Origin of the sequence: Rhizobium anhuiense (genome assembly GCF_003985145.1) — a bacterium.
GTDB lineage: Bacteria > Pseudomonadota > Alphaproteobacteria > Rhizobiales > Rhizobiaceae > Rhizobium > Rhizobium anhuiense.
Map to the genome: position 1 here is coordinate 1 of NZ_ML133528.1, position 114,351 is coordinate 114,351.

Sequence of the window (114,351 nt, forward strand, 5' to 3'; positions counted from 1 at the left end):
TCCCCTCGCTGGCGTTCTCGGTGACGCTGTCGCTGGCATTGTCGACGATGTAGGTGTCGTCCCCCGCACCGCCGAGCAGCGTGTCAGCACCGGCGCCACCGTCCAGCGTATCGTTGCCGGCGCCGCCTAAGAGCGTATCGGTGGAGGCGCCCCCCGTGATCGTGTTGGCGAGCCCGTTTCCGATACCGCTGAAGGCCCCGGTGCCGATAAAGGTTAGGTTTTCGACATTGGCGCCAAGCGTGTAGCTTGCCGTGGCGCGAACCGTGTCGGTCCCCTCACTGGCGTTTTCGGTGACGACGTCGGCGGCATTGTCGACGAAATAGGTGTCGTTGCCAGTGCCGCCGATCAATGTGTCGACGCCAGTACCACCGGACAGCGAATCATTTCCGGCATTTCCCCAAAGCGTATTGTTCGCTTCGTTACCGACAATCGTATCGTCGCCGGAGCCGGCCTGAACATTCTCGATCAAGGAGGCAACGTTGTTGTGATAAAGAAGCGCGTTGAAAATGTTGCCGCGGGCGTAACCATTGTTCGGACCACCCCCCAGATCGGCCAACTGGCCCTGGGAAAAGACCGAGTACCCCCCTGCTCGCAAATCGATCGTGAGGTTGGTAGTATAAGCGCTCAAATCATAGGTATCGATTCCGCCGCCGTCCCAGATTGTCGCGAAGATGCGGTTGGCATCGGGCGTGATGGCCGCGACGCCGTTGACATAGGTGATGCCTTGGTTCGGATTCCACTTGTAAACGGTATTGCCACTGTTGGTCGTGTAGTCCGCACCATACATTTCCTGCAGGGCGGCGATGTCGAGCATCATGAAGCTTTGAGGCGCGCCGTCATGCTCGTATTTGTAGCCGCTTGTTGTATCGTCTCCAACAAACGTGCGGTAAGTCATGACCGTGTATTCGAGCGAATCGTAGGCACTCGGAACGACCGTTGAATTGTCGAAGTATATGGGCTCATGAGCATGTTTCAATCCCAGCGCGTGACCCAGTTCATGCACCAAGGTATGCCCTGCATAGTTGCCGAACTCCGGAAAGCGAAGATCTACCTCAGTGCCGGCATATGACGTTCCGAACCAGACGTCGCCGCCTGCCTCCGGAGTGTCTGGATAATAGGCCCATGCCGTCGGGGGCATCCATGACTGAGCGAACCGCACCGATGCGGTCTCCGCACTACCGGCCTGAAAGTTGGCGTTCGTAAATCCCTCAACGGAGAAACCGTCATTTGCAGTATTTCCGTAGGATTGCTCCATGAAGAACAAGGCAAAAGACTGCTGCTGAGAGGAAATCGCAGAGAAACCCCAATCTTTCTCGCCAGCATAGGAATACGATGTCGAGAAGGTGGGAAACGCATAGGTTATCGTTCCGTCCCAGGCTGTGCCGCTGAACAGCCCGTCAACTTTCTGATCCCCAGTCAAGCTGACGTTCTTCGTCGAAGTAATAAGGTTCGTCATAAAATCCCCGTTTGCCTAATCCACTCTGCCGTGCCAAATGCCGGTTCCCTCTGCTCCGCATGAGGGTGAAACTTCAACTACAAGTCTTATCTCGCTTCAGTAAGGTTTTGACCTAAGTAACTAACGCTCATGAAGGGCTTCCTCCGCGACCTCGATCAAAGGCGAGAAGACATATTCCAGGATCCTGCGCTCGCCTGTTCGAACCTCCGCAACTGCTGCCATGCCCGCGCTTAACTGGACGTTACTGCCATCTGCTAGAATTTGATCGGCCTCCAAACTCAATGTCACCGGAAAAACCAGGTTCTGCATCCTTTCGGCGCCGCCGAACGTTGTCTCCGACTGTCGTGCCGCAGGGTCGCCTTCACGACGCGCGGCATCGGGTTCCGGAATCGCATCGGCCGCAATCTTGATGACGCGGGCCGGGATCGTTCCGTAGCGTGTAAAGGGAAAGGCTTCGAGCTTGACGACAGCATCCTGGCCGACCTTGATGAAGCCGATGTCCTTGTTCAAAGCGTAAGCTTCGAGTTCCAGTGTGCTTCCCTCAGGCACGACACGCATCACGTCCTCGCCGACGGTCACCACTTGGCCCACACTGGTAATCGAGGATGCTTGCACCGTGCCGTCTATTGGACTGCGCAAAGTCATCTGCTCGCGAACATTTATGGCTTTCGCCAGTCGCTGCTCCAGCTCTTCGACCCGACGTTCCGCATTACCCAGCCGCTCGAGCTGATCGCCTAGGAATGCTCGTTTTAGCTTGTCCTTTTCCCGCGCAAGGACCTCGATACCAGCGGCGGCATCAGCGAGCTGACCTTCCTGCATAGCCAGTTGCGTCGCCTGCTCCTTCAATGTTTGCGTCGCATCGATCACGCTTGCCATGGTGCCGGCTTCCTTCGAAGCCAGCATATTGCGCATCGCCACACGCTCTTTCAGCGTTTCAACCAGCGAGTTCTGAGCCGCAACCGTCACCGTCAGACGATCGCGCTCCACTTCCTTCTGGTGCTTCTGAGCATCAAGCGACGCAACTGCGGCCTGGTATTGTTCGAGGTCGCCCCGCAGGATGCCTTCTTCACGACGACGCAATTCATCGGACGCGTCCGCATCCCATGAGATCGTTGGCGGCAGCCTGCCGCTCTCCTGAGAACGAACATAGTTTACCGCAGCTGTTCGGCGCCGGACCTCGGCGTTCACAGACGCCAGGCCTTTTGCCGCATCCGTCTCATCGGCAATAGCATCCGTCGGATCAAGCTCGAGGAGGATATCACCGGTCTTGACCTGTGTGCCATTTGATGGCGGAAGCGCCTTCACCTTACCCGTCAACAGCGGCTGAACAACCTTGACGCGGCCGGCCGGCTGAATCTTGCCCTGTGCGGCTGCGATGATGTCGATGTGGCCGATATAGGACCAGATCAATGCCGTTGTGACAAAGGCGCAAATGATCAAGATCAGCGCCAGGCGCACCGGCGAGGGTGGGGTCTCGAGGATTTCGATCGCCGGTGCCAGAAACTCATGATCGGATCGCTTGGCCGGGCGCGGCGCAGGACCGGCATATCGAACAGCTTGGACAGGTCCACTTTTCATGCGGCGCCTCTGTCATTCTGCAAGGCCCAAAGCCGCGCATAGAGCCCGTCCGGGCGCTTAAGCAGCTCGTCATGGCTGCCAATTTCCGCTATGCGCCCGTCTGCCATACCGATGATCCGATTGCAGGGCCGCACAGCTGCGAGCCGGTGCGCGATGATGATAACCGTTCGGCCGGCGGCGATCTGGCGCATATTGGTCTGTACGACCCGTTCGCTTTCATAGTCGAGGGCGCTGGTCGCCTCATCGAAAATCAAGATCGGCGGGGCTGTGGCAAGCGCACGGGCAATGGCGATCCTCTGACGCTGGCCGCCGGACAGGTTCGCGCCACGTTCTTCGATCATCGTGTCGTAGCCTTGCGGCAACCGCAAAATGAATTCATCCGCCCCGGCGAGCTTGGCAACCGCAATAACCTGAGCGCGGTGCATCGCCGGGTTTGAGAAAGCGATATTGTCGTGGATCGTGCGGTTGAACAGCAGATTCTCTTGGAGAACGACTCCTATGTGGCTTCGAAGCCAAGCGGGGTCGAGTTGTGATAGATCCATGCCATCCAGCAGGACCTGACCCTCTTCGGGGACGTAGAGACGCTGCACCAGTTTGGCAAGCGTGGACTTTCCGGAACCCGATGCGCCGACGATACCGATGATTTCTCCGGGTTTGATGTCCAGCGATACGTTTTTCAAGACTTCCGGAGAGCCGGGCCGATAACGGAAGGTGACATTTCGAAGTTCAATGTTCCCCCGTGGGGCAGGCAACGACAAACGGGAGCTTGGCTGACGCTCCATCGGCGTGTTCAGAATGTCGCCGAGCCGATCGACCGAGATCTGCACCTGCTGGAAATCTTGCCAGAGTTGGGACAACCTCAAAACCGGCTGGGTGACCTGCCCTGCGATCATGTTGAAGGCAACAAGCGAACCAACGGAAAGCTCCCCGTTCATCACGGCCCTCGCACCGAAAAGAAGAAGGACCGCCGTCGAAAGCTTGCTCACATATTGAATGGCATTTTGTCCGCCAGCGCTCAGCAGTGTCGTATCGAAGGCTGTTCGCACGTAAGCTGCGAGCTTTTCCTCCCACTGCGCCTGCATCACCGGCTCCACCGCGGCGGATTTAACCGTGTGGACACCGACGATCGCTTCGACCAGGAACTGCTGGCTTGCCGCTCCCCGATTGAACTTCTCTTTGACGAATTCGCGCAGCGGCGGTCGAACCACGATTCCGATCAGGAGGTAGATCGGGATCGCCGCAACGACAACCAGGGTCAAGCTCCAGGAATAGGCGAAAAGAACCGCGATGAAGACAAAAGTGAAAATGACGTCGAGCGCCGAAAACAACCCCTGCCCGGTCAGAAATGCGCGGATCGTTTCAAGTTCTCGAACGCGGGCGACGGTCTGGCCGGCTGATCGCGTCTCGAAGTACTCCAGCGGTAGCCGCAGGAGATGATGGAACAATCGTTGGCCGAGCTCGACATCGATCCGGTTCGTCGTGTGAGCCAGCGCATAGGCCCTCAGATATTGAAGCATGACATCGAAGAGACCAATGATCGCGATGCCTGCAACAAGCACGAACAACGTCGAATAGGCTTTGTGCGTCAGGACCTTGTCGACCACGACCTGGAAGAACAAAGGTGTGATGAGCGCGAAGATCTGCACAAACAGCGAGGCAAGCAATACATGGGCAAGCGGCTTTCGATAACGCCAGATCGATGGCAGAAACCACTTGAAGCCGAATTCTCGCGGGTCGGACCCTTCGCCTCTTATGCGCCGCCCCACAAGAATAACGCGCGCGTCGATTTCGGCTAGTATATCCGCAGAAGCGATTTCACGATCGACGCGTGTTATCGGATCGACGAGTCTGTACTTTCCCGATGGGTTCAAGCCGCCGAGCACCTGAAAGGAGCCGCTGCGCACCTGGACAATGGCGGGGACAGGCATGGCTCGAAGACGTTGCTCCGTGACCTTCTCCACGACACGCGCCTTAAGCCCGATGATCTTGGCTGCTCGCTGAATGTCGATGGCCTGGGACGTGCGCCCCTTCAACGCCAGATCGTGCTGCAGCTGAACCGGGTCGGCAGCAATGCGATAGAATGCAGCGATGCCGCAGAGCGCACGAAGACCGGAGTCCAGATGCTGCGAAAGGCTGCCATCCATGCGCGGAACTATTCCCCTGAAGCTACAGATTACCGCGCTCCACCGGCCCAACCGCCTGCTGCGGCTGCTTGCTGATGATGTAACTCACTCGGAAATACTGCGCCACGGGGGGATATTGGAGCTCGCCTGATTTCGAGCCGGTTGTGGCGAAGAAGCAACAACGCACCGACGGTAGCACAGTCTAGCTTCGCCGGGGGTGGCAACGGCTCGAGTCAGGGAGCAATCTTCGGCGCCTATGATGGGATCAAACCGCGCTCCGACACCCACTCAAACGTTGAGACAGCGCCCCGGTACTGGCCGACACCGCCTAACTCGGCGAGGCGTCAGGCCCACCGGCGGCTCTTTGAATTAAGCGGGCAACCACTTCAGTGCGGTTCTGCGCCTGCAACTTGCGCATAATGTGTTGCAAATGCATCTTGACCGTATGCCCCGACAAATTGAGTTTTCCTGCAATTACCTTATTTGAACAGCCGGATTGCAGCTCTGCGAGGACATCCGCTTCCCGGGGAGTGAAATCAGCAATCGCCAAGTACTGCGTCCTATCATCCAAGCATTTTTCGGCCTCATTTCTGGCCGGGCTATGCTCGCTCGAGCCGTTTGCAACAGCTCCCAATAGCTGCGGGAAAAATGTTCCTCCTGCCAGAACAAGGCGAAGACCGGCAAGGGCAATATCAACGGGAAGTGACGTCGAGAAAAAGCCGCGGATGCCTATCTCAAGCGCCTGACGGACTATGATGACGTCATCCGTACTTGAGAGCAACGTGATAGGAGCCTCAGGAAAACGTGCAGCAATTGCCGCGAGATCTTCCCGCAGGCTGGCGCTCTCGACATCTCTGCCAGCCAGATCCAATGCAATCAAACGCACCTCGGCTCCAAGAGCCCGATCGAGACTCTCGGTCGAGATCAAATCTATAAAGTTCCACCCGGCGAGTTCACGCTCAAGAAGCTTCACCACGGTGGTGCGCGCCAAAGTAGAATGCTCAATGATGATCACAGTTGGTGCATTGCGCCCCATACGGCGCTTGGTATTAGCAATGTCGGACACTTGCGCGCTCCCCAGATATTTGCAACGCAACAGCTGTTCATATTATTCCTGTTCTCATTACATGTCATGATAAAAAGTGAGTGTATTTCAGATATCAATAGTCTGATCTCTCACGATAATTCTTATAGTCTATAAGATTTGAGTGAGAGATGACTAGGCCTGCAGGGCGTATTTAAGAGATTGTTCATGAGGGTCTGCTGGTTCGACTTGTCGCTACAGACTTTCCATCCCTTCGCCGAATTCACGTACGGCAAGCGGGTCAACAAAGCTTTCAAAGGCACTGAAAAAGCAACCGATCTGCTACAGACCCATTTTGGAAGGAACCAGTGGAGATAACCAGCTGCCGATCGGCTCGGCTTTGTTTCCATATGTCAGTTCAAAACAGCCGCAGACCCAGACAGCAAAACGACAACCGAAAAAAGCGACAAAACCACAAGATCGCTGATTACCCATTATGATTAGTGAAACTACACCCTGATGAGGCATGAATACCCGTTGTTTCACGCAGGCAGCACTGCGCCGACGCTCCCAGATGCCGGGCGGCGGTCACGGCCTCTGGCGGCCGAAATCGGCGACAATACGGATGAGGTCGTGGAGAAATGTTCGGCATTGCGCGAGCCCGTCGGCACGAAAGCGGTTTCGTGCAGTCGAGCCTCCGCAATGCAAGCGCGGAGTCTATCCGCTAGCTATGCATGAAGCTCAGAATGTCGTCGACGAGAGCCGAATGGGCGTCCGTGAGATTACCCTCTCCGCCGTGGCCCGCGATGCCCGCCAACTGAAGCGCTTGCTGATCATAGAGAATATGATCGATCTGTTGGGCGTCCGCCGTCCCGCCGGCGGGAACGGCAATGTTGATGGGATGGAAATAGGCGAAATTGACGTCTACCATGCTGCCGGTTGACGATCCGGTCCCGCCACCGCCCCCCGCATGGTTGCCGGTGAAAATCGTATCCGACGACATGTTGAAGCCACCGCCATTGCCGCCGATGCCGGCGATCTGCACAGTGCCCTGATCGAAAATTGCATTGTTTGTCTGATGAGCGACCGCCGAGCCGCCCGCGGCGCCGACGGCGATGTTGATCGGTGAGAATATGGCCACGCTTACGTCGACCATGCTGCCGATAAAATATCCATCGCCGCCGTGGCCCGCATAATTGTCGCCGGTCAATGTGAGCGACGTTCCCGGGCTCAGCGACGCACCGTGGCCCGCGGCGTTGTGGTCTCCGCCCGAGCCGCCGATGCCGCCCATCTGGGTTGCGCCCTGCAGAAACAATGCATTGTTCGATTGCTCAGCGTGAGCCTCCGCGCCGGGGCCAGCAGCCACGGCCGTATTCACCGGCGCAAACACCGCGACTTCGGTGCTGACCAGTCCACCGTAGAAGAGGCCATTGCCGCCGGTGCCGGCATGATTGCCGCCGTCGCCGCTGCCGATGGCAACATTGCCGCTTCCGCCATTCCCGCCGATCCCGGCCATTTCGGTAGGATGCTGATTGATAAGCGCATCATTGCCCTGGAAAGCGTCGGCGCCCGAATGAGGCCCGGCCATCGCGGCATTCGACGGCATGAAGACGGCCAAGGCGTTGCTGCTGATCACGCCTTCGCTTATCCCGTCACCACCGCTGCCGGCAGAATTATAGCTCGGATTGGAAGCGACCTCCAATGGAAGCCAGGTCGGCACCAGTGCCAGATGCCCCGCGGCCGCATTAGGGGCGAGGTTTTGATCGGTGCCCGCCTTGGGCAAGTCTTCCGATAAGGAACGAGTTTCCGCCATTACCGTCTCCATTTCCGGTCAACCGCACGGCCACCGAGCGTGCGACGCTATGCAGCCTGAATTGTTCAGGCATTGTGCATCTGAACGCAACAAAAGCAGAGCCTGCAATTCGTCTACATCCCGTCGGCTAGTTCTATAGCCATTTGGCTGTCAGGGCCGCAGTGCTCCTTGTGCGAGTCTGCGAGCACTCAACGCCCGTTTGGGTTAGAGGCCCCCATCTTGCGCCCCCGTTCTCGCGGCGGGTCATGACAGTTTTTCAGCTCCAAGCGGGGCCTCCGCCAGGCGCGGCCTGATCAGCCCCGGGGATGCAGCCGGTTCGCTTGGACGGCCGTTGCTTCGAAAAACGGCATCGCTTCGACGAGGCCGCAGAAATGATCCTGCCCATACCAGCCGGGGTCAAATCACTCAGTACTAATCCAAATAACTCTCCATCACCTTCAAGTATACATCCGAAGGAATGCCGCCGAATATCTGGGTAGTTCGTAGATTAAATCGCAGGCAATATTCGTCCGCGGTTGTATTGGCTAGCGGTGACATGCTGGATACCCACGCCGTAAAAGTAACATGGACGAAACGAAGTAGAAGGAGTGACATCAATGCCTATTCCACAAATATCCGACACGATTCAACTCAATAACCCGGATGCTGGTGACGCGAAAGCCGGCAACGGCGGTGATGGCCACAACGATGGGAACATCAACTACAACCCAGTTGCATATGTAGACCCCGTGCAAAAGGTCTACGGGGCAACGACCGATCTGCACAACGGCGATCACGTTTGGCAGAAGGCAAGTTGGGACGCCGGCCATGGCGGAGACGGTGGCTTTGCTCAGGCCAAGAACGGCTTCCTGGCGGCGGTCACGAACAGCGGCGACGGCGGCGCGGGGGGAGATTCCAACTCCAACGGCAGCCAAGGAAACTCGAGCGGCGGCGACACGGCTGCGGTGGCTGCAGCTACGACCGCGACACAATATACGCAGCTTGTGGCCGATCAGCATGCCACCATCCTCGCAGGCGTCGGCGGCAACGGCGGCAACGGAAACAACGCTCTGGGCGGCGATATCTCGTCAGCTCTGGTGCACACGGATCCCGAAACGACGACGGTGAACAATTCTCTCGATCACTTCATAAACGCCTTCGGCCATATCGACGTCGACCATCTCGGCTCATGAATTCAGACTCTGAGGGTCGCCGGTTTCGGCTGGCGACCCTCCTGAATTGCTGAACCAGCACGCAGTCTTTTCTCGTCAGTATCAAATGCAGCGAGATCTGGTAATGACAACGATTTCCATCAAGCCACCGCGCCCGCCGACACAGCTTGTTGTCGCGCTCAGGGCCTGTGCCGGAGCCTTCGGGTTGGTCTTCCTCTATAGCTGCGGCTACAATCTCTTTCTTCTGGCGCCGTCCATCTATCTCCTGCAGATCTATGACAGGGTCCTGTCGAGCCGAAGCGCTGACACGCTCCTGATGCTGACGATGATCATCGCCGTCGCTGTGCTGGTCGGGTCGACGCTCGATATCGTGCGCAGGGCTGCGCTTTCGCGCCTCGGCAGCTGGCTGGATCACAGGCTACGGCCCATGGTGTTGACCGCATCGTTCGAATATGCCGCTCGCGCCGATACGGGAGCTGCTACGGAATGCTACAGGGACCTGGCCGCCCTACGCCAGTTCCTCGATTCACCGGCCAGCTCGCTGCTTTTTGACGTTCCCTGGGCGCCGTTATTCCTGCTCCTGCTCTTTCTTGTTCATCCGCTGCTTGGGACCATCGGTCTTCTGAGCGCAGTTGCACTTCTGCTGTTTGCGTTCATGACGGAACTGGCAACGCGGGAGCCGCTTGCCCACGCCAATCTTGCCCTTTCGAGGAGTTATCTGCGATTTGCGACCGCCCTCAAAAACATCGAGGTGATCCGGGCAATGGGCATGCAGGATGGCGCGGCGCTGATCGTCTATCGCGATGCAGAAATGGCGAGACGGGCGCAGGACATCGCGATGCATCGCACCGAGATCATTCTTGGTTTCTCCAAATCGATCCGCACACTCGCGCAGATCCTGATGATGGGATCCGCGACATGGCTGGTGCTCGCAAACGACGGCAGTCCCGGGATCATCTTCGTTGCGAGCCTGCTGCTCGGGCGCGGGCTCGCACCAATCGAGGGCGCAATAGGTGCTTGGCGCTCCTTTACGTTTGCGCGCAATGCCTTCAATCGCTTGAACAGAATGCTGATAGCAGTTGCATCGGACCGCGATGCTCGAATGGTGCCGCGACCGGAACCCAATGGCCTCGTTCTCGATAATGTCAGCTATTTCAAGCCATTCGCCAATCGGCCGATACTGACGGATATCACATTGCGGCTGGCGCCAGGCGATTGCATAGCGCTCATCGGTCCGTCGGGATCGGGAAAATCGACACTTGGCCGCATCATGGCAGGCGTTGTGCAAGCAACGAGCGGATGTGCCCTTCTCGGCGGGGTCGATATCTCGGCTCTGCGCCTTTGCGGCGGGACCTGCCATGTTGGATACCTGCCGCAGGACATCGAACTCTTCGGCGGAGCAATCAAGGATGTGATCGGCCGGCTGGACGGAGGAGACCCCGGCAAAGCGATCGACGCCGCAAAGCTCGTTGGGTTGCACGAAGCGATCATGCGGCTGCCGCAGGGCTACGAGACCGATATCGGTGAAGGTGGAAACCTGCTCCTTCGGGCTCAGCGCCAACAGCTGGGACTGGCACGGGCTGCCTATGGAAATCCGTCTCTTATCGTTCTCGACGATCCGAATTCGAGCCTGGATTATGACGGCGAACGCATGCTCTTTGCGGCAATCGAGCGCATGAGATCCAGGGGGATGATCGTCGTTATCATAACGCACCGGATGGGGATCCTGCCGATCACCAACAAGATTGCCATCATGCGCAACGGGACGGTGGCTGCCTTCGGCGACAGTGAGCGGATTTACGAAACCTATCTTCAACCACCGTCTCGAACAGGAACATAGGGGAACGCTGCCATGGCCCTTGTTCAACTGGAGACAACGCCGGCGAGATTTTCAAATTCGTCGAGGACGGGTCGGGAGCTGGTCGAACGACCGACAGCGACAGCCAAGCAACAGTCGGCCTATTGGCCGGTGATCGAGTCGAAACAGCGCGGACCCGCCGCCCCTTCTCCCATGCCGCGGCTCAGAAGTGTTGTCTGGACGGGGAACCTGTTGATCCTGACCTTCATCGTCGGATTGGGAATCTGGTCGGTTCTGGCGCCGCTGAAAAGCGCTGCAATTGCTTCGGGCGTTGTCGAGCCGGAATCCAGCCGCAAGACCATTCAGCATCTGGAAGGTGGAATTGTCCGACGGATCCTCGTTAAAAACGGCGATGCGGTCACGGCCGGGCAGATCGTCATAGAACTCGACGATACGAAGTCTCGCTCGGAGCGCGACAGCGTTCAAGGGCAACTTTGGGACGCCGAAGGAAGCCGTGCCCGCCTGCTTGCGGAGCAGACAGGCGGCGACCATGTCGCCTATCCTGAGGATCTCAGGGCAGCAATGGACAAATATCCTTCGGTCAGCGCCATTCTGATCGGGCAACAGAAAATCTTCGACGCCCGTCGCCGGGTCATGCAGGCGGAAATTCAGATCACCAATGAAAAAATCGCGCAGGTGCGGCAGGAAATCGTCGGGCTTGGCGCGCAGAAGGCAGCACTGGCCGACAGAGCCGCAATCTCGAGCCAAGAACTGGATCAGGTTACGGTCCTCACCGCCAAAGGACTGGAAAGACGGAGCAGGCTTCTCAACCTCCAGCGGGAAAAAGCAGACCTTGATGGCCAGCACGGTGCAGTAGAGGCACAGATCTCTCGCGCCTATCAGGTGATCAGCGGCTCACAGGCCGATCTCGCAAAGCTTGAGAGCGACCGGCTGAACGAAGTCGCCCAGGGCATGCGCAATACGGAAAGCCAGATCATGCAGTTGCGCGAACGCTTGCGGGCGATCGACGACCAACTGTCGAGGACCGATATCCGTGCTCCCGAAGATGGAACAATCATGAACCTGCGCATCCACACATCAGGTGGCGTGATCGGCGCGGGTGAACCACTCGTTGATCTTCTGCCACGCACCGATCGTCTTGTCGTGTCTGCCCACGTCAGACCGGAAGACATCAATCTCGTCCATCCGGGGCTCGAGGCACAGGTCCACCTCCTTCCCTACAATCAGCGGCGTGTTCCACTCCTGAAAGGTCGGGTCGAATATGTATCAGCGGACCGTCTCACCGATCCGCAGAGTGGCCAGCCCTATTTTGCCGCGACAATCCGTGTAACGGACGAGCGGTTGGCAAAAATGAGTGATGTCGAACTGGTCGCGGGCATGCCCGCACAGACACTGATCGAAACGGGCGAAAGCAGCGTGGCGCTCTATGCCGTCAGACCACTCCTCGACAGTTTCAACAGAGCATTTCGCGAGGACTGAGACCGTGATGGGCAAGAGAAAATTCGACGACGACCAGATTACGGGTATCCTGAAGGAGCACCAAGCCGGGGTGACGGTGGCGGATGTTTGCCACAAGCACGGGATCAGCGAGCCGACCTTCTATCGGTGGCAATCCTTGCAGTACGGAAATGTCGGTCTCTATGCCAAAAGGCTGAGAGCACTGGAGGAGGAAAACCAGAAGCTCAAGAAGCTTTTGGCCGAATCCATGCTCTCGGCGGCAACGCTGAGCGAGATGCTGGCGAAGACCTCGAAGGGGCGAAACTAAGGTCACGATGGACTTATGGATGTTCAGCCACAGTTCCAGATTGATCTTGAATTGTGGCCGCTACTCACTCCGTCATCGAGCGCAAGTGGCGGCTGTGGATGTGACGATGCCGTCGATGAGGATGAAGTTTGCGGAATGCGGAGTTTTGTCGTGGCCAGCCAGCTGTCTGCCGAAAAATACGCCTTGGTCCTTACCTGCGAACTTGACGTCGCCTTAAGGCCAAGAATGAAATTGAAGCTATTTTCGCTGCCGGCTTCGCGCGTAAAGCTGAGATAGGCGCCGAATTGTTCGTATTCGACATTGCGAAGGCTTTGGATCGACGCAAGCGCATCTTCGAAATCACGCCAGCAGGCCTGCTTCACAATGATCTCGAAAATGCGCAGGACAGCCGGAGCGAGACGCCCCTGGGCATCTGTCTGCGGCCCGACGATCTTGGCGCGGATCTCAACAATATCGCCCCTTTCATTTCCCCGAACCCTAACGAAGGTCGAACTGAGCGGTCGCACCTCGTCCCGTTCGTGGATGCGCTGAAAATAACATTCATAGCTGCGATTGCGCATCGATGCGGCTTTCCATTCGCTCATTTCGATGCCGGCCTCTCGAAGAGCGCCGCAGATATTTGGCCCCGCGAAGCGCCACGTCCGCAGAAACTGACTTGCCAGCTCCGGTTTCGGAACCTCGATCAGCTTCAGCGATATAGACGTCGGCGGAAGAGGAGAAGGAGCCGCCGTATCAGGGCGGACTGATATGCGTGATGATCGGGCGGCCTTATCGAGCGCTTGATACTCAAAGCGACCAGCCGGATCTTCGACGTGACGGATTTCATGGTAAAAAACAGCGATGCCGACAAGAAACAAAACGGGCATCAAAAGCGCCGACCAAAGCAGCCAGCGGCGGTTGCTCCGTAAGAGGAACCTCCAGTGCCGCGGCTGGCTGTCGCGAGGAGGACCAACTGCCGACGACACTTTATCCACGGCGATCCCCCGCAAGCTTACGACCAGCGGCGTCGGTCGGCGCGTGGCCAAACGGCCGCTGCGGCTAGTCTCTTCCGAGGCGAGCAACGATGTGAAAGCGGGCACGGTCGACTCACCTTCGACGCTGCGATTCTGATGCCGACTGTATAAATCGTCAAGCAGGAACCTCGGGGCCGCGATTTTCGGGGCGATGCGCTAGTAACGCGCGGACCCACATATGTCGAAAACAAGGTTCCGTCGAGCAACCTAGCTTAGCTATATTTGCCGACAATGGTGGCCTCTGTCGCGGCGCGCAAAGCGTCTTCGACAAAGGTTCACTCCTTGACGTTTCGCCCCTGCCTCTTCTTTACGGGCACGAGGTCGGGATGCCGGCCAGTCTCATCCTCAATCAGCCACGGGACTTTGCGCACTCAAAAAAAAAGATGCGGGCAAGGCCCGCATCCTGCTTGGCATTCGCCTCAGTTCTTGGTGACGAAGTCCTTGACGTTCTCAGGCGTGACGAGCTGGAAGGGAATATAGACCTTCTTGTCGACTTTTTCGCCCTTGGCAAGCTTCAGCGCCGCGTCGAGCGAGCCCTTGCCCTGGCCGGCGGCATCCTGGAACACGGTGACGTCAAGATCACCCGCCTGCATGGCGGCAAGCGCGTCCTGGGTGGCGTCGACGCCGCCGACGACGACCTTGGTCATATCCTTGCCGGCTGCCTTCAGCGCCTGGATGGCGCCGATCGCCATTTCGTCATTGTTGGAGATGACGGCGTCGAATTCGATGCCGCTGGAGAGCCAGTTGGTCATCAGGTCGGCGCCCTGGGTGCGGTCCCAGTTGGCCGTCTGCTCTTCGACGATCTCCAGCCCCTTGCATTCATCCGTCTTGATGACGTCATGAATGTCCTGGGTGCGCATGCGCGCAGCCTGGTTGGAGAGCTCGCCCATGATCACCACGGCCTTGCCCTTGCCGCCGAGAATGCGGCAGATTTCCTTGGTTTCCAGCGTGCCGGATTCCTGCTCGTTGGAGGCGACGAAGGCCTGCTTTTCCGGCAGCGTGTCGACATTGACCGGCTGACGGTTGACGTAAACCAGCGGAATGCCGGCATCGGCCGCAAGCTTCGACATTGCCGTCGTCGCATCGGTATCGACAGGGTTGACGATGATCGCATCGACCTTGGAGGCGATGAAATTCTGGATCTGGCTCTGCTGCTTGGACACGTCGTTCTGTGCGTCTTCGACCTGCAGCGTCACACCGCTGAGTGTCTTTGCATAATCGGTCATGCCGTTGCGCAGAACGGTCAGGAAATTATCGTCGAACTTCGCCATCGAGACGCCGACGGTTTCTGCGTGAGCCGCCGTCGACATGACGAGCGCCATCGCAGTGCCCAGGATAAACTTTTTCATTTCACTTCCTCCACAAAGCGGTGCCCGGCTGCACCCTCCTCACGCCGGAGCTCCAGCGCCCTGGCCAAAAAGAGGCGTCAGGGTGCCAGCAAAAAAGGTCGAAAATCATCGTAAAGCTGTCGCGGCGATCTCGACGCTGGCAATTTGCCTGTCGTTCCCCGCTGCACTGCCTCGCACGAAATGCATGCTTTTTCAGTGCCTTATTTGATGACTTAAGTCCGCGAACTTCATAGACGGCGTCAATGCCGAGCGACTTTCACCTGATCTCCTCCCAGTTTTCGCGCGATCACGAGGCGACGTCACGAAGTTCGGCAAGCTTCTATTGATTTCGTTTTGCGGTCCATTCATCGTTGCTTGCAAACCCTCTCATTCCTGAAAGAATCGCCGCGGCGATGAGAGAACTCCATCACCGGCGCAACAGCGGACGCGCTACGTTGCGAAATCGGGTGGCGCCGGTGGCGTTCAACCGCGCCGTGCTGGCTGATCGAGGAGGGCATCACGGCAGACGCCCTTTTGCGCTCTCCGCAGGTGCAGCAGAGTCGATCGAGACAGGCGAACCTGTCTCAAGAAAGCGCAAGTCAACTGATGCGAGCTATTGGCTACTGGCGACAGCCACCTGAGACGGGCCGGCAAAAGGTGGAGAATGACATGCAGAAGGCTGAGAAAGGTGGAAAAGACGGACGCACATATGGGCTAAGCCATTAAAATCTTGCCGCTATTCCGAGACCAAACATATGAGACTGGCTTTAAGAGACTGAATGGTGCCCAGGACCGGAATCGAACCAGTGACACGCGGATTTTCAATCCGCTGCTCTACCAACTGAGCTACCTGGGCTAACCTGCTTCCGATGGCCCCTTTCAGGAAAAGAACCGCGGGGCCTTGGTTCGCCCCGGAAGCGAGCGGGGTTATAGCATCTTGTTCGGCCATGGCAAGCGTCAAATGACTCTTTTTTGACGGTCTTGCCGGCTTTGCGGATTCATGAGGAAATATAAGAGCTTCGCGGGTGCAGTTCTCTAAAGCGCGTCGCAATCCTTCAGACTGCTCCTCGCGCTTTGACCTTTATTTCTATGCATGTCGTTCTCCCAAAACCGCTGCGCACTTTTGGGCGACATGCATTAGTTTTCCTCATCGGGATAATCGGCCTTGGCCTCATCGTCGGCAACCGGGATGGCATAGGCGCCGGTCAGCCAGCGGGAGAGATCGGCCTCGCGGCAGCGGTTGGAGCAGAAGGGGTAGTGTTCGCGGTGGGAAGGTTTGCCGCATTCGGGGCAAGGGCGCGCTTTGCGCAGCGGTTCGACCTTGGCGGCCGCTTTCTTGTCTTCAGGCATATCGGTCTGTCCTATAGGATCGGCCGTCGGGCTCAGCCCTCGGGCCACCGGCTATGCACATCGAAGCCTTCGCCGGTCAAAAGCAGAATGGTTTCATAAAGCGGCAGGCCGACGACATTGGTGTAGGAGCCCACCATCTTCTGTACGAAGGTGCCGGCGAGGCCCTGAATGCCGTAGGCGCCTGCCTTGCCGCGCCACTGGCCGGAGGCCAGATAGTTCTCGATCTCGAAGCCGGAGAGCCGCTTGAAGCGGACCTTGGTCTCGACGATCTTCTGGCGGATCTTGCGATCCGGGGTCACCAGGCAAACGCCGGTGTAGACCATATGGTTGCGCCCCGACAGCAGATGCAGCGAGCTCAACGCCTCGTCGGCGAACTCGGCCTTGCCGAGAATGCGCCGGCCGACGGCGACCACCGTATCGGCAGACAGGATATAGCTGCCCTTCCAGGTGATATCGCCCTTGATGGCGGCAAGGGCGGCTTCGGCTTTCTCAGCCGAAAGCCGTCGGGCCAGCGAACGCGGATGCTCCGACTTCTTCGGCGCCTCGTCGATATCCATCGGCATCAGGCGCGAAGGCTCAATGCCGGCCTGGTTGAGCAGGTCAACGCGACGGGGCGAACCCGAGGCCAGAATGAGCTTGTATTTCAGCGTCATGGAACCTCGACCATCGGCAGACGGGAGAAAAAGCCTTGCAGGGCCTTGGGCAAGCTTACTTGAAACGGTAGGTGATGCGGCCCTTGGTAAGATCGTAGGGCGTCATTTCCACCAGCACCTTGTCGCCGGCGAGAACGCGGATGCGGTTCTTGCGCATGCGCCCTGCGGTATGGGCGATGATCTCGTGTTCGTTTTCGAGCTTCACGCGGAACGTCGCATTCGGCAGAAGTTCGGTGACGATTCCCGGGAATTCGAGGACTTCTTCTTTAGGCATATAAGTGTTTTCTTCCTGTGGGTTGAATAGGCAGCGCAGGGCGCGCCTTGAAAATTTGGGCGGAAACTACACAATCAACGATGGTTTGTGAACCTTGTTGATCAGGCTTTCCTTTATTTGTTTTCATGCCGATTGCGCGGCGATGCCATTTCGCTTGAGTAGCCGGCTTTCTATGAGGCCGGCCAGGTGATCGCGAACCTCGCGGTAGCTTGTCAGAATCTGCTCGCGCGTTCCGCTTGCAACCGTGGGATCCATCGTCGGCCAGTAGACGACATCGATCGCATTCGACCGGGTCAACTCGAGCGCCGCGTGATGGGCCTGCGGCGACAGGGTGATGATCAGATCGAAATAATCGTCCTCGAGCTCTTCCAGCGTCTGCGGCTGGCGGCGGCCGAGGGAAAGCCCGATCTCCTCCAGCACCGCATCCACGAAGGGATCGCGCTCGCCGGCGCGAACGCCGGCCGATCGTATATAGGTATTGGCCGGCAGAATGCTACGGGCGATCGCTTCGGCCATCGGCGAGCGGATGGCATTCATCCCGCACATGAAGAGGATGGCGCCCGGCCGCTTTCCCTCGTCGATGTCGGCGGCGCGATCCATTGCCGTCATCCGCGCCAGTAGAGCACGCAGACCAGCGTGAAAAGGCGCCGGGCGGTGTCGAAATCGATCTCTATCTTGCCGGCCAGCCTGTCCTTCAGCGTCTGCGAACCTTCATTGTGGATGCCGCGCCGGCCCATGTCGATCGCCTCGATGCGGCTCGGCGTCGCCGAACGGATCGCTTCGTAATAGCTCTCGCAGATCATGAAGTAATCCTTGACGATCCGCCGGAAAGGGGTGAGCGACAGGATATGGGTGGCGACGCCGCCGCCCTCGTCGGTGGTGATGGCGAAGACCAGCTTCGAATCGACCAGCGAGATGTTCAGCCGGTATGGCCCACCGGCATGGCCGAGCGGCTCGAAGCTGTTTTCCTCGATCAGGTCGAAGATGGCGACAGCGCGTTCATGCTCGACATCGGGCGTCGAACGGCCGATCGTATCGTCAAGGACGACGTCGCAAAGCCGGAATTCGCCCTTCGCCATGCCCTCACCTTTCGAGGTTGAGGCGGATCGCGACCGACCGCGCATGGGCATCGAGGCCTTCGGAAACCGCAAGCGCAATCGCCGCCGGGCCGAGGCTGCGCAGCTGCTGCGGGCCAAGGCGCAGGATCGAGGTGCGCTTGACGAAATCGAGCACCGAAAGACCGGAAGAGAAGCGCGCCGAACGCGCCGTCGGCAGCACGTGGTTCGAACCGCCGACATAATCGCCGATCACCTCGGGCGTATGAGCGCCGATGAAGATCGCGCCGGCATTGCGGATGCCGTCGAGCAGCCGGTCCGGATCGGCGACGGCGAGCTCCAGATGCTCGGCGGCGATGCGGTTGGCCAAGGGAATGGCCTGTTTCAGATCGGCAACCAGGATAACCGCCCCGAAATCGCGCCAGCTCGCCGCCGCCGTCTCGGCGCGGTTCAGCGTCTTCAGCTGGCGTTCGACCGCCTGCTCCACCGCCTTGCCGAACGCGGCATCGTCGGTGATCAGGATCGCCTGGGCGCTGACGTCGTGTTCGGCCTGCGCCAGGAGGTCGGCGGCAATCCAATCCGGATTGTTGTCCTTATCGGCAATGACCAGCACCTCGGAGGGGCCGGCGATCATATCGATGCCGACGGTGCCGAAGACATGGCGCTTGGCGGCAGCGACATAGGCATTGCCGGGGCCGGTGATCTTGGCGACCGGGGCGATCGTCTCGGTGCCATAGGCAAGAGCCGCGATCGCCTGGGCGCCGCCGACACGATAAATCTCGGTGACGCCGACGAGCTTGGCGGCGGCAAGCACCGCCGGATTGACGGCGCCGCCCGTGGCGGGAACGGCGATGACGATGCGATCGACGCCGGCGACCTTGGCCGGCACGGCGTTCATCAGCACCGAGCTCGGATAACTCGCCGTGCCGCCCGGAACATAGAGCCCGACCGCTTCGATCGCCGTCCAGCGCGAGCCGAGACCGACGCCCATGTCGTCCTCGTAGATATCGTCCTTCGGCAGCTGCCGGCGATGATGGGATTCGATGCGCAGTGCCGCAAGCTTCAGCGCGCCCAGCACTTCCGAAGGCACCGCCTCGACGGCGGCGTCGATCTCCTCTGGTGTGACGCGCATCGGCACGGTGGCGAAATCGATGCCGTCGAATTTCAGCGAATATTCGGCGAGCGCCACGTCGCCGCGGGCCCTGACATCATCGATGATGGCGCGAACGACGGTGTTCACATCCTCGGAGATTTCACGCTTGGTCGTCAGAAAGGCGGCAAAATGCTGCTCGAAACCTTCCGATGCCTGATCCAGCCAGATTGCCAAGGCCGATATTCCCTCTCAACTCGAAACTGCGATATTCAAACTTCAGGCGTCAAGCACTGAAGCTCTTTTTATGCATGCCGTTATCCCGGAACCGCTGCACACTTCCGGGCGACATGCACTAGCGGTGACGCGGCTTGGAAGAGGCCTCCCAGGCGCCGCCGATATCGGCCATCTGGACCTCGATGCATTCGACATCGAGCGCGATCGAGGCCGTGCCGGACAGCGACAGCTCGACCGTACCATCCGGCCCCTCGCCCTTCGGCTCGAAGCGCAGCGCCAGCAGTGACAGCACCTCGTCGCGTTTGCCACGATCGATGCCGAGCGACCGGACGGCCAGCACACGCTTGAAGACCAGGGCGGCACGGCGGCGCTCGAAACCGCGGCGCTTGCGCTCGGCACCTTCCCAGACGAAACGATTGACGGCAAGCGCGAACTGCGCGTCGCGCGGCGACCAGTCGATGTCTCCGACCTTGAAGACACTGTCCTGCATATGCGCGGAAACGACAGCAAGGTCCTCGTCATCGAGCGCAATAAGCTTCAGGTCGGTCATTCAGCCTCATCCCCCGCGGGCACCGCCGGAATGGCGATGCGTCAGAAGGGAAATAAGATGCCGCAGCGGATTACGCAACCGGGATAAGGGCGCGTTTACTCGCTGATGCGCTCGACGATGGCGCCGCAGCGGGTCAGCTTCTCCTCGAGCCGCTCGAAACCGCGGTCGAGGTGGTAGACGCGCGACACCGTGGTTTCGCCCTCGGCGGCAAGGCCGGCGATGACGAGCGAAACCGAGGCACGCAGGTCGGTCGCCATGACGGGCGCGCCGCGCAGGCGCTGGACACCTTCGATCTTCGCCGTCTGGCCGGAGAGCGAAATCCTGGCGCCGAGGCGGGCAAGCTCCTGCACATGCATGAAGCGGTTTTCGAAGATGGTCTCGGTGACATGCGAGACGCCGGAAGAACGCGTCATCAGCGCCATGAACTGCGCCTGCAGATCGGTGGGGAAGCCGGGGAAGGGATCGGTGACGATATCGACCGGCTTGATGCCGGCGCCGTTGCGCTTGATGCGCATGCCGTTGTTGGTCGACGAGATCTCCGCGCCGGCCCGGCGCAGCGTTTCCACCGCGGTCTCGAGCAGCGCCACATCGGTATTTTCGAGCACGACGTCGCCGCCGGTCATGGCGACGGCCATGGCATAGGTGCCGGTCTCGATGCGGTCCGGCAGGACGCGGTGACGGGCGCCGGAGAGCGAGGTGACGCCTTCGATGGTGATCGTCGCAGTCCCCGCGCCCGTGATCTTGGCGCCCATGGCGTTCAGGCAGTTGGCGAGATCGGCCACTTCGGGCTCGCGGGCGGCATTGCCGATAACCGTCGTGCCGCGGGCAAGCGTTGCCGCCATCATCATCACATGGGTGGCGCCGACGGAGACCTTCGGGAAGGTGTAGCGCGCGCCGATCAGGCCGCCGGCCGGTGCCTTGGCGTTGATATAACCGGCATCGATGTCCATCGTCGCGCCGAGCGCCGTCAGGCCTTCGATGAAGAGATCGACGGGGCGGGTGCCGATGGCGCAGCCGCCCGGCAGCGAGACGCGGCAATGGCCTTCGCGCGCGAGCAGCGGGCCGATGACCCAGAAGGAGGCGCGCATCTTCGAGACCAGCTCATAAGAGGCTGTCGTATCGACGATGGTGCGGCAGGTGAAATGGATCGTGCGGGCGTAGGAATCTTCCTGGCGCTCGCGGCGGCCGTTGACGGCGACATCGACGCCATGATTGCCGAGGATGCGCATCAAGAGTTCGACATCGGCCAGATGCGGCACGTTTTCGAGCGTCAGCGTATCGCTGGTCAGAAGCGAGGCGATCATCAGCGGCAGTGCGGCATTCTTGGCGCCGGAAATCGGAATGATGCCATTCAGCTCATTACCGCCGACGATTCTGATACGATCCATGTGCGCTTACGGGCCGCGCCCGCCTTTCCTGAAAGTTCTGCCTTGGAATAAGGAGTGGAGTGTTTAGGGGATTTCTGACGACGCTTCAATTCGTCCGGGACGGAACATTACGATTCGTCCATTTTTGCGGCGGGCAGTCCATTTGTTTCGTCGGCCTGGCCCGAACGGCGGGCGCGCACCTGCTGTTTGCGTCGCCCCAGATTTTCCCTGAGCTTTTCAGCGGCGCGCTCGCGACGCAGTTTCGCCTGTGCCTCGATTGCCTTTTTGCGGCTCTGCTGGCCGGTTTCGGTCTTGTCGTTCATGCCAAAAGAATTAGCCGAATTCGCGCTGATCCAAAAGGCCCTTGCATGGCAATCCACGCGAAGTTGGAATTTGCTGCTTGCGCTTGCCGTCAAGCTGTGGCAATAGCCGCCCCGTTCCCGCGATTGAGCCACCCGGCTCGCACGGGTACTGGTCCTGCTGCCGTAGCTCAGTGGTAGAGCACACCCTTGGTAAGGGTGAGGTCGGTGGTTCAATCCCACTCGGCAGCACCAGTTTTCTTTCAGTATTAGGAATCATTTTGCTCACTCGGTGAGGCCAGCCCCTCATCCGGCTGCCGCCACCTTCTCCCGTAAACGGGGCGAAGGGACCCGGCCGCACGCTCTCCGTTTCACCAACCTCTCGCAGGGCAGCCATCTGACGAGAGCCGGGAAGGCCATGCAGGCTGACATTTCGTCTCATCAGCAATAATCGATTCACCATTGTTGACCGCAAAAATCGCGCTAGAATGCCTATCATGGCGGAGTTTCCCCGGAGGAACTGGGAGATGCTGCACGTCGTTTCTGTCGACAATCGTGGAGGAGTATCGATGGCAACTGAAAGATGGAACAGCCCGGTCAAGGTCGGTTTCGAAGGTGCCGATGCGCGAACGGTCAATGGTCCGTTCGATGCGCTGAAGTGCCTGGCGGATCTCTGGCCGAGTATGCGCGGGCTTCGTTACATCAAGGCCCGCAGCGCCTGCCGGGCAGCGCTCGACGGGCGCAAGAGCGTGGAAGAAGCAAGAGCCGAGTTCCTGGCGGCGGCCGAAGAGGCGAAGCTGAAGCTGCATTGAACTGGCGCATAATCCTTTCCGAAAATCGATTCCGATTTTCGGGGTTATGCGCTGCACTTCGGTCGGGATTTCCAGGTCACTTCAGGTCGTTCGTAAACGGAACGTGCCGGAACGGAACAATGTTTTAATTTTGCTTAACCCTGCATCGAACTCGCGCCGGGTTTTTGTGCAACAGGTGTTGCGCCTGGTACAGGTGTCTTCATAGAAGATGCCCAGCCATCATGATGATGGTTAGAGGCTCGTACCCTTAGCGGAGACGCAGGCGAGCCTCGTCCGAGCAAGTCCTCATGTTTTCAGCAGTCCGCGCCGCCCTCGTCCTCGACCTCGACATAACCGACGCCGATGATCGTACCGTCCGCCGCGCGGATGAAGGAGGGGAGATAGTGGGGCTCTACCGGCTGGCAGGCGACGGCCCCGGTATATTCGTTGAGGGCGATCTGGTCCTTCGGCAGAGCGGAATAATTCGTGCCGGTTTCCAGCGAGGCATGGGCGGAGCCGGCAAGGACACCGCCTGTAATCAAGGTCATTGCAGAGATGCGAAGAAGCGACTGCATGAGGGTCTCCAGCGTTTGGGTCCGGCCTTTCAACCCGCGGAGGGCATTTTGGTTCCCTTCATGCGTCGCAAGACATGACGGCGCGCGGGCCGGCTAGCGTCGCAGCAGGCGACCGCGCACATGGCCTCGGCCGACGATGCTCTCGGCGATCTCGACGGCCCGCTCGACATCACCGCGCCGGCGCACGAAACCTTCCAGGACGACATAGGCGCCCGATATGCTGACGATGATGTCCGCCGCTTCGATATCGCCGGCCGCATGAAGGGCGCTTTCCACCGAAGCGCGCGTCGCCGCATCGCTGTGGCCCTGCCGGCCGGACTCCTCATGGTCGGTGAATGCTGGAAATCCGAGCACCGTGGCCGTCTCCTGATGTTGGTAGATATCGGTTAACGCCGCGGCGAGGCATTTCGTTGCGGCCGGGTGGACAGCCCTTGGCGAAAGACGCGGCGATTTCCATATCTGGCTGCAGTCGAAAGAGGGATGAAGACGATGAAAGCGCTTCTATCAGCCTTGTTAACCGCGGCCTTGCTTGCCGGCTGCTCCTCGGCCGATAGCCCGGCGCTGGAGCCCATTCCGGGCAGCATTACCTATGGCGGCCAGCCGCGAACGAAGCTCACCAAGTCGCCGGTCGGCAGCGCCGTCTACAACCAGTTCTACAACGAGACGGGCCAGCGCGTGGAGGAAACCTATATTCTTCAGCCGGACCGCAGCCTGAAACTGGTGCGGCGTGTCGTCGGCCCGGATTTCCCCGACTGAGGCTGCCGTCACGCCACAACGCTTGACAGCGAGGGCAATCGCGAACATTCAAGGAACATCTAATCTTTCCCCAGTGATTCTGCGGGAGCCCGACCGGACGGCTGGATGTACCTCGAAAAGCTCAATCCGCAGCAGCGCATGGCCGTCGAGCACGGCACGCTCACCGACGGCAGCCATATTGCCGGGCCGCTGCTGGTCATTGCCGGCGCCGGCTCCGGCAAGACGAATACGCTGGCGCATCGGGTCGCCCATCTGATCGTCAAGGGCGCCGATCCCCGCCGCATCCTGCTGATGACCTTCTCGCGCCGGGCAGCCGCCGAGATGGCGCGGCGCGTCGAGCGCATCTGCCGCGATGTGCTTGGTGCCAATGCCGGCGTCATGGCCGACGCGCTTTCCTGGTCGGGCACCTTCCACGGCATCGGCGCGCGGCTGTTGCGCGATTACGCCCAGCAGATCGGCCTCGATCCGGATTTCACCATCCACGACCGCGAAGATAGTGCCGACCTGATGAACCTCATCCGGCACGACCTCGGCTTCTCCAAGACGGAAAGCCGCTTTCCCACGAAGGGCACCTGTCTTGCCATCTATTCCCGAGCGGTGAATTCGGAAACCGCGCTCGATCTCGTGCTGCGCGACGCCTTTCCCTGGTGCGCGGCGTGGGACAAACAGCTGCGCGAACTTTTCGCCTGTTACGTCGAGTCCAAGCAGAGCCAGAACGTGCTCGACTACGACGACCTGCTGCTTTACTGGGCGCAGATGGTCGGCGAGACTGTCATTGCCGAGGATATCGGCGATCGTTTCGACCATGTGCTCGTCGACGAATATCAGGACACCAACCGGCTGCAGGCCTCGATCCTCATGGCGCTGAAGCCCGGCGGCCAGGGGTTGACCGTCGTCGGCGACGATGCGCAGTCGATCTATTCCTTCCGTGCCGCGACGGTGCGCAATATCCTCGATTTTCCCGCCGCCTTCAGCCCGGCCGCCGATATCGTCACGCTCGACCGCAACTACCGCTCGACGCAGCCGATCCTTGCGGCTGCCAACGCCGTCATCGATCTCGCCTCGGAGCGCTTCACCAAGAATCTCTGGACCGAGCGGCAATCGTCCGAGCGGCCGCGCCTGGTGACGGTGCGCGACGAGGCCGAGCAGGCGCGCTACGTTGCCGACATGGTGCTCGACAACCGCGAAGAAGGTCTCAAGCTCAAGCAGCAGGCCGTGCTGTTCCGCGCCTCGCATCACAGCGGGCCGCTTGAGGTCGAGTTGACCCGGCGCAACATTCCCTTCGTCAAGTTCGGAGGGCTGAAGTTTCTCGACAGCGCGCATGTCAAGGACATGCTGGCTGCGCTGCGCTTCGCGCAGAACCCGCGCGACCGGGTGGCGGGCTTCCGGCTGATGCAGATCCTGCCGGGCGTCGGGCCGTCGACGGCGCAGAAGGCGCTCGACCTGATGGCCGAGGATGCCAGCCCGTTATCCGCGCTTGCCGCCATGCCCGCGCCGCCGCGCTCCGGCGAGGACTGGACTGATTTCGTTTCGATGCTGCAGGAGCTGAAGACCGGCAAGGCCGGCTGGCCGGCGGAAATCGGTCTGGCGCGGCAATGGTACGTGCCGCATCTGGAACGGCTGCATGAGGACGCCGCGACGCGCCAGGCCGATCTGCTGCAGCTCGAGCAGATCGCCAGCGGTTATGCCTCGCGCGAGCGTTTCCTCACCGAACTCACCCTCGACCCGCCGGATGCGACCAGCGACCAGGCGGGCGTGCCGCTCCTCGACGACGATTATCTCATCCTGTCTACCATCCACTCCGCCAAGGGCCAGGAATGGACGCGGGTCTTCATGCTGAACGTCGTCGACGGCTGCATTCCGAGCGATCTCGCCGTCGGCGCCAGCGCCGAAATCGAGGAGGAACGCCGGCTGCTCTATGTGGCGATGACGCGCGCCCGGGATGGCCTCGACCTCGTCGTGCCGCAACGCTTCTTCACCTATGGGCAGAATTCGCAGGGCGACCGGCATGTCTATGCCTCACGCAGCCGCTTCATTCCCGCCACCCTGCTGCAGTTCTTCGAGGCCTGCAGCTGGCCGCAGGTGAAATCGCAGACCGCCGCTCAAGCGCAGGCGCGGCAGGTACGCATCGATGTCGGTGCCCGCATGCGCGGCATGTGGCGATAGGCCCAGGACAGTTCAGAGCGAAAGCGGCGGCTCGGCCGGTTTCAGGAAATGCTCGATTGTTGCGACCTGCACGGCCTCGACTGACGCGGGCGACCATTTCGGATTGCGGTCCTTGTCGATGACGGCGGCGCGGATGCCCTCGAAGAAGTCCGGATTATCCAGCATCTGCAGGCAGGCGCCGAGTTCGCGGCCGAGGCATTCGGCGAGCGAGGCGCTGCGACGGCCGGCCCTGAGCAGCCGCAAAGCGAGCTTCAGGCTGGTCGGTGACCGCGTCAGCAGCACCCGCCGCGTCTCGGCGGCGAAGTCGCCCTCCTCCCCGGCAAGGGCGGCCAGGATCTCCTCGACGCTGTTGAAACGGAAGGCGCGATCGATCATCGCCGCATTCTGCCTGAGCCGGCTTTCTCCTGGAGACTCGGAAAGCGCCTGCAAGACGGCATCGACATCGCCGGACGAACTGCCGCGCGGCAGGGTCGACAGAGCATCGATCACCGCGCCGAGCCGCGACGAGGCGATCTGCAGGTCGGCGAGGCGGGCATGGATGGCATCGGCGGCACCGATATCGAGGCCGGTCAGGGCGAGCCATGTTCCGGCTTCGCCGGGGCTACGCGGCAGCAGCCAGGTGGCGCCGACATCGGGGACATAGCCGATGCCGGTTTCGGGCATGGCAAGCCGCGTGCGCTCGGTAACGATGCGGTGGCGGCCGTGCGACGACAGGCCGACGCCGCCGCCCATGGTGATGCCGTCCATCAGCGCGACATAGGGTTTGGGGTAGGAGGCGATCAGATGGTTGAGGCGGAATTCCTCGCGCCAGAAGCTTGCCGCCAGGCCATCGCCGGCGCGGGCGCTCTCATGCAGGGCGCGGATATCGCCGCCGGCGCAGAAGCCGCGTTCGCCCTCGCCCATGGCCACGACGCTTGCCACCTCGGAATCCCCGGCAAAAGCCTGCAACGCCTCGGTGATCGCGCGGATCATCGGCAGCGTCAGGCTGTTCAGTGCCCGCGGCCGGTTGAGCCGGATCACGCCTGCGGTGCCCCGCCGTTCAATGATGACTTCGCCGTCCTGCATGGTTCACCTCCTCGGTTACGACCATGAATAGACGACGATCCAGCTTCGCTCCAGTCGCTTTGCGACCGGTCGCGGATTTGATTGTTCAGGCAGACAGTGAATTGCGGGCGGAGGCCGCGGCATCGCACCTTGCGGCGTAGTCGATGGCAAGCTCCAGCGGCAGCGGCCGCGAGAAATGATAGCCCTGCGCCAGGCGAACGCCCATCGCCTTCAATCCTTCGGCGATCTCTTCGCTTTCGACGCCTTCGGCGACGGAGGCAATGCCGAGATTCTGGCAGAGATTGGCGACCGAGCGGGTGATGTTCATGCAACGAGCGTCGCGATCGAAATTCATCACGAAGGCCTTGTCGATCTTCAGCTTGTCGAAGCCGAGACGGTGGATATGGCTGAGGCTCGAATAGCCGGTGCCGAAATCGTCGAGCGCGATCGAGATGCCGGCGGCGCGCAGCATTGATATCACCTGATCGGCGGTGTCGAAATCGGAGAGCAGTGCGGTCTCGGTGATCTCGAATTCGATGCGCTTCGGATCGATGCCGGAGCGAGTGATCATGGCAAGCAGCGCCATCGAGGTCTCGTGGTCGCAGATATCGCGCGCCGAGAGATTGAAGGACAGCCTGAGATGCCTGGGAATGATCGCCAGCGCTTCGAGCGCCTTGGCGAAGAGGATGCGGGTCATACGGCCGATGACCGCTGTGCGCTCGGCAGCGGGAATGAAGGCTTCCGGACTGATGCGGCCGAAGCGGGCGCTGTCCCAGCGGGCGAGCGCCTCGTAGCCGACGACGCGGCCGCTCCTCAATTCGACGATCGGCTGATAGTCCAGTTTCAATTCCTTGGCGAAGTCGTTCGCCTGCAGTTCGAGTTCGATCAGGTGGCGCTGCGTCAGGATCTTCTCGTGGTCGGGCGAGAAGAATTCGACGCCGCTGCTGCGCTTGCTCTTGACCTGGTAAAGAGCGAAGTCCGCTTTCTCGTAGAGATCCTCGGCCGTGTACTCGCCGATATCGGGATAGACGATGCCGCAGGAACCGAAGACGCGGACCGAGCCGTCGGGGATTTCGTAAGGTTCGCGGACGGCGGCGCAAAGCGCCTGGCCGAGATCGGCGATCGCCTGGCGCGTCATCGAACAGGGGAAGATGATGCCGAACTCATCGCCGCCGAGACGGGAGACGATGCCCTCTTCGCCGACCAGCGCGACGAAGCGGCGGGCCGTCTCCTTGAGCACGAGATCGCCCGCAGCATGGCCGAAGACGTCATTGACGGGCTTGAAGCCGTCGAGATCGAGAATGCCGAGGACGGGCGGCGCGGACGGGTCCTTCTGCAGCCGTTTCTCCAGCGAGAGAAAGAAGCTGCGGCGGTTGGCAAGGCCGGTCAGCTGGTCATGCAGCGCGTTGCGGCTGTTGACGAGGTTCAGTTCCTCGGCCTCCGCCTGCTTCTGCTTCAGCTCCTCGGTCAATTGCACGAGGCCGACGAAATTCTGGAAATAGCTGTTGATCACCCTGAGGAAGGGCAGGATCAGGAACAGGCCGCTGACGGCGGTGGCGACGAAAACGGGATTGCCCGAGAACATGAAGGTCGCAATCATGGCCGAGAAGGTGATCACCGTGGTCAGTGCCGCCGCCATCGGCAGGTGCATCAGGCAAAAGATGCAGGAGATGCCGGTGACGACGAGGAAATAGGCGATCTGGCCCTGCTGGGAGGCGTCGCCATATTGATAAAGCGCGATCGCCCAACCGCCGAAGGCGAAAGTCAGGACGCCGGCCCCGACCATTGTCACCTTCATCAGCTTATAGGCCCGTTCGGCGGTGACGTTTTCCTTGCCCCGGATCTCCCACCAGCAGAGACGGAAGACGCAGAGGACACTCAAGCCGACCGGAATGTAGAGCGAAAGCCAGAGGGGTGCGGATTTGAGGTGGGTGATCGCCACCGCAAGGGCGTTGATGATCAGGAGGACGTAGAGAATGGGGATCTGTGACGACAGGGCCCGAAACTGGGCCGTCAGAAGCGTCGGATTGTCCTTTTGCAGTTGCAATGCGGCCAGAAATTTCTTCATCTTCTCTTTTCCGTTGGCCCGAGCCAGCCAGAGAAAGCCTGATTTTTCCTTATTCACGTAACGGCATGCGCCCCCGCAGGCGGGGGGATATAAACAGGCTATTGCATCACTCCTTTAATCGAGATCGATTGAAGGAGTGATGCAGCAGTTCAAAGTGCTACAGCGTCCTGCGCGTCTGAAAAGACGCGCGGCGCTGTCGTGCGCCGCTCAGAACGACGCGGCCGCGAGTGCCCGGTGGATACTCTGCAGATCGTCGACACCCTTGTTCGACAGGAACAGTTCCCAATCGAGCGAGCTCTGGACGATGGTTTCCAGCGAATCGTATCTGGGCTTCCAATCGAGCACCTGCCTTGCGAGCGACGCGTCTGCGACGACGCTGGCGGAATCGCCGGCGCGCCGCGGCGCCATGTGGATCTTGAAGGAATGCCCGTGCAGGCGGGTGACCATGTTCAGCACGTCGAGCACGGAATAGCCGCTGCCATAACCGCAATTGGCGACGAGCGAGCCCCTGTCCTTGCGCAGATGCTGCAGCGCTTTCAGATGAGCATCCGTGAGATCGCTGACATGGATGTAGTCGCGCACGCCGGTGCCGTCATGCGTGGGATAGTCGATGCCGTAGACATGGACGCTGTCGCGCTTGCCGAGCGCTGCCTCGCAGGCGACCTTGATGAGATGCGTGGCGCCTGAGGTCGACTGGCCGGCACGGTGGTGCGGATCGGCGCCGGCGACGTTGAAATAGCGAAGCGCGACATAGTTGAAATCATAGGCGGCGGCGGCATCGCGCAGCATGAATTCGGTCATCAGCTTCGACTGGCCGTAAGGATTTTCCGGATTGAGGGAGGCAGTCTCCTTCACCGGCAGGTCCGACTTTTGCTGACCGTAGACGGCCGCCGTCGAGGAGAAGACGAAATTGCGGATACCGGCCTTGACCGAAGCGCTCAGCAGCGCCCGGGTCTTGCCGGAATTGTTGTCGTAATAGGAAAGCGGATCGGCGACGGAGACCGGGACGACGGCGGAGCCGGCGAAATGGATGATCGCCTCGATGTCGTTTTCGATGAAGATCTTCTTCAATATGTCGGGATCGGCAATGTCGCCGAGATAGAAACGCGCCGCCGGCGCCACGGCCCAGCGAAAGCCCGTCGAGAGGCGGTCGAGCACGACCACATCCTCGTCCGCATCGAGCAGCGCCCAAACCATGTGACTGCCGATATATCCGGCCCCGCCCGTCACCAAAACCGCCATGTCCCGCATCCCTGCTTTCGTTTTTATAAGCAGGGGCATCAGGCGCCGGTTTTTCTTTCCAATTTTCTTATCGAATGGCCGTTCGAGGGCCTTTGAACCGGTATGTTTGGAGTCGTGGTTAGAGGTCGATTTCGGGCATTGCTAGAGTTTTATCGATCCGGCGATTCCGGCACAAAATCGACTTGGCCGGTCACCAGATGGGGTCTCGTGGCCAATGTTGGTCAGAGCTTGAGGATATAGTCGCAGAGACGCTCGGCGGCGACCGCCACCTGGGCTGGGTCACGCAGGAAACAGGCGCGCAGAAAGAGTTCGCCGCCGGGGCCGAAAGCGGTGCCGGGGGCAAGGCCGACGCCTGTCTTGTCGACGATATCGAGCGCAGCCCTGCGGCTGTCAGTGACGCCGTCGATCTTCAGGAAGGCGTAAAGCGCACCATCCGGCTTCAGCGTCTCGACGCGGTTGGTGGCAACGAGCGCATCGCAGAGAATGTCGCGGGAACGGGCCGCCTTGGCGATATTGGCGAGCACGAAATCGTCGCCCTCATTCAGGGCTGCGACGGCGCCCTTCTGCATGAACTGCGCCACGCCCGATGTCGAATACTGGATCAGGTTTTCGAGCACCTGCCCCATCTCGGGGGGTGCGACGATCCAGCCGACGCGCCAGCCGGTCATCGACCAGTTCTTCGAGAAGGAATTGACGAAGATGATCTTGTCATCAGGCGCCATCACGTCGAGGAAAGAGGGCGCACGGCCGCCTGGAAAATAATAGAGCGCATAGATCTCATCCGCCATGATCCAGAGGTCGTGCTTGCGGGCCAGCGCCAGGAGATCACCAAGGTCTTTCCTGGTTGCCGTCCAGCCTGTCGGGTTCGACGGCGTGTTGATGAACAGACCCCTGGTCTTCGGCGTGATCGCGGCTTCGATGCGGTCAAGATCGACCGCCCATTTGCCGCCTTCGAACTGCAGTTGAACGCCGACCGAACGTGCGCCTGCGATCTCGAGGGCGGCGGCAATATTCGGCCAGGCGGGGGTGAGGTAAATCATTTCGTCGCCCGGCGAGGTCAGAGCCTGCACGCTGATCTGGATCGCCTGCATGCCGGAGCCGGCGACATAGAAATGCTCGACCGGAAGCCGGATTCCGAAATGTCTGCTGTAATAATCCGAAAGCGCCTGGCGAAGCTCCGGAATGCCGCGCTGCCAGGTGTAGAAGGTCTCGCCGGCCGCCAGCGCATCCATCGCCGCCTTGCTGATGAAATCCGGCGTCGGCAGGTCACCTTCCCCCACCCAGAGCGGCAGCAGGCCCTCACGGCCACGGGCATAATTGACGACTTCGACGATCCCGCTTTCGGGCGCCGCTACGGCGCGCGGGCTAAGGCTGCTCAAGATCGACATGCATATCTCCGGTTTTCGCCTTCATAGAGGATTTGCGTCGGCAAATCCCATGATATCCAGTGATGGCATATCGATTTTGGTGATGAATGAGCCCGGCCGGAACGGACGGGCTCCAGGCGATCAAGCCGTCGGGCGCTTGGCCAACAGATCGCGGATTTCGGTCAGCAACTGCACGTCTGCGGGCGGCGGAGGCAATTCTTCCGGTGCGGCCTTTTCCTGGCGCTCGACCTGGGCACGCAGGATGTTCACGCCCTTGACCATCAGGAAGATGATCCAGGCGAGGATCAGGAAATTGATGAGGACGGTGAGGAAACTGCCATAGGCAAACACCGCTCCCTGCGCACGGGCGGCCGCAAGCGACGGCGCGTTGACGGCCGACGACAGCGGCAGGAAATAATTCGAAAAATCGAAGCCGCCGAAAATGGCGCCGACGATCGGCATGATCAGGTCGTCGACCAGCGATTTGACGATGCCGCCGAAGGCGCCGCCGATGATGACGCCGACGGCAAGATCCATGACATTGCCGCGGGCGATAAAGGCCTTGAACTCATTGAGCATCGGATCCGTCTCCCTTCGATGCATTTCAAAGATATGCAACTGTCTATTACAGCGTCACGCCTCTCTTCAGCCTCGTGAAGGAGGCTGCAACGCTTTGAATTGACGCACAATTTATTCTTAATCAATTTCGATTTGAGGAATTATGCAGTAGCTGCACCTTCATTGCAATTCATCAATCGGCAATCGCAATTATTCGCCGATACCCTTCGCGGCCTATGACTTAAGGCCTAGACGGCCGGGAATTTTCAAAGCGTCTGAAATAACTTAAGCTGACCAATGTTGCGGGAGGTCCCGGCGGGTTTTCCGCCGGCGGAGGGTCAATGCTTCCAGGCTGGGTCATATTCGCGTCTGCCTTCGGCTATCTGCTCCTGCTTTTTGCCGTGGCAAGCTATGGCGATCGCAAGAACCGCAGCCCGGGCATGCTCGGCCCGGGCACGCTGGAAGGCGGATGGCCGGTGGTCTATGCGCTGAGCCTTGCGATCTACTGCACCTCCTGGACCTATTTCGGCAGCGTCGGGCTTGCGGCGCAGCGCGGGCTGGAATTTGCCGGCATCTATATCGGCCCGATCCTGGTCTTCACGCTCGGCATGCCGCTGCTTCGCCGCATCATCGAGCTCGCCAAGGCGGAAAAGCTCACCTCCGTGGCCGACTTCGTCGCCGCGCGCTACGGCAAGAACCCGACGGTCGCCACGATCGTCGCGCTGATCTCGCTGATCGGCGCCATTCCCTATATCGCGCTGCAGCTCAAGGCGATTTCGAGCACCGTCAGCGCCATGGTCAATCCGTCCGATTACGGCATCGGCAGCGGCAATCTCTACTTCCTCGACCTGCCGCTCCTCGCGACGCTGGTGCTTGCCTGCTTCGCCATCATGTTCGGCACGCGGCATACGGATGCGACCGAACACCAGGACGGCCTGATCCTCGCCGTCTCGATGGAATCCGTCGTCAAGCTCTTCGCCTTCCTGACGGCCGGCGTCTGCGTCATCTGGTTTCTCTTCGACGGCCCGACCGATCTCTGGCAGAAGACCGTCGACAACGAACTGGTCATGTCGGCGCTCAGCTACCATACGCCGATCAGCCGCTGGATCACCCTAATCCTGTTGTCGGCCTTCGCGATCATCCTGCTGCCGCGGCAATTCCACGTGACCGTTGTCGAAAACCGGACGCCGAAACAGCTGAAACTCGCCGGATTCCTGTTTCCTACCTATCTTATCGCCATCAATCTCTTCGTGCTGCCGGTGGCGATCGGTGGGCTCTTGACCTTCGGCGGCGCCGGCAATGCCGATTTCTACATGCTGTCGCTGCCGCTTGCCGGTCAGATGCCCGTCATTTCGCTGATCATCTTCATCGGCGGCTTTTCGGCCGCAACGGCGATGGTCATCGTCGATTCCGTGGCGCTGTCGATCATGGTGTCGAACGACATCATCATGCCGATCTTCCTCCGGCGCAAACTCGCCGGCCGCGCCAGCCTGCGCGACAATTTCGCCAAGACGCTGCTCAATATCCGCCGCAGCGCCATCTTCGCCGTGCTGTTATTCGGCTATGCCTATTACCGTTCGACCGACAGCACCGCCGGCCTTGCCTCGATCGGCCTGCTTTCCTTTGCCGCGATCGCGCAAATCGCCCCAGCGCTGTTCGGCGGGCTGATCTGGCGGCGGGCGAATGCGCGCGGTGCGATCCTGGGGCTTTCCTCCGGCTTCATCATCTGGGTGTACCTGTTGTTCCTGCCCTCGCTCGGCGGGCCCGATTATTCCTATGTGGCAAGCGCCGTGCTCGGCTTCATCTTTCCCGGGACCACCTTGTTCACCGCAGCCGATGCCGATCCGCTGGTCAATGCGACTGTCATGAGCCTGCTCGTCAATACCGCCTTCTTCATCGTCGGTTCGCTCACCCGCAATGCCAGGCCGCTGGAGCGCATTCAGGCCGGCATCTTCGTCAAGCGGCATTCGCGCTCGCAATTTGCCACGCGCGGCTGGAAGACCCGTATCAGCGTCGGCGACCTCAAAGCGGCGATTTCGCGTTATCTCGGCGAAGAGCGCATGCAGCGCTCGTTCACCACCTATGAACAAAGCTCCGGCCGCAAGCTGGAGGACGAGCAGCCGGCCGATATGGCGCTCATCCATTTCAGCGAACAGCTGCTCGGCAGTGCCATCGGCTCGTCCTCGGCCCGGCTGGTGCTGTCCTTGATCCTGCAGAAGATCGAAGATGCTTCTTCCGATACCGCCTGGTTGCTCGACCAGGCGAGCGAGGCACTGCAATATAACCAGGACATGCTGCAGACGGCGCTGTCGCAGATGGACCAGGGCATTGCGGTCTTCGACAGTTCCAACCGGCTGACGATCTGGAACCGGCGCTTCCGGCAATTGCTGGATCTGCCGGAAAGTGCCGGCCAGGTCGGCTTTCCCCTGTCCGAGATCGTCACCACGCTCAGCCAGCGCGGCGATATCGCGCCCGGCGATCTCAGCCAGACGGTGCGGCATTTCCTGACGCTCGACAAACCCTTTTCGCTGGTGCTTGACGGCGGCGAGCGGATCATCGAGGTGCGCTCCAACGCCATGCCGGACAAGGGCATCGTCGCCACCTTCACCGACATCACTCAGCGCGTCACTGCCGACCAGGCGCTGAAACAGGCGAACGAGACGCTGGAGCAGCGCGTCGCCGAACGCACGGCCGAGCTGACCCGCGTCAACCGCGAACTCGGCGAGGCACGCGCCGCCGCCGACGAGGCGAATATCGGCAAGACACGCTTCTTTGCGGCCGCCGGCCACGACATCCTGCAGCCACTGAATGCCGCCCGGCTTTATTCCTCGGCGCTGGTCGAGCGCATGGCGCAATCCGACAACAGCCCGATCGTGCGCAACATCGATTCGGCGCTGGAATCGGTCGAGACCATTCTCGGCGCGGTGCTCGATATTTCAAGGCTCGACACCGGCGCCATGCGGCCGCGGCTCGCCGCCGTCGCGCTCTCCGACCTGCTCAAGCGGATCGAGACCGATTTTGCGCCGATCGCGCGGGAAAAACAGCTGAAACTGGTGGTCATGCCGACGTCGCTGCGCGTCCGCTCCGACCCCAACCTCTTGCGCCGGCTGGTGCAGAACCTCGTCTCCAACGCCATCAAATACACGATCACCGGCAAGGTGCTGGTCGGCGCGCGGCGGCGCGGCAACCAGGTGATCATCCAGGTGATCGATTCCGGCATCGGCATTCCACCATCGAAATTCCGCACGGTGTTCAAGGAATTCGCGCGGCTGGACGAAGGCGCCAAAACCGCCTCAGGCCTGGGGCTCGGCCTATCGATCGTCGACCGCATCGCCCGGGTGCTCAACCATCCGGTCGAACTGCAGTCGACCCATGGCAAGGGCACGGAATTCCGCATCGCCATGCCGCTCGACGTCTCGCGCCCGGCCGCGGCGGCCGCGGCCGTCACGCCCGCCGACCGTCCGGGGCAGCCGCTGAGCGGACTGAAGATCCTCTGCATCGACAACGAGCCGAAGATCCTCGAAGGCATGCGGCTGTTGATCAGCGGCTGGGGCTGCGAGGTGGAGGCGCTGGATTGCCTCGCCGACGTGATATCAAGCGACGGCCAGGGAGGACCGCCTGACATCGTCATCGCCGATTATCATCTCGGCGACGGCACCGGCATAGCCGCCATCCTGCATCTGCGCCGGCAGTTCGGCGCCGATATCCCTGCCCTGATGATCACCGCCGACCGGACACCGGAGGTGCGCAGCGAGGCCGAGCGATACGGCATCGCCGTTCAGCACAAACCCGTGCGGCCGGCGGCGCTGCGCGCCTATATCACCCAGATATCCGGCCTCAAGCGCGCCGCCGCTGAGTAAGAGACCGCTTACAGCGCCGCGCCCATGACGCGGGCGACGAGATCGCGCACGCGTGCTGCATCCGGCACATCGCCGAACAGGATGCGGTACATGATCGGCGCCACCACCTGGTCCATGACCCGGTCGACATCCGGAAAGGCGTCGCCGCGAGTCTTCGCCCTCTCGGCGATGAGACCGATCTGCTGGCGGGTAAATTCAGCGCATTTACAGGCATTTGCGCCGGCCTGCGCCGCCAGCACGTCGCGGATCATCTCGCGGCCCGGCCCGGAGGACATTTCCTCGGCATATTGCTCGGCCCAGGCCTGAAGATCGGCTCTGCCGCTGCCGGCATCGACCGGCTGCATATCCGGCCGCAGCCGATCGACGGCGACATCGGCGAGAAGTTCCTGCAGGTCGCCCCAGCGGCGATAGATGGTCGACGGCGTCACCCCCGCCTTGCCGGCAATCAGCGGGATCGTCACATCGGCACGGCTCATCTCAGCCATCAACTCACGCACCGCCTTGTGCACCGATGCCTGAACCCTGGCGCTTCGGCCGCCCGGACGGAGATTCTCTTTCACTGTCATGCGCGCAACTTTCCCCCTTTTACGCCGATGGTTCAAAATCTTTGACAGACCTATTAATGCAAATAATTTGCTTTTACAAAATGCCGGCTCTACATAGGCTAAAGCAATGGTTTAGCTTTAAGGGGCTTATATATGGTCGCCGCCGCCAAATCCACAGAGAATTCGCCGCGCCCCTCGATCGGTTTTCATGCGCTGACGCTCGCCACCTTCTTCGGCGCCTCCGCGGCGCCGACGCCGCTCTACCGGATCTACCAGGAAAACTTCTCCGTCTCGCCGGTGCTGATCACGGTGATCTTCGCGGTCTACGCCTTCGCGCTGCTGGCGGCATTGCTGACTGCCGGTTCGATCTCGGATCATCTCGGCCGCAAGCCGGTGATCTTTTTCGCCCTGGTGCTCGAAATCATCGCCATGGGCCTCTTCGTCGTCGCCAGCGGCCCCGGCTGGCTGATTGCGGCGCGGATCGTCCAGGGGCTGGCGACCGGGATCGCCGGCGCTTCGCTCGGAGCGGCGCTCGTCGATGTCGACCGGGCCAAGGGCCAGATCGTCAACTCGATTGCGCCGCTTTCCGGCATGGCGGTGGGCGCGGTCGGCACGAGCGCCCTGATCCAATACGGCCCCTTCCCGATGCATCTGGTCTATGCGCTGCTGCTTGTCGCCTTCACGCTGCAGGCGGCTGCCATCTGGCTGACGCGCGAGAGCGGGGCCACACGGCCCGGCGCGCTCGGCTCGCTGATCCCGCGGGTCACCGTTCCGCCGCAGGTGAAACGGCCGCTCTCGCTGGTGACGCCGATCAACATCGCCAACTGGACGCTTGCCGGCTTCTATCTCTCCCTGGTGCCGTCGTTGGTCGCCACCACCACCGGCAGCCGGGCGCCGCTGACGGGCGGGGCCGTCGTCACCGCATTGATGGTGAGCGGGGCGATCGCCGTCTATCTCAGGCGCAGCAAGACAGCCTCGGCCAATCTCGGTTTCGGCGTGTCGGCCAAGACGCTCGGCATCCTGACCGTCGTCGCCGGCGTGCATCTCGCCAATGTGCCGCTGCTGCTCGTCGGCACGATTTTTACCGGCGCCGGTTTCGGCACCAATTTCCTCGGGTCGATCGGCACGATCATGCCGCTTGCCAAACCGGACGAGCGGGCCGGGCTGCTGTCGGCCTTCTACGTGCAGAGCTACCTCGCCTTCAGCCTGCCGGCGATCCTTGCCGGGTTCCTGGCGAAATCAGCCGGTTACGCACTGACAACCGACATTTATGCGACGGCAATCCTGCTGCTGATGGGCGCCGGACTGTTGAGCATTCGCGCCGACCGGCGCAGGGTGGCGGAGAGCGCCGCCTGAGGACGCAGTTCAGGGCTTGAGATCGAGCAGCGCCCGGCCGCTGCCATCCATGGCGAAGGGCACCGAGGCGTGCTGGTGGGCGACCAGCCAGCGGCCATCCCGCTTGACGAGGCCCAGCGTCTGGCGAAACCAGAGATCGACTTCAGCGCCATCGGTCTTGGTTCCCGTCATGCGCATGAGGCCGCTCCAGAAAGCGACATCTTCGCCGGCCGTCAGCTTGGCATCGCGCACCTCGCCGCCGATCGGGCCTTCCCAGGTATCGAACCAGGCCTGCAGACCCGCCTCGTCCTGGCCGTAATAGGCAAGCGGCGGCGCCAGCGAAAACTCGACGGAATCCTCCACCTCGTAAGAAAGCGCGTCCTTGGCATTCTTTTCGCCCAGCGCCTTGGCGCGCATCATCAGCATGGCGATGATCGCCTCTTCCTCGATCCTGGCACTCGCTTCGTCTTTCACATCAGTTCTCCTTCTCCGTTATGGACAGAGGACGAAGGGGAGGACGACGATCCGACAGGGATGGTTCTCGGTTTGCGTAACTCCGGCAAAACTGCTGCGCAGTCTTGCTGGAATTGCTTCAGAGATAACGCGTCACTTCAGGTTCGTTCCACCAGGCATCGTGCCTGCCGTCGTAATAACGGACCGGCAGTGCTGCCAGTTCCTCAGGGGTGACATCGTCGAGGCAGGCGATGTTGATCGAGACATAGGCGCCGCCGATCGCTTCGACATAACCGTCGCCAAAGGCTGACACACCGCAGGTGCGGCAGAAGCGGTGATGACCGCTCATGGTGTTGAACTGGTAATCGGTCGTTTCCACCGGATCGCACATCAGCCGGAAATCCTCCGGCTTGACGTTGGCGCCCCAATAGCGGCGCTTGGTGCAGATCGAGCAATTGCAGCGGCCGGTGCCTTCCTCAAGGTCGATGTCCACCTCGTAGTGCACTTTGCCGCAATGGCAGCTTCCTCTGTAGGTTTTCTTCATGGCGCTCTCCTCCCTTGGCGTTGCCTTTGCCATTCCAATATGACAATATGTTGTCACTATGGATGAGATACAAAATGGACAACATGTTGTCAAACGAAATCGACCGGAGCGAACGATGGAAGGGGACGCCTTTTCCGCTTTCGCGATCACCGCCCTTCGCCTCGCCGGCCATCTGACGGCGGCCGGCGACCAGCTGGCAAAGCCGGCGGGACAAACCAGCGCACGTTGGCAGGTGCTGGCCGCAGCGCGGCGCGGCGACATGTCGGTGGCGCAGATCGCCCGCGCCCTCGGCCTCGCCCGCCAGGGCGTGCAACGGCTTGCCGATGTGCTGGAGGGCGAAGGGCTGATCGCCTATGCCGACAATCCGCAGCACCAGCGCGCCAAACTGGTGCGACTGACGGCGGAAGGGGCCGCACGGCTCGGCGTCATCGAGATCGCGCAGGCCGGATGGGCGGACGGGCTGGGTGCCGCGTTTACGACAGCCGAACTCGATGCGGCGCGGGCGGTGATGGCGCGGGTGATGGAGATGCTGGAGGGTGGTGAGACGGGTGGAGGTTGAGTGGTTTAGCTGCCTTGCGAGGCTTGTTGTCGCTGGCGGCGAATTCAATTGGTGGTGCGAAAGATTCTTTGAGGTCGTGCCGTGGCCGCAGAGGGAGTGTCGCGGACGCATTTCTTAGGAAAGAGCACAGCATCTGCCAGCCAGAAACAAAAAAAGGCCGGGCTAACCCGACCTTCCCTGCTATCTCAACGAACCGTGCCAGTACATCCGTGGTCACGATCCGGAGATGATATTCAAAGCCTTAAAGGCTCAGGCCGCCTGGAGGCGGTCTGCCGACATCTTGCCGGACTTGTTGTCGCGGACGAGCTCGTAAGACAGCTTCTGGCCATCCTTGAGATCGCGCATGCCAGCACGTTCAACGGCGGAGATGTGGACGAAAACGTCGGCTGCGCCGTCATCCGGCTGAATGAAGCCGAAGCCCTTGGTTGCGTTGAACCACTTTACGGTACCAGTGCTCATGACGATATCCTTTTCGAATCGTTCATAGAAGAATGCAGCCCGGACAGATGCCCAAGCGGCGATGAAAACCGATTTTGGAGGAAGTTCGCCAGGAACGACGCTAGCGCCGTTTCAAAGTTCATCTAGCAAGATCGATGCGTGAACGTTTAATCGGGAATTGTGTCCGTGGCAAGGCCGCAACAAGGAAAAGTCGAGTTCAGCGGGTCAAGCGTTCTCTAACGTTGTGCCGCGGCAGGCCAGAGCGGGCGCCGCGGCACGAGGGCAAAGGCGGCCTAAGCCGCCTGCCCCACCTTCGCATAGGGATCGAACCGCCCGTAGAAGGTCTCGCCCTTGGCGGCCATGTCCTTCAACAGCGGCGTCGGTTGGAAGTGATTTCCGTAAGCACCAGCTAACTTTTCGGCCAGCTCCACGAAGGTCTTGGCACCCATGCCGTCGATATAGCTCAGCGCCCCGCCGGTATAGGGCGCGAAGCCGAAGCCGAGGATCGAACCGACATCCGCCTCGCGCGGATCGGTGACGATGCCTTCCTCGACGGTGCGGGCGGCTTCCAGCGCGATGGTGACGAGGAAGCGCTGCTTCAGGACGTTGACATCAACTTCATCCGCCGGCTTCTGCGGGTAGAGCGTCTTGAGATCAGGCCAGAGCGACTTCTTCGCCGGCTTCGGCGGATAGTCGTAGAAGCCCTTGGAATTCTTGCGGCCGAAGCGGCCCTCCTTCTCCACCATGCGGGAGATCAGCTCCATATGCCTCGGGTCGATGGCCCTTTCACCGAGATCGGCGACCGTCGCCTTGAGGATCTTCAGCGAGAGGTCGATGGCGACCTCGTCGTTCAGCGCCAAAGGACCGACCGGCATGCCGGCCATCTTGGCGGCATTTTCGATCATCACAGGCGGCACGCCCTCGATCAGCATGTCGTAGCTTTCCGACATGTAGCGCAGCACGCAGCGATTGACGAAGAAGCCGCGGGTGTCGTTGACGACGATCGGCGTCTTCTTGATGGCGGCGACATAATCCAAAGCAACGGCCAGCGCCTTGTCGCCGGTTTCGCTTCCGAGGATGACCTCGGTCAGCATCATCTTCTCGACGGGCGAGAAGAAATGGATGCCGATGAAATCGGTAGGCCGCTTCGAATTCTTCGCAAGACCCGAGATCGGCAAGGTCGAGGTATTGGAGGCGAAAATCGCGCCCTCCGGCAGCACGGCTTCAACAGCCTCGATGACGGCTTTTTTCACCTCGCGGTCCTCGAACACCGCCTCGATGACGAGATCTGTGTTGGCAAGGTCGGCATAATCGGCCGACGGCGTGATGCGGGAGAGCAGTGCGGCTGCCTCGTCCTGGGTAAGACGTCCCTTACCGACAGAATCCTTGACCAGGCCTTCGGAGACGGTTTTGCCCTTGGTTGCCGCTTCGATGTCACGGTCGATCAGCGTCACCGGAATGCCGGCGGCGGCAGTGACATAAGCGATCGAGGCGCCCATGAAGCCGGCGCCGACGACGCCGACATGTTTCAGCTCGGTCTTCGGGATGCCTGCCGGGCGGCGGGCGCCCTTGCCGAGCTCCTGCATGGAGATAAACAGCGAACGGATCATCGAGAAGGCTTCGCGGGTCTGCAGCACCTCGGTGAAATAACGCTGCTCGATCTTCAGGCCGGTGTCGAACGGCACCTGCAGGCCTTCATAGACGCATTTCAGGATGGCAAGCGCTGCCGGATAATTGCCCGATGTTTCCCGGCGCAGGATCGCCGGCGCCGCCGGCCAGAGCTGGGCGGAGGCTGGCGTCCAGATGCCGCCGCCCGGCGCCTTGAAGCCCTTCTCGTCCCAGGGGGCGACCGGCTTCAGGCCATCCTTGATCATCTGCTTGGCGGCGGGGATAAGCTGATCCGGCTCGACCACCTGATGCACGAGGTTCATCGCCTTGGCGCGGGAGCCGGTCAGCGACTGGCCCGTCGTCATCATCTGCAGCGCATCCTGGGCGTTCGCCAACCGCGGCACACGCTGGGTGCCGCCGGCGCCGGGGAAGATGCCGACCTTCACCTCGGGCAGCGCGATCTTGACGCTCTTGGCATTGGAGGCAACGCGGCCGTGGCAGGCGAGCGACAGTTCAAAGGCGCCGCCCATGCAGGTGCCGTTGATGGCGGACACCCAGGGCTTGCCGGATGTTTCGAGCTTGCGGAACAGGCCGCTCATGCGGCCGACCAGGCCGAAGAGGGTCTGCACCGCCGTTTGCGGGCTCTTTGCCTTCTCCTCCTGATAGGAACTGAACATCGACTTGATCATCGAGAGGTCAGCACCGCCGGAGAAGGAGGACTTGCCCGAGGTAAAGACGACACCCTTGACGGCGGCATCGGCGGTCGTGGCGTCGATGATGGCGTCGAGTTCGGCCATCACCTCGGCGGTGAAGACGTTCATCGATTTGCCGGGCATGTCCCAGGTGACGAGAGCGATGCCGTCGGCGTCGGTTTCGAGCGTGAAATTGGTGTAGGTGCTCATCTTGGGAATTCCTCTCCCTGAATTCTTTTGCCGTGGAGCCCTCTCCCCTTGTGGAGAGGGCTATCCCATCAAACGCGTTCGATGACCGTTGCCGTGCCCATGCCGGCGCCGATGCAGAGCGTCACCAGCGCGGTGTTGAGGTCGCGGCGCTCGAGTTCGTCCAGCACGGTGCCGAGGATCATTGCGCCGGTGGCGCCGAGCGGATGGCCCATGGCGATGGCGCCGCCATTGACGTTGATCTTGTCGTGATCGATCTCGAAGGCCTGCATGTAGCGCAGCACCACGGCGGCAAAGGCCTCGTTCAGTTCGAATAGGTCGATGTCGGCAAGGCTCATGCCTGTCCGCTTTAGCAGCTTCTCGGTGACGTCGACGGGTCCGGTCAGCATCAGGGCCGGATCGGAGCCGATATTGGCGAAAGCCTTGATGCGGGCGCGCGGCTTGATCCCCATGCTCTGGCCGCCGGCCTTGGAGCCGAGCAGCACGACGCCGGCGCCATCGACGATGCCGGAGGAATTGCCGGCATGATGGACATAATTGATGCGCTCGATCTCCGGATGGGCCTGGATGCCGACCGCCTCGAAGCCGCCCATCTCGCCGGGCATCTGGAAGGACGGATTGAGGGAGGCGAGCGCCTGCATGTCGGTGCCGGGGCGCATATGCTCGTCCTTATCAAGGATCGTCAGGCCGTTCTGGTCCTTGACCGGAACAACCGACTTGTCGAACCAGCCCTTTTCCCAGGCATGGGCGGCGCGCTTCTGGCTCTCGACCGCATAGGCGTCGACATCGGTCCTGTTGAAACCGTATTTGGTGGCGATGAGATCGGCCGAGACGCCCTGCGGCATGAAATAGGCCGGGAAATTCACCGAAGGGTCCATGAACCAGGCGCCGCCGGACATGCCGAGGCCGACGCGCGACATGCTTTCGACGCCGCCGGCGATGACGATGTCGTCGGCCCCTTGGGCGATCTTGCCGGCACCGAAATTGACGGCATCGAGGCCGGAAGCGCAGAAGCGGGAGATCTGCATGCCGGGCGCCTTGGTGGAGTAACCGGCTTCGAAGGCGGCGGCCTTGGGGATGACGGCGCCGGCATCCATGACCGGATCGACGCAGCCCATGATGATGTCGTCGACCGTCGATGTATCAAGCCCGTTGCGGTCGCGGATTGCTTCCAGCGTCTTTGCCGCGAGGCGGACGGATGGCACCTCATGCAGGGCGCCGTCCTTCTTGCCGCGGCCGCGCGGCGTACGCACGTGGTCGTAAATGAAAACCTCGGTCATATCTCATCTCCCTGACGGCGCGGCGGCGCCGGTGAATTCGTGTCTTTTCTCTTCTCCCCGGTGGAAGAAGGTAGCCTCGAAGAGGTCGGATGTGAGGGCCAGAGCGACAAACTCGAGCTTGCTTGCGCGCGGCTGCTCGCTCCTTTGTCGCTCACCCCTTCATCTGCCCTACCGGGCATCTTCTCCCCGCTGGGGAGAAGAGGGAATTCGTCTTAAAACGCTTCGGCGGCCAGTTCCATCATCGTGTCGGCGCCGGCTTCGATGCGGGCCTTGCGAAGGGCGGTTTCCGGCATCAGGCGTTCCATGAAGAAACGGGCGGTGACCAGCTTGTTCTTCAGGAAATCCTCGCGGGCGGCATCGCCCGATGCAAGGCCATCCTCGGCGGCTTTCGCCATCTTCGCCCACATATAGCCGAGAACGACCAGGCCGAAGAGGTGCATGTAGTCGGTCGAGCCGGCGCCGGCATTGTCGGGCTTGGCCATGGCGTTCTGCATGAACCACATGGTCGCGCCCTGGACGTCGTTCAAGCCCTTCTTCAGATGCTTGGTGAAGAAGGAGAGCTTTTCGTTGCTGCGGTTTTCCTCGCAGAAATCGCCGATTTCCTTGAAGAGGGCCATGGCGGCGCGGCCGCCGTTCAAGGCGAGCTTGCGGCCGACGAGATCGAGCGCCTGGATGCCGTTGGCGCCTTCATAGATCATGGCGATACGGGCATCGCGCACATACTGGCTCATGCCGTGTTCTTCGATATAGCCGTGGCCGCCGAAGACCTGCTGGGCCATGACGGCATGATCGAAGCCCTTGTCGGTCATCACGCCCTTGAGGATCGGGGTGACGAGGCCGAGAATATCGTCGGCCGTCTGGCGCTCCTTCTCATCGGTGGCGCGGTGGGCGATATCGGACTTCAGCGCCGTCCAGAGCAGGAAGGCGCGGCCGGCCTCGTTGAAGGCGCGGATGGTCATCAGCGTCCGGCGAATATCCGGATGGACGATGATCGGGTCGGCCTTCTTATCCGGCGCCTTGGGGCCGGACAGCGAGCGGCCCTGGATGCGGTCGCGGGCGTAGCTGGCGGCATTCTGATAGGCGATCTCGGAAATGGCGATGCCCTGCAGGCCGACCATCAGGCGGGCCTCGTTCATCATCACGAACATGGCGTTGAGGCCGCGGTTTTCGGCGCCGATCAGGAAGCCGGTCGCCTCGTCGTAATTCATCACGCAGGTGGCGTTGGCGTGAATGCCCATCTTATGCTCGATCGCGCCGCAGGAGACGGCGTTGCGGGCGCCCGGCGCGCCGTCCTTGCCGACGAGGAATTTCGGAACGATGAAGAGCGAGATGCCCTTGGTACCCTCCGGCGCACCCTCGATGCGGGCCAGCACCAGATGGACGATATTGTCGGTCAGGTCGTGCTCGCCGGCAGAGATGAAGATTTTCTGGCCGGATATTTTGTAGCTGCCGTCAGCCTGCGGCACCGCCTTGGTGCGCAGCATGCCGAGATCGGTGCCGCAATGCGGCTCGGTGAGGTTCATGGTGCCGGACCAGGAGCCGTCCACCATCTTCGGCAGATAGGTGGCCTTCTGCTCGTCGCTGCCGTGGACGAGGATCGCGGCGATCGCGCCCTGCGTCAGGCCGGGATACATCATCAGCGACATGTTGGCGGCGGAGGTATATTCGCCGACGGCGGTATGCAGCGTATAGGGAAGTCCCTGCCCGCCGAATTCCTCCGGCACCGCAAGGCCGATCCAGCCGCCCTCGCGATAGGCTTTATAGGCCTCCTTGAAACCCTTCGGCGTCGAGACGCTGGCATCGTCGTGGCGCGTGCAGCCTTCCTGATCGCCGGAATAATTCAGCGGGAAGAGCGCTTCCTCGGCAACCCTTCCGGCCTCGCCGAGGATCGCCTCGATCATATCGGGGGTCGCGTCGGCAAAACCCGGCAGATTGTTGTAGCGTTCGAGGCCCAGCACGTCGTTCAGGACGAAGAGCGTATCGTTCACCGGGGCCTTGTAGACTGGCATCTCTCGAATTCCTCCCATTCGGCTTGACCGGATCGCCCCGGCCTCGGGCACTGTCTTACAAAATATTGACGTTTGCGTAAACGTCAAATTTTGCACCCTGGCCGTCTTTTCGTGAAAAAATTCACGAGCACGAACCCGTGGGCCATGACGTGCGCGGAGGAGATGCCATCTCATCTTCCTTGTCCATCTGGGAAAGGCGTATAAGCGGGGCTTCGTTCAAGCCGCAATCGGGCAATGCTTCAGGAGGGCCGCATGATCAGTTTCGAGGCGATAAGGCAGCGTGCCGAGGAACGAAAGGGCGGAGCGGCCGCGTTGCAGGCCCTGCTGCAGAATCACCGGCCGGATCACGAGCGGCTGCGCGCCATGCCCGACGATCGCATCCTGGCGGATATGACCCGGCGGGTCTTCTACAGCGGTTTCGTCCAGAAGGTGATCGATGCGAAGTGGCCGGGTTTCGAGGCGGCATTTTCCGGTTTCGATCCGGCGACGCTGAATATCGCACCCGACGATTATTGGCATGCCCTGACCTCGGATGAGCGGATCATCCGCAACGGCGCCAAGATCATGTCGGTTCGCGCCAATGCCGCCTTCGTCAGGGCGTTGGCGAAGGAATATGGCCGCGCCGGCGTCTTCTTCGCCGACTGGCCACGGGATGACCAGATCGGCCTTCTCGACCTCTTGAGCAAACGCGGCAGCCGGCTCGGCGGCATGACCGGACAATATTTCCTGCGTGGCATCGGCCGCGACAGCTTCATCGGAACGATGGATGTGCTCACCTGCCTCCGATCGGTCGGGGTGCCGCTCTCCTCCTCCGGCACGACGAAGAAGGACCAGCAACTGATCCAGCAGACCTTCAACGGCTGGGCCGGGGAAACCGGTCTTTCCCTCATCCATCTCTCACGCATCAGCGCCTATTCGATCGATTCGGCGCACTGAAATTCCGGTCGAGCGGTGGCGCCGGCCGTTCGAACTTCCTACGTGATTGCGACGATCCATCGAGGACGACATCATGACCGATTTTCCCTATGAGAGTGCCCTCATCGTCGGCGCGGGCTCCGGCATCAGCGCCTCGCTCGCCCGGCAATTGTCGGCGCAGGGCGTCAAGGTCGGGCTCGCCGCCCGCAATATCGAAAAGCTGCAAGGGCTCATCGAGGAGACCGGCGCCAGCGCCTTTACAACAGACGTCTCGCAGCCGGCGAGCGTCGCAGCCCTGTTCGAAGAGGCTGCCGCCGCCATCGGCGGGCCCGACGTGGTGATTTTCAATGCCAGCGCCCGCCTGCGCGGGCCGCTCGCCGAACTCGATCCCGCCGAAGTCGAGAAGGCGATCACGACCACCGCTTTCGGCGGTTTCCTGGTGGTGCAGCAGGCGGCACAGCGGATGATCCCGCGCGGCCGCGGCGCCATCCTCATCACCGGCGCCTCGGCAAGCGTGAAGGGCTTTGCGCAATCGGCGCCCTTCGCGATGGGCAAGTTCGCGCTGCGCGGCCTTGCCCTGAGTGCTGCCCGCGAACTCGGGCCGATGGGCATCCATGTCGCGCATTTCGTCATCGACGGCGCAGTGCGCTCGCAGATCCGGCCGGATCGGGCGGAGAAGCCCGACGGCACGTTGCTGCCGGAGGCGATCGCCCAGACCTATATCGACGTGCTTCGCCAGCACCGCAGCGCGTGGTCGCTGGAGGTGGAAGTCCGGCCGTGGACGGAGAGCTTCTGAGCTAGATCAGCGCGCCGCCGCCGGAGAAGGCAACTTTCGCGGCGGCATCAAACGCACTATGTTTCGTCCTCTGAGCTGGCTGGGAGGAAACCGATGCCGCGCCTGGACCACGTCACCATCGAAACCCGCGATGCGCCTGTCATGATCAGTTTTCTCGAAACCTTGCTCGGTGTCAGGGAAGGCTATCGGCCGCCCTTCGCCTCGCCCGGCCATTGGCTTTATCTGGACGAGCGCCCGGTCATCCATCTCAGCCTGACATCGCGCAGCACCGATTTTCCGCCCGGCATCTTCAACCATGTCGCCTTCAGCCTTTACGAATTCGGGCCGGCGCTGGAACGCATCAAGGCGAGCGGCTATCGCTACGAATATTGCGATATTCCCGACACCGATCTCGGTCAGGTCTTCGTCTACGGCCCCGAGGGCGTGAAGATCGAGCTGCAATATCCGCGTCCGGCCTGATCGTGGCGGCGCCATCCGATCTGACGAATTGAACGGCAATTGCCGTCAAAAACGGCGTTTGGGCCGCAAACGTTAAAAAATTCTCAGCGACATTAACGGCTTGTTTACCACGTTTCGTGAAAGGTGCGGATTGAGCAGTAGCGATCCGCATTCCTTGCCCCAGTCTCGCGTTCCTTAAGGATGCCGCTACATCGTTCAGCTTGAGGAAAGTCTAATTGACTAACTTCTTGTGAATGGTGCGCTCCGGTTCGCGCAAATGCGCGGGCAGCAGACGGAAAAGCCAAAGATCGAGCTCTGACGAGAGGTCGAGCAGTCGAAGCGAGCAAGAAGATGAACGGATCGCGATCAAATCCTTCCCGACAGTCCGACAGGACCTCGCTCGATGCGCTGAACCGCACGATCGAAGGGCTGGAGGCGCGCATCGAGGGGCTGATGGGCAGCACCGGGCGCGAACAGCGGCCGCGCACGGCAACGCCCGAGCGCGATCCCTATGCCGGCTCCTATGCTCCCCGGCCCGTAAAGGCCCCGCCCGAGCCGCGGCCAGATCCGCTCGCCGAAATCCGCCAGCGCCAGCGCGCCCTCGAAGCCGGCCGCGAGCGGCCCTACACACGTGAGCAGGCCCCGCTCTCACGTGAACCCGCCCCACGCGCCGCCCCAGTGCCGGCGCCCGCCTTCCGCGCCGGTGACGACACGATGACGGAGATCGCCCAGGCGCTCGTCAATCTGCGGCAGGACCTGAAGCGCGACATTTCCGAGGGTGTCACCCGCGAGATGAATACGCTGCGCGCCGAGCTGCGCGAGATCAAGGAAAATGCCGGGGACAGCCGTTTCGCCGACGACATGCGCGCCGATATGGGCCGCCTTGCCCAGAGCATCACCCAGCTGACCGGCCGCTCGAGCGGCCCGGAGGCCGCCGGCCTGCGCGAGGATTTCGAGGAGCTGCGCTCGCTGATGGACGGGCTGGCGCGCGAGGATTCGCTGCGCCATATGGAAAACCGCTGGGACGGCGTCGAGAGCCGGCTTGCGGCACTCGATACCGAGGGGCTGCAGGAAGAGCTGGTTTCGCTGGCCTATCGCCTCGACGACATCAAGCGCCACATCGGCGGCATGGGCGAAAGCCCGGCCGTGCGGGCGCTGGAAGACAAGCTCATCTCCATCGCCACGGCGATGGAGCATTTCGGCAACATGATCCAGCCGCACGACCGGGTCATGTCCGAACAGTTCGCCGCCATGGACATGCGGCTCGACGAGATCAGCCGGGCGATCGCAGCCAGCGGACGCGCGGCTGCCGCGAACGATCCGGCGCTGATGCAGCGGCTGGAAAGCCGGCTTTCGGCGCTCGCCGATCAGATCGACCTGATGAGCCATGATGCGGCCAGCCGTGCAACGCCGGCCGACGAGCTGGCGATGCGGCTGGAGGCGCTGACCGGACGCGTCGAGGAGTTGGCGAATGCGGAAGCGACGTCGCGGCTCGACGAACGGCTGGAACATCTTTCCTATCTGCTGGAGCGCACGCAGAAGGCTGCGCCCCAGCCCGACCTCACCGGCACGCTGTCGGACATTTCCCGCAAGATCGACGCGCTTGAGAACGGCGCCGTCAACGATGTGCTGGCGCAGCGGCTCGACTATCTCGCCCGGCGTATCGACGAGATGGCGCATCAGCAGCAAGTGCCGGTGCCGGCCGCTGCGGTCGACGACGGCGCCTTCCGGCGCCTCGAAGGACGACTGAGCGACATCGCCGCCCGGCTGGAAGAGAGCACATCCGCAGCGCCGACCGATCCGCGGGCGCTGAAGAACCTCGAAGACCAGATAGCCCATCTTTCAGCGCTGATGAGCGAGCCGCGCGAAAGCGCTGCGATGCCTGCCGAATTCGACCGTCGCATGGGCGCGATCGAAGACTATATGGCGACGAGCGACGAATATATCATCGAAGCCGCACGCCAGGCGGCCGAAGCCGTCGTCGAAGCCTATTCGCGCCATGGCGGCCCGCAGGGCGCCGTGGCACCCGCCGACATGTCGGCGCTGACGGCACTTGCCGAAGATCTGCGCCACCTCGAAGATCTCAGCCGCGACAGCGAGGAGCGCACGCACAAGACTTTCAAGGCTTTGCACGAGACGCTGGTCCATATCGCCGACCGCCTCGACGGCATGGAAGAGCGCGGGCGGCCGCTCGCCCAGATGCCGGTGGCCGAGGTCGATTTCGATGTCGATCCCTACGCGCTGATGGTGGCCGAAGCGGAGATGAACAGGGCGGCGGAGACAGCCGCAACGCTGAAGGCCTCTCCGGTGATCCGTACGGCCGAGGTCGCAGCCGAACCTGCCGCCCCGGCTCAAACCAGCGCCATGAGCGGAACGAGCGTGATCGCCATCGAAGCCGCGACCCGGACGACGGAGGCTGCGGCAGCGGCTCCGGCGCCGTCAAAGGTCAGCCTGCTCGCCAGCCTCGGCAAGCGGCTGCTGCCGGCCAAGAAAACCGAGAGCCGGGCGAGCGAACGCCCGATGATCGACCCCGCGCCGTCGATCGACCCCGCCGACGTGGTGCCGACGGATGCCGCAAACGAACTGCTCGAGCCGGGCTCGGGCACACCTGACGTGAAGAAGATCCTGGAACGGGTTCGCGCCAGCCAGAGTGCGGCGCGCGGCAAACCTGCCGGCGAAACCGACCGGGCCGATTATATCGCCGCCGCCCGCCGTGCGGCGCAGGCGGCCGCGATGGAGGTGGACGCCAATCCGAAGCAGGCCGCCGTCAAGCCCGAGAAGAAAGGCGCGACCGCCGGCAAGGCTGGCAAGACGTCTGACAAGACGGGCAAGACCAGCGCCTTTTCGCGCTACCGGCGGCCGATCCTGCTGGCGGTCGGCGCGGTGCTGCTCGCCATCATGGCCTTTCCGCTTGCCCGGACGCTGACGAGCGGCGAGAGCGCACCGCAGGCGCCAGCCGAAGTTTCGGCGCTGAGCGGGGCGACGGAAAACCCGTCGCCTGCTGTGCCGGAAGCGATCCCCGCCCAGCCGGACGCCGCAGCCATCGGAACGACCGCGCCGGCAGCGGAGGCTACGCCTCCGGCTGGCGAACAGGCGCAGCCGGAAGCAGCCCCGCCGGTTGCCGGCGAGCATCTGACCGACGCAGCACCGCTCGACGGCGAAGGGGCTGCGACGTTTGCCCCCCCTGCTCCATCCGGCGCGGCACAGGAGACATCGGGCTTCGTTCCCGCACCTGCACCGCAGGCCGCCATCACCATTCCCGACACCGTCCAGCCGAAATCGCTGGCCGATGCGGCAAGCGGCGGCGATGCGCTGGCGCTGTTCGAGATCGGCGCGCGTTATTCGGACGGCCGCAACGGCATGACGGTCGATCAGAAGCAGGCGGCAAGCTGGTATCAGCTTTCGGCCGACAAGGGCTTTGCGCCTGCTGAGTATCGGCTCGGCAGCATGTACGAGAAGGGCAACGGCGTCGAGCGCGACATCGCTAAGGCCAAGGGCTTCTACGAGCAGGCGGCAAACCAGGGCAATGCCAGCGCCATGCACAATCTCGCCGTCCTCTACGCCTCCGGCGCACTCGGCCAGCAGGATTATGCGACGGCAGCCTCGTGGTTCACCAAGGCTGCGAATCTCGGCATCACCGACAGCCAGTTCAACCTGGCGATTCTCTGCGCCAGGGGCAACGGGGTGCCGGCGGATCTCGAAGAATCCTACAAGTGGTTTGCGATTGCCGCCAAGGCCGGCGACAAGGATGCGGCGCAGAAGCGCGACGAAGTGGCCAACGCCATGAAGCCCGATCAGCTCGAACGGGCGCGCGCCAAGGCCGATCTGTGGAAGCCGGAGCCGCTCGACCACCGCACCAACGCCATCGACATCCCCGACGAATGGGCCGGCACCGGCGCCAAGACGGCGACCGTCGACATGAAGAAGGCGATCCGCAACATCCAGGCGATCCTCAACAATAACGGCTTCGACGCCGGCGCGCCGGACGGCGAAATGGGCGCGAAGACCGTGACCGCGATCAAGAACTTCCAGAAGTCGGTCGGCCAGGAGCCGGACGGCAAGGTGACCGACGCAACCGTGAAGGCGCTGCTCGAACGCAACAAGCAGGGCAGCAAGGCAATCTAAGCGCGTCGCATCGACAAGGGATCGTCTCATATCTCTGCTTTGGGCAATCTGAAGGGCCTGGCGGCACAATGCCGCAAGGCTTCTTCCAATTTTTCCGCCGCCTGTCACAAAACCTGAAAAAAGCCGGATTATGCCCGGACATATCGATCCGCGCATCCGGCGAATCCTCTGCCGCCGATCTCTTCGCCAATCAGGCCCGATCGAAAGCCTCTGGCAACGATTTCACAGTATGGTGCGCATTCGAACGGGGACGTGACAGAAACCGCCCGGCAGGAGCGGTCATCATTCGGGGTCAGCTGTGACAATCTATCTGCCCATCGCAGAATTGTCGGTGAACATCTTCATCATTCTCGGCATGGGGGCGGCCGTCGGATTCCTGTCTGGAATGTTCGGCGTCGGCGGCGGCTTTCTCATCACGCCGCTGCTGATCTTCTACAACATTCCCCCTGTCGTCGCGGTCGCGACCGGCGCCAACCAGGTGGTGGCGTCGTCGATCTCGGGCGCGATCACCCATTTCCGGCGCGGCACGCTCGACGTCAAGCTCGGCACGGTGCTGCTGCTGGGCGGCCTATCGGGCGCCACGGTCGGCATCTGGATCTTCTCGCTTTTGCGCCGGGTCGGCCAGCTCGATCTCATCATCTCGCTGATGTACGTCATCTTCCTCGGCACCGTCGGCGGACTGATGCTGCTCGAAAGCATCAATGCGATGCGGCGGGCAGCGCGCAACGAGCCGCCGGCGCCGCGCAAGCCCGGCCACCAGCACTGGGTGCACAAACTGCCGCTCAAGGTGCGTTTCAAGAAATCGAAGATCTATCTGAGCGTCATTCCGGTCGTCGCGCTCGGCTTTGCGATCGGCATCCTCACCTCGATCATGGGTGTCGGCGGCGGCTTCATCATGGTGCCGGCGATGATCTACCTGCTGCGCATCCCGACCAATGTCGTCGTCGGCACCTCGCTGTTCCAAATCATCTTCGTTACCGCCTATACGACGATCGTGCAGGCGGCGACGAACTTCTCCGTCGACATCGTGCTCGCCTTCATCCTGATGGTGGCGGGTGTCATCGGCGCGCAATACGGCGTGCGGGTCGGCCAGAAGCTGCGCGGCGAACAGCTGCGCGCCCTGCTCGGACTGCTGGTGCTCGCCGTCGGCCTGCGTCTGGCGGTCGCGCTGGTGGTGACGCCGGCCGACGTCTATTCGGTGGTCATGGGAGCGGGCAACTGATGCGCCTGCCGGCTTTCATCATCGCACTGTTTTGCCTGCTGCCGGCGACTGCCGGAGCGCAATGGCTGCCGGGCCAGGCGACGGAAGCGGTGCGTGAAGGGTTGGAAATCGGCACCTCAACCAGCGAAATCGCCATCACTTCGGATTTCCACGGCGCCGACCTGACAATCTTCGGGGCGCTCTCGAACACCGACCAGCTGCTGCTCGCCATCGGCCAGTATGACGTGGTCGTGGTGCTGGAAGGCCCGCGCGAGGATGCGACGGTGCGCAGGAAGGAACGGGTCTTCGGCATCTGGGTGAATACACGCTCGATGACCTTCGAGGCAGTGCCGCATTCCTATTCGATGTCGAGCTCGCGCATGACCGACGATCTGACGACGCCGCTCGAGCTGACCGATCAGGGGATCGGCATCGATCATATTCCGCTGACGCCGGTCGGCTTCGTCGGCGACGGCAGCAATCTCGGCGAATTCCGCGACGCCTTCCGGCGGCTGCAACAGGGCGGCGGCCTCTATGACCGGAACACCAGCGGCGTGCGGTTCGTTTCCTCCAACCTCTTCAAGGCGAGCCTGCGCCTGCCGGCCAACATTCCGAACGGGGTGCACACGGTGCGCGCCTATCTGTTCAAGAGCGGCCTTTTCGTGACCGACAAATCGCTGCCGCTCAGGGTCATCAAGACCGGTATCGAACAGACGATCACAGATGCGGCGCACAATCAGCCGATCCTTTACGGCTGCGCGGCCGTGGCTCTCGCCGTCATCACCGGCTGGGGCGCCAGCCTGATCTTCCGTAAGGACTGATCCGCCGCAGGGCGTTCAAGATTTCTCCCCGAAAACAGGCTCGGCAAAGCGCCGAGCACGACGGCCTGCGGGCAGCAGCAGCCTGCCCGGATAGTCCATTCCAAACACCGCTTGCATTTTGCTATCAGTCAGCTTAGTTTTCAACCAGTTGTTAAACGCAACTGGTTTTGAGCAATCCAGAAGGAGGATGGAAATGAGAAAGCTTGTTGTCTGGAACCTCATGACGCTCGACGGTTATTTCGAAGGCACGAAGCCTTGGGATATCGACTTCCACAATCTCGCCTGGGGACCTGAGCTGCAGCGCTATGCCGAACAGTTCGGCAGGGAGGGCGATCTGCTGGTCTTTGGCCGCAAGACCTATGAGGGCATGGCTTCCTACTGGCCGACCGCCGAGGGCGAAGGTGAGATCAAAGCCTATATGAACGGCATCGCCAAAATCGCCGTATCGCGGACGATGACCGAGCCCGGCTGGAACAATGCCCGCATCGTCAGCGACCCAATCCCGGAATTGACGAAGCTGAAGCAGGAGGACGGCAACACGATCTTCATCTTCGGCAGCGCCGAGCTTGCCGACAACCTGCTGAAAGCCGGCCTCATCGATGAAATCAGGGTCTGCGTCGTGCCTGTTATCCTCGGCAGCGGCAACCCGCTTTTCAAATCTGCGGAAAGCCAGGTGCCGCTGAAGCTGATCGAATCCTCGACGACGGAAGGCGGCGCGGTGATCCTGCGCTACGAGCCCGTCAAAGCGTAGCGGGCGCCTCTCCTTAGGCCTCCCGGCGATCAGGCCAGCATCCCCCTGGCCGCCCGGGAAAGCATCCGGGAAACTTCGTATTCGACTAAAAACCGGTCTTTAACATTTACGAGTTAGTAATCTCTCGGAAACGAGAGGTTTTGTTATGCGTACTCGTATCGTTCTGACAGCCGTCGGGCTGGCGCTGCTTGCCGGCTGCGCGACGGCGCCCAAACAGACGCGGAACATCTGCGCCGTCTTCGACGAGCGCGACGGGCTCTTCACCAGCTGGCAGCGTGCCGCCGAGCGGACGGAGAAGAAATACGGCGTGCCGGTGCCGATCCTGATGGCGACGATGTATACCGAATCCGGCTTCCAACCCTATGCGCGGCCGCCGCGCACCAAGCTGTTCGGCTTCATTCCCTGGACCCGGCCGTCGACGGCCTACGGTTATTCGCAGGCGTTGGACGGGACCTGGGATCACTATCAGTCGCAGACGGGGAACTGGGCCGCGCGCCGGACAACCTTTTCCGACGCGATCGATTTCATCGGCTGGTATCACTACCAGAACAGCGTGGAGACCGGCATTCCGCTGAACGATGCCTATAATCTCTATCTCGCCTATTATTCCGGTCCGACCGGATATAAGCGCGGCGACTGGCGCTCGAACGGGCAATTACAGCAGACGGCGCAGAGGTTCGCGCGGATGGCGGGGACGTATCAGCAGCAGCTACGGGAGTGTGATTGATTTAAGGGTGTGCAGAGGGGTACGCGGCACATCGGGTCGTAGCGCTACCCCGCAAATTCCCATACCGCACCGAGTAGATCCGGTCCCTGCCGAGCAGATGCGCGATCAGCGATCCCCTGTCGAAAAGACCGTGCATCGCCTGATGGCCGAGGTCGAGGCCGCCGCTCATGACGCCGAAGGCCGGCATGAGGAGGCGGGCGCCGTCGGTGGCAAAGCAGGGGCGACGGACGGATTTGTCGCGGCGGCGGACCGTGGCCGACGGGTGCAGGTGGCCCGATATTTCGCCCTTCTGCAAGCCGTTCCTCGGCTCGTGGCGGAAGGTCAGGCCGGCATAATGCATCTCGTCAGTGGAAGCGCCCGGCAGATCGACGATACCGTCCGGATCATGGTTGCCGTTGATCCAGATCCATTCGCGGCCGCGCGCCATTTCGACGATCAGCGCCCGGAAATTCTCCGGCAGATGCTTTGAGCCGATACGGTCGTGGAAATTATCGCCGAGCGAGACGACGAGCTTCGGATCGTAACGCGAGATGACGGCGGCAAGGACGGTCAGCGTCGCCAGCGTATCATAAGGCGGCAGCATCATGCCGCGGCGGGCAAAGGCCGCACCTTTTTCCAGATGCAGGTCGGAGACGACGAGCAGGCCGGCATCCGGCAGATAGAGAGCGCCGAGCGGATCGCAGACGGCGGCAATGCCATGGACCGACGTCTCGACGCCCGGCACCGTGGCCAATCCCGATATGTCGCGCGCCAGCGCCAGGCGGTTCATCACTTCTGTTATTCCCAAATACCGTCGTCAGGCCCAAGCCTCGTCAAGCAAGCGCTTCGGCGATCAGATCGTCCGCCGCTTCGGCGAGCAGCACATCATGGGCCTCGCCCGGCACCGCCTCGCGTCCGATTTCCAGCATCACCGGCACGGCGAGCGGGGAAATATGGTCGAGGGCGCGGTGGGTGATGTGGCCCCTGATTCGCCTCAGCATATCGCCAAGACGGCCAATATCCAAAAGTCCCGTCGCCGCATCCTGCCGCGTCGCCTGCAAGAGGATGTGATCCGGCTCGTGGCTGCGCAGCACGTCATAGATCAGATCGGCGGAGACGGTGATCTGGCGGCCGCTCTTTTCCTTGCCCGGATGGCGACGCTCGATCAAGCCCGCAATCACGGCGCAATTGCGGAAAGTGCGTTTCAACAGGAAGGATTCGTCGAGCCAGGCTTCGAGATCGTCGCCGAGCATATCCTCGTCGAAGAGGTCGGAGAGGCTGAGCCGGCCATTGCGGATCATCAGTCCCATATCCTCGAGCCCCCAGATGGCCAGCGAATAATCGGTGGCGACGAAGCCGAGCGGCTTGGCGCCGGCCCGCTCCAGCCGGCGGGTGAGCAGCATGCCGAGCGTCTGGTGGGCGAGACGGCCTTCGAAGGGATAGGCGACCATGTAGCCGCGGCTGCCGCGCGGGAAGGTTTCGATCAGGAACTCGTCGCGCTTCGGCAGCATCGACTTGTCGTTCTGTAGGGACAGCCAGTCGCGCACCTGATCCGGCAGGCGCTGCCATCGGTCGGGATCGGCGATCATCGCCCGCACCTGCTCGGCGAGATAGGTCGACAGCGGAAACTTGCCGCCATTGTAGGAGGGGATCTTCGGATCGAGCGAAAAGGCCTGCGACGCCAGGCACTCGTTTTCACGGATGCCCTCGAATCGCAGCACCTTGCCGGAGAAGACGAACGTATCGCCCGGCGACATCTGCTCGAGGAAATATTCCTCGACCTTGCCCAGCGTGGCGCCGCCACGGCCGATCCTGCCGCCCTCGCCGCGCTTGACCATGCGGATATTCAGCATCGGGCTTTCGACGATGGTGCCGAGGTTGAGGCGGTATTGCTGGGCGACCGCAGGATTGGAGACGCGCCAGCGGCCCTCCTTGGTCTTGCGGATGCGGGCATAACGCTCGTAGGTCCGGAGCGCATAACCGCCGGTCGCGACGAAATCGACGATGCGCTCGAAGGTCTCCCAGCTGAGATCGGCATAGGGCGAGGCGCTGGTGACCTCGTCGTAGAGTTCCAGCATGTCGAAGGGTTCGGCGCAGGCCATGCCGAGCACGTGCTGGGCGAGCACGTCGAGCGCGCCGCGGCCGACGGGCGGGGTGTCCTGGGCGCCGATATAATTGGCGTCGAGGGCGGCCTGGCACTCCATGACCTCGAACCGGTTGGCCGGCACCAGGATCGCCTTCGAGGGTTCGTCCATGCGGTGATTGGCGCGGCCGATACGCTGGGCAAGACGCGAGGCGCCCTTCGGCGCGCCGACATGGATGACCAGATCGACATCGCCCCAGTCAATGCCGAGATCGAGGGTGGAGGTGGCAACGACGGCGCGCAGCCGGTTTTCGGCCATCGCCGCCTCGACCTTGCGGCGCTGGCCGACATCGAGCGAGCCGTGATGGAGCGCGATCGGCAGGTTGTCGTCATTGATCGTCCAGAGCGCCTGAAACAACATTTCGGCCTGGCTGCGGGTGTTGACGAAAAGCAGCGTCGTCTTGTGTTCGAGGAGCTTGTTGTAGACGTCGGGAATGGCATACCGGGCGGAATGGCCGGCCCAGGGAATGCGCTCCTCGGTCGACAGGATCGCGATATCGGGCTTGGCGCCGCCTTCGACGACGACGAGGCCGGCATGATGCTCCCTGCCCTCCTCCTGGCCGACCAGCCATTTCTGCAGGTCCATGGGCTCGGCGACGGTGGCCGAGAGGCCGATGGTCTTGAGGTCGGGGGCAAGGCGGCGGAGACGAGCCAGGCCGAGCGAGAGCATATGGCCGCGCTTGGAGGTAACGAGCGAATGCAACTCGTCGAGGACGATATATTTCAGGTCCTTGAAGAAGCGTTCGGCCTCGCGGTTGGCCAGCAGCAGGGCGACCTGTTCCGGCGTGGTCAGCAGAATATCCGGCGGGTTGAGCTTCTGGCGCTGGCGCTTGGCGTTCGGCGTGTCGCCGGTGCGGTTTTCTATCGTGACCGGCAGGCCCATCTCCGCGACCGGCTTCATCAGGTTGCGCTCGATATCGATGGCGAGCGCCTTCAGCGGCGAGACATAGAGCGTGTGGATGCCGGTGAAGGCGGAGCCGGGCGGGATCTTGCCGCGGCGGGTGAGATCGGTGAGCGAGGGCAGAAAACCGGCGAGCGTCTTGCCGGCGCCGGTCGGCGCAATCAGCAGCGTGCTTTCGCCGGCCTCGGCGCGGGCGAGCAGTTCCAGCTGATGGGCGCGCGGCCGCCAGCCCTTTTCCGCAAACCAGCGGGTAAAGGCGGCAGGCAGCAGGGCACGGGCTTCGGAATCGATCTGGTCCACGCCTGGAAGGTAGTGAAATGCCAGGGAAAAAGAAGAGCCGGGGGCCTTCACATGGCGATATAGCGGTCCTTGCGGTGGTTGATGGCAATCGTGAGGTTGAGAACGATCGCACCAAGCACGGAGCAGGCGATGATGAAGGGGGTGGCGACGAAGAAGGAAAGCGCCAGGATGATGCCGTCGAAGCCGAGCTGGACGAAGCCGGCGCGCCAGCCGAAGCGATCCTGGAGATAGAGGGCGAGAATGCCGATGCCGCCGAGGCTGGCGCGGTGGCGGAAGAGCGCCAGCATGCCGGCGCCGATGACGAGGCCGCCGAACAGCGCGCCGGCTATCGGATCGACATGGGCAATGGTGATGAAGCCCGAGACGAATTCAGACAGGACCGAGGTCAGCGCGATGGCGGCAAAGGTCTTGATGGTGAAAGCGAGACCCAAACGGCGGAAAGCAAGATAATAGAAGGGCAGGTTCACGACAAAGAAGCAGAGGCCGAAGCTGAAGCCGGTCGCATAATGGGCGAGGAAGGCCATGCCCGCCGTGCCGCCGGCAAGCAGCCCGGCGCCGGAGAGAAGCGTTACGCCGAGCACGGCGAGCATGCTGCCGGCGACGATGCCCTGGGCGTCGTCGAAGAGCGAATGACGATCGGCGCTGGAATTCAGAAGGCCTGCGAAAGCGTTGGATGCCATGTTGTTCCCCTGTCGGCTTTTCCGTCTTCTATCCGGGGTCAGGATAAAGGCAAGTGGCAAGCAGCAAGCGCGCCTCTTGAGATCCGATATAATCGTGGATATTTTTTATCCACGAATTGAGGAGGCATCCTGCATGAAGATGAGCGACGGGGTCGAGCAGGCCATTCACAGCGTGGCGATGCTTTCCGGCCTCTCCGAAGGCGGCGTGCTTTCGGCGGCCGCGTTGGCGGAATTCCACGGCGTCTCGACGAGTTATCTGTTGAAGCATCTGCAGGCGCTGTCGGGCGCTGGCATCCTCGATACCGTGCCGGGGCCGAAAGGCGGATACAGGCTGGCAAAGGCGGCGAAAGAGATTTCGCTGCTCGACATCCTGCTTGCCGTCGAAGGACCGGCGCCGGCCTTCCGCTGCGCCGAAATCCGCCAGCGCGGACCGAACCCGGTCTCCGATCGGTTCTTTGCCCAACCCTGCACCATCAGTGCGGCGATGCTCAGAGCCGAACGGGTCTATCGGGCCGAACTTGCCAAGACCAGCATTGCCGATCTCGGCATCGAACTGAATGCCCTCGACGACGGATCGATCGCAGCCAGAGGCTGCGCTTTCCTCGAAATCCATGAACGCAAGACGGCTCGCTGAGCCACTCACACAGGAGAAAGACCATGCAACCACGTTTCAACTTCGCCAAAGCCGCTCCCGACGCCTACAAGGCGGTCGCCGCTCTCGAGCAATATGTCCAGTCCTCCGGGCTGGAGCGCCGCTTCATCCACCTGATCAAGCTGCGCGCCTCGCAGATCAACGGCTGCGCCTATTGCGTCGACATGCATGTGAAGGAAGCCCGCCATGACGGGCTCTCCGAACAATGGATCAATCTGATGTGCGTCTGGCGGGAATCCCCGGTCTATGACGCCCGCGAACGGGCGCTGCTCGGCTGGGTGGATTCCGTCACCAACATCGCCAAAACTGGCGCCCCGGATGGCGACTACGAGACGCTGAAGGCGCATTTCTCCGAGAAGGAGATGACTGAGATTACGGTGGCGATCGGCGCGATCAACATCTGGAACCGGCTTGCCGTCGGCTTCCGCTCGCAGCATCCGATTGATGCGGCAACGAAGGCTGCCTGAGATATTTGCTGGAGGGGAAACATCCTCTGGCAACCGACCCGAAAACTCGGGTCGGTCGAATATCGGGTCACTCGTGATCCCGGGTGGCCCGTACGGCAACGGCGTCAAACCGATTGTCCGAGAGGTCGATGCTGTTGAACAGGTCTCGGACGACTTTTGCAATTTCCTCTGCGGAAGTGCCCTTGGCGTATTCTTCCTGCATACGGCGTCTCACAAGCTTTTCCAAATCTGACATAGTTCACCTCATCAAATCCGGCGCGGGAGGAGTGTCGCGCCGGGGCCGATCTGAGGCAAGTTACGATTTGTTTAGAATGGCTTACCGTTTTGTAAGGTTACAGCGCGATGTAGCGATCGGCGCGATGATTGATGGCGACGAAGAGGTTGAGGACGACGGCGCCGAGCACCGAATAGAAGACGACCGGCGGGGTGGTGACGAAGAAGGCGGCGGCGAGCACGCACATGTCGATGGCGAGCTGGACGAGGCCGGCGCGGATGCCGAAACGCTCCTGCAGATAGATGCCGAGAATGCCGACGCCGCCGAGGCTGGCGCGGTGGCGATAAAGCGCCAGCAGGCCGAAGCCGAGCAGCAGGCCGCCGAGCAGGGCGGCCCAGGCCGGATGAATGCTCGAAATCGAAAAGAAGCGCGACTGCACATCGGCAATCACCGAGGTCAGGCCGATGGCGACAAAGGTCTTGATGGTGAAGGCCATGCCGAGGCGCTTCCAGGAGAGATAGAAGAACGGCAGGTTGAGCAGGAAGAAGGCGAGGCCGAAATTGACGTCGAAGGCATAGTGCAGAAGGAAGGCCACACCGGCGGTGCTGCCGGTGAGAAGGCCGGCGCTGGCCAGCACGTAGAGGCCGAGCGCGGCAACGAGGCTGCCGGAGAATATGCCCTGCACATCCTCGATCGGGGTGTGGCGCGTCGCGCTGGTGTTCCAGACGCCAAGAGCATTGATGAGCTGTGTCATGTCGCCAATCTCCAAGGCAGACGATGTTAAAAAACGCGCTGGGGGAGACCCGGGCGCGACGGAATTTTGCATAATGAAAGAAGCCGGAGCGCCTCGGCGATAATTGCCGGGCATCTCTGCAGATGCAGCGCAGTATCGGGTTTTTCGGTCTTTTGATCAAGCAGAATAGGTAAGCAATGCTGACCTATTAAAAAATCGCAAGAAATGTTCGCTCACGCTGGTTTGCGCGTAAGGAACAGAATGCCGGATACCGGTTTTCCGCCATCTTTGCGAATGACCGACTTGACGGTCGCAAGGATTTGCAAGCCGTGACCGGCAAGAAGCGCCCTGACATAGCTTTCCGAATGGGCGTAACGCAGTGACGGAGCGAGATGGAAGCCCTCGCCGTCTCCCGCATCCTCGACGGAAAAGGCGATATCGGCGCCTGATGCCGCGAGTTCTCCGATGATGGCAAAGACGCTTTCGAGATTGCCGAGATACATCAGCACATCGGCCGCCGTCACCAGATCGGCGCGATGGCGGGCGGCATCGGCAAAGAGACCGGAGAGATCGGGTGCGAGCGAGAGGTCGGCCTGGGCGAGACAGTCATACACCTGTTTCTCGGCCGCCTTCACCAGCATGTTCTGCGAGAGGTCGAAGCCTTCCAGGCGGTCGACACGGCCACGGATCTCCGGGCCGAGCAGGCCGGTGCCGCAGCCGAGATCGACGGCGCGGTCGTAACGCCTGCCGGTGGAGGCGATCAGCGCTGCGAGCTTCTGCGGGACGCTGTAGTCGAGTTTTTCAACAAGGGCTGATTCGAAACGATCGGCATAGTCGTCGAAAAGGCGCTCGACATAGCGGCTTGGCGGCCGGTCGGGCGTGGCTACGTCGCCGAGAAGGGCGAGCTTGAGGGTTGCGCCGAAAATATCATCGGGATCGAAGGCAAGCGTCCTGCGGTAGGCCTCGATCGCGGCATCCGCCCTGCCCGCCTTTTCCAGATAGGTGGCGAGGCGATACCAGCCGGCGGCCCAGGCCGGCACGAGTTCGAGCGCCTGTTCCATCAGCTCGGCGGCCGCGTCCGGCTCACCGCCTTCTTCGAGCATCCTGGCATAGTCGGCGCGGCGGTCGGCGATGACATCGCCGGAGGAAAGCTGGTGGTGCATCAACGGACCTATTGGTTGGCCCGCATTTGGCGGCGGCCACAAAAAAACTCAAGTCCTATTTCAGAGGCGAAGCGGCCAATTCCGGAAAGGGCTTGCGGGCTGAAGGCCGCGACCTTATTCCAAGGGCAAACAGGAGATGGCTTATGTCCGATCAGGCGAACAGGTTCCTCGGCGATTCAATCGGCCGCACAGTGATAAAGCTAATCGTGGTGTCGCTGATCGTCGGTTTCGTCATGACCGTCTTCGGCCTGACGCCGTGGAGCATCATCGACGGCGTGCGCGACTTCATCCTGGAAGTCTGGCACCGGGGCTTTTCGGCACTCGGGCGCGTCGGCGACTATCTGATCCTCGGCGCGACGATCGTCATCCCGCTCTTCGTCATCCTTCGTCTTTTCAGCTACCGCCGCTAACATGACATCCATCGATCTTTCCAGGCGCGGCCTGCTGCGCCTTTCCGGACTTGCGCTCGCCGCCGGCATCGCCGGCTGCACCACGACCCCGCGGATCGCCGGGACGCCGTCCGACGGCGAGGACGAGACGGCGCGGGTGCTGCCGCTCGTCAACCAGCTCAGAGCCAAAAACGGCCTGCCGCCGCTGGCCGTCGACCCGGCAGCGAGTACGGCTGCTCTCTTCCAGGCGAAGCGCATGGCGAGCGCCGGCAAGATGGCGCACCTCATGGGCATGACCGACAGTTTTGGCGCACGTGTGAAAGCAAGTGGTGTCCGGCTGCCGGCGGCAGAGAATATCGCCTCCGGCCAGCAGAGCGTCGATGCCGTGGTGACGGCCTGGATCAACTCGCCGCATCATCTGGAAAACATGCTTGGGCGTTATGACGGCCTCGGTGTCGCCGTCGCCCATAATCCCTCTTCCCGGAACCTGCCCTATTGGGCCATGGTGCTTTCCAGCTGAGGCGATTCCGCCTGCAGCAATTCAGAATGTTACAGCGTCCCTAGCGCCTCTCACCAGGACGCGCGGCGCTGTCGCGGCGAGGCAGGCATGGATAGCAGGATCGACGACAACAGGCTCGCTTTCGACGTGACCCACCGGCTGGTGCTGTCGATCGCCCTTCCGATGACGCTCGGCTTCATGACGACGCCGCTGCTCGGGCTGACCAACACCGCCGTGGTCGGCCGCATGGGCAATGCGGAGGCGCTGGCGGGGCTGGCGATCGGCGCGATGCTCTTCGATCTGATCCTCGGCAGCTTCAACTTCCTGCGCGCTTCGACCACAGGGCTGACGGCGCAGGCCTATGGCCGCCGGGATCAGCACGAACAGCAGGCGGTTTTCTCCAGGGCGATGATCTCGGCGCTCGGCTGCGGGCTGGCGCTGCTCTGTCTTTCGCCACTGCTGATGGCGGCGGGCTTGACGCTGATGGGCGCGGAGGGTGCGATCGCAGAGGCGACCAGCACCTATTTCTCCATCCGCATGCTGGCGGCACCGGCGGCGCTGGCGAATTACGCCATCCTCGGCTTCGTGCTCGGACGCGGACAGGGCAATATCGGACTGCTGCTGCAGGCGATCATCAACGGCATCAACATCCTGCTTTCCATCTATCTCGGCCTGACCCTCGATTGGGGCGTGGCGGGGGTCGCCTGGGGAACGATGGCGGGCGAAACCGTCGGCGCGCTTGCCGGGCTTGTCATCGTGCTGCGCGGCTTTAACAAGGCAGAGCGGCCGGCATGGGCGGAGATCGTTTCGCGGCATCGGCTGGCCGAGCTTTTCGCGCTCAACCGCGACATCCTGATCCGCACCTTCGTGCTGATCGGCGCCTTCACCATCATGACGCGGATCGGCACCAGCTTCGGCGCGGTGACGCTTGCCGCCAACGCCGTGGTGATGAATTTCTTCCTGCTGTCAGGCTACTATCTCGACGGGCTTGCCAATGCCGCCGAACAGATTATCGGCCGGGCGATCGGCGCGCGTTACCGGCCGGCCTTCGACCGCGGGCTGAGGCTGACGATCTTCTGGTCCTTCGGGCTGGCGGCGATCGGCTCAGCCTTCTTCTTCCTCGCCGGACCCTGGCTGATCTCGGTGCTGACGACTTCACCCGAGGTGCGGCAGGCGGCCGAAACCTATCTGCCCTGGGCGGCGGTGACGGGGCTGACCGGCGCGCTCGCCTTCCTGATGGACGGGGTCTTCATCGGCGCGACATGGTCGGCCGAGATGCGCAACCGGATGCTGATGTCCTTTGCCGGCTATCTGTTGATGCTGGCGGTCTTCGTGCCGCTCTTCGGCAATCATGGCCTGTGGCTGGCGATGAACGCCTTCCTGCTCTTCCGCGGCGTCTTCCTGGCGATGCTGGTCAAGCGGCGCGCCGATCAGACCTTCCGCGCCGCCCAATAATCCAGCCTGGTATCGCGCAGGTCGCGGATCGAGCCGGCCTTTTCGCGGTCCAGGAGTTTCGACAGGCCGCGGACGATATCGCCGGCGAGGTCCGGGCCTTCATAGACCATGCAGGAATAGAGCTGGACGAGATCGGCGCCGGCCCTGATCTTTTCCAGCGCGGTTTCGGCCGAGGAGACGCCGCCGACGCCGATGATCGGCAGATCAGGGCCGACGCGCTTGCGCATCCTGGCGAGCACCGCCGTCGACTTTTCGAACAGCGGCACGCCGGAAAGGCCGCCCGCCTCCTTCGCCTGGCGCTGATCCTTGAGCCCGTCGCGCGACAGCGTGGTGTTGGAGACGATCAGACCATCCAGCGCATGCGAGAGTGCTTCGGCGGCGATATCGTCCATGCCTTCCTCGGTCAGATCGGGGGCGATCTTCAGAAAGACCGGGATCTTCCGGCCTGTTGTCGCCGCCATCTCGTCGCGTGCCGCAAGCACGGATGACAGCAGCACCGCCAGGCTTTCGCGCCCCTGCAGGTCGCGCAGGCCGGGCGTGTTCGGCGAGGAGATGTTGGCGGTGAAATAGCGGGCGACGGAATAGAAGCGGCGGATGCCGGCGACATAATCGGCGACGCGATCCTCGCTGTCCTTGTTGGCGCCGATATTGACGCCGATCATGCCACCGCCCGTTAGCGCGGCGAGGCGCCCGAAGGCGGCATCATGGCCTTCATTGTTGAAACCGAGACGGTTGATGACGCCTTCATCCTCCACCAGGCGGAAGATGCGCGGCCGCGGATTGCCGGATTGCGGTTTCGGCGTCACCGTGCCGATCTCGGTAAAGCCGAAGCCGAGCTTCAGCAGCGCCTCCGGCACCTCGGCATTCTTGTCGTAGCCCGCGGCCATGCCGAGCGGGTTGTCGAAGGTAAGGCCTGCGACGGTCTGGCGCAGGCGCGGATCGGGCTTGAGCTGGCAGGCGGGCACGAGGCCGGATTTCAGCGCGGCGATCGACATGCCGTGTGCCGTTTCCGGATCGAACAGGAAGAGACCCTTGCGGGCGAGACGCTTGAAAGGATCGATCATGGCCTAAGCTCCGGGAAAATATGGGCGCCGGCTTCGTCGAGCGGCAGAGGCGCCTCCCAGAGCACGGCCGCCAGCGGCAGATCGGCGAAGAGATGCGGGAAGAGATCGCCGCCGCGCGAAGGCTCGAAGACCAGCTTGTCACCGAAGCCGCTGCCATCGACCGCAATCAGCAGCAGGCCGGACTGGCCGGCAAAATGCAGGGCGGCGGTCTGCTTCACCTGGGCTGCCGTCGAGAAATGGATGAAGCCATCCGTGAGATCGATGCCGGCGCCATGAAAAGTGCCGGTTTGTCTGGCTTGCTGCCAGAGCGTTTCCGTCACGATCTTGTAAAGGGTCGGTGTCAGGGTCATCATGGCCTCGCGACTGCTGGTCCTTGGTCACGAGGCTTTGCCGGAAAGAGGCGGCGATGTCCACGCCCCGGCGCGAAAAACGGGACCGCTGGAACAGAATTAGAGCATGATGTCGTCCGAAAACCGCGCACACTTTTCGGCATCATGCTCCAGTAGCAAAATCCGGAGGATGAGACGATGAAGGTTTTGGTTCTGACACTTGGCGTTTTTCTCCTGCCGTTGGCGGCCTCGGCGGCTGAAACCGATGCCGGCCGCTTCCAGCTGGAGAAGAGCGGCGATCATTTTGTCCGGCTCGACCGGCAGACCGGGGCCATGTCGATCTGCCAGGACAAGGACGGCGCTCTCGTCTGCCGGATGGCGGCCGACGAGCGGGCGGCCTATGAGGACGAACTCGACCGGCTGGCAAAGCGGGTGACGGCGCTTGAACAGGGCAATGTCGCCCAGCGCGCGCTGCCGAGCGACGCCGAGGTCGAGCGCTCGATCAGCATCATGGAGCGGATGATGAAGAGTTTCATGGGGATGGTGAAGGAGTTCCAGGCTGAGGAAAACACCAATCCCCTTCCGCAGAAGACCTGATTGATATAGTCCTATGCCAGCAAGCCAGCATGCAACGCGGAGGGACGGCGTCGCATGCAGGCATGATCGGGCTCTTGGGAGGGAGTTTTCGATGCAGGAACAGACCATCATCATTGCCGACGATCATCCGCTTTTCCGCGACGCGCTACGCCAGGCGGTGATCGGCATGGAAGGCCGGCAGTCGATCGTCGAAGCCGGCGATTTCGCGGCCGCACGCCGGGCCGCCGGCGCCCATGCGGATGCCGACCTGATGCTGCTCGACCTCGCCATGCCCGGCGTCAGCGGCTTTTCCGGGCTGATGGCATTGCGCTCGGAATTCGCCAGCCTGCCGATCGTCATCGTCTCGGCCACCGACGATGCGACGACGATCCGCCGGGCGCTGGAGCTCGGGGCTTCCGGCTTCATTTCGAAATCCTCCGGCATCGACGATATCCGCCGCAGCATCCAGACGGTGCTTGCCGGCGACATCGCCACGCCGGAAAGCTACCGCGACGGGCAGGAGCAGGATCCCGATGTCGCCGACCTGATCCACCGTCTGCATACGCTGACGCCGCAGCAGAGCCGGGTGCTGACCATGCTCGGCGAAGGGCTGCTGAACAAGCAGATCGCCTATGAACTCGGCGTCTCCGAGGCGACGATCAAGGCGCATGTCTCGGCGATCCTGCTGAAACTCGATGTCGACAGCCGGACGCAGGCCGTGATTCAGCTCGGCAAGATCAATATGGCGATGGTTGCCTGAACGTGGCACGCCTGATGTGACAGGATTTTATTCCTCCTGATCTTTACTCGGGCCGGCCGGTCGGTTAACATTCCGCCCGGTTGAAGCGCGCCGCTGAATCAGCCGCGCAGGGATCGGGCGCATATGCTGTCACACGACCAGATTTGGGAAGCGATCGACAGGCTTGCCGAACGGCGCGAGCTGACGCCATCCGGTCTTGCGCGCCGCGCCGGGCTCGACCCGACCTCGTTCAACAAGTCGAAACGGCTTTCCGCCGACGGGCGCTTGCGCTGGCCTTCGACGGAATCGATCGCCAAGGTGCTCGACGCGACAGGGGCGAGCATGGAGGAGTTTCTTGCCTTCATGCGGCCGGACGGCGGGCCGGGACAGCCGGCCGGACAGTCTGACGGCGCGTTTCCGCCGCAAGGCAGCTCCATTCCACTGCTCGGCTTCGCGCAGGCCGGCGCCGGCGGCTTCTTCGACGATGGCGGTTTTCCGGCCGGCCAGGGCTGGGACGTGGTGGAATTTCCGGCAGCCCCGGCACAGAAGGCGGGCGTCTATGCGCTGGAGGTGCAGGGCGAGAGCATGATGCCGCTTTACCGCGACGGCGACGTGCTGATCGTCGAGCCGGGCGCCCAGGTGCGCCGCAACGACCGCATCGTCGTGCGCACAAACGAGGGCGAGGTGATGGCCAAGGTGCTGCTGCGGCAGAGCCCGCGGTCGATCGAACTGATGTCACTCAATCCCGAACATCCCAACCGCACCCTCGAGCTTTCCGACGTCGATTGGATCGCCCGCATCATCTGGGCCAGCCAATAGGAAGATATTCCATGCGCCCAGCCGCCATCTTCACAGGTCTCACAGGGATGGTGGTGGTGGCCGGCCTGCTGATGGCGGGCGAAGCAAGACTTCGCGACGGCGCAGTCGGGGAAGAGACGACGTCCGCGGAGGAAACGGCGACCGCGGCGGAGGCTGCCCCCGCAGCCGGCAAAGCCGCTGCGATTTCGGACGATCAAGCCGAAATGATCGCCCGGTCAGTGGAACCGGCGGTTCCGCCCGCTCCGGACCCAGGCGGCGATGTCGCACCCAAACCCGCCAATATAGCGCAAAGAGCGGAGACGGCGGCCGGGCAGGCGGCCGGCCCGGCCGCGAAAAAACCGATGGAACTGGCGCGGCCGATGGTCGAAAATGCCGGCATGCTTTCCTTTGGCGAGCGGAAACTTCAGCTTACCGGCATCGTGCCGACGCCGGCCGACAGAATATGCGGGCCGGCGGGCCGGCAATGGCCCTGCGGCATGATGGCGAAGACGGCGCTGCGTCAGCTGCTGCGCAACCGCAGCGTCAGCTGCGATGTCGAGACAGCGGAATGGAAGGAAACGGCGACGGCCGCCTGCCGGCTCGGCACCCAGGATCTCGGCTCATGGCTTGCCGAAAATGGCTGGGCGGAAGCGGCGGCGGGGTCGCCGCTTGCGGGGATCGCCGAGACGGCCAAGCAGGCGGGAAAAGGCGTCTATGGCGCCGATCCGCGCCGCAAATGACCGGCCGCCATGACAAGCGCGAACAGCCGCGGATATGGCCGATCTCTTGTAATGACTGCAGCCAATTCCTAATCTGGGCAGATCGAAAAAGGAATCAGAGATGAACAAGCCGCTTTCCGCCCATGATGCGCTGATCTACGTGATGGTCATGGCATCCGCCGTCGACAGCACGATGAACGACAGGGAGATGACAAGGATCGGCCAGTTGATCGGGTTCCTGCCGGTTTTCCGGGATTTCGACGACGACAAGCTGATTTCAGTGGCGCGCGACTGCGCCGCGCTGCTGGCCGGGCCGGAAGGCCTCGACGTCGTCCTCGAAACCGTGCGCGACACCCTGCCGGTAAAGCTTTACGACACGGCCTATGCGCTGGCCGTCGAAGTGGCCTCCGCCGATCTTTCGGTCAAGGCGGAAGAATTGCGGCTGCTCAGCCTGCTGCGCGACCGGCTCGGTCTCGACAAGCTCACCTGCGCGGCGATCGAGCGCAGCGCGATTGCGCGCTTCCGCAAGGGCTGAGCGCGCGCAGTTCGGACCGCGGCGTCAATAGAGCCCGTAGGGGAAATACCGCAGATAGATTTCCTGAAGACGGCCGTTGCGCGACAGCGTGGCGAGCGCGTGGTCGATGGCCGCCGTCAGCACGCCATCCTTCTGCCGCAGCATGATCGTCATGCCCTCGCCGAGGAAATGTTCGGAGAGATAGGGACCGTCGAAAAGCGCGCAGCATTTGGCCGAAGCCGGCGAAGAGACCCAGAAGGAAAGCTGCAGCGCATCGGCGAAAGCGGCATCGACCTTGCGGTCCTTGAGTGCCGCCAGCAGGGCGTCCTTGGTGTCGAAGGCTTGCGCCTTGATCGCCGGGAAGAAGGCGGCCAGCATCGCCTCATGCACCGTCCCCCGGACGACACCGACCGGATGGCTGGAAAGGGCGGCAGCCGTCTTACCGTCGAGCGGCACGGCGAGATTGCGCACGAAGCGCGCCGGCAGCATCAGATAGGGTCGGGAGAAGACGAATTGCCGGCGCAACTCCGGCGTCACGGCAAGGCCGGCAATGACGGCATCGCCCTGCGAGGCGGCGAGCGCATCCTTGAGGTCGGCGAAGGGGATCGCCTGGATCTGGCACTTGTCCGAGATCTCCAGCTCGCTGCAGATTTCGCGGGCGAGGTCGACATTGAAGCCGGACAGCTTGCCGTTCTGATCGGTGAAATTGAAGGGCGGGAAATCGACCGACGTCAGGAAGCGCAGGCGCACCAGCGAGGAGAGATCCGGTCTCGCAAGACGTTCGCGCGCATCGAAAAGCAGCGGCAGCGAGGGCGACGCCTGCTGGGCGGATGCGGCAAGGCTCGAAAAGAGCGCTGGCAAAAACAGGCCGAACGCGAAGAAAACCTTCAGAGTCAGGGATGCCAGCTTGGATTGCGTCATCGTGATCTTGATCTCGGGGCTCAGTGGGAAGCGTTGCGGCGAGATGTATCAGAGTCATGCGTGGCGGGGAATATGTGTGGGAGTGGGGGAGCAGAATGACAGTCGCGTCGACACACCCGCCTCGCCCTTCGAGGCCGGCGGAGCACCTCAGAATGAGGCTCTGTTGCATGCCGGTTCCGAGGCTTGATCCTGGGTGCCATGGCGCGCAGCTCTTGCCCCTAAAAATTGCGGGCATCCGCGCCGCCGTGTTAGCGCGGAATTAAAGAATATCGCCTTTTATTTGTTGCGACGACATCGGACCCCGCCAGCCGATCGCATGATGCACGCGTCAGTCCAAACCTATCATTGAACCGCAATATTGAAGCAGTCCTTTCTGCAACAATTGATTTCAAAAGCACCGGGCGCGCGACACGCCCCGTCAATCGGGTGACATTTCCATGCTGAAGCATCTGAAAATCCGCACAAAAATCATCTCGGTCGTGGCGCTGCTCGGGCTGATCACGATGGCCGGGCTGATCTACGTCATCTCCGAGTTCCGCCGTGCGGACGCCGCCTACAGCGCCTTCATCGATCATGAAGCGCAGGCCTCGATGCTGAGCGCGCGCGCCAGCGCATCGGCGGTAGCCTCGGTGCTGCAGGTAACCCTGATTGCCGACATGAAGCCCGATACGCCGGCATTCCAGACGGCGCTCGCCACGCCGAGCAAGCTGCCGCAGGCGCGTGACCGGATGAAGCAGGCGCTGGCGCTGGTGCCCAGCCGCAAGGCGGCGATCGATGAGATCCAGGCCGGCATCGACGAAATCGAAATCCTGGCAAACAAGATCATCGAACAGAGCAAGGCCAAGGACAGCGCCGGCGCGCTTTCGAATGTTGCCCTGATCAATGCCAAGCTCGATGCCCTGACGCCGAAAATGATCGCCAACAATGATGCGATGATGGCGATGCTCAATGATGGCGGCGATGCGCTCTCGGCTTCCGTCAACGGGCGGATCGTCCTCTGCCTCGTGCTGATCGGCATCGCCGTTCTCATTGCCGTCGGCGTCAGCGTGGTCGTCGCCCAGATGGGCATCGCCGGCCCGATGACGCAGCTGCGCCAGCGCATGACGCGGCTTGCCGAAGGCGATACGACAAGCGAAGTCAGCGGCCTCGACCGCCGCGACGAAGTCGGCCAGATGGCAAAGGCCGTCTCGATCTTCCGCGACAACGCGATCGAACGGGCGGAGATCGAGGCACGCGCCGAAACCGACCGTAATGTCAGCGATAGCGAGCGGCGCGAACGCGAGGCGCAGAAGGCCCGCGAAGCATCCGAACTCGAACGCGCCGTTGCCGCACTCGGCGACGGCCTGCGCCGCCTTGCCGCCGGCGATCTCGCCTCGCATATCGACGAGCCTTTCGTCGCGCATCTCGATGCGCTGCGTGAGGATTTCAACAATTCGGTCGAGAAGCTCAACGAAACCATGCACACGGTCGGCGCCAATGCCCGGGCGATCAGCGCCGGCGCCAACGAGATCCGCTCGTCCGCCGACGAGCTTTCCCACCGGACGGAACAGCAGTCGGCCTCGGTGGAAGAGACGGCAGCGGCGCTCGAAGAGATCACCACGACGGTGCGCGACGCCGCCAAGCGTGCCGAGGAGGCGAGCCAGCTCGTCGCCCGCACCCGCCTCGGCGCCGAGAAATCCGGCGAGGTCGTCCGCAAGGCCGTTTCCGCCATGCAGCAGATCGAGAAATCCTCGGGTGAAATCTCCAACATCATCGGCGTCATCGATGACATCGCCTTCCAGACCAACCTCTTGGCGCTGAACGCCGGCGTCGAAGCGGCGCGCGCCGGCGAAGCCGGCAAGGGCTTTGCCGTCGTCGCCCAGGAAGTGCGCGAACTCGCCCAGCGCTCGGCCAATGCCGCCAAGGAGATCAAGGGGCTGATCACCAATTCCGGCACACATGTGCAGACCGGCGTCTCGCTGGTCGGCGAGACCGGCAAGGCGCTCGATGCGATCGTTGCCGAAGTGCAGGAAATCAACCAGCATGTCCACGCGATCGCCGAAGCCTCCCGCGAACAATCGATCGGGCTTCAGGAGATCAACACCGCCGTCAACACCATGGATCAGGGCACCCAGCAGAATGCGGCGATGGTCGAGGAATCCACCGCCGCCAGCCACAGCCTCGCCACCGAAGCGGCGGCGCTGAACAACCTGCTCGGCCAGTTCAGGCTGACCGGCACAGGCGGCTTCACCGCCAGCGCGCCGATCCCGGCCGCAGCACCGCGCGTGGCCCCGCGCCCGGCGGTCAGGGCAGCCCCGATCCGCGTCGCCAAAGAAGGCACCGCCCGTCCGGCCGCCTCGCCGGCCCGCGCGCTCGGCCAGAAAATCGCCAACGCCTTCGGCGCCGGCAGCAGCACATCATCGTCAAGCCCAGATGCCGACTGGACGGAATTCTGAGCCGGTCAATACAGGCATTGGAAAGGGCGGCTGCGGCCGCCCTTTGCTTTTAGGTATCGTCTAAGCCGGCCGCCAGCCGATCTCGACGAGGATGTTTCCGGGCGCCGTGCAATAAAACAGCCAGCCGCCGCGCATGGCGGCCGGCGGGCCGGACAGATCAGCACCGGCAGCCGCAAGCCCGGCATGGACCGCATCGACATCCGCCCTCGCGGGCAGAATGAAGCCGATGTGATAGGTGTGGCGCCCCATTTCCACCTGATCGGCGGTGCCGAATTTTGCGATTGCGTGGCTGAGGACGATTTCGAGGCCGGTATCGTCTTCCAGGATCGCGAGGCCGTTCTGACCGCGCATATCCTTAAGCTTCAGACCGAAATGGCGGATGAAGAAATCCGCCGTGGCAGCGACATCGGGAACGTGGAAATCGAGATGGTTCAAGCGCATGACAGTCTCCGTTCGAAAAAATCCCGGGACTGCCTTTTTGCCGTCTCCGCACGCCGCCGGGATCCCGCATCTTGATGCGGATCACGTCGCGGGTTCTCGTGCCATGGCACGGAGCAGAGCTTCCCCAGAGCGTTTAACGCTCGAAAGGAAGGGACCGGGCTTACCTCAACCGATCCTGCCTTTTTCGACGATGCCGATCTAGCAGACGGCACCGGTTTCGGCAATGGATGGCTCGGCGCGTCTGGAGGAACGGGATTCTCACCCTCTTATCCATAGGTGGATGTCACGTCCGGCCGCTCGATCACGACGTCCCCCCGGGGTGCTTCCCAAAGGATTGAAGAGCGGCATGGGCATTCGTGTCGGGAACTCTCTCCGGCAAGGGGTAGAGTGACGCTATTCACGGCATTGGGAGGGATGGACATGAAACCTGCAATCATCGGCCTTATCGGCACGCTCGCTCTGGCGGGATGCAACACCGTCAGCTACAGCGGACCAGGCCTCGAACCCATCCCCGGCAGCATTACCTATAGCGGCCAACCGCGCACCAAGCTCACCAAATCGCCGGTTGGTTCCGCCTTTCCGCATGATTTCATCGACCAATACGGCCGGCAGGTGGAGGAAACCTACATCATCCAGCCCGACCGGAGCCTGATCATCGCGCACCGGCAATATAAGCCGATCCGCTTTTTCGGGGATTAGGCCTTGGTCGGCGTGGTCTAGATACATCGTCCAGACGGTTTAGAGGCCATGGGTCTGGATCAAGTCCGGGGCGCCTTCGGCAAGCGCGCCGACCGCCGCTTGACGGACTTCGAGTCTGGATTTCAGTCCGAGCCGGATCAACCCGTCAGGGCCAGCCAATCACCGATCGTTTTTCCGTAACGCCGCGTGGAGCGGATGGCCGGAGCCGGCCGCTGTTGGGTTGCCACCGTCCTTCGGATTTCACGCGGGCTCAGCTTGAATTCGTGGATGAAGGCGCGCGTAAAATTGGCCGCGACCTCGAAACCGGCGGCTTCTGCGATTTCTGAAATCGGCCTGTGGTCGGCCGGATTGCTGAGATCCGCATAGGCCTGCAGCAATCGCCGCTTGCGAATATAATTGAGCACGCCTCCGTTCGCCTCAAACAGCTGGTAAAGCCGCGTACGCGAAATCCCCAACGCGCGGCACATCATGTCCGGTGTCAAGTTTTCCGAATGGAGATTGACGTGAATGTAGCGGTGCGCCCGCTCCATCAGTCCCATGTTGGTCTGGTTTTGACCGGTATCAGTCCTTGTGGACGATGCGGCGCCCGCAACGACCATATCGCCGATGGTTTGGATGATCCGGGGCACTTCCTCTATCGTCAGATTGCCGAGGTTCGTTTCGAGGCCCGTGAGATAGCCCGTGAGCAACTCGGCGTGGCTGCCCGAAAGAACCGTGTTGCCGGCGCTCTGGAGAAGGCTCGCATCGCGAGCCAGCAGCTCATACGGCAGGAACACGAGCAAAGCTTCGGTATCGGTCATCCGTCCGCGATAGGGACTGCCGAGAGACATGAAAAATATCTCGCCGGCACCGGTCTCGGTGACACGACGGTTGACCTCGGTCCAGGCCTGGCCGCTGCGCTGCAGGCCGACGTTCCAATGGTCGATGGGGCTCGATCGAAGCATGGCCTGATCGCGGATATATCTGTGGGCATGCGCACGCTGCTGGACGACGAGGATATCGCCGAGATGCCAGCCGATCTGCTCTGCGAGGAACCCGTCTTCCGGTGATTTTCCCTCCGGCAGATGAACATCCACGAGCGGCGCCATATGTACCCGCCAAGCCTCGAATTGTTCTGCCGGCGGCAGGTCCTGCGTCGAGAATCGCAGCGGCACGAGCGCAGGGGAGGCATGGAGTGGGCGTTCCTTGCGCATGGCCGGTTCACGCGGCCATCGCCGCCGCTCCATATGCGCCGGCCGTTCCTGTTCGGCGGCAGCATCATCGTCGGATTCAGACCCTGTAGCCATCCAATTCCTCCAGCGCATAACCCGACCCGAGCCATGAAAATTGAGAAAAGCAATTGTTTTTGCGGCTGAAATCTCCGCAGAACTACGTCTGAAAACGCGGAAGTGCTCGAAAAGCATCCTCCATAAGTTGTTTACCATATTCCTTTTCGCTCTGAAATGTACGGAGCGATAATTTCCAGGACGTGAGGATAACGACAATTGCCTCCCTTAGCTGTATCTAAATAGACATCGGTTCTTTCCAAAAGAAAAGCCGGATGAATAAAATATTCGCATGATCGAACGACTTAGTGTCGCGGTATGTCGAAGTAAAGATCGAAGATTTCATAGCAAAATCTGAAAACACGGGAGGTGGTCGTGAACTATCTTGGTAAGATTCGTGCGCGCTCTGTTCTAACTGCGGCTCGTGATGCAAAGTATCCATCCGGAACATCTGGTACTCTCAAGAGAATTCTTGTCACCGGTGGTGCAGGTTTCCTCGGATCCCATCTGTGCGAGACGCTTTTGGCCGCCGGACACCAGGTGATCTGCCTCGACAACTTTTCCACCGGCATGCGGCGCAATATCGCCCATCTGAAGGGGGTCGATCGCTTCAACGTCATTGCCCACGATATCGTCCACCCGCTCGATCTGGAAGTCGACGAGATCTATAACCTTGCCTGCCCGGCTTCGCCGCCGCATTATCAGGCCGATCCGATCCATACGACAAAGACCTGCGTGCTGGGCTCCCTCAACCTTCTGGAGCTGGCCGCGCGCACCGGCGCACGCATCCTTCAGGCATCCACCTCCGAAGTCTACGGCGACCCGAACGTCCACCCGCAAGTCGAAAGCTACTGGGGCAACGTCAATTCGTTCGGGCCGCGCTCCTGCTATGACGAGGGCAAGCGGTGCGCCGAGACGCTGTTCTTCGACTTCCACAACACGCACGGCGTCGAGATCAAGATCATCCGCATCTTCAACACCTACGGCCCGCGGATGCGTCCGGACGACGGCCGCGTCGTCTCGAATTTCATCGTTCAGGCCCTGACGGGGCAAGACATCACGATCTATGGCGACGGTTCGCAGACCCGCTCGTTCTGTTTCGTCGATGATCTCATCGGCGGCATGGTCCGCATGATGGCCTCACCGTCGTCGCTGACGGGGCCCGTCAATCTCGGCAATCCGGGCGAATTCACGATCCGGGAGCTGGCCGAGCAGGTGATCGGATTGACCGGCTCGCGGTCGCAAATCATCCATCGCGCTCTGCCGGTTGACGATCCGCGTCAACGTCGCCCCGATATTTCGCTTGCCATGCAGGAACTCGACTGGCGGCCGAAGATCGAGCTGTCGAGCGGCCTGCGTCAGACGATCGACTATTTCGATGGCCTTCTCACCCGTCCGGCACGCGAACTGGAGGCGGTCTGATGGATGCGCCCCGGGTCCTTGTCACGGGCGGTGCCGGCTATATCGGCAGCCACACCGCCAAGCTCCTCCGCTCGGAGGGGATTGAGCCTGTCGTCTACGACAATCTCACGACCGGAAACCGTTCCTCCGTGCGCTGGGGCCCTTTCGTCGAAGGTGACGTCCTCGACTCGTCATGCCTGATCGAGGTCATCGAGAAATATGCTCCCGACGCCGTCATCCACTTTGCCGCCTCGGCCTACGTGGGCGAGTCCGTGCAAAACCCAGCGAAATATTACAACAACAATGTCGGCGGTGCGTTGTCGCTTATCGATGCCTGCCGGCAGACGGGGCTTCGGAACGTCATCTTCTCATCGAGTTGTGCCGTCTACGGCGTCCCCTCGGTGCTGCCGATCGATGAGACGTTGCCGAAGGCTCCGATCAATCCCTACGGCAAGACCAAGCTGATTGGCGAGCATATGCTCGCCGATTATGCGGCGGCCTACGGCCTGCGGTACGTTGCCCTGCGTTACTTCAATGCCTGTGGCGCCGATCCGGACGGCGATCTTGGCGAATGGCACGTTCCGGAAACTCATCTCATTCCGCGGGCGCTGCTGGCCGCGGCCGGCCGGATTCCGCACCTTGAGATATTCGGCGATGATTACGATACTCCCGACGGGACCTGCATAAGGGACTATATTCACGTCGCAGATCTCGCGCGCGCCCATGTTCAGGCCTTCACCCATCTCGCCAAAGGCGGAGCAAACCTCGCTGTCAACCTCGGCACCGGGCGGGGTTTTTCCATCAGGGAAGTCCTGCGCGTGATCCAGGAAACGACCGGATGCGCAGTCCCGGTCGTCATCCATCCGCGCCGGCCGGGCGATCCGCCCAGCCTCTACGCCGACGCCAGCCTGGCCCGCGAGACGCTCCGCTTCCAGCCTCGATATTCCGACCTCCAAACCATCGTGCGGACGGCGGCTCCGTTCTTCGGACTGGAGGCGCGCGCGTGACCGAACTTGCGATTACCCAAGCGACGCATGCTCCGGAACTCTCCCACGAGCCGCTTCTTGTCCCGGTTCTGACCGGACATCGGCGGGCCGAATATCTGCTCTCGGCGGCCGTATGGCTCTGCGCCTTCGCCTATTTCTGGATCTGGTGGCTGGAGCCGCGCCATCACGTCGATGCTTTCGGGACAATTACGGTGAGCCTCGTTCTTGCCTGGGTGACCGCTCTGCCGGCCTATTTCATCGTCGTGTTCTATCGGGCGGCAAGACCGAACGGCCCCTTGCGCCTGCCGGCGGGCAGTCGCGTGGCCATGGTCGTGACCAAGGCGCCGGCGGAACCCTTCTCGGTCGTCAGTGAAACCCTGCTGGCAATGCTTGCCCAGGAGGTGGAACACGACACCTGGCTTGCCGACGAAGACCCTTCCCCCGAGACTCTCGACTGGTGCTCCAGGCACGGGGTCTTCGTCTCGACCCGCAAGGGGCGATCCGATTATCATCGGACGTCGTGGCCCCGACGCACGCGGTGCAAGGAGGGCAACCTCGCCTTCTTCTACGACCACTACGGCTACAACCGCTACGATTTCGTAGCGCAACTCGATGCGGATCATGTTCCCGCGCCCGACTATCTCTTCCACATGCTGCGTCCGTTCGCCGATCCAAAAGTCGGCTATGTCTCGGCCCCCAGCATTTGCGACAAGAACGCTTCCGAAAGCTGGTCGGCACGTGGAAGGCTCTATGCCGAGGCCAGCATGCATGGCTCGCTCCAAGCCGGTTACAATGGCGGCCTGGCGCCCCTGTGCATAGGCTCGCACTACGCGGTGCGTACCGTCGCCCTCAAACAGATCGGCGGCCTCGGTCCGGAGTTGGCTGAAGACCATTCGACGACATTGATGATGAATGCCGGCGGCTGGCGGGGTGTGCATGCGCTGGATGCCATCGCCCATGGTGACGGCCCCAGAACCTTCAGCGATCTCGTGACGCAGGAATTCCAGTGGTCGCGCAGCCTGGTCATGGTGCTGTTGCGGTACTCGCCGAGCCTGGTCGGCCGGCTGCCGCGGCGGCTCCAGTTCCAGTTCCTCTTTTCGCAACTCTGGTATCCGCTTTTTGCGTTCTTCATGTTGCTCATGTTTGCGCTGCCGATCATCGCGCTCGTGCGCGGCCAGAACTTCGTGACGGTGACCTACCCCGATTTCCTGGCGCATTTCGCACCGCTTTCCATCGCTCTGGTGGTGATGGCTTATCGCTGGCGCGCCAGCAACTCGTTCCGCCCCTACGACGCCAAGATCCTGAGCTGGGAATGCATGCTCTTTCTCTTCGCGCGCTGGCCCTGGGCGCTCGCCGGCACGCTGGCTGCGGTGCACGATTTTGTGACAGGCTCCTTCGTCGATTTCCGCGTCACGCCGAAAGGGCGGTCCGAAGTCGATCTGCTGCCGGTGCGTGTCCTGGCGCCCTACGCTTTGCTGGCGCTCATGGCGGTATTGCCCGCCCTGGCAATCGACGATGCCGGCGCCTCCAAGGGGGGGTACTTCTTCACCGTCCTGAACGCGGCAATCTACTGCGCGCTGCTGTTGGTCATCGTCGGGCGCCATTCGAAGGAAAATACGGTTGCGGCGGCCCCGCGTTTCTACCGTCCGGCGATGGCGACCGCGCTTGTTGCGCTCGTCGCGCTGCCTGGGGTTGCCACCATCATGCGCGGAAAGGATGCGACCGAGGCACTCGCCTGGGGCAGCGGCCGCCTTCAGCTGTTCGAAGAGCGCTATGCCGTCTCCGGTGCAGGCCGGGGCGGGACCGCGCTGCGCACAATCTTTTTCAAACCACGATGGATTTCCGATCCGGAGGAGATCCAACTGAGAACCGATGCCGCTCACCCGGACGTGCGGCCGAGCGTGGAGGAACTACATAATGCATAGCCCATCCAAAATAGCCCTGTTGTCGTTAACCGGCCTGTTGTTGTCGGGAGTCGCGGTGCTGCCGACTGCTCTGGGCACTTCTGCCGAAGGGCAGCCGCTTGCCATGACGACATCGTCCATCGCGCCGCCGACCAAAATGCCGGTTGTCACGAAGGAGTCGATCACGTTCGGCGCCTATGATCCGCACGGAGATTTGGGCTCCTCGCCCGATTCGAAGATCGAACACCTCTTCCTGCCCTGGGAAGATGTCGATCTGCGCACGCTCGTCCTCGCCGACAATTATGCGCAAGCGCGTGGCCGCACCCTGCTGATCTCGGTCGAGCCCTGGACCTGGTCACGCGATTGGCGCCAGACCTCGCAGGAACTGCTGCACAGCATCCTGGACGGTTCGCGCGATGCGAACATGGCCGCCGTCTGCTCGACCGCTGCCACGCTGAAAAGTCCGGTCATCATTCGCTGGGGACAGGAAATGGACGAAACCGACAGCCAGTTCTCCTGGTCGCATTGGCAGGGCGCCGATTATGCCAAGGCCTATCGCCGGATGGTGGAGGTCTGCAAGGTCCACCTGAAGACGGCCAAATACATGTGGTCACCGAAGGGCAATGAGGGGCTTCAGGCCTTTTATCCCGGCAGTGATGTCGTCGATATCATCGGCCTCTCGGTCTTTGGCCTGGAGCAATACGACAGGGACAAGACTGGCCGTGACCAGACGTTTGCCGAGCACCTTGCGCCCGGATACGCCCGTGTCGCGGGTTACGGCAAGCCCATCATGGTTGCCGAACTCGGCTACGAAGGCGACGATTCCTTCGTGCGAAACTGGGCCGAGAGCGTAACGAAACGCTATCCGCAGTTCCCGGCCCTGAGCGCCGTCATCTACTTCAACGACCGTGAAGTCTATCCGTGGCCGGACGGTTATGGCCGCCCCGACTGGCGGCTCGTCCGCGAAAGCATCAATTGAACAGAAGGAACCTGAACATGTCCATGCTTCAAAAAATGTTCCTGGCCGTCGCCCTGACCAGCGGTATCGCCACGGCCGCGTCCGCTGCCGCAAACAATGAGCCTGCGGGGATCGAGACGGCAAAGCCGATGAGCAGCGCGGAGATCTATCAGCTCTACAACCAGAATTCCTGGATGTGGAAAGCCGGCGCCGGCTACTTCTCCGCGAAGGCGCGTCGCTTTACCGCCTGGTCGCGGGAAAATGGCTCGCCATCCTTCGGCATGGGCCGCTGGTTCGTCACGGAGTCGGGCAAACTCTGCTTCAACGCCGACTGGCACGCCAAGACCGGAACGGCGACGGCAATCACCTGTTTCAGCCACCGCAAGAAGGGCGGCCTGATCTATCAGAAACGCGAACCGGACGGTCAATGGTACGTGTTCAAGAGCAGACGGACACAAGCCACCGACGAATTCGCAAAGCTTCGCCACGGCGACTACGTGAGGTCTCAATTGGGGAGAATTGAGACGAGCGTCAGTAAGACCAAATAAAGGCGAAGCTAGGGGTTGCGCGCGGCCGAGGCGCCATCTGTTTCCTTGTAGGAGCCGGTGCCTGCGCGCAACCCTTTTCATAAAAGATTGCGAAGCGCCTTCGGCGCCGGCAGCAGCACGTCGCCGAGCCAGGATCCCGACTGATGCTCTGCAATGCGCCGGCACGAATGCGACAGCGAGATTCGCGGAAACGAAGCTGTGAAACCGACGACGTTTGGAAATTTAGGCAAACTCAGGTTGCGCTACGCTTTCCGAAGCCGAATGTCTTGCGCAGACTGCTGTCGACCGCGCTTGCCGGCATAAACCTGCGTAACCGGCTTAGAAGCGTCGCCTGGCCACCGGTCGGTTGACGCATTTTGTATGGACCGTTGATTGCAGCCAGGATTTTCTCCGCGACAACCAGCGGCGACGGCGCGGTTTTGATCTGGGCCTGTACCGTCTTGATGGTCGCATCTGCCTGTGCTGCGTAAGCGCCGAGGGGCGCCTCGGTTTGGGCCGCGTTCACATCGAGCTTGGTATTGGTGAAGGTCGGCTCAACCAGCACGACGCGCACGTTGAACTCACGAATCTCATGGTCCAGCGACTCCGACAGTCCTTCGAGTGCATGCTTGCTGCTGGCATATATTCCCATGAACGGCGCCGGCAGGAAGCCGAGGACCGAGCTGATATTGATGATCAGACCGCTGCGAGCGGCGCGCATGGAGGGCAAGGCAGCGCGGATCATGCGCAGAGGGCCGAAAACATTGGTATCGAAGACCGCCTGGGCTTCGGCAGGCGACGTGTTCTCGACCGGGCCGACCAGCGAAACGCCGGCATTGTTGATCAGGATGTCGATTCTGCCTGCCTCGGACAAAACCCATTGAACAAAATCGGAGACCGAGGCGTCATCGGTGACGTCGGCAGTCCCATAGCGCACGCCGGGAATGGCATTGACACGCTGCGGGCTACGCACGCCGCCAAAGACCTGAAAACCGTTTTGTGCAAGAAGGCGGGCCGACGCTTCGCCGATTCCGGAGGATGCTCCGGTGATGACGACGACTTTATTTTGAGACATGGAGGCTCCTGGCTGGGCGCGAGTGGTTGAATACGTGCTTCAATTATAGGGTCAGACTTTTCACCCTGTCGCCAAAGGACAGTGTCTCAGAACCTGGCATCCAAGCACGTAAGATTTCGATCAACATCTATCCTTGCTTTAGATGTCAATCGAAATATAAAATCAAGCACTTTTTGCTTTACGGCGATTTTTTCGATGATCGCGCCTGCAAACGTGCCGGGGCATGTCGGCAGGGAGCGGCATGAGCCTCAACGGGTTCAGGATTTCGGAGCGACAGTCCCCGCTCGGTTTCGAGCGACGATTTCGTCGTGGGTCAGGCTGGTGCCTGCCGCGAAGAATTCCTTGATCAGCGCGTCGCGATTATCGGCTGCGCGGGATCGATCCGCCGATCGCAGCGCTTCTTCCAGCTCATCTGCTGCAAGCTCGGTGCAATAGGCCGGGGTGCCGGGCTGCTGACGCCAGGACGCCGCCAGCCCTCCTGCATCCAGAGCATCAAAACCGGTGGCCTCGACCAGATCTATGGCAATCGCCTTTGCTTGCGGAGCATCGCCTGCAACCGGGATGGCGATGCGTCCATCCGTGTCGTCAGGCCGCCCCTTCTCCGCCAGCGTTGCCGCCAGCACGGCATTCCACGCCTTGACGACGGGTCGGCCGATCTGCCCGCTCACCCAAACGCTTTCGGGCATGCCGCCATCGACGTCGGCGATCGCGCCGTCGCGAAACGGATAATAATTCGACGTATCGATCACCACGACGTCTTCAGGCACGCCATTGAAGAGCCGACCGAGATCGCGACAGTTTGCGAACGGGATCGAAAGAACGATCACCTCGACGACCCGGACGGCTTCCTCTTTCGAAACGGCGGTCGCTCCGATATCGCCGGCAAGATCGCGGATGGTGTCCGGCCCCTTCGAATTGGCAAGCTTGACCTCATGGCCGCCGGCGGCAAGTTTTCTCGCCAGCGTCGCGCCGATATTTCCGGCGCCGATGATTCCGATCTTCATGGCATGTCCTTTCTCTGATGTGGAACTAAGCCCGCCTCAATCGCGGGCGGGACGCGCGAATGCGTGCAGCGTGTCGCGCAGATCGGCCAGCCCCTCGTCCGTGAGCTGACAGGCGGTTTTGATTTTGTCGGTGACGGCCCAAAGCGCCTCACGCAGGGATTCACCGGCTTTGGTAAGATGGATGAGCACCCGCCGCTCGTCGTTACGATCGCGCGTCCGGGTCACCATGCCGGCCGATTCCAGGCGCTTCAGCAGCGGCGTGATCGTGCCGGTGTCCATATCGAGCTTCAAACCCAACTCTCCAACGGCGCGGGGCGTACCGCCGTAAAGTTCAAGCATCACCAGGTATTGCGGGAATGTTAGACCGAGCGGCTGCAAAAATGGCTTGTGAAGGCGCGCCATCCGGTTGGCCGCGCCATAGAGCGCAAACGAAAGTTGGGTGCCGACCGCGCGGCGGGATGCGATTTCGTTGTTCGACATGGTTTCATCTAGTGTGCTTTTATCTAGTGCACTAGATAATGCCTTTGTCGAAGAGAACAAGGTCGGCAGCGCTAAATTAGGCGCTTATCGCGTTCAGGGAGGTCTCGCGGTCCGACGTGCCGAGCGCTTTCATGATGAAGCGGATTTGGGCATGGAGGCCGACTGCGGTGGCCCCTCCCTCCTGAACCCGCTGCTCGACCAGAACCGGATGGAAGAACGGCAGGAACGCAGTGATGATACCGCGCGCGGCTTCATCGGCGTCTTCGACCTTGAACTCGCCTGTCTGCAGACCCTCGCGGACAAGCGCTTTGAGGATTGCCAGGATCTGCTCATTATGCGCGTTGATGGTCGCCCAACTTCCGTCCGTGGCGGCGACGAGCAACTGGTGCATCGGTCTGTCCTCCACCAGCATTCTCGTGCTGTGCCGGTGGATGGCGGTCAAAAGATCCGCCAGCTTTTTGCTCGCCGGCGCATCCGTTCGCGCGATCGCCAGAGCGATTTCAGCAACGTCTTTGACAACCAGTCCGCAGACCGAACTGTTGATCGCCGTCCTCGAGGGAAAGAAGCGATAGATATTGGCGCGGCTCATGCCGAGTTCGGAGGCGATGTCGGCGACCGACGTCTTATGATAGCCGATCCGCCGAAAATACCTTTCCGCCACCTCGAGTATCCGCGTCCGCGCCTGCTCAAGGTCACTTCCGGACCCGCAAAAGTCGTCGCCGCCGCCGGAGAACATCACTCGGCAGCCATTGACGTCGGCAACTCCACCTCCTTGGGTAACTCTACCTCCTTCGGAGAATTTTCATGGCTTTCGTTTTTCGTCGGCTTGATGCGGAACCAGGTAGCGTAGAGGGCCGGAAGGAAGAGCAGGATCATCACCGTGCCGACCGCCGTTCCGCCGATCAGCGTGTAAGCCATCGACCCCCAGAACACCGAGTGCGTGAGAGGAATGAAGGCAAGCACAGCGGCAAGGGCTGTCAGAATAACCGGACGCGTCCGCTGCACCGTCGCCTCGATGACGGCATGATAATCGTCGAGTCCGGCTGCCTTATTCTCCTTGATCTGTTCCGTCAGAATCAAAGTGTTGCGCATCAGAATTCCCGCCAGCCCGATCAATCCGAGAATGGCATTGAAGCCGAAAGGCTTATCGAAGAGCAGCAAGACCGGAACCGCCCCGGCAAGACCGAGCGGCCCTGTCAGCATGACCATGGTCATCGTCGACAGGCTACGGACCTGCAAAACGATAACGATCAGCATGGCGGCAATCATCGCCGGGAAGATCTTGACGAGGGCGTTGTTGGCCTTCAGTGATTCCTCGATGTTTCCGCCCATCTCGATGCGATATCCCAGGGGAAGCGAGGCAATCAGCGGCTGAAGCGCCTTCATAACCTGCGCTGAGACCTCCGGCGGCTGTGTCGCTTCGTTGATATCGGACCGGATCGTAATGACAGGCATTCGATCGCGGCGTTTCAGGATCGGCTCTTCAAACCGGATTTCCGAGTGGCCGATCTGATCGAGCGGAACCTGTCGCCCATCCCGGCTCATCAGCGAGAAATCTGCCAATCGTGAGGGATCAAGCCGGTTGCCGCCGGCACTGCGTGCAACGACAGGCACGTTGCGGATATTTTCGCGAACCTCGGTGATCGGAATTCCGCTCAGCAGCAATTGCATCTGCTGGGCTGCCTCGGCCGGCGACAGACCGATCAGGTTCAGCCGATCCTGGTCGGGAACGAAACGCAGCACGGGCGTGCGGTTGCCCCAATCGCGGTTTGCCTGGCGAACATCCGGCACGCTCTTCATGATAGCGAGAGCTTTGTCGGAAATCTGGTACAGTTGCTCCTGATCCGGGCCCGTGATCCGGAACTCGACCGGAAACGGCGTGTAAGGACCGAAGACGAGCTGGGTGACGCGGACATAGGCTTCAGGGGCGAGCCCATCCGAAATGGCCGCGCGCAGCCGAAGCTTCAGTACCTCGCGTGTGTGAGCGTCAGGGGTCAGCACGACGATCTTGGCGAAAGACGGGTCCGGCAATTCCGGCGCCATGGCAAAGAAGAAGCGGGGAGCGCCCTGCCCGACATAGCTGGTGACGGTCTTTGCCTCCGGCTGTTTCTGCAGCCAACCTTCGAGCTTCTCGACCGTTGCCGTCGTCGTCTCGATGCTGGTGCCTTCGGGCAGGCGGACTTCGACGAGGACTTCGGGACGGTCCGACGTCGGGAAGAACTGCTTTTTCACCCCGCCCATTCCAACGACGGAGATCCCCATGACGATGGCGACCACCGCACAGGTGACGAACTTGTGGCGCACTGTGAATTCGATAACCCGCCGCAGGCGCCGGTAGTTCGGGGTGTTGTAAATGGCGTGATGGCCACCTTCGACCGGCTTGATCGCCGGCAGCATCTTGACGCCGAGATAGGGCGTGAAGATCACCGCGACAATCCACGAGACGATCAGGGCAAAGCCGACGACCCAGAAGATGTTGCCGGCATATTCGCCGGCGGTCGACCGGGCAAAGCCGACCGGCATCAGCCCGATGATCGTCACGAGGGTGCCCGACAGCATCGGTGCTGCCGTGTGGCTCCAGGCATAGGCGGCCGCCTTGATGCGATCCATCCCCTCTTCCATCTTCACCACCATCACCTCGATGGCGATGATGGCGTCGTCGACCAGAAGGCCGAGCGCCAGGATGAGCGCACCAAGGGTGATGCGATCGAAGAACCGGCCGGTTTCCAGCATGATGAGGAAGACGACGGCAAGGGTAAGCGGAACGGCCAGAGCCACGACGATGCCGACACGCCAACCGAGGCTGACGAGACTGACGAACAACACGACGCCGAGCGCCATGGCGAATTTCAGCATGAACTCGCCGACGGCTTCGTCGATGTTGACGGCCTGGTCGCTGACCTTGGCGAGGGTCATGCCGAGCGGCAAGGTCTTTGCGATCGCGGCGGATCTTTCTTCCAGCGCCTTGCCGAGTTCCAGACCGTTCCAGCCCTGTTGCATCACCGCGGCAAGCATGATGGCGGGCTCGCCGTCATGGCGAATGAGATAGGTGGCCGGATCTTGATAACCGCGCCGCACTTCGGCAAAATCCGAGAGCTTCAAGGTGCGTCCGGCGGCGACGATCGGCGTGTCGGCGATCGCCTGGATGCTGTCGTAGGCGCCATCGAAGCGAATGAACACCTGGGGCCCACGCGTATCGATCGATCCGGCCGGCGTCACGGTGTTTTGCCGCTGCAAGGCGGCCGCGATGTCCTGTGACGAAATGCCGAGGGTGGCGAGCTTGGCATAGGAGAATTCGACGAAGATCTGTTCGGGCCGCTCTCCGAGGATGTTGATCTTCTTGACGCCGGGCACATGCAGAAGATCCTGGCGGATCACCTCGGCCTGGCGCACAAGCTCGCGCATCGGCATGCCCTTGGCCTTCAGCGCATAAAGCCCGAAGCTGACATCGGAGTACTCGTCGTTGACAAAGGGACCGAGCACGCCCCCGGGCAGGTTGCGGGCCTCGTCTCCAAGCTTCTTTCGAGCCTGATAGAATTCCTCCTCGACGGCCGTGGCCGGCGTGCTGTCCTTCAAGGTGACGGTCAAAAAGGCATAACCGGGCCGCGTCGTCGTCTCGACACGATCGTACCAGGTGAGTTCCTGGAGGCGCTTTTCGAGCGGCTCGGCGACCAGATCCTGCATTTCGCGCGCTGTCGCGCCCGGCCACACCGTTGTCACGGTCAGGGTCTTGATGGTGAAGGACGGGTCCTCGGCGCGCCCGAGCTTGACGAAGGCATAGGCGCCGGCGGCGGCCAGCAGAACGATGAAGAACAGGGTGACGGCCCGCTCGCGAACGGCGAGCGCGGATAGATTGAAGTTCATCAGTTTGCCGCCTCTGCCTGTTCTACCGTGGCGCGCACGCTGGCGCCGTCCTGCAGCAGATGGGCGCCGAGAGCGACGACCGGCTCGCCTGCATTGACGCTGGAAACCACCGCAACCTCCTCACCCATCTGTTCGATTTTCACTTGCCGGAAGTGGACGATCGACGATGCCTGGTCGAAGACCCAGACGCCGGTGCGCCTGCCATCGTCCAATACGGCGCCGACCGGCACCGCGGCATGCGATTGACTACCGCCGTTGGCGATTCTGATCGTCACCGTCGCGCCCAGCGGCGCCGACGCTGCGGCGCCATCCAGAACCCAGCGTGCCTCATAGGTGCGGGTTTGCGGATCGGCAGCGTCGGAGATCTGGCGAAGCCGGGCCTTGTCCTGCCGGCTTTCGTTGCCGTAGATGCTGGCATCGGCGATCTCGCCGAGCTGCGGCCTGAGAAATTCCGGAAGCCAGACCAGCGCTTCACGCGGGCCGGCCTGTGCGAGCCGGACCACGGTTTGTCCCGCGGTCACGACCTGCCCCGGCTCGCCCAGCGTTTCGACAACCGTTCCATCGGTGTCGGCAACCAGGACGGAATAGGCGGCCTCGTTTTCCGCGACCTTGGCGTCCGCTTGCGCCGCGGCAAGCTGCGCGGTAGCGGTGTCAAGCGCTGCCTTTGCCTGCTCATAGCGCTGCGGCGTCGCGGCCAATCCGTTTTTCACCAGAGCGGCGTAGCGTGTCTCGTCTGCTTGCGCCTGGGTCAGCACAGCCTCGGCTGCGGCGACGGCGTTTCGTTTCGCCGTCAGGGCGAGACGCAGATCGGTTTCGTCGATGCGCATCAGCGGCTGACCGGCCTTGACCTGCACGCCGACGTCGACATAACGCTGCACGATCTTGCCGGGCACACGAAAACCGAGATTGCTTTGCACCCGGGCGGCGATGGTGCCGGTGAAGCTGCGCTCGGCGGTCTCCGGCCTCTTTGCCTCAACCAGTTTGACGAATGGCGGTGTAGTGCGGGGATCGGCGGCTTGTGCGCTTCCTTCCGAGGACACCCCGACAAAGAAGAATGCCGTGGCGCCGGCGGCTGCCAGGAGGCCGAATGAGGCGAGGAGGATTTTGCGGTTCATGTCAGTAAGCCTTCTTGACGGGCGCAGCATTTAAATTAGATTGCGATCTAACTCTAATTCTGATATAGATGTCAAATGAAATCTAACTGGAGATCGCTATGAGAGTCAGTCGCGCTCAGGCCGAGGCCAATCGTGAAACGGTGATCAATGTCGCAAGCCGGCTCTTCCGGGAGCATGGCTTCGACGGCATCGGGCTGAAGGATTTGATGAAAGGCGCCGGTCTCACCCAAGGCGGGTTCTACAAGCAGTTCGAATCGAAGGATGATCTTGTGGCACTGGCATCCGGGCGAGCGATGGAGAACGCCATCCGCAGATGGTCTAGGGTTGCCGCCGGAAGCGCCGATCCCTTCGACGCGGTTGTCGGCATGTATCTCTCGGCCGGGCACCGGGAAGAGAAAGGCGATGGTTGCCCCCTCGCCGCACTTGGGGCCGACGCGGCGCGTCAGAGCGAGGAGGTGCGGGCTCCATTCCAGCACGGCATAGAGGCTCACCTCCAGATTCTCGACGAATTGATCCCGGCATCGGACGGCACGGAACCTTATGACAGGGCCATGGTCATCCTCTCCCTCATGGTAGGCGCGGTGACGATCTCCCGCATCATGACTGACCGGGGCATGTCGGAGCGCCTCCTCGAAGCCGCGTCCGATGCGGTCAAGCACATTGCGAGCGGCACAGACGAAGAATGAGATCTCGGCTCCGTCGGTGGGATGTCTCTTCCACCTCGCAGATCGCCGCATCCTGGAGTTGACCATTAGCCTCACCCTCGCTCGGGCGTATGGAACGATTCACCGCCGGAGAACGCGTGCGTCGCATCGTCATCACACTGCCACCCGCGAATTCAGCAGGCTCGCATGATTCATAATTCCGCATTGACCTCACGATGGACCGGCGCAGACTTCGACGGAATGTTAGAAACATTCCTCGGATCTGCTCCCTTTGACGCATCGCCGGTTCATACGCTTCTAGGCTTTAATTGGTCCGCTGATGCACGTTCTCACGGTGCGATGACGGTTGTCGATCTCGCATGCAATGGAGAGTGGAACCTTTGGGCTACCTCGGACACACCGGAATGGCTTACCATCCATGTGCCGCGAGACGGCATTTCCGGCATGACGCGACGGCAAACCACGACAACAGCGTCACCGGGCCAGATGCTACTTGGGCAAAGCCGCGAGGCGGATCGCTTCCTCGTGCGGGGAACGCTCCATCGATCGCAGAAACTCTTTTTACATTGGGGCCAGATCTGCCAAGCGTTCGGGGAGCTGTTTGAAGCCCCTCTTGTCGGATCGTTAGACCTGTCCCCCCTCGTTGATGGATCAAGCGCCTCCGCACATCTCATCAAGAATCTCGTCGAGACTATAATGGATGGTATGCTTGGAGACGCCATCTTGCTTCATTCGCCGATAGCAATGGTCAATCTCAATCAAGCACTCACTCATTTGCTCATTCGATTGATATCCCATCGTTACTCTCAGCGACTGGAACGGAGTCCGTTTATGCCCGCTCCACGGCACGTTCGTCGGGCTATAGATTTCATGCAGGCGAATATCGCTAAGCCGATCACCATCTCGATGATCGCTCAATCTGCCAACGTCTCAGTTCGCACCTTGGAAAACGGCTTCCGGACCTTCAAGGAAGCTACACCAGCAAGTTACTTGAGAACTCTACGACTACGCGCCGCTCGATTGGACCTTCTGGATCGGTCGAACCAACAGAGCATCCGGGATATCTGCCTGAAGTGGGGATTCTTGCACGCCGGCCGTTTTTCTGCGCTGTACGGGTCCGTTTACGGGGAAAGTCCTCGGGAAACCCTCAGGCGGAAATCTGAGGTCGTCTCATCTCGCTCCGCAGCAGCCGATATAAGGCGAGGCAGGCTCTAAGCCGACTTCTGGGTCTTCGCATTTCTATCGATGACGGTGAGATGGATGTAACTGGAGCGGGTGAAGGGAATCGAACCCTCGTATTCAGCTTGGGAAGCTGCTGCTCTACCATTGAGCTACACCCGCGATGATCTGAGATTTCCAACAGATGGGGGCGGCTGTCAAGTCGCGCCTGGTGTAACGCCTCAGATGCGGAAGTGTTTCGAGAGTTTGAGGCCCTGGGCCTGGTAGTTGGAGCCGAGGCCGGAGCCGTAGAGGCTTGCCGGCTTTTCCTGCATGTGTTCGTAGACGAGGCGGCCGACGATCTGGCCGTCTTCGAGGATGAAGGGCACCTCGTGGCTGCGCACTTCGAGCACGGCGCGGCTGCCGCGCCCGCCGGCAGGCGCATGACCGAAACCCGGGTCGAAGAAGCCGGCATAATGGACGCGGAATTCGCCGACCAGCGGATCGAAGGGGGTCATCTCGGCGGCGTAATCCGGCGGCACGTGCACGGCCTCGCGCGAGACGAGGATATAGAACTCGTCCGGATCGAGGATCAGTTCGTTGCGGCCGCGGCTATAAAGCGGTTCCCAGAAATCATAGATGTCATGCTGGGCCTTCTTGTCGACATCGACGACGGCGGTGTGATGTTTGCCGCGATAGCCGATCAGGCCGTCCTTGTCGCCGGCCAGATCGATCGACAGCGCGATGCCGCCGCCCGAAACGTTCGGCTGCTTGCTGGCGACCAGCGTCTCGCTTTCATGCAGCTTCAAGAGTTCCGGTTCGCCGAGCAGGGAATGGCCAACGCGGAAGCGGATCTGCGACAGGCGCGAGCCGCGGCGCACCACGATCGGGAAGGTGCGCGGGCTGATTTCGAGATAGAGCGGGCCGGAATAACCGGCCGGGATCTTGTCGAACTCCTGGGCATAATCGGTGATGACGCGGGTGAAGATATCGAGCCTGCCGGTTGAGCTCTTCGGGTTGGCCGAGGCCGACATGTCGGCCGGCAGCGCCAGGCTCTCCATCAGCGGCACGATGTAGACGCAGCCGGTCTCGAGCACCGCGCCCTCGGAGAGGTCGATCACATGCAGGCTCAGCCGGTCGAGCTTGTCCGACACCAGATGCGAGGGGCCGGGCATGAAGCTGGCGCGCACGCGAAAGGCCTTGGCGCCCAAGCGCAGGTCGAGACTTGCCGGCTGGATCTGGTCGCGGTCCAGCTCCCGTTCGGAGATCAGACGCTCCGTTTCGAACAGCGCGGAGATCGCGCGATCCGCCAGAATTCCCGTTTCACGAGCCATCATGCCTCATCCATCATTTGCGGCCGACAAAACCAAACTCGGGGAATTGACGCAAGCAGCTAACAGCAGTATTGCAGAATTATCCCGTGGTGATTTGGCCGGTCGGCTTGCAGCCACGTTAAACAAGTGGCTAAAAAGACCGGGTTGAAACCGGTCTGCTTTTGCGACCGGTTTTTTTGTTATGTGAAGGTGATGGCATGAGCAAGTCCTGGCGCCCCGCAACCCAACTCGTTCACGGCGGCACGCTGCGTTCGCAATATGGCGAAACGTCCGAGGCAATCTATCTCACGCAGGGTTTCGTCTATGAGACCTCGGAAGCGGCCGAAGCCCGCTTCAAGGGCGAGACGGAGGGCTTCATCTACGCCCGCTACGGCAGCCCCACCAACGACATGTTCGAAAAGCGCATGTGCATGCTCGAAGGCGCGGAGGATGCCCGCGCCACCGCTTCCGGCATGGCGGCCGTCACCGCGGCGATCCTCTGCCAGCTGAAATCAGGCGATCATATCGTCGCCGCGCGCGCCCTGTTCGGCTCCTGCCGCTGGGTGGTCGAGACGCTGGCGCCGAAATACGGCATCGACTGCACGCTGATCGACGGCCGGGATCTGGCCAACTGGGAAAAGGCGATCACTGCGAAGACCAAGGTGTTCTTCCTGGAAAGCCCGACCAACCCGACGCTCGAAGTGATCGATATCGCAGGCGTCGCCAAGCTCGCCAACCAGATCGGCGCCAAGGTCGTCGTCGACAACGTCTTCGCCACGCCGCTGTTCCAGAAGCCGCTGGAACTCGGCGCCCATATCGTCGTCTATTCCGCCACCAAGCATATTGACGGCCAGGGCCGCTGCCTCGGCGGCGTCGTGCTTGCCGACAAGGAATGGATCGACGAGAACCTGCACGACTATTTCCGCCATACCGGCCCGGCCATGTCGCCGTTCAATGCCTGGACTTTGCTGAAGGGCATCGAGACGCTGCCGCTGCGCGTGCGCCAGCAGACGCAGAATGCCGCAAAGATCGCCGATTTCCTCGCCGAGCAGGGCAAGGTCGCCAAGGTGATCTATCCCGGCCGCAAGGACCATCCGCAGGCCGATATCATCGCCAAGCAGATGACCGGCGGCTCGACGCTGGTCGCCTTCGAGCTCAAGGGCGGCAAGGAAGCGGCCTTTGCCCTGCAGAACGCGTTGGAGATCGTCAAGATCTCCAACAATCTCGGCGACAGCAAGAGCCTGATCACCCATCCGGCAACGACGACGCACAAGAACCTGACGGAGGAGGCGCGCGCCGAACTCGGCATTTCTCCGGGCACGGTGCGGCTTTCGGCCGGCATCGAGGATACCGACGATCTGATCGAGGATTTCGCGCGGGCGCTTGCCAAGGTTTCGGCCTGATCGACGACAATGGCAGCCGGACCTCCCTCGGGGTTCGGCTCGCCGGATCTCACTGGGGTTCGGCTCGCCGGACCTCACCACGGTTCGGCCGGGGGAACAACTACGGTCGTGCCGGCGTTCCGATCTGGAATTAACACTGACAATTAGGCTTAACGATCGAAAACCCTTCGATCATCATAGTTTCAGTGACGATCAACGTTCCGTTTCTTGACGGACAGGGCCTCTTATAAGATACGGGTAACATATCTTGACTAAGGTGCAAGGCATGTATCGCGCCCTCACAAGAGAGATCGAAGTTGTGGTCGAACCATTCTATCTGGAGGAGCAATCCGATCCGGAAGACGACCGCTATGTCTGGGGTTACCGGATTGTCATCAGCAACAATTCCGGCATAGCCGTTCGCCTGGTCAACCGTTACTGGAACATCACCGACCAGAACGGACTGGTGGACGAAGTGACGGGCCCGGGCGTCGTCGGCGAACAGCCACGGCTCAGCCCCGGCGACACCTACGAATATTCCTCCGGCTGCCCGCTCGACACCCCCTCCGGGCTGATGTTCGGCCATTACCAGATGGAAACGGACGAAGGCGAGATGTTCGATGTCGAGATCCCCGCCTTCTCGCTGGATTCACCGGGACTGCTGCGGGTGCTTAACTGACGTGTAACGATGTCCCGCCCTTGGGAGATTGCCGAGGCCTGCCCCTCATCCGCCTGCCGGCACCAACCGGGGTCGAGACGAGTGGTTCGACCCCGGTAAGGTTAGGGTGAGGGGCAGCTATCCGCGCAAGCGGGACAGCCTTGGCAAACACTCCACTATTCAGCTGGCTGAAGCTCGGCCGGCTCGAAGCGGTAGGTGGTCGAGCAGAATTCGCAGGTCACGGCGATCTCGCCGTTTTCCTGGCTGGCTTCGATCTCCTCGGCCGAAAAGCCCTTCAGCACGCCCTTGATCTTCTCCCGCGAGCAGCTGCAGCGGTCGAAGACGGCGCGCGGTTCGTAGACGCGGACGCCACGCTCATGGAACAGGCGGAACAGCAGCCGTTCGGTCCCGACCAGCGGATCCGTCAGTTCATCCGCATCGATGGTCTCGACCAGCGAACGGGCTTCGACCCAGGCATCGTCCTCGCCGTGCGGGCGGTTGCCGGTGTCGCCGTCGCCGCCGTGGAGATCCGGCTGGCGCATGCGCTCCGGCGCCTCCGGCAGGAACTGGGCGACAAGGCCGCCTGCCCGCCAGCGATGGCGCGGCTTGCCCGCCTCGTCACGATCGAAGAGTTCGGCCGCGGCCAGGCGCACGCGCGTCGGGATCTGTTCCGACTGGCGGAAATAGACGCCGGCTATCTCCTCCAGCGAGGTGCCGTCGAGCGCGACGATGCCCTGATAGGGCTGGCCGAACTTGCCCTGGTCGATGGTGAAGGCGAGCACGCCCTTGCCGAGCAATTGCTCCGGCTCGGTTTCACCTGCTTCAATCGCCTTGTTGAGCAGCGCCTGATCGAAACGGGCATAGGCGCGGACATTTTCCGGCGTCGAGAAATCGGCGACGAGAAGATCGACCGGGCCATCGCCCTTGGTCTGCACCGTGAACTTGCCGTCGAATTTCAGCGAGGTGCCGAGCAGCACCGTCAGCACGACGACTTCGGCAAGCAGCCGGGCGACGGGGGCGGGGTAATGATGGCGCTCGAGGATCGCATCGAGCATCGGGCCGAGCTGGACGGCACGGCCGCGCACATCCAGACCCTCCACCTGAAAAGGGACGACATGGTCATCGCCGGCGAAATCAAACTGGCCGAGGGCGGCTGCAGCTTCTGCCATGGCTTTCACTCCTAGTTTTCAAGCGACAGCCCAGCGTGGCTTCGCTCGCGCGGTCGCGAGTTTGTGACTCGCGACACCAGATTATGGTTCAGATCGCGCCCAGGCACCAAGCAAGAATCGACTTCTGCGCATGAAGGCGGTTTTCCGCCTCATCGAAGACTACGGATTGCGGACCGTCGATCACTTCGTCCGTCACTTCCTCACCGCGATGAGCAGGCAGGCAATGCATGAACAATGCATCATTGCCGGCCTTCGCCATCAAAGCCGCGTTGACCTGATAAGGCTGGAAGACATTGTGACCCCGGGCCCGATGTTCCTGATTCATGGAGACCCAGGTATCGGTCACCACGCAATCGACGCCGGCGACCGCACGGTCGGCATCATGGCAGAGCATGATTTCGGCGCCCTCATTGCGGGCCCAGTTCAGATAGTGATCCTTGGGCTCCGAGCCAAGGGGCACGGCCATGTTCATGCGATAGCCGAAGCGCGCAGCCCCTTCAACCAGCGAATGCAGCACATTGTTACCGTCGCCGGTCCAGGCGATGGTCTTGCCCTTGATCGGGCCGCGATGCTCTTCGAAGGTCATGATATCGGCCATGATCTGGCAGGGATGGGTGTCATCCGTCAGCGCATTGATCACGGGCACGGTCGCATGCTCGGCAAGCTCCAGCAGCCTGGAATGCTCGGTGGTGCGGATCATGATCGCATCGACATAACGCGACAGCACCTTGGCGGTGTCGCCGATCGTCTCGGCGCGGCCGAGCTGCATCTCGGTGCCGGACAGGAACAGCGTTTCGCCGCCGAGCTGGCGCATGCCGACATCGAAGGAGACGCGGGTGCGCGTCGACGGCTTCTCGAAGATCATCGCCAGCATCTTGCCGGCGAGCGGCTTGTCGCCCGTGCCGGCCTTGAAGGCCTGCTTGCGGGCGAGCGCATCGTTCATGATGGTTCTGAGATCGGCTGACGTGACCGCCGAAAGATCGAGGAAATGTTTAGGAGCCATAGTCTTGTTACCTGTGCTGCGCCCGCAGGCGGCAATCCCTTCAAGCCGTCTTCTTGACCTTGGAGGCGCGAATGCTCTCGGCAGCGCGCTCGATGCGGGCAAGGCCCTCGCGGGCTTCCTCGGCGGTGACCACGAGGGGCGGAAGAAGGCGGATGACATTGTCGCCGGCGGGCACGCCGAGCAGATGGGCGGCGCGGATCGCCTGCAGCAGTTCGGCTGAGGGAATGGCGGCCTTGACGCCGAGCAACAGCCCCTCACCTCTGATATCCTCGATCACATCGGGATAACGGTCCTTCAGCGAGGCGAGGCCCTGGCGGAAGACAAGCGCGACGTCGCGCACCTGCTGGAGGAAGCCATCGGCGAGAATGATGTCGAGCACGGCGCTGCCGACGGCCATGGCGAGCGGATTGCCGCCATAGGTCGAGCCGTGCGTGCCGGCCTTCATGCCGGAGGCAGCCTCTGCCGTGGCAAGGCAGGCGCCGAGCGGGAAACCGCCGCCGATGCCCTTGGCGACCGCCATGATGTCGGGGGTGACGCCCGACCATTCATGGGCGAAGAGCCTGCCGGTGCGCCCGACCCCGGTCTGGACCTCGTCGAGGATCAGCAGCAGGCCATTTTCGTCGCAGATCTGGCGAAGCGCCTTCATGAATTCGGGGGTGGCCGGACGCACGCCGCCCTCGCCCTGCACCGGCTCGATGAGAATTCCGGCGGTGGCATCGGTGATCGCGGCGCGCACCGCTTCGATGTCGCCGAAAGCCACCTGATCGAAACCCGGCGCCTTGGGGCCGAAGCCCTCAAGATATTTCTCCTGGCCGCCGGCGGCGATCGTCGCCAGCGTCCGGCCGTGAAAGGCGCCCTCGAAGGTGATGATATGGAAGCGCTCGGGATGACCCTTGGAATACTGATAACGGCGCGCCGTCTTGATCGCGCATTCGAGCGCCTCGGCGCCCGAATTGGTGAAGAACACCTTGTCGGCGAAGGTGGCGTCGGTCAGCCGTTTGGCCAGACGCTCCTGGCCGGGGATCTCATAGATGTTGGAGAGATGCCAGACCTTGTCGGCCTGCTCCTTCAGCGCGCCGACCACATGCGGATTGCTGTGGCCGACCGAAGTGACGGCGACGCCGGCGCCGAAATCGAGATATCGCTCGCCGCTTTCGGTGATCAGCCACACGCCCTCGCCTCGCTCGAACCGCAACGGGGCACGAGAATAGGTGTCATAAAGCGGCGCGGCTTCAGCCATAGCGCGATCTCCCATCGATGTTATCAAGCTCCGGACTCCGGCTAAGAAAACCAGGCCCGAAAAATCAAAAATGCCGCCTTGCGGCGGCGACTGGCACTATTTCCTTTTCGCGCTGCAATGTCAACAAAACTGCGCCCTTAGCGCATGCAGCAAGCTTGTACAGCAGCATTATCCGTCCTCAACAGGCATTATTGCAGAAATGCCACGCCGGGGCAGCAAGTTGGGGAAAACTTGAAATTCGATTCATCCGGATTCATGCGACTCTTGTCACGGAGTCAGCCTCACACTAGGTTAAAGTTCAATTACTAGACTGCATGCGGCGGAACTAGTCACCAAAATTGATCAAGCGTTTCTTGTTTCGGAGCCTTCCGGGACAACGGTGAGGGATTCTGCCATCACCAACGCAAAAGGTGGAGACAGGGCATGAACTGGACAGACGAGCGGGTCGAGAAACTCAAGAAGCTCTGGGCCGAAGGACTGAGCGCCAGCCAGATCGCGGCACAACTTGGTGGCGTCAGCAGAAACGCGGTCATCGGCAAGGTGCATCGGCTGAGCCTTCCCGGCCGTGCCAAGGCCGGCGGTACCGCCAATGCCGCCCGAACGCCGAAACGCAATACTTCTGCGCCGCGCGCGCCGAACTACGCCTCACGGGTCGCCACTCGCACCGTTACCCGCCAGCAGGGCGCGACGATGCTGAAGGAAGAGATCGAGATCGAAACGATCGAGGAAATGGAATACGTGCCGAGAGGCAACGTGGTCGTTCCGATTTCCCGACGCCTCGGCCTGACGGAACTGACCGAACGCACTTGCAAGTGGCCGGTCGGCGATCCGCTGAAGGACGACTTCCACTTCTGCGGCTGCGAATCCCCCGACAATTCGCCCTATTGCAGCTATCACCAGAAGCTTGCCTACCAGCCGGTCAACGAACGCCGCCGGGCAGCAGCGCGGGCCAGCTGAGCGGGTAACATCGCCGCACATGAGAAACGGGCCGACTGGCCCGTTTTTTTGTGGTTATTGGTTCGCGCGGATGGCTGCCCCTCATCCGCCTGCCGGCACCTTCTCCCCGCTTGCGGGGCGAAGGGGATATGCCGCGACCTCTCCGTTCCCCGCTAACCTGTCGCAGGGCACGTCCCCTCGCCCCGTTTTACGGGGAGAGGGTTAGGGTGAGGGGCAGACGCTAGCTCGAGCGACGTTGTCAGCAATCAGAATGGAGGCCCTCAGGCTTCCATCGAATAACCGGCGCCGCGGACGGTGCGGATGACGTCCTGCATGTTGGAGAAATTCAGCGCCTTGCGCAGGCGGCCGACATGGACGTCGACGGTGCGTTCGTCGACATAGATATCGTGGCCCCAGACACCGTCGAGAAGCTGCGAGCGGGAGAAGACCCGGCCCGGCGACGACATCAGGAATTCCAGCAGGCGGAATTCGGTGGGGCCGAGGCGGACTTCGCGGGTCTTGCGATGGACCCGGTGGGTTTCGCGGTCGAGTTCGATATCGCCGCATTTCAGCACCGTCGACAGCACCTCGGGACGGGCGCGGCGCAGCATCGCCTTGACGCGGGCAACGAGCTCGGGGGTCGAGAAGGGCTTGACGACATAATCGTCGGCCCCCGTCGAAAGCCCGCGGACGCGCTCGCTCTCTTCGCCGCGCGCCGTCAGCATGATGATCGGCAGGCGCTCGGTTTCCGGCCGCATGCGCAGGCGCCGGCAGAGTTCGATGCCGGAGACGCCAGGCAGCATCCAATCGAGGATGAGCAGATCGGGCGTGCGCTCCTGAAGCCGCATTTCGGCTTCGTCGCCACGAAGGATAGTATCGACCTCGAAGCCTTCCGCTTCGAGATTGTAGCGAAGAAGCACGCTCAGGGCTTCCTCGTCTTCAACAACTGCAACTCTCGGGATCATGCGTGTCGGTCTCCTCGCGCATGATCCTTGAACCGGGGATGGTTCAAGCAATGCACCCTGCGCAAATTCAGAATTGGCTGCGACCTCTTTGCGCGCCCCGGATGGGCGCGCACGCAAGCTTCTAGCCCGGCCGTCCGGCCCGGGCGGTTATTCGGTTACCGCGCCGACGGTGTTGGCGCTGTCGTCTTTCGGACGATCGCCTTCCGGCTGCGCACCTGTCGCCATGTAAAAGATCGTCTCGGCGATGTTGGTGGCGTGGTCGCCGATGCGCTCGATGTTCTTGGCGCAGAAGAGAAGATGCGTGCAGCTGGTGATGTTGCGCGGATCTTCCATCATGTAGGTCAGGAGCTCGCGAAACAGCGAGGTGTACATCGCGTCGATCTCGTTGTCGCGTTCGCGGATCGCGTTCGCCTTGTCGGCGGAGCGATTGGTGTAGACGTCGAGCACTTCCTTGAGCTGGACGAGCGCCAGCTCGGAGAGATGCTCGAGGCCGCGGGCGAGCTTGCGGGGAACGCCGGTGCTTTGGACGGCGATGACGCGTTTGGCGGTGTTCTTGCCGAGGTCGCCGACGCGTTCGAGATCGGCGGCGATGCGGATCGAACCCATGATTTCGCGCAGGTCCGCGGCCATCGGCTGACGGCGGGCGATGGTGACGATCGCCTTGTCGCCGATTTCGCGTTCGGCGTGATCGAGGATCACATCGTCGGAGATGACCTTCTGCGCCAGCGCGGTATCGCCGTTGACCAGCGCCCGCACGGCTTCGGCGACCATCTGCTCGGCCAGGCCGCCCATTTCGGAAATCCGCCTGGACAGGAACTTCAGATCATCATCATAGGCAGAATAAATATGTGTCGATGCCATGGGGCTTTATCCTCGAATAACGGGAAGGCTTGGTGACGCCAGGATCAGCCGAAGCGACCCATGATGTAATCCTGGGTGCGCGGATCGTCCGGATTGGTGAACATCTTGTCGGTGTCGTTCTCCTCGACGAGATTGCCGAGGTGGAACATGGCGGTGCGCTGCGAGACGCGCGCGGCCTGCTGCATGGAGTGGGTAACGATGACGATCGTGTAGTTCTCGCGCAGCTCGTGGATCAGTTCCTCGACCTTGGCGGTGGCGATCGGATCGAGCGCCGAGCAGGGCTCGTCCATCAGGATGACTTCAGGGCTGACGGCGACGGCGCGGGCAATGCAAAGGCGCTGCTGCTGACCGCCGGACAGGCCGGTGCCGGATTCATGCACGCGGTCCTTGACCTCGTTCCAGAGGCCGGCGCGCTGCAGGCTGGTCTCGACGATCTGGTCGAGATCGGCCTTCGACTTGGCCAGGCCATGGATGCGCGGGCCGTAGGAGACGTTTTCGTAGATCGTCTTCGGAAACGGGTTCGGCTTCTGGAAGACCATGCCGACGCGGGCGCGAAGTTCGACGACGTCGATATCCGGATCATAGATATCGTCGGTATCGAGCGTGATCTTGCCGGTGACGCGGCATCCGTCGATCGTGTCGTTCATGCGGTTGAGGCTCCGCAGGAAGGTCGACTTGCCGCAGCCGGACGGGCCGATCAGGGCGGTTACGGTGTTTTCGCGGATGTTCAGGTTCACATCGAAAAGCGCGCGCTTTTCGCCGTAGTAAACCGAGACATCCTTTCCGATCATCTTATACGGGACGTTGCTCATCTTGTGATCCAGCGCCTTTTCAACTGCAGCTTCCGTCAACATGTTCATGATGTTTAACTCCGTTTACCAGCGGCGCTCGAAGCGACGACGCAAGAGGATGGCGCCCATGTTCATGACGATCAGGAACAGGAGCAGAACGATGATGGCACCCGAAGTACGCTCGACGAAGGCACGTTCGGCCTCGTTGGCCCACATATAGACCTGTACGGGCAGAGCCGTCGAGGGATCGAGCGGCGTCGTCGGCGCGTTGGCGACGAAGGCGACCATGCCGATCAGGAGCAGCGGCGCGGTTTCGCCGAGCGCATGCGCCAGGCCGATGATCGTGCCGGTGAGGATGCCGGGCATGGCGAGCGGCAGAACGTGGTGGAACACCATCTGCATCTTCGAAGCGCCGAGGCCGAGGGCTGCGGCGCGGATCGACGGCGGCACGGCGCGAAGAGCGGCACGCGTGGCGATGATGATCGTCGGCAGGGTCATCAGCGTCAGCACCAGGCCGCCGACCAGCGATGCCGAGCGCGGCAGGCCGATGAAGTTGATGAAGACGGACAGACCGAGCAGACCGTAGACGATCGAGGGAACCGCGGCGAGGTTGTTGATGTTGACCTCGATCAGGTCCGTCAGCTTGTTCTTCGGTGCAAACTCCTCGAGATAGATCGAGGCGGCGACGCCGATCGGCAGCGACAGCACCAGCACGATCAGCATCAGATAGAGCGAGCCGATGAGGGCGACGCCAAGGCCTGCGGCTTCGGGACGGCTGGAGTTGCCGTTGACGAAGAGGCCGGTGTTGAACTGCTTGTGAAGAGCGCCGCTCGCCTTCAGCTCGTTCATCCAGCCAACCTGCTTGTCGTTGACCTTGCGGTTCTTCTCATCGACCGAAAGATCGATCTGGCCCTTGTTGGCGCTGTCGACATTGGCGTCGGCAAGCACCGTGACATTGACCGTCTTGCCGATGATCGACGGGTCTGACATGACCATGTCGCGCAGCTGGATCGGGGCGCTCTTCGACAGCATGGCCGAGGCATCGCGCACATCAGGGCGGCTTGCGGCATTGATGTTCAGCTGCTTGACGATCGCGTCGCGCAGGAGAACCGGATAGTTGGCGGCGATCAGCACCGAAGGGTCGGTCGCACGCTTGTTGTTCGGATCGATCGTCTTCTCCGAGAATTCGATCGGCAGGGTGATCGCCGTCTGCTGGAAGGCGGTGTAGCCCTTGCCGATCACCGTCCACAGCAGGATGAAGAGGAAGACGAGACCGAAGGTGATGGCGGCGATGCCATAGGCCTGGAACCGGCGCTCGGCGGCATAGCGGCGCTTGATGCCGATATCGCGGCGCGGTGGCGCCTTGGAAACGGTGACGCCGGCGGGAGAAACAATATCCGTCATTCGTACTGCTCCCGGTATTTGCGCACGATGTAGAGCGCATAGATGTTGAGGCAAAGCGTGATGCAGAACAGCGTGATGCCAAGGGCAAAGGCAACCAGGGTCTGCGGCGAAGTGAACTCGAGGTCGCCGGTCAGCTGGTTGACGATCTTGACGGTCACCGTCGTCATCGGCTCGAAGGGGTTGATCTGGATGCGGGCGGCAACACCGGCGGCCAGCACGACGATCATGGTTTCGCCGATGGCGCGCGAGGCGGTCATCAGCAATGCGCCGACGATGCCGGGAAGGGCTGCGGGCAAGACGACTTTCTTGATGGTTTCGGAGCGGGTGGCGCCAAGACCGAGCGAACCGTCACGCAGGGCCCGCGGCACGGCGGTGATGATGTCGTCCGACAGCGAGGAGACGTAGGGGATCAGCATGATGCCCATGACGATGCCGGCCGTCAGAACGCTCTGCGCCTGGATGAAATTCGAATAGCTGCCGGACAAAAGACCGCTGATCTGGGCGGAGAAATCGCGCAGGAACGGGCCGACGGTGACGAGCGCGAAGAAGCCGTAGACGATCGTCGGAATGCCGGCGAGCACTTCGAGAAGCGGCTTGGCGACCCCGCGCACCTTCGGCGAGGCGTATTCGGCCATGTAGATGGCGGCAAAGAGGCCGACCGGCACGGCGACCAGCATGGCGACCAGGCCGATGTAAACCGTGCCGAGCAGCAGCGGGATCAGGCCGAACTGACCGAAGGAGGAGCTGCCGGCGCCGGCAAAGCGCGGATCCCAGACGGTGCCGAAGAAGAAGTCGGCGGCGGGAACCACGGCAAAGAAGCGGGCGGCTTCCGACAGCATCGAAAGCACGATGCCGATCGTCGTCAGGATGGCGATCGAGGAGGCGAGCAGCAGGCCCCAGAGCATGACGCGCTCGACCCGGTTGCGGGCGCGGAAGCGCGGGGCGATGGAACGCAGCGCATAGAAGGCGCCAGCTACAGCCAGAATGAAGACGACGGCGGTCATGGCGAGGCGGCTCGTCATGCTCTTGGCGTTCAGCGTCTTGGCGGCATCGACCATGTAGGGCTGCGGCTGGCCGGCAAGCGGCACACCCTTTTCGAGGAGCTTGGCCTGCAGGGCGGCCGGATCGTTGGCGATTGCCGCGGCTTCATCCGAAGTCAGCATCGTCAGGCCGCGGGCGACGGTCGCCACCATCGAATAACCAAGATCCTGCTCGACCGAGGCCTGAGCCTTGACGTCAGCAGGGAAGGCGCTGCGAACCGAGGACTGGATGATGCCGGGGCTGACGGAGAGCCAGACGCAGAGGACGATGAGGGCGGGAAGAACAGCCCAGATCGCGGCATAGGCGCCGTAATAGGCCGGCCGTGAATGCAATGCGGAGGATCTGCCTCCGGCAAGCGCCGTGGCCCGGCTTCGCGCGACCAGATAGGCGGCGGCACCGATCACCACAAGGCACAAAAGTATGATGGATGTGCTCATTCGTTACGTCCCCAAGCCCGTGGCCCCAAAGCCCGGCAGCTTCACAGCCTGCCTTCAGCTTCCAATCATGCGGAATGAATTCAACCCTGCGGCCCGGAAATACCGGCGCGAGGGATAAGGCAATGCCGGCGCGGGTTTGAAGTCACCGCGCCGGCAAAGTGATTACATGGACTTGCCGGCTTCGACGTCCTTGCGGATCGCTTCGCGCTCGGCATCCGGAGCGGCAACCAGGCCGTATTCGACGAGCGGGCCGTCAGGGCCGATCATCTGGTCGGATACGAAGAAGTTGACGTATTCCTTCAGGCCCGGAACGGCGCCGAGATGTGCCTTCTTGACATAGAAGAACAGCGGGCGGGAAACCGGGTAGGTGCCGTTCGCGATCGTTTCCGTGGAGGGAACGATGCCGTTTACGCTGGCAACCTTGAGCTTGTCGGCGTTGTTTTCATAGAAGGAAAGGCCGAATACGCCGACGCCGGTCTTGTTGGCGGCGATGCGTGCCAGGGTTTCCGGATAGTCGCCGTCGATGTCGACAGCAACGCCGTCCTTGCGGACTGCGACGCAGGCCTTGCCCTGGGCAGCCTTGTCGGAGATTTCCTTGGCGATGACGTCGGTAGCGCCAGAGGCCTTGCAGCCGGCGGCGAGAACGTTCTGTTCGAAGACTTCGCGCGTGCCGTGCTTTTCGCCCGGGATATAGGCAGCGATATCAACAGCGGGAAGCTTCGGGTTGACTTCCGACCACTTCTTGTAGGGGTTGGCGACGAGCTTGCCGTCGACGACGACCTGGGCTGCGAGGGCCTTGTAGATGTCGGCAGGAACGTAGGCAACGTCAGGGTTGGAAGCGTCGGTTGCGAAGACGATGCCGTCGTAGCCGATCCTGACTTCCTGGATATCCGTCACGCCGGCAGCCTTGCAGGCTTCGGCTTCGTTCTTGTTGATCGGACGCGAGGCGTTTGCAATGTCGATGGTGTCTTCGCCAACGCCCTTGCAGAACTCCTTCAGGCCAGCGCCCGTGCCGCCGGATTCAACGACCGGCGTCTTGAAGTTGGTGAAGGTTTCGCCGAAGGACTCGGCAACGATCTTTGCGTAAGGCAGGACGGTGGACGAACCAGCAACCTGAATCTGGTCGCGGGCGACGGCAGCGCCAGCGAAAGCAGCAGTTGCAGCGAGCGCGGCAACGGTGAGCTTGAAGGTGTTCATGTAAATCTCCCGGCATTGGGCTTGTGTGAGTGCGGCCTGTAGAGAGGCCCTCGCAGTGCCTTTTTTCATCGGCGAGACTCTCTTAGCGGTTTAAGCACCGTCCTTTTATGTCAAAGCGATGAAACATTTGTGACAGCTTAAGCTGCTGATTTATAACGGATAATTTTGAGCACGCCGATCAATCGTGTCGGCGGACGGCAAAGTCCGGCGACCAATCCACCTTACGTTGTAGAAATCGGCTTCATATCCTGATGGGGAGACGGCGGCTTTCCGCACTACGTCCTTTCACCAAGGTTGTTCCGTGTGATTTGCCCCTCACCCTAACCCTCTCCCCGTAAACGTGGCGAGGGGACATGCCCTGTCAAAAGCGCACGGTGAAATCGGTGCCCTTGCCGACTTCGGATTTGACGATCAGCCGTGCGCGGTGGCGGGTGAGGATGTGTTTGACGATGGCCAGGCCGAGGCCGGTGCCCTTCTTCGAGCGGCTATCCTCGATGCTGACGCGATAGAAGCGCTCGGTCAGGCGCGGCACATGCTCGGCCGGAATGCCCGGACCCTTGTCGACGATACTGACCTCGACCGGCTGGCCGGTGCCATTCTTCAACCAGACGTCGACGATCTCGCCCTCCTGGCCGTATTTGCAGGCGTTTTCCATCAGGTTCTCGAAGACTTGGACAAGCTCGTCGCGGTCTCCCAGCACCTCGACCTTGCCCTCGGGCAGATGCAGGTTGATGTCGACGCCGACATCCCTTGCCAGTGGCGCCAGGGAATCCCTGACATGGCCGAGCAGCGGCACCAGGTCGATCTTCTCGTCCGGCGCGATGTGCGATTTCAGCTCCAGGCGGGAGAGCGACAGCAGGTCGTCGACCAGCCTGCTCATCCGCGTCGCCTGGTCGAGCATGATGTTGAGGAAGCGCGCCTGCGCCTTCAGATCGTTCTTCGCCGGCCCCTGGATGGTCTCGATGAAGCCGCGCAGCGAGGCAAGCGGCGTGCGCAGCTCATGGCTGGCATTGGCGACGAAATCCGAGCGCATGCGGTCGATGCGGCGGACCTCGGAAATATCGCGGAAGGAGAGGATGAAATAGCGCTCATGCGGCCCGTCCCCGGCCGCGAATTCAATGGGCGCGCTGCGGACGATATAGACGCGCTCGGAGGGCAGCCGCTCGGAATGCTCGATCTGGTTCGGCGCGTTGGTGGCGATCGTCTCACGCACCATGTCGAGCACGCCGGGCGAGCGCAGGCGGGCCGATATATGGGCTCCGAGCGCCACCTCGCCGAAGGCCTTTTCGGCGGCGCGGTTCTGGAAGAGCACCGAGGCATCGTCCGACAGCAGCATGACGGGGAAATCGAGGCCGGAGAGCGTGGCGGAAACCTCCGGCAGGCGGCTTGGCGGCAGCTCCGGCTTCATCTCCACCGGCGGGGCGGGTTCGGCCTCGATGATGGGCGCCTCGTTGAAAAGCGCGGTGAGGATCATCACCAGCAGAAGGACAAGCACAACCCACTTGTTCATGCCGGCGGCAAGCGCGATCAGCGCGCTGAGGATCGCCGCAAGCAGCACCGGCCGTTCGCGCCTTATGCGCGCCAACAGGCTTTTTCTCCATGGAGTTTCGTCTGGCAAGTGCCCTCGCGGCGTCGATTCGTTTTTCTTTATATTGGAACTCTGCCTGATAGCGGCAATTCATGACAGAAGTTTTCGGGCTGCCGCCCCGAAGCGAAAGGCCGCCACCGAAACCGACGAAAAAGTGCCGGCCATCCGCGAAAGATTTGATTTTCAACGGCAACTATGTTCGCCTGCGGGAAGAGAACAATCAGGCTGAGGAGGAACATATGGACGAGGACGTCGAAAACAGGGCCGTCGAGCTGGAGATCCGCGGAAAGAAACGCATCTTCGATGTCGACGATCCCGTCCTGCCGGACTGGGTGGAGGAAAACGCACTGGAATCCGGCGATTTTCCCTACAAGAAGAAGCTCAAGGAAGAGGACTATCTGGAGCAGCTGGAAAAGCTGCAGATTGAACTCGTCAAGGTGCAGTTCTGGCTGCAGGCGACCGGCAAGCGGGTGATGGCGCTGTTCGAGGGACGCGATGCTGCCGGCAAGGGCGGTGCGATCTCGGCCTCTTCGGCGCATATGAATCCGCGCCTTGCGCGCGTCGTGGCGCTGACCAAGCCCACCGAGCGCGAGCAGGGGCAATGGTATTTCCAGCGTTATGTCGCACAGTTTCCGACGGCTGGCGAATTCGTGCTGTTCGACCGCTCCTGGTACAACCGGGCCGGCGTCGAGCCGGTCATGGGTTTCTGCACGCCGCAGCAATATGAGGATTTTCTCAAGCAGACGCCGCAGCTCGAAAAGATCATCGCCCATGAGGGCATCTTCTTCTTCAAATTTTATCTCGATATCGGCCGCGAGATGCAGCTCAAGCGCTTCCACGACCGCCGCCATGATCCGCTGAAAGTCTGGAAACTGTCGTCGATGGACATCGCGGCGCTGACCAAATGGGGCGATTACAGCGATAAGCGCAACCGGATGCTGAAGGAAACCCATACGGATTTTGCGCCCTGGACGGTGATCCGCGCCAACGACAAGCGGCGCGCCCGCCTCGAACTGATCCGCCACATGCTGAACGCGATGGATTATGACGGCAAGGATAAAAAGGCGCTCGGCACGGTCGACGAAGAGATCATCGGCTCGGGGTCCGGGTTTCTGAAATAAGGCTTTCCGAAATAGGAGTTCACTGCCCCGGCAGGATGCGGATGGCAAAGAGGTTGATGCCGCGCGCCTTGCCGTCGAGATCGCTGTTGATCGTCAGCGTGCCCGGCGCATTCGGCGCCAGCGAGCGGTCGAACTTCACCTGCAGCAGCGCATCCGACTTTTCCCGGGTGACGTTGAAGCGATGGCGGGCGCAATTGCCGAGCGACTGGAAATTGCATTCGACGGTGACCTGGGTCGGCTCGTCGGTGGTCGATTGCAGCGTCAGCGCGATCGTCGAGGATTTGCCGGCAAGCTGCTGCAGCACCGATGACGGCACGCTGATCGAGATATTGCCATCGGCTGCACCGCTCTCGGAAATCAGGCGGATGGCGGGGCCGTCATTCTCGGCGATCTTTTCGGTGCGCGCCTTTGGACCGCTCTTAATCTTGTCGGCGTCCTCGGGCTTGAACAGCGGGATCCAATCGGCCGAAAAACTGTTCTGCGGATCGATGGTCACCGGCTGGTCGGTGGGAGAGGCCGCATTGCCGGCGCTGTCGTCATTGCCGGTGAAATCCTCGGGCTGGGTGCTTGCCGGCGGATTGGCAACGCTGGTGTCGCGCTCGGCTGCGGTCAACAGCAGGCCCGAGGTATGCGCCCACCAGGCGCCGATGCCGATAAAGGCCAGCAGCACGCACCAGACGAGCAGCCGCGAAAAGAATTTGCGCGGCTTGCGGCGGCCGGCCGCCCGCTCCGGGCGGAAATCCATGTTGGTGGCGCGCTGGCCGCGGGCAAGGCGCTCCTCGCCGACCGGCGCGGCGGCCAGATGATCGCCACTGCCGGCATGCACGTCGTCGAGGCTCGCTTCATCGCGACGGCCGAAGGTCACTTCGGGGGCGCGGGTCTCGCCCGACACGGCGGGACTGTCGATATCATCCACCTCGTCGCGGTGGACCGGCGGTGCGGGCATTTCCACGACCGGCGGCACGGGCACCTCAGGCGGCCTCTGGCGGGGATGCAGGCGGTCACGCTCCTCGCTTTCGATGGCGTGGATGGTGCTTTCCAGGCGATGGCGATGATGGGCAACGACCTCGGTGTCGGTGATATCCTGCTTGCGCAGACCGGCTTCGAGCGCCTGGCGGGCCGACTGGTAGATCCTCGCTCGAACCTCCGGATTGTCGCGATCGGAGTTTTCGAGCGCTGTTCTGATGGCCGTTTCTAATCCGCTCACATCCAGTCCTTCACCATGAACTCGGCATCGGACTGCAATCCCCGCCGTTCTCTCTCAAAATTCGGTAGCGTCAAGTGCGGCAAACCGCAAGCCTTGCAGGCCTGGCCGCGGTTGATCGGCGAGGATAATCGGCAGCTTTCAGCACATGCGGACCTTATTCTATCAGCCTTCTCAGACCTATATATTCGGGGTGAAATCGACGAAGGCATGGCAGCCGCTCTTTTATCGCCTTTTCATCTCTGTTATGAGATTGACGTTTTCGTAAACGTCAATGGAAGTGGTGAACCATGGCCCTGCCCGCGATCCTGAGGGATAAACTGAGACTGCCGGTCATCGGCTCGCCGCTGTTCATCATCTCGCATCCGGCGCTGACGCTGGCGCAATGCAAGGCGGGCGTCGTCGGCGCCTTTCCGGCGCTGAACGCCCGGCCGGAAAGCCAGCTCGACGAATGGCTGGCCGAGATCACCGAGGAGCTTGCCCGCCACGACGCCGCCCATCCGGAGCGGCCGGCGGCCCCCTTTGCCGTCAACCAGATCGTCCACATGTCGAACAAGCGGCTGGAGCATGACCTCTCGCTCTGCGTCAAATACAAGGTGCCGATCGTCATCTCCTCGCTCGGCGCCGTGCCCGAGGTCAACGCCGCCGTGCATTCCTATGGCGGCATCGTGCTGCATGACATCATCAACAACCGCCACGCCCATTCGGCGATCCGCAAGGGGGCCGACGGGCTGATTGCGGTTGCGGCCGGCGCCGGCGGCCATGCCGGCACGCTGTCGCCCTTTGCGCTGATCCAGGAAATCCGCGAGTGGTTCGACGGGCCGCTGCTGCTCGCCGGGGCGATTTCCACCGGCGGCGCGATCCTCGCCGCAGAAGCGATGGGCGCCGACATGGCCTATATCGGCTCGCCCTTCATCGCCACGCAAGAGGCGCGCGCCGCAGACGCCTACAAGCAGGCGATCGTCGAAGGCGCCGCTGGGGATATCGTCTATTCCAACTATTTCACCGGCATACACGGCAATTACCTCAAGCCCTCGATCGTAGCGGCCGGCATGGACCCCGACAACCTGCCGCTCGCCGATCCCTCGAAGATGGATTTCGAGCAGGCAACCGGCGGCGCCAAGGCCTGGAAGGACATCTGGGGCAGCGGCCAGGGCATCAGCGCCATCAAGGCCGTCGAGCCGGTGGCGAACCTCGTCGACCGGCTGGAGGCCGAATACAAAGCGGCGCGCGCCCGGCTGGCGCTCTGAACCGCGCCTTCTCGGCCCCTCCCCTCTTTTTTGCCAAAGCCATGACAGGGTGCTTGAAATCTTCGAACAATGGCTGTATCAGCGCCATGCAAATCGCGGGCCGCTTGCTTCGGCCGTGAAATGCCGCTTTAGCTCAGGTGGTAGAGCACATCATTCGTAATGATGGGGTCGCAGGTTCGAGTCCTGCAAGCGGCACCACTAACCTTTTGAAACTACGACCCAATTTATGGCGGCTTACACTGATGACGACCGGGTCACCACCAGGTCGCCACCGATCAAGAGCCCTTTAGCGGCCCCATTCGCCGCGCCCCGACCATGCCGACCGGGGCACGGCCTTCGTTAGGCGTAGCGAGCGAGCCGCCAAGTGACACTCTTGTCACGGTAAGGCGGAAAGCGGTTACCCTTTGCGATCGGTGCGATGGTCGATGGGGTGCCGACCACCTCCCACACTCCGCTTTCGGGGCACGTCTCGCCAGTGCGGGCGGTTGTTCCAATAGGACGCTTCATAGTTTTTACTCCGGCGACAGGTTGATGTTGTTCGCCCGAAGGGATAAATCCGTAGTGCTTGCTCGGATGTCCCGCGAGGCCGATCAGTCTTGACGGTGTCGCGAATCCATCCAGACCAACCGAGAGACGAGATCGTTGGCGCGGTCTCGTCTTTTTCATCTAGGGAACTTTCGATCCCCTAAGTATGCATTCGCTACCCCTCCGCTGCGTCGGCGCGAGTTGCCCTTTTGAGAGGTACCAAAACATGAGTCTCCCACGACTTCCGAAGGCGTGAGTTGATCGACTTCACCGTCGACGCCGGGATCGGGGACTCAAAAAATTCGCGCCAGATGCCGGCAAGGTCACGCTTGTAACCGGAGCCCTCTCCGTAGCGCGCGATCGCCTGCTTCCACACGTCCCTTTCGGCGGACAATAAGTTACCATAGGCGTCGCGGCCGATCGTAAGGCAACTTGCGAGAAATTCTTGTCGCCCCTCTGCAACGAGGGTTCGGACAGCCTTGAGACTTTGTACGACGTCCTCCAGTTCGCCATACTCGTTCTCAAAGTCGTCCAATCGATGATTGATCCTGGAAATATGATCCGCAATGCGCAGATTCGCATCAATACGTACGCCGCTGCCGAGAATATGTGTGACCGGGAAATTGCTCCAATCCCCTCCTCGCACTATGGACGCTGCAATTGAGCTGTGATGGGCGGTTGCGAGCTGATCGATGAGGTTCTGATGTGGCGGGCGGACAGTAGTAGGCATCGGCGCGACATCCTCAAGGAGGCGATCGACCGAGTGTTGGATGCCCCGGCGCGCTTCGGCAGTCTTCACGACATCGACGTTCTGAATGAGATTTTGCACACCTGCGGAGGCTGCGGAAACCCGGTCAGCGTAGACAGCGCGCATTTCCGCAATCTGCCCGCGCAGCGACGTCCACACGCGGTCGGCGTCATCACTATGAGCATCAAAGAAATAGGTTGGCGTAGCGGGAAGTGTGGCCTTGACCAATGCTTGGGCGACGTCCTTTCGCCGGATACTGTAACCCTGCGCTCGGGACGAAATAGGCTCATCGAATCCTGGAACCTGCAATGCCTCATCGCCGCGGGGCAACACAAGGATACATTGCCTCTTCCGAGAGGCAGCATCAGAGCCCGCCTCCTGCGAGTCCTGAAGGTGGCGTTGGACAGAGGCATTTGGGGCATCTGGAAATTTGGTGCAAAGCACGGCTAAGGTTCGCGGATCGTCGCGGAGCGCGGTCAAATCTTCACGCTGTGTAACCTGCTCAACACCCCGGGTATCTATAACGGATAGAATCTGCCCATCTGCACTCAAATTGCTCGAAGGCATGAGGACGTTGATACGGCGAGGTACGCCAAAGCGCTCATCCATCCCATTATTGATATGGGAAACAGTCTTTGATACCCAGCTAAGCCCGTCTTCACTCCCTTCCGGCAAGACAAGCTGACGCTCCCGGCGCTCAGGCAGCCGCATCGCCGAGACGAGCTGATCTACAGCCTGATCGATAGAAAGTCCGCCTTCCAACAAGTCTGCGATCGGATCGATACTTTGGAACTCGTCTTCCCCTATTTCGACTGTGGATGTCTTCATTCCGGACATGTTCCGAAGCACCCGGGCCACTTCAGACGGAATGCCCACACCAGATGCGTCAGGGGCGACACTTGTCACAAGGTCACGTGTCAATCGAACAACCTCGTCATCGTCCAAGGCATCGACGGCAATGCCGAAAGTCGGTGCGACCCGAATAGCGGTCTCGCATACCGTGGTACGGCCAGAACCAACAGGGAAGGCCGGCTTCCGTTGGCTTCGACCATCACCAACCAGCAGGCCGGCGGCATGCGCCAAAGCCGTCGTCTTGCCGACCCCGATATCCCCTATCCATGCCACAGTATGGTCTCGGCGCTGCAGATAATTTGCCGCAACTGAGAGCTCAGCTCGTAGAAGATCAATTGGAGCCCTCAGGATAGGGTCATTGCGCGGACTACGCTCAAACTCGCTGAGTTGGCTCAGGGAATGGTCGATTGCCCACAATTCCTCTCGATTTGGATGCAGGTACGACGGAGGAGCGCTATGCTTCCAATCTCGATTGTAGAATTCGAGGACTTCATTGGCCAACGGTGTCCCAATCGCCGAAAGATAGCGTTCGGCAATTTCTGGCTCGGCGTCGTCGGCCTTTTCAAGTTTAGAGAGGACGCTGGCCACGGTCTGCATCCGACTGGCTAGGTTGGCTTGACTGAGTTTTTCAGTCTCCCGAACATACTTCAAAACCTCGGATGGGATCGGCTGCGGCATAAAACCCTCTTTCGTTCTCAATATAGTCATGCCTTATATTGGAAAAATTCGCAATATATAAAATCATAATTTAGCTAACTTTCCTACACCAGTTGATCGACAGAGAAATTTTTTTGATCATTTGGGGTTTTGGTGTCTCTGGATCGCTGGGCTTTCCCCTGCGGCCGACACCGGGTTGCACCTCCCTCCTGATAGAACGAAGGCCCGGGCGAAATGGCACCGGGCCTTCGTCTTCGACCGACCTTCCTTCAAATGACGCGAAAACAAATGCCATCATGAGAAACCGGGCGCGGGCTGCTTTACCGTTCGGCCGTGAGGACGTAAAAGAACAGCATCACTCCGCAAGCGGCGCATCGCCCCACATCTCAGCCAGCCCGCCGACATTCCCGGCCATGCGGAGCACCCGAAGAGGATCGTCATGTCGAATGCAGCGCAACGCTCGAACCGCGTGCTTATCGTCGCCACCATCATGCTCGCGACCTTCATGGTGGCGATCGAGGCGACGATTGTGGCGACCGCGATGCCGCGCATCGTCGGGCAGCTCGGCGGCTTTTCCTATTACAGCTGGGTGTTTTCGGCCTTCCTGCTGGCGCAGTCGACGACCACTGTTATCTACGGCAAGCTTTCCGACATTTTCGGGCGCAAGCCGGTGCTGATCGGCGGCATCCTGATCTTCCTCGTCGGCTCGCTGCTTTGCGGGCTTGCCTGGTCGATGATGTCGCTGGTGCTGTTCCGGCTGCTGCAGGGGCTCGGCGCCGGCGCCATCCAGCCGGTGACGATGACCATCATCGGCGATCTCTTCAAGCTCGAGGAACGCGGCCGCGTGCAGGGCGCGATGGCGACCGTCTGGGCGACCTCGGCCGTCGTCGGGCCGCTGGCCGGCGGCATCATCGTCGACAACATCTCCTGGGCCTGGATCTTCTGGATCAACCTGCCGATCGGCATCATCTCGATCATCGC

The 114,351-nt window shown here is 61.6% G+C and carries 103 protein-coding genes, 4 tRNA genes, 1 pseudogene and 1 riboswitch (1 of these 109 only partly in view); of the genes and pseudogenes, 46 read left to right on the forward strand and 62 right to left on the reverse strand.

What is annotated here, in order from left to right; genetic code table 11:
* From EEQ99_RS19915 to EEQ99_RS19940, 5 genes are all read right to left on the reverse strand, one after another.
* The coding region (locus EEQ99_RS19915; protein WP_127430958.1) for a M10 family metallopeptidase C-terminal domain-containing protein at positions 1-1,456 on the reverse strand (1,456 nt) is incomplete at its 3' end.
* Positions 1,457-1,576: 120 nt separating this feature from the next.
* Entirely contained in the window at positions 1,577-3,034 is a 1,458-nt protein-coding gene (locus tag EEQ99_RS19920) for an HlyD family type I secretion periplasmic adaptor subunit (protein WP_063473914.1), read from the reverse strand.
* Complete coding sequence (locus tag EEQ99_RS19925; protein WP_063473915.1) at positions 3,031-5,178, reverse strand: type I secretion system permease/ATPase; 2,148 nt, start codon at positions 5,176-5,178, stop codon at positions 3,031-3,033. The genes EEQ99_RS19920 and EEQ99_RS19925 overlap by 4 nt, the downstream gene beginning before the upstream one ends.
* 307 nt (positions 5,179-5,485) lie before the next feature.
* Positions 5,486-6,193: a helix-turn-helix transcriptional regulator gene (locus EEQ99_RS19930; protein WP_052213402.1), complete on the reverse strand. Its 708-nt coding sequence runs from the start codon at positions 6,191-6,193 to the stop codon at positions 5,486-5,488.
* Between the two features lie 712 nt (positions 6,194-6,905).
* Complete coding sequence (locus tag EEQ99_RS19940; RefSeq protein WP_063473916.1) at positions 6,906-7,994, reverse strand: hypothetical protein; 1,089 nt, start codon at positions 7,992-7,994, stop codon at positions 6,906-6,908.
* Between the two features lie 596 nt (positions 7,995-8,590).
* On the opposite strand from EEQ99_RS19940, the gene EEQ99_RS19945 reads away from it, so the two are divergent.
* The 4 genes and pseudogenes from EEQ99_RS19945 to EEQ99_RS19960 all read left to right on the forward strand — a co-directional run.
* Positions 8,591-9,166 carry a hypothetical protein gene (locus EEQ99_RS19945; RefSeq protein WP_028756841.1) on the forward strand — a complete coding sequence of 192 codons (576 nt, stop codon included), beginning with the start codon at positions 8,591-8,593 and terminating at the stop codon, positions 9,164-9,166.
* Between the two features lie 103 nt (positions 9,167-9,269).
* The gene (locus EEQ99_RS19950) at positions 9,270-10,985 is read left to right on the forward strand and encodes a type I secretion system permease/ATPase (protein ID WP_063473917.1); all 1,716 of its coding nucleotides are present in this window, start codon (positions 9,270-9,272) and stop codon (positions 10,983-10,985) included.
* 12 nt (positions 10,986-10,997) lie between these two features.
* Complete coding sequence (locus EEQ99_RS19955; RefSeq protein WP_047616987.1) at positions 10,998-12,443, forward strand: HlyD family type I secretion periplasmic adaptor subunit; 1,446 nt, start codon at positions 10,998-11,000, stop codon at positions 12,441-12,443.
* 7 nt (positions 12,444-12,450) lie between these two features.
* Positions 12,451-12,708, forward strand: a pseudogene (locus EEQ99_RS19960) (transposase); the annotation flags it as partial.
* Positions 12,709-12,752: 44 nt separating this feature from the next.
* Here EEQ99_RS19960 and EEQ99_RS19965 read toward each other — a convergent pair.
* From EEQ99_RS19965 to EEQ99_RS20025, 12 genes are all read right to left on the reverse strand, one after another.
* Positions 12,753-13,595 (reverse strand): DUF6030 family protein, encoded by an 843-nt coding sequence (locus tag EEQ99_RS19965; RefSeq protein ID WP_049810886.1) that lies wholly within the window; start codon positions 13,593-13,595, stop codon positions 12,753-12,755.
* 566 nt (positions 13,596-14,161) lie between these two features.
* Complete coding sequence (locus EEQ99_RS19970; protein WP_028756155.1) at positions 14,162-15,091, reverse strand: sugar ABC transporter substrate-binding protein; 930 nt, start codon at positions 15,089-15,091, stop codon at positions 14,162-14,164.
* A gap of 759 nt (positions 15,092-15,850) precedes the next feature.
* A tRNA-Phe gene (locus EEQ99_RS19975) sits at positions 15,851-15,926 on the reverse strand.
* 281 nt (positions 15,927-16,207) lie between these two features.
* Positions 16,208-16,420, reverse strand: coding sequence for a DNA gyrase inhibitor YacG (gene yacG / locus EEQ99_RS19980; protein ID WP_028757470.1), 213 nt, complete (start codon positions 16,418-16,420; stop codon positions 16,208-16,210).
* Between the two features lie 32 nt (positions 16,421-16,452).
* Positions 16,453-17,073 (reverse strand): Maf-like protein, encoded by a 621-nt coding sequence (locus EEQ99_RS19985; RefSeq protein WP_028757471.1) that lies wholly within the window; start codon positions 17,071-17,073, stop codon positions 16,453-16,455.
* A gap of 55 nt (positions 17,074-17,128) precedes the next feature.
* Entirely contained in the window at positions 17,129-17,347 is a 219-nt protein-coding gene (gene infA, locus EEQ99_RS19990; protein ID WP_003545338.1) for a translation initiation factor IF-1, read from the reverse strand.
* A 123-nt stretch (positions 17,348-17,470) separates the two neighbouring features.
* Positions 17,471-17,956 (reverse strand): arsenate-mycothiol transferase ArsC, encoded by a 486-nt coding sequence (locus EEQ99_RS19995; RefSeq protein ID WP_028757472.1) that lies wholly within the window; start codon positions 17,954-17,956, stop codon positions 17,471-17,473.
* Positions 17,953-18,426 (reverse strand): UPF0262 family protein, encoded by a 474-nt coding sequence (locus EEQ99_RS20000; RefSeq protein ID WP_028757473.1) that lies wholly within the window; start codon positions 18,424-18,426, stop codon positions 17,953-17,955. The genes EEQ99_RS19995 and EEQ99_RS20000 overlap by 4 nt, the downstream gene beginning before the upstream one ends.
* 4 nt (positions 18,427-18,430) lie before the next feature.
* Positions 18,431-19,729 carry a histidinol dehydrogenase gene (gene hisD / locus EEQ99_RS20005; RefSeq protein WP_028757474.1) on the reverse strand — a complete coding sequence of 433 codons (1,299 nt, stop codon included), beginning with the start codon at positions 19,727-19,729 and terminating at the stop codon, positions 18,431-18,433.
* 118 nt (positions 19,730-19,847) lie between these two features.
* Positions 19,848-20,279: a DUF2948 family protein gene (locus EEQ99_RS20015; RefSeq protein WP_028757475.1), complete on the reverse strand. Its 432-nt coding sequence runs from the start codon at positions 20,277-20,279 to the stop codon at positions 19,848-19,850.
* A 95-nt stretch (positions 20,280-20,374) separates the two neighbouring features.
* The gene (murA, locus tag EEQ99_RS20020) at positions 20,375-21,667 is read right to left on the reverse strand and encodes a UDP-N-acetylglucosamine 1-carboxyvinyltransferase (RefSeq protein WP_028757476.1); all 1,293 of its coding nucleotides are present in this window, start codon (positions 21,665-21,667) and stop codon (positions 20,375-20,377) included.
* Positions 21,668-21,774: 107 nt separating this feature from the next.
* The gene (locus EEQ99_RS20025) at positions 21,775-21,969 is read right to left on the reverse strand and encodes a hypothetical protein (RefSeq protein WP_028757477.1); all 195 of its coding nucleotides are present in this window, start codon (positions 21,967-21,969) and stop codon (positions 21,775-21,777) included.
* A gap of 156 nt (positions 21,970-22,125) precedes the next feature.
* Here EEQ99_RS20025 and EEQ99_RS20030 point away from each other — a divergent pair.
* Together EEQ99_RS20030 and EEQ99_RS20035 are read left to right on the forward strand one after the other, a co-directional pair.
* Positions 22,126-22,200: transfer RNA gene (locus EEQ99_RS20030), tRNA-Thr, on the forward strand.
* Positions 22,201-22,514: 314 nt separating this feature from the next.
* The gene (locus EEQ99_RS20035; RefSeq protein WP_011650393.1) at positions 22,515-22,757 is read left to right on the forward strand and encodes a DUF982 domain-containing protein; all 243 of its coding nucleotides are present in this window, start codon (positions 22,515-22,517) and stop codon (positions 22,755-22,757) included.
* Positions 22,758-23,050: 293 nt separating this feature from the next.
* Here the strand turns inward: EEQ99_RS20035 and EEQ99_RS20040 are convergent, their stop codons facing one another.
* Both EEQ99_RS20040 and EEQ99_RS20045 read right to left on the reverse strand, forming a co-directional pair.
* Positions 23,051-23,311 (reverse strand): hypothetical protein, encoded by a 261-nt coding sequence (locus EEQ99_RS20040; protein ID WP_028756825.1) that lies wholly within the window; start codon positions 23,309-23,311, stop codon positions 23,051-23,053.
* Between the two features lie 93 nt (positions 23,312-23,404).
* A complete protein-coding gene (locus EEQ99_RS20045) occupies positions 23,405-23,665 on the reverse strand; it encodes a BON domain-containing protein (protein ID WP_028756824.1) in 261 nt (86 codons plus the stop codon).
* 135 nt (positions 23,666-23,800) lie between these two features.
* On the opposite strand from EEQ99_RS20045, the gene EEQ99_RS20050 reads away from it, so the two are divergent.
* On the forward strand, positions 23,801-24,067 hold the full coding sequence (locus EEQ99_RS20050; protein WP_028756823.1) for a hypothetical protein: 267 nt from the start codon (positions 23,801-23,803) through the stop codon (positions 24,065-24,067).
* A gap of 105 nt (positions 24,068-24,172) precedes the next feature.
* Positions 24,173-26,233, forward strand: coding sequence for an ATP-dependent helicase (locus EEQ99_RS20055; protein WP_028756822.1), 2,061 nt, complete (start codon positions 24,173-24,175; stop codon positions 26,231-26,233).
* 12 nt (positions 26,234-26,245) lie between these two features.
* Here EEQ99_RS20055 and EEQ99_RS20060 read toward each other — a convergent pair whose 3' ends face one another.
* From EEQ99_RS20060 to mscL, 5 genes are all read right to left on the reverse strand, one after another.
* Entirely contained in the window at positions 26,246-27,298 is a 1,053-nt protein-coding gene (locus tag EEQ99_RS20060; protein ID WP_127430959.1) for an enoyl-CoA hydratase/isomerase family protein, read from the reverse strand.
* Positions 27,299-27,383: 85 nt separating this feature from the next.
* Positions 27,384-29,345 (reverse strand): putative bifunctional diguanylate cyclase/phosphodiesterase, encoded by a 1,962-nt coding sequence (locus tag EEQ99_RS20065; RefSeq protein WP_127430960.1) that lies wholly within the window; start codon positions 29,343-29,345, stop codon positions 27,384-27,386.
* A gap of 207 nt (positions 29,346-29,552) precedes the next feature.
* On the reverse strand, positions 29,553-30,587 hold the full coding sequence (gene galE, locus EEQ99_RS20070; RefSeq protein WP_028756819.1) for a UDP-glucose 4-epimerase GalE: 1,035 nt from the start codon (positions 30,585-30,587) through the stop codon (positions 29,553-29,555).
* A 221-nt stretch (positions 30,588-30,808) separates the two neighbouring features.
* Positions 30,809-31,975 carry a pyridoxal phosphate-dependent aminotransferase gene (locus EEQ99_RS20075; protein WP_127430961.1) on the reverse strand — a complete coding sequence of 389 codons (1,167 nt, stop codon included), beginning with the start codon at positions 31,973-31,975 and terminating at the stop codon, positions 30,809-30,811.
* A 120-nt stretch (positions 31,976-32,095) separates the two neighbouring features.
* Positions 32,096-32,533: a large conductance mechanosensitive channel protein MscL gene (gene mscL, locus EEQ99_RS20080; RefSeq protein ID WP_028756817.1), complete on the reverse strand. Its 438-nt coding sequence runs from the start codon at positions 32,531-32,533 to the stop codon at positions 32,096-32,098.
* Positions 32,534-32,853: 320 nt separating this feature from the next.
* Here mscL and EEQ99_RS20085 point away from each other — a divergent pair, with 320 nt between their 5' ends.
* Positions 32,854-36,372, forward strand: a complete 3,519-nt coding sequence (locus EEQ99_RS20085; RefSeq protein WP_127430962.1) for a PAS domain-containing hybrid sensor histidine kinase/response regulator — start codon at positions 32,854-32,856, stop codon at positions 36,370-36,372.
* Positions 36,373-36,380: 8 nt separating this feature from the next.
* Here EEQ99_RS20085 and EEQ99_RS20090 read toward each other — a convergent pair whose 3' ends face one another.
* Positions 36,381-36,938 (reverse strand): TetR/AcrR family transcriptional regulator, encoded by a 558-nt coding sequence (locus EEQ99_RS20090; protein WP_127430963.1) that lies wholly within the window; start codon positions 36,936-36,938, stop codon positions 36,381-36,383.
* A gap of 132 nt (positions 36,939-37,070) precedes the next feature.
* Here EEQ99_RS20090 and EEQ99_RS20095 point away from each other — a divergent pair, with 132 nt between their 5' ends.
* A complete protein-coding gene (locus tag EEQ99_RS20095) occupies positions 37,071-38,273 on the forward strand; it encodes an MFS transporter (protein WP_097631399.1) in 1,203 nt (400 codons plus the stop codon).
* A 9-nt stretch (positions 38,274-38,282) separates the two neighbouring features.
* Here EEQ99_RS20095 and EEQ99_RS20100 read toward each other — a convergent pair whose 3' ends face one another.
* Entirely contained in the window at positions 38,283-38,726 is a 444-nt protein-coding gene (locus EEQ99_RS20100) for a nuclear transport factor 2 family protein (RefSeq protein ID WP_028756813.1), read from the reverse strand.
* 118 nt (positions 38,727-38,844) lie between these two features.
* Positions 38,845-39,249 carry a GFA family protein gene (locus EEQ99_RS20105; protein WP_028756812.1) on the reverse strand — a complete coding sequence of 135 codons (405 nt, stop codon included), beginning with the start codon at positions 39,247-39,249 and terminating at the stop codon, positions 38,845-38,847.
* A gap of 58 nt (positions 39,250-39,307) precedes the next feature.
* On the opposite strand from EEQ99_RS20105, the gene EEQ99_RS20110 reads away from it, so the two are divergent.
* On the forward strand, positions 39,308-39,808 hold the full coding sequence (locus EEQ99_RS20110) for a MarR family winged helix-turn-helix transcriptional regulator (RefSeq protein WP_127430964.1): 501 nt from the start codon (positions 39,308-39,310) through the stop codon (positions 39,806-39,808).
* 249 nt (positions 39,809-40,057) lie between these two features.
* On the opposite strand, the gene EEQ99_RS20115 is transcribed toward EEQ99_RS20110, so the two are convergent.
* The 4 genes from EEQ99_RS20115 to EEQ99_RS20130 all read right to left on the reverse strand — a co-directional run bounded on the left by EEQ99_RS20115 (position 40,058) and on the right by EEQ99_RS20130 (position 46,042).
* The gene (locus tag EEQ99_RS20115) at positions 40,058-40,267 is read right to left on the reverse strand and encodes a cold-shock protein (protein WP_003545273.1); all 210 of its coding nucleotides are present in this window, start codon (positions 40,265-40,267) and stop codon (positions 40,058-40,060) included.
* A 272-nt stretch (positions 40,268-40,539) separates the two neighbouring features.
* Positions 40,540-42,756: a 3-hydroxyacyl-CoA dehydrogenase NAD-binding domain-containing protein gene (locus EEQ99_RS20120; protein ID WP_127430965.1), complete on the reverse strand. Its 2,217-nt coding sequence runs from the start codon at positions 42,754-42,756 to the stop codon at positions 40,540-40,542.
* Between the two features lie 68 nt (positions 42,757-42,824).
* Positions 42,825-44,033, reverse strand: a complete 1,209-nt coding sequence (locus tag EEQ99_RS20125; protein WP_028756809.1) for an acetyl-CoA C-acetyltransferase — start codon at positions 44,031-44,033, stop codon at positions 42,825-42,827.
* Positions 44,034-44,245: 212 nt separating this feature from the next.
* Positions 44,246-46,042 (reverse strand): acyl-CoA dehydrogenase C-terminal domain-containing protein, encoded by a 1,797-nt coding sequence (locus EEQ99_RS20130; protein WP_028756808.1) that lies wholly within the window; start codon positions 46,040-46,042, stop codon positions 44,246-44,248.
* A 252-nt stretch (positions 46,043-46,294) separates the two neighbouring features.
* Here EEQ99_RS20130 and EEQ99_RS20135 point away from each other — a divergent pair, with 252 nt between their 5' ends.
* The 9 genes from EEQ99_RS20135 to EEQ99_RS20175 all read left to right on the forward strand — a co-directional run bounded on the left by EEQ99_RS20135 (position 46,295) and on the right by EEQ99_RS20175 (position 55,816).
* Positions 46,295-46,978, forward strand: a complete 684-nt coding sequence (locus EEQ99_RS20135; RefSeq protein WP_127430966.1) for a DNA-3-methyladenine glycosylase I — start codon at positions 46,295-46,297, stop codon at positions 46,976-46,978.
* A 73-nt stretch (positions 46,979-47,051) separates the two neighbouring features.
* Complete coding sequence (locus EEQ99_RS20140; protein WP_127430967.1) at positions 47,052-47,753, forward strand: SDR family NAD(P)-dependent oxidoreductase; 702 nt, start codon at positions 47,052-47,054, stop codon at positions 47,751-47,753.
* 93 nt (positions 47,754-47,846) lie between these two features.
* Positions 47,847-48,212, forward strand: coding sequence for a VOC family protein (locus EEQ99_RS20145; protein ID WP_097631407.1), 366 nt, complete (start codon positions 47,847-47,849; stop codon positions 48,210-48,212).
* 330 nt (positions 48,213-48,542) lie between these two features.
* Complete coding sequence (locus EEQ99_RS20150; RefSeq protein WP_127430968.1) at positions 48,543-52,316, forward strand: peptidoglycan-binding protein; 3,774 nt, start codon at positions 48,543-48,545, stop codon at positions 52,314-52,316.
* Between the two features lie 68 nt (positions 52,317-52,384).
* The gene (locus EEQ99_RS20155) at positions 52,385-52,618 is read left to right on the forward strand and encodes a hypothetical protein (RefSeq protein ID WP_047617013.1); all 234 of its coding nucleotides are present in this window, start codon (positions 52,385-52,387) and stop codon (positions 52,616-52,618) included.
* On the forward strand, positions 52,615-53,538 hold the full coding sequence (locus tag EEQ99_RS20160; protein WP_047617014.1) for a sulfite exporter TauE/SafE family protein: 924 nt from the start codon (positions 52,615-52,617) through the stop codon (positions 53,536-53,538). Before EEQ99_RS20155 ends, EEQ99_RS20160 begins: the two co-directional genes overlap by 4 nt.
* Positions 53,538-54,338, forward strand: a complete 801-nt coding sequence (locus EEQ99_RS20165; protein ID WP_127430969.1) for a TIGR02186 family protein — start codon at positions 53,538-53,540, stop codon at positions 54,336-54,338. The genes EEQ99_RS20160 and EEQ99_RS20165 overlap by 1 nt, the downstream gene beginning before the upstream one ends.
* A 193-nt stretch (positions 54,339-54,531) precedes the next feature.
* Positions 54,532-55,089 (forward strand): dihydrofolate reductase family protein, encoded by a 558-nt coding sequence (locus tag EEQ99_RS20170; protein WP_097631409.1) that lies wholly within the window; start codon positions 54,532-54,534, stop codon positions 55,087-55,089.
* A gap of 145 nt (positions 55,090-55,234) precedes the next feature.
* The gene (locus EEQ99_RS20175; protein ID WP_127430970.1) at positions 55,235-55,816 is read left to right on the forward strand and encodes a transglycosylase SLT domain-containing protein; all 582 of its coding nucleotides are present in this window, start codon (positions 55,235-55,237) and stop codon (positions 55,814-55,816) included.
* Position 55,817: 1 nt separating this feature from the next.
* Here the strand turns inward: EEQ99_RS20175 and pdeM are convergent, their stop codons facing one another.
* The 3 genes from pdeM to EEQ99_RS20190 are packed head-to-tail and all read right to left on the reverse strand — an operon-like array spanning position 55,818 to position 59,819.
* Positions 55,818-56,585, reverse strand: coding sequence for a ligase-associated DNA damage response endonuclease PdeM (gene pdeM, locus EEQ99_RS20180; RefSeq protein ID WP_127431049.1), 768 nt, complete (start codon positions 56,583-56,585; stop codon positions 55,818-55,820).
* Between the two features lie 43 nt (positions 56,586-56,628).
* On the reverse strand, positions 56,629-59,139 hold the full coding sequence (locus EEQ99_RS20185; RefSeq protein ID WP_127430971.1) for a ligase-associated DNA damage response DEXH box helicase: 2,511 nt from the start codon (positions 59,137-59,139) through the stop codon (positions 56,629-56,631).
* A 47-nt stretch (positions 59,140-59,186) separates the two neighbouring features.
* Positions 59,187-59,819 (reverse strand): YitT family protein, encoded by a 633-nt coding sequence (locus EEQ99_RS20190; RefSeq protein ID WP_025570301.1) that lies wholly within the window; start codon positions 59,817-59,819, stop codon positions 59,187-59,189.
* Positions 59,820-59,952: 133 nt separating this feature from the next.
* On the opposite strand from EEQ99_RS20190, the gene EEQ99_RS20195 reads away from it, so the two are divergent.
* Both EEQ99_RS20195 and EEQ99_RS20200 read left to right on the forward strand, forming a co-directional pair.
* Complete coding sequence (locus EEQ99_RS20195; RefSeq protein WP_028756098.1) at positions 59,953-60,453, forward strand: RrF2 family transcriptional regulator; 501 nt, start codon at positions 59,953-59,955, stop codon at positions 60,451-60,453.
* Positions 60,454-60,476: 23 nt separating this feature from the next.
* A complete protein-coding gene (locus EEQ99_RS20200; RefSeq protein ID WP_127430972.1) occupies positions 60,477-60,938 on the forward strand; it encodes a carboxymuconolactone decarboxylase family protein in 462 nt (153 codons plus the stop codon).
* 67 nt (positions 60,939-61,005) lie between these two features.
* On the opposite strand, the gene EEQ99_RS34660 is transcribed toward EEQ99_RS20200, so the two are convergent.
* From EEQ99_RS34660 to EEQ99_RS20210, 3 genes are all read right to left on the reverse strand, one after another.
* Positions 61,006-61,173 (reverse strand): hypothetical protein, encoded by a 168-nt coding sequence (locus EEQ99_RS34660; protein ID WP_155295742.1) that lies wholly within the window; start codon positions 61,171-61,173, stop codon positions 61,006-61,008.
* Positions 61,174-61,270: 97 nt separating this feature from the next.
* Positions 61,271-61,906, reverse strand: a complete 636-nt coding sequence (locus tag EEQ99_RS20205) for a YitT family protein (protein WP_047617264.1) — start codon at positions 61,904-61,906, stop codon at positions 61,271-61,273.
* Positions 61,907-62,118: 212 nt separating this feature from the next.
* Positions 62,119-63,051 carry a class I SAM-dependent DNA methyltransferase gene (locus EEQ99_RS20210; protein ID WP_127430973.1) on the reverse strand — a complete coding sequence of 311 codons (933 nt, stop codon included), beginning with the start codon at positions 63,049-63,051 and terminating at the stop codon, positions 62,119-62,121.
* A gap of 140 nt (positions 63,052-63,191) precedes the next feature.
* Here EEQ99_RS20210 and EEQ99_RS20215 point away from each other — a divergent pair, with 140 nt between their 5' ends.
* The 3 genes from EEQ99_RS20215 to EEQ99_RS20225 all read left to right on the forward strand — a co-directional run bounded on the left by EEQ99_RS20215 (position 63,192) and on the right by EEQ99_RS20225 (position 65,391).
* Positions 63,192-63,458: a DUF6460 domain-containing protein gene (locus tag EEQ99_RS20215; RefSeq protein WP_028756102.1), complete on the forward strand. Its 267-nt coding sequence runs from the start codon at positions 63,192-63,194 to the stop codon at positions 63,456-63,458.
* 1 nt (position 63,459) lies between these two features.
* Complete coding sequence (locus EEQ99_RS20220) at positions 63,460-63,957, forward strand: CAP domain-containing protein (protein ID WP_047617023.1); 498 nt, start codon at positions 63,460-63,462, stop codon at positions 63,955-63,957.
* A gap of 87 nt (positions 63,958-64,044) precedes the next feature.
* Positions 64,045-65,391, forward strand: coding sequence for an MATE family efflux transporter (locus EEQ99_RS20225; protein ID WP_127430974.1), 1,347 nt, complete (start codon positions 64,045-64,047; stop codon positions 65,389-65,391).
* Here EEQ99_RS20225 and EEQ99_RS20230 read toward each other — a convergent pair.
* Together EEQ99_RS20230 and EEQ99_RS20235 are read right to left on the reverse strand one after the other, a co-directional pair.
* A complete protein-coding gene (locus EEQ99_RS20230) occupies positions 65,367-66,455 on the reverse strand; it encodes a quinone-dependent dihydroorotate dehydrogenase (RefSeq protein WP_097631414.1) in 1,089 nt (362 codons plus the stop codon). The genes EEQ99_RS20225 and EEQ99_RS20230 overlap by 25 nt on opposite strands.
* Positions 66,452-66,805 (reverse strand): DUF952 domain-containing protein, encoded by a 354-nt coding sequence (locus EEQ99_RS20235; RefSeq protein WP_025570287.1) that lies wholly within the window; start codon positions 66,803-66,805, stop codon positions 66,452-66,454. The genes EEQ99_RS20230 and EEQ99_RS20235 overlap by 4 nt, the downstream gene beginning before the upstream one ends.
* 177 nt (positions 66,806-66,982) lie before the next feature.
* On the opposite strand from EEQ99_RS20235, the gene EEQ99_RS20240 reads away from it, so the two are divergent.
* The 5 genes from EEQ99_RS20240 (at position 66,983) to EEQ99_RS20260 (ending at position 70,151) form a co-directional block, all read left to right on the forward strand.
* Positions 66,983-67,381, forward strand: a complete 399-nt coding sequence (locus tag EEQ99_RS20240; protein ID WP_025570286.1) for a hypothetical protein — start codon at positions 66,983-66,985, stop codon at positions 67,379-67,381.
* A 91-nt stretch (positions 67,382-67,472) separates the two neighbouring features.
* Positions 67,473-68,120 (forward strand): response regulator, encoded by a 648-nt coding sequence (locus EEQ99_RS20245; RefSeq protein WP_028756106.1) that lies wholly within the window; start codon positions 67,473-67,475, stop codon positions 68,118-68,120.
* A 123-nt stretch (positions 68,121-68,243) separates the two neighbouring features.
* Positions 68,244-68,918 (forward strand): LexA family transcriptional regulator, encoded by a 675-nt coding sequence (locus tag EEQ99_RS20250; protein WP_127430975.1) that lies wholly within the window; start codon positions 68,244-68,246, stop codon positions 68,916-68,918.
* Positions 68,919-68,929: 11 nt separating this feature from the next.
* Positions 68,930-69,637 carry a thermonuclease family protein gene (locus EEQ99_RS20255; protein ID WP_127430976.1) on the forward strand — a complete coding sequence of 236 codons (708 nt, stop codon included), beginning with the start codon at positions 68,930-68,932 and terminating at the stop codon, positions 69,635-69,637.
* Between the two features lie 100 nt (positions 69,638-69,737).
* Positions 69,738-70,151: a tellurite resistance TerB family protein gene (locus tag EEQ99_RS20260; RefSeq protein ID WP_025570278.1), complete on the forward strand. Its 414-nt coding sequence runs from the start codon at positions 69,738-69,740 to the stop codon at positions 70,149-70,151.
* Between the two features lie 24 nt (positions 70,152-70,175).
* Here EEQ99_RS20260 and EEQ99_RS20265 read toward each other — a convergent pair whose 3' ends face one another.
* Positions 70,176-71,051 (reverse strand): transporter substrate-binding domain-containing protein, encoded by an 876-nt coding sequence (locus EEQ99_RS20265; protein ID WP_047617030.1) that lies wholly within the window; start codon positions 71,049-71,051, stop codon positions 70,176-70,178.
* A 437-nt stretch (positions 71,052-71,488) separates the two neighbouring features.
* On the opposite strand from EEQ99_RS20265, the gene EEQ99_RS20270 reads away from it, so the two are divergent.
* On the forward strand, positions 71,489-73,486 hold the full coding sequence (locus tag EEQ99_RS20270) for a methyl-accepting chemotaxis protein (protein ID WP_127430977.1): 1,998 nt from the start codon (positions 71,489-71,491) through the stop codon (positions 73,484-73,486).
* 60 nt (positions 73,487-73,546) lie between these two features.
* On the opposite strand, the gene EEQ99_RS20275 is transcribed toward EEQ99_RS20270, so the two are convergent.
* Positions 73,547-73,927 (reverse strand): VOC family protein, encoded by a 381-nt coding sequence (locus tag EEQ99_RS20275; protein WP_127430978.1) that lies wholly within the window; start codon positions 73,925-73,927, stop codon positions 73,547-73,549.
* A gap of 420 nt (positions 73,928-74,347) precedes the next feature.
* Between EEQ99_RS20275 and EEQ99_RS20280 the strand changes: the two genes are divergently transcribed.
* Positions 74,348-74,626, forward strand: coding sequence for a hypothetical protein (locus EEQ99_RS20280; protein ID WP_126919606.1), 279 nt, complete (start codon positions 74,348-74,350; stop codon positions 74,624-74,626).
* Between the two features lie 137 nt (positions 74,627-74,763).
* On the opposite strand, the gene EEQ99_RS20285 is transcribed toward EEQ99_RS20280, so the two are convergent.
* Positions 74,764-75,912: a helix-turn-helix domain-containing protein gene (locus EEQ99_RS20285; RefSeq protein ID WP_127431050.1), complete on the reverse strand. Its 1,149-nt coding sequence runs from the start codon at positions 75,910-75,912 to the stop codon at positions 74,764-74,766.
* Positions 75,913-76,266: 354 nt separating this feature from the next.
* Between EEQ99_RS20285 and EEQ99_RS20290 the strand changes: the two genes are divergently transcribed.
* From EEQ99_RS20290 to EEQ99_RS20310, 5 genes are read left to right on the forward strand one after another with little or no spacing between them, the layout of a single operon-like run.
* The gene (locus EEQ99_RS20290) at positions 76,267-77,313 is read left to right on the forward strand and encodes a UDP-glucuronic acid decarboxylase family protein (RefSeq protein WP_028756300.1); all 1,047 of its coding nucleotides are present in this window, start codon (positions 76,267-76,269) and stop codon (positions 77,311-77,313) included.
* Complete coding sequence (gene galE, locus EEQ99_RS20295) at positions 77,313-78,299, forward strand: UDP-glucose 4-epimerase GalE (protein WP_047617040.1); 987 nt, start codon at positions 77,313-77,315, stop codon at positions 78,297-78,299. The genes EEQ99_RS20290 and galE (EEQ99_RS20295) overlap by 1 nt, the downstream gene beginning before the upstream one ends.
* Positions 78,296-80,203, forward strand: a complete 1,908-nt coding sequence (locus EEQ99_RS20300; RefSeq protein WP_127430979.1) for a glycosyltransferase family 2 protein — start codon at positions 78,296-78,298, stop codon at positions 80,201-80,203. The genes galE (EEQ99_RS20295) and EEQ99_RS20300 overlap by 4 nt, the downstream gene beginning before the upstream one ends.
* Before the next feature lie 19 nt (positions 80,204-80,222).
* Positions 80,223-81,161, forward strand: coding sequence for a glycoside hydrolase family 26 protein (locus EEQ99_RS20305; RefSeq protein ID WP_127431051.1), 939 nt, complete (start codon positions 80,223-80,225; stop codon positions 81,159-81,161).
* A gap of 17 nt (positions 81,162-81,178) precedes the next feature.
* Positions 81,179-81,688: a DUF995 domain-containing protein gene (locus tag EEQ99_RS20310; protein WP_028756226.1), complete on the forward strand. Its 510-nt coding sequence runs from the start codon at positions 81,179-81,181 to the stop codon at positions 81,686-81,688.
* 232 nt (positions 81,689-81,920) lie between these two features.
* Here the strand turns inward: EEQ99_RS20310 and EEQ99_RS20315 are convergent, their stop codons facing one another.
* The 6 genes from EEQ99_RS20315 to EEQ99_RS20340 all read right to left on the reverse strand — a co-directional run bounded on the left by EEQ99_RS20315 (position 81,921) and on the right by EEQ99_RS20340 (position 89,205).
* Positions 81,921-82,742 carry an oxidoreductase gene (locus tag EEQ99_RS20315; RefSeq protein WP_127430980.1) on the reverse strand — a complete coding sequence of 274 codons (822 nt, stop codon included), beginning with the start codon at positions 82,740-82,742 and terminating at the stop codon, positions 81,921-81,923.
* Positions 82,743-82,999: 257 nt separating this feature from the next.
* Entirely contained in the window at positions 83,000-83,746 is a 747-nt protein-coding gene (locus tag EEQ99_RS20320; RefSeq protein WP_127430981.1) for an NADPH-dependent F420 reductase, read from the reverse strand.
* A gap of 36 nt (positions 83,747-83,782) precedes the next feature.
* The gene (locus tag EEQ99_RS20325) at positions 83,783-84,226 is read right to left on the reverse strand and encodes a MarR family winged helix-turn-helix transcriptional regulator (RefSeq protein ID WP_097594934.1); all 444 of its coding nucleotides are present in this window, start codon (positions 84,224-84,226) and stop codon (positions 83,783-83,785) included.
* Between the two features lie 76 nt (positions 84,227-84,302).
* On the reverse strand, positions 84,303-84,962 hold the full coding sequence (locus tag EEQ99_RS20330) for a TetR/AcrR family transcriptional regulator (RefSeq protein WP_127430982.1): 660 nt from the start codon (positions 84,960-84,962) through the stop codon (positions 84,303-84,305).
* Positions 84,962-88,090 (reverse strand): efflux RND transporter permease subunit, encoded by a 3,129-nt coding sequence (locus tag EEQ99_RS20335; RefSeq protein WP_028757374.1) that lies wholly within the window; start codon positions 88,088-88,090, stop codon positions 84,962-84,964. The genes EEQ99_RS20330 and EEQ99_RS20335 overlap by 1 nt, the downstream gene beginning before the upstream one ends.
* Positions 88,090-89,205, reverse strand: coding sequence for an efflux RND transporter periplasmic adaptor subunit (locus tag EEQ99_RS20340; RefSeq protein WP_127430983.1), 1,116 nt, complete (start codon positions 89,203-89,205; stop codon positions 88,090-88,092). The genes EEQ99_RS20335 and EEQ99_RS20340 overlap by 1 nt, the downstream gene beginning before the upstream one ends.
* Before the next feature lie 98 nt (positions 89,206-89,303).
* On the opposite strand from EEQ99_RS20340, the gene EEQ99_RS20345 reads away from it, so the two are divergent.
* Positions 89,304-89,891, forward strand: a complete 588-nt coding sequence (locus tag EEQ99_RS20345) for a TetR/AcrR family transcriptional regulator (RefSeq protein WP_127430984.1) — start codon at positions 89,304-89,306, stop codon at positions 89,889-89,891.
* A 165-nt stretch (positions 89,892-90,056) separates the two neighbouring features.
* The gene (locus tag EEQ99_RS20350) at positions 90,057-91,085 is read left to right on the forward strand and encodes a helix-turn-helix domain-containing protein (protein ID WP_127430985.1); all 1,029 of its coding nucleotides are present in this window, start codon (positions 90,057-90,059) and stop codon (positions 91,083-91,085) included.
* A 52-nt stretch (positions 91,086-91,137) separates the two neighbouring features.
* On the opposite strand, the gene EEQ99_RS20355 is transcribed toward EEQ99_RS20350, so the two are convergent.
* A tRNA-Gly gene (locus EEQ99_RS20355) sits at positions 91,138-91,211 on the reverse strand.
* Between the two features lie 59 nt (positions 91,212-91,270).
* A complete protein-coding gene (locus EEQ99_RS20360) occupies positions 91,271-92,365 on the reverse strand; it encodes a 2'-deoxycytidine 5'-triphosphate deaminase (protein ID WP_063474740.1) in 1,095 nt (364 codons plus the stop codon).
* Between the two features lie 73 nt (positions 92,366-92,438).
* Positions 92,439-92,517, forward strand: a riboswitch (SAM riboswitch).
* 42 nt (positions 92,518-92,559) lie between these two features.
* Between EEQ99_RS20360 and EEQ99_RS20365 the strand changes: the two genes are divergently transcribed.
* Entirely contained in the window at positions 92,560-93,744 is a 1,185-nt protein-coding gene (locus EEQ99_RS20365; RefSeq protein ID WP_127430986.1) for an O-succinylhomoserine sulfhydrylase, read from the forward strand.
* 265 nt (positions 93,745-94,009) lie between these two features.
* Positions 94,010-94,402, forward strand: a complete 393-nt coding sequence (gene apaG, locus EEQ99_RS20370; protein ID WP_028756223.1) for a Co2+/Mg2+ efflux protein ApaG — start codon at positions 94,010-94,012, stop codon at positions 94,400-94,402.
* Between the two features lie 155 nt (positions 94,403-94,557).
* Here the strand turns inward: apaG and EEQ99_RS20375 are convergent, their stop codons facing one another.
* From EEQ99_RS20375 to EEQ99_RS20385, 3 genes are all read right to left on the reverse strand, one after another.
* Positions 94,558-95,550 (reverse strand): Hsp33 family molecular chaperone, encoded by a 993-nt coding sequence (locus tag EEQ99_RS20375; protein WP_028756984.1) that lies wholly within the window; start codon positions 95,548-95,550, stop codon positions 94,558-94,560.
* An 88-nt stretch (positions 95,551-95,638) separates the two neighbouring features.
* Positions 95,639-96,553, reverse strand: a complete 915-nt coding sequence (argF, locus tag EEQ99_RS20380) for an ornithine carbamoyltransferase (RefSeq protein ID WP_028756221.1) — start codon at positions 96,551-96,553, stop codon at positions 95,639-95,641.
* A 40-nt stretch (positions 96,554-96,593) separates the two neighbouring features.
* The gene (locus EEQ99_RS20385; protein ID WP_048338255.1) at positions 96,594-97,793 is read right to left on the reverse strand and encodes an aspartate aminotransferase family protein; all 1,200 of its coding nucleotides are present in this window, start codon (positions 97,791-97,793) and stop codon (positions 96,594-96,596) included.
* A 423-nt stretch (positions 97,794-98,216) separates the two neighbouring features.
* On the opposite strand from EEQ99_RS20385, the gene EEQ99_RS20390 reads away from it, so the two are divergent.
* Positions 98,217-98,750, forward strand: coding sequence for a GcrA family cell cycle regulator (locus EEQ99_RS20390; protein ID WP_028756986.1), 534 nt, complete (start codon positions 98,217-98,219; stop codon positions 98,748-98,750).
* Positions 98,751-99,010: 260 nt separating this feature from the next.
* Here EEQ99_RS20390 and phoB read toward each other — a convergent pair whose 3' ends face one another.
* The 7 genes from phoB to phoR form a co-directional block, all read right to left on the reverse strand.
* A complete protein-coding gene (gene phoB / locus EEQ99_RS20395; RefSeq protein WP_003545181.1) occupies positions 99,011-99,694 on the reverse strand; it encodes a phosphate regulon transcriptional regulator PhoB in 684 nt (227 codons plus the stop codon).
* A gap of 147 nt (positions 99,695-99,841) precedes the next feature.
* Positions 99,842-100,555: a phosphate signaling complex protein PhoU gene (gene phoU / locus EEQ99_RS20400; protein ID WP_028756987.1), complete on the reverse strand. Its 714-nt coding sequence runs from the start codon at positions 100,553-100,555 to the stop codon at positions 99,842-99,844.
* Between the two features lie 44 nt (positions 100,556-100,599).
* Entirely contained in the window at positions 100,600-101,415 is an 816-nt protein-coding gene (gene pstB, locus EEQ99_RS20405; RefSeq protein ID WP_003556197.1) for a phosphate ABC transporter ATP-binding protein PstB, read from the reverse strand.
* Between the two features lie 15 nt (positions 101,416-101,430).
* The gene (gene pstA / locus EEQ99_RS20410; protein ID WP_028756988.1) at positions 101,431-102,750 is read right to left on the reverse strand and encodes a phosphate ABC transporter permease PstA; all 1,320 of its coding nucleotides are present in this window, start codon (positions 102,748-102,750) and stop codon (positions 101,431-101,433) included.
* Entirely contained in the window at positions 102,747-104,228 is a 1,482-nt protein-coding gene (gene pstC / locus EEQ99_RS20415) for a phosphate ABC transporter permease subunit PstC (protein ID WP_127430987.1), read from the reverse strand. Before pstC ends, pstA begins: the two co-directional genes overlap by 4 nt.
* A gap of 162 nt (positions 104,229-104,390) precedes the next feature.
* A complete protein-coding gene (locus EEQ99_RS20420) occupies positions 104,391-105,425 on the reverse strand; it encodes a substrate-binding domain-containing protein (protein ID WP_047617056.1) in 1,035 nt (344 codons plus the stop codon).
* Between the two features lie 361 nt (positions 105,426-105,786).
* A complete protein-coding gene (gene phoR / locus EEQ99_RS20425; RefSeq protein WP_028756991.1) occupies positions 105,787-107,010 on the reverse strand; it encodes a phosphate regulon sensor histidine kinase PhoR in 1,224 nt (407 codons plus the stop codon).
* A 242-nt stretch (positions 107,011-107,252) separates the two neighbouring features.
* Between phoR and ppk2 the strand changes: the two genes are divergently transcribed.
* Positions 107,253-108,134, forward strand: coding sequence for a polyphosphate kinase 2 (ppk2, locus tag EEQ99_RS20430; RefSeq protein ID WP_028756992.1), 882 nt, complete (start codon positions 107,253-107,255; stop codon positions 108,132-108,134).
* A gap of 19 nt (positions 108,135-108,153) precedes the next feature.
* Here the strand turns inward: ppk2 and EEQ99_RS20435 are convergent, their stop codons facing one another.
* Positions 108,154-109,341 carry a regulator gene (locus EEQ99_RS20435; RefSeq protein WP_127430988.1) on the reverse strand — a complete coding sequence of 396 codons (1,188 nt, stop codon included), beginning with the start codon at positions 109,339-109,341 and terminating at the stop codon, positions 108,154-108,156.
* Positions 109,342-109,628: 287 nt separating this feature from the next.
* Between EEQ99_RS20435 and EEQ99_RS20440 the strand changes: the two genes are divergently transcribed.
* Positions 109,629-110,588, forward strand: coding sequence for an NAD(P)H-dependent flavin oxidoreductase (locus tag EEQ99_RS20440; protein WP_028757465.1), 960 nt, complete (start codon positions 109,629-109,631; stop codon positions 110,586-110,588).
* Between the two features lie 122 nt (positions 110,589-110,710).
* Positions 110,711-110,786, forward strand: a tRNA-Thr gene (locus tag EEQ99_RS20445).
* Between the two features lie 502 nt (positions 110,787-111,288).
* Here EEQ99_RS20445 and EEQ99_RS20455 read toward each other — a convergent pair.
* Positions 111,289-113,391 (reverse strand): OTU domain-containing protein, encoded by a 2,103-nt coding sequence (locus EEQ99_RS20455; protein WP_127430990.1) that lies wholly within the window; start codon positions 113,389-113,391, stop codon positions 111,289-111,291.
* 418 nt (positions 113,392-113,809) lie between these two features.
* Here EEQ99_RS20455 and EEQ99_RS20460 point away from each other — a divergent pair, with 418 nt between their 5' ends.
* Positions 113,810-114,351 carry the start of an MDR family MFS transporter gene (locus tag EEQ99_RS20460; RefSeq protein WP_028757467.1) on the forward strand. Its footprint extends 949 nt past the window's final position, so 542 of the gene's 1,491 nt are visible here — the first part of the coding sequence; its start codon is at positions 113,810-113,812; the stop codon falls past the right edge of the window.

Bases quoted from the DNA above. Each gene is read 5' to 3' on its own strand.
- EEQ99_RS20175 (WP_127430970.1), top strand. From the start codon at position 55,235: ATGCGTACTCGTATCGTTCTGACAGCCGTCGGGCTGGCGCTGCTTGCC.
- EEQ99_RS20365 (WP_127430986.1), top strand. From the start codon at position 92,560: ATGAGCAAGTCCTGGCGCCCCGCAACCCAACTCGTTCACGGCGGCACG.
- EEQ99_RS20110 (WP_127430964.1), top strand. From the start codon at position 39,308: ATGGATGAGATACAAAATGGACAACATGTTGTCAAACGAAATCGACCG.
- EEQ99_RS20130 (WP_028756808.1), bottom strand. From the start codon at position 46,042: ATGCCAGTCTACAAGGCCCCGGTGAACGATACGCTCTTCGTCCTGAAC.
- EEQ99_RS20200 (WP_127430972.1), top strand. From the start codon at position 60,477: ATGCAACCACGTTTCAACTTCGCCAAAGCCGCTCCCGACGCCTACAAG.
- EEQ99_RS20350 (WP_127430985.1), top strand. From the start codon at position 90,057: ATGATTCATAATTCCGCATTGACCTCACGATGGACCGGCGCAGACTTC.
- EEQ99_RS19995 (WP_028757472.1), bottom strand. From the start codon at position 17,956: ATGACGGCAATGGATCGCGCCGCCGACATCGACGAGGGAAAGCGGCCG.
- EEQ99_RS20235 (WP_025570287.1), bottom strand. From the start codon at position 66,805: ATGACCCTGACACCGACCCTTTACAAGATCGTGACGGAAACGCTCTGG.
- pstA (WP_028756988.1), bottom strand. From the start codon at position 102,750: ATGACGGATATTGTTTCTCCCGCCGGCGTCACCGTTTCCAAGGCGCCA.
- EEQ99_RS20375 (WP_028756984.1), bottom strand. From the start codon at position 95,550: ATGGCAGAAGCTGCAGCCGCCCTCGGCCAGTTTGATTTCGCCGGCGAT.
- EEQ99_RS20240 (WP_025570286.1), top strand. From the start codon at position 66,983: ATGAAGGTTTTGGTTCTGACACTTGGCGTTTTTCTCCTGCCGTTGGCG.
- EEQ99_RS19985 (WP_028757471.1), bottom strand. From the start codon at position 17,073: ATGACGCTGAAATACAAGCTCATTCTGGCCTCGGGTTCGCCCCGTCGC.
- EEQ99_RS20095 (WP_097631399.1), top strand. From the start codon at position 37,071: ATGGTCGCCGCCGCCAAATCCACAGAGAATTCGCCGCGCCCCTCGATC.
- EEQ99_RS19950 (WP_063473917.1), top strand. From the start codon at position 9,270: ATGACAACGATTTCCATCAAGCCACCGCGCCCGCCGACACAGCTTGTT.
- EEQ99_RS20165 (WP_127430969.1), top strand. From the start codon at position 53,538: ATGCGCCTGCCGGCTTTCATCATCGCACTGTTTTGCCTGCTGCCGGCG.
- EEQ99_RS20035 (WP_011650393.1), top strand. From the start codon at position 22,515: ATGGCAACTGAAAGATGGAACAGCCCGGTCAAGGTCGGTTTCGAAGGT.
- EEQ99_RS20325 (WP_097594934.1), bottom strand. From the start codon at position 84,226: ATGTCGAACAACGAAATCGCATCCCGCCGCGCGGTCGGCACCCAACTT.
- EEQ99_RS20215 (WP_028756102.1), top strand. From the start codon at position 63,192: ATGTCCGATCAGGCGAACAGGTTCCTCGGCGATTCAATCGGCCGCACA.
- pstB (WP_003556197.1), bottom strand. From the start codon at position 101,415: ATGAACATGTTGACGGAAGCTGCAGTTGAAAAGGCGCTGGATCACAAG.
- EEQ99_RS20340 (WP_127430983.1), bottom strand. From the start codon at position 89,205: ATGAACCGCAAAATCCTCCTCGCCTCATTCGGCCTCCTGGCAGCCGCC.
- EEQ99_RS20285 (WP_127431050.1), bottom strand. From the start codon at position 75,912: ATGGCTACAGGGTCTGAATCCGACGATGATGCTGCCGCCGAACAGGAA.
- galE (WP_028756819.1), bottom strand. From the start codon at position 30,587: ATGGCGGTTTTGGTGACGGGCGGGGCCGGATATATCGGCAGTCACATG.
- EEQ99_RS20205 (WP_047617264.1), bottom strand. From the start codon at position 61,906: ATGACACAGCTCATCAATGCTCTTGGCGTCTGGAACACCAGCGCGACG.
- EEQ99_RS20250 (WP_127430975.1), top strand. From the start codon at position 68,244: ATGCTGTCACACGACCAGATTTGGGAAGCGATCGACAGGCTTGCCGAA.
- EEQ99_RS20310 (WP_028756226.1), top strand. From the start codon at position 81,179: ATGTCCATGCTTCAAAAAATGTTCCTGGCCGTCGCCCTGACCAGCGGT.
- EEQ99_RS20230 (WP_097631414.1), bottom strand. From the start codon at position 66,455: ATGATCGATCCTTTCAAGCGTCTCGCCCGCAAGGGTCTCTTCCTGTTC.
- EEQ99_RS20345 (WP_127430984.1), top strand. From the start codon at position 89,304: ATGAGAGTCAGTCGCGCTCAGGCCGAGGCCAATCGTGAAACGGTGATC.
- EEQ99_RS20140 (WP_127430967.1), top strand. From the start codon at position 47,052: ATGACCGATTTTCCCTATGAGAGTGCCCTCATCGTCGGCGCGGGCTCC.
- EEQ99_RS20335 (WP_028757374.1), bottom strand. From the start codon at position 88,090: ATGAACTTCAATCTATCCGCGCTCGCCGTTCGCGAGCGGGCCGTCACC.
- EEQ99_RS20040 (WP_028756825.1), bottom strand. From the start codon at position 23,311: ATGCAGTCGCTTCTTCGCATCTCTGCAATGACCTTGATTACAGGCGGT.
- infA (WP_003545338.1), bottom strand. From the start codon at position 17,347: ATGCCTAAAGAAGAAGTCCTCGAATTCCCGGGAATCGTCACCGAACTT.
- EEQ99_RS20195 (WP_028756098.1), top strand. From the start codon at position 59,953: ATGAAGATGAGCGACGGGGTCGAGCAGGCCATTCACAGCGTGGCGATG.
- EEQ99_RS20420 (WP_047617056.1), bottom strand. From the start codon at position 105,425: ATGAACACCTTCAAGCTCACCGTTGCCGCGCTCGCTGCAACTGCTGCT.
- EEQ99_RS20105 (WP_028756812.1), bottom strand. From the start codon at position 39,249: ATGAAGAAAACCTACAGAGGAAGCTGCCATTGCGGCAAAGTGCACTAC.
- argF (WP_028756221.1), bottom strand. From the start codon at position 96,553: ATGGCTCCTAAACATTTCCTCGATCTTTCGGCGGTCACGTCAGCCGAT.
- EEQ99_RS20265 (WP_047617030.1), bottom strand. From the start codon at position 71,051: ATGACGCAATCCAAGCTGGCATCCCTGACTCTGAAGGTTTTCTTCGCG.
- EEQ99_RS20000 (WP_028757473.1), bottom strand. From the start codon at position 18,426: ATGGCGAAGGGCGAATTCCGGCTTTGCGACGTCGTCCTTGACGATACG.
- EEQ99_RS19955 (WP_047616987.1), top strand. From the start codon at position 10,998: ATGGCCCTTGTTCAACTGGAGACAACGCCGGCGAGATTTTCAAATTCG.
- EEQ99_RS20360 (WP_063474740.1), bottom strand. From the start codon at position 92,365: ATGATGGCTCGTGAAACGGGAATTCTGGCGGATCGCGCGATCTCCGCG.
- EEQ99_RS34660 (WP_155295742.1), bottom strand. From the start codon at position 61,173: ATGTCAGATTTGGAAAAGCTTGTGAGACGCCGTATGCAGGAAGAATAC.
- EEQ99_RS20090 (WP_127430963.1), bottom strand. From the start codon at position 36,938: ATGACAGTGAAAGAGAATCTCCGTCCGGGCGGCCGAAGCGCCAGGGTT.
- EEQ99_RS19925 (WP_063473915.1), bottom strand. From the start codon at position 5,178: ATGGATGGCAGCCTTTCGCAGCATCTGGACTCCGGTCTTCGTGCGCTC.
- EEQ99_RS19920 (WP_063473914.1), bottom strand. From the start codon at position 3,034: ATGAAAAGTGGACCTGTCCAAGCTGTTCGATATGCCGGTCCTGCGCCG.
- EEQ99_RS20075 (WP_127430961.1), bottom strand. From the start codon at position 31,975: ATGTCGATCTTGAGCAGCCTTAGCCCGCGCGCCGTAGCGGCGCCCGAA.
- EEQ99_RS20455 (WP_127430990.1), bottom strand. From the start codon at position 113,391: ATGCCGCAGCCGATCCCATCCGAGGTTTTGAAGTATGTTCGGGAGACT.
- galE (WP_047617040.1), top strand. From the start codon at position 77,313: ATGGATGCGCCCCGGGTCCTTGTCACGGGCGGTGCCGGCTATATCGGC.
- EEQ99_RS20050 (WP_028756823.1), top strand. From the start codon at position 23,801: ATGAAAGCGCTTCTATCAGCCTTGTTAACCGCGGCCTTGCTTGCCGGC.
- ppk2 (WP_028756992.1), top strand. From the start codon at position 107,253: ATGGACGAGGACGTCGAAAACAGGGCCGTCGAGCTGGAGATCCGCGGA.
- yacG (WP_028757470.1), bottom strand. From the start codon at position 16,420: ATGCCTGAAGACAAGAAAGCGGCCGCCAAGGTCGAACCGCTGCGCAAA.
- EEQ99_RS19930 (WP_052213402.1), bottom strand. From the start codon at position 6,193: ATGGGGCGCAATGCACCAACTGTGATCATCATTGAGCATTCTACTTTG.
- EEQ99_RS20015 (WP_028757475.1), bottom strand. From the start codon at position 20,279: ATGACCGACCTGAAGCTTATTGCGCTCGATGACGAGGACCTTGCTGTC.
- EEQ99_RS19940 (WP_063473916.1), bottom strand. From the start codon at position 7,994: ATGGCGGAAACTCGTTCCTTATCGGAAGACTTGCCCAAGGCGGGCACC.
- EEQ99_RS20220 (WP_047617023.1), top strand. From the start codon at position 63,460: ATGACATCCATCGATCTTTCCAGGCGCGGCCTGCTGCGCCTTTCCGGA.
- EEQ99_RS20270 (WP_127430977.1), top strand. From the start codon at position 71,489: ATGCTGAAGCATCTGAAAATCCGCACAAAAATCATCTCGGTCGTGGCG.
- EEQ99_RS20330 (WP_127430982.1), bottom strand. From the start codon at position 84,962: ATGTTCTCCGGCGGCGGCGACGACTTTTGCGGGTCCGGAAGTGACCTT.
- EEQ99_RS20115 (WP_003545273.1), bottom strand. From the start codon at position 40,267: ATGAGCACTGGTACCGTAAAGTGGTTCAACGCAACCAAGGGCTTCGGC.
- EEQ99_RS20385 (WP_048338255.1), bottom strand. From the start codon at position 97,793: ATGGCTGAAGCCGCGCCGCTTTATGACACCTATTCTCGTGCCCCGTTG.
- EEQ99_RS20150 (WP_127430968.1), top strand. From the start codon at position 48,543: ATGAACGGATCGCGATCAAATCCTTCCCGACAGTCCGACAGGACCTCG.
- EEQ99_RS20155 (WP_047617013.1), top strand. From the start codon at position 52,385: ATGCCGCAAGGCTTCTTCCAATTTTTCCGCCGCCTGTCACAAAACCTG.
- pstC (WP_127430987.1), bottom strand. From the start codon at position 104,228: ATGAGCACATCCATCATACTTTTGTGCCTTGTGGTGATCGGTGCCGCC.
- EEQ99_RS20060 (WP_127430959.1), bottom strand. From the start codon at position 27,298: ATGCAGGACGGCGAAGTCATCATTGAACGGCGGGGCACCGCAGGCGTG.
- EEQ99_RS19945 (WP_028756841.1), top strand. From the start codon at position 8,591: ATGCCTATTCCACAAATATCCGACACGATTCAACTCAATAACCCGGAT.
- EEQ99_RS20125 (WP_028756809.1), bottom strand. From the start codon at position 44,033: ATGACCGAGGTTTTCATTTACGACCACGTGCGTACGCCGCGCGGCCGC.
- EEQ99_RS20245 (WP_028756106.1), top strand. From the start codon at position 67,473: ATGCAGGAACAGACCATCATCATTGCCGACGATCATCCGCTTTTCCGC.
- EEQ99_RS20315 (WP_127430980.1), bottom strand. From the start codon at position 82,742: ATGTCTCAAAATAAAGTCGTCGTCATCACCGGAGCATCCTCCGGAATC.
- EEQ99_RS20055 (WP_028756822.1), top strand. From the start codon at position 24,173: ATGTACCTCGAAAAGCTCAATCCGCAGCAGCGCATGGCCGTCGAGCAC.
- EEQ99_RS20440 (WP_028757465.1), top strand. From the start codon at position 109,629: ATGGCCCTGCCCGCGATCCTGAGGGATAAACTGAGACTGCCGGTCATC.
- EEQ99_RS20280 (WP_126919606.1), top strand. From the start codon at position 74,348: ATGAAACCTGCAATCATCGGCCTTATCGGCACGCTCGCTCTGGCGGGA.
- EEQ99_RS20225 (WP_127430974.1), top strand. From the start codon at position 64,045: ATGGATAGCAGGATCGACGACAACAGGCTCGCTTTCGACGTGACCCAC.
- EEQ99_RS20170 (WP_097631409.1), top strand. From the start codon at position 54,532: ATGAGAAAGCTTGTTGTCTGGAACCTCATGACGCTCGACGGTTATTTC.
- mscL (WP_028756817.1), bottom strand. From the start codon at position 32,533: ATGCTCAATGAGTTCAAGGCCTTTATCGCCCGCGGCAATGTCATGGAT.
- pdeM (WP_127431049.1), bottom strand. From the start codon at position 56,585: ATGAACCGCCTGGCGCTGGCGCGCGACATATCGGGATTGGCCACGGTG.
- EEQ99_RS19965 (WP_049810886.1), bottom strand. From the start codon at position 13,595: ATGCCCGTTTTGTTTCTTGTCGGCATCGCTGTTTTTTACCATGAAATC.
- EEQ99_RS20135 (WP_127430966.1), top strand. From the start codon at position 46,295: ATGATCAGTTTCGAGGCGATAAGGCAGCGTGCCGAGGAACGAAAGGGC.
- EEQ99_RS20120 (WP_127430965.1), bottom strand. From the start codon at position 42,756: ATGAGCACCTACACCAATTTCACGCTCGAAACCGACGCCGACGGCATC.
- EEQ99_RS20275 (WP_127430978.1), bottom strand. From the start codon at position 73,927: ATGCGCTTGAACCATCTCGATTTCCACGTTCCCGATGTCGCTGCCACG.
- EEQ99_RS20255 (WP_127430976.1), top strand. From the start codon at position 68,930: ATGCGCCCAGCCGCCATCTTCACAGGTCTCACAGGGATGGTGGTGGTG.
- EEQ99_RS20320 (WP_127430981.1), bottom strand. From the start codon at position 83,746: ATGAAGATCGGAATCATCGGCGCCGGAAATATCGGCGCGACGCTGGCG.
- murA (WP_028757476.1), bottom strand. From the start codon at position 21,667: ATGGATCGTATCAGAATCGTCGGCGGTAATGAGCTGAATGGCATCATT.
- EEQ99_RS20260 (WP_025570278.1), top strand. From the start codon at position 69,738: ATGAACAAGCCGCTTTCCGCCCATGATGCGCTGATCTACGTGATGGTC.
- EEQ99_RS20025 (WP_028757477.1), bottom strand. From the start codon at position 21,969: ATGAACGACAAGACCGAAACCGGCCAGCAGAGCCGCAAAAAGGCAATC.
- phoB (WP_003545181.1), bottom strand. From the start codon at position 99,694: ATGATCCCGAGAGTTGCAGTTGTTGAAGACGAGGAAGCCCTGAGCGTG.
- EEQ99_RS20145 (WP_097631407.1), top strand. From the start codon at position 47,847: ATGCCGCGCCTGGACCACGTCACCATCGAAACCCGCGATGCGCCTGTC.
- apaG (WP_028756223.1), top strand. From the start codon at position 94,010: ATGTATCGCGCCCTCACAAGAGAGATCGAAGTTGTGGTCGAACCATTC.
- EEQ99_RS20190 (WP_025570301.1), bottom strand. From the start codon at position 59,819: ATGGCATCCAACGCTTTCGCAGGCCTTCTGAATTCCAGCGCCGATCGT.
- phoU (WP_028756987.1), bottom strand. From the start codon at position 100,555: ATGGCATCGACACATATTTATTCTGCCTATGATGATGATCTGAAGTTC.
- EEQ99_RS20085 (WP_127430962.1), top strand. From the start codon at position 32,854: ATGCTTCCAGGCTGGGTCATATTCGCGTCTGCCTTCGGCTATCTGCTC.
- EEQ99_RS20390 (WP_028756986.1), top strand. From the start codon at position 98,217: ATGAACTGGACAGACGAGCGGGTCGAGAAACTCAAGAAGCTCTGGGCC.
- EEQ99_RS20065 (WP_127430960.1), bottom strand. From the start codon at position 29,345: ATGAAGAAATTTCTGGCCGCATTGCAACTGCAAAAGGACAATCCGACG.
- EEQ99_RS19970 (WP_028756155.1), bottom strand. From the start codon at position 15,091: ATGAAAAAGTTTATCCTGGGCACTGCGATGGCGCTCGTCATGTCGACG.